The sequence below is a fragment of the Ensifer sp. ENS07 genome (assembly GCF_014852185.1).
Lineage (GTDB): Bacteria > Pseudomonadota > Alphaproteobacteria > Rhizobiales > Rhizobiaceae > Ensifer > Ensifer adhaerens.
The window spans coordinates 780,229-895,571 of record NZ_JACVBE010000002.1; the positions used below are offsets into that span (position 1 = coordinate 780,229).

Annotated in this window: 101 protein-coding genes, 1 other RNA gene, 1 pseudogene and 1 riboswitch (2 of these 104 only partly in view); of the genes and pseudogenes, 46 read left to right on the top strand and 57 right to left on the bottom strand. The window is 63.8% G+C overall.

What is annotated here, in order from left to right; all coding sequences use genetic code 11:
- The 7 genes from rsmH to IB277_RS11000 all read right to left on the bottom strand — a co-directional run.
- On the bottom strand, positions 1–635 hold the 5' portion of the coding sequence (gene rsmH / locus IB277_RS10970) for a 16S rRNA (cytosine(1402)-N(4))-methyltransferase RsmH (RefSeq protein WP_060515925.1). Its footprint begins 391 nt before the window's first position; only the first 635 of its 1,026 coding nucleotides appear in the window; it begins with the start codon at positions 633–635; its stop codon lies off the left edge, out of view.
- A 14-nt stretch (positions 636–649) separates the two neighbouring features.
- Positions 650–1,090, bottom strand: a complete 441-nt coding sequence (mraZ, locus tag IB277_RS10975) for a division/cell wall cluster transcriptional repressor MraZ (RefSeq protein ID WP_060515924.1) — start codon at positions 1,088–1,090, stop codon at positions 650–652.
- 569 nt (positions 1,091–1,659) lie between these two features.
- Positions 1,660–2,059: RNase P RNA component class A (gene rnpB / locus IB277_RS10980), an RNA gene on the bottom strand.
- Positions 2,060–2,165: 106 nt separating this feature from the next.
- Positions 2,166–3,356, bottom strand: a complete 1,191-nt coding sequence (locus IB277_RS10985) for an FAD-binding oxidoreductase (RefSeq protein ID WP_090294470.1) — start codon at positions 3,354–3,356, stop codon at positions 2,166–2,168.
- 290 nt (positions 3,357–3,646) lie between these two features.
- On the bottom strand, positions 3,647–4,174 hold the full coding sequence (locus IB277_RS10990) for a lytic transglycosylase domain-containing protein (protein WP_034792405.1): 528 nt from the start codon (positions 4,172–4,174) through the stop codon (positions 3,647–3,649).
- Between the two features lie 223 nt (positions 4,175–4,397).
- On the bottom strand, positions 4,398–5,162 hold the full coding sequence (locus tag IB277_RS10995) for an N-acetylmuramoyl-L-alanine amidase (protein WP_090294316.1): 765 nt from the start codon (positions 5,160–5,162) through the stop codon (positions 4,398–4,400).
- Positions 5,159–5,866 carry a DnaJ family molecular chaperone gene (locus IB277_RS11000; protein WP_034792391.1) on the bottom strand — a complete coding sequence of 236 codons (708 nt, stop codon included), beginning with the start codon at positions 5,864–5,866 and terminating at the stop codon, positions 5,159–5,161. Before IB277_RS11000 ends, IB277_RS10995 begins: the two co-directional genes overlap by 4 nt.
- 430 nt (positions 5,867–6,296) lie before the next feature.
- Here IB277_RS11000 and IB277_RS11005 point away from each other — a divergent pair, with 430 nt between their 5' ends.
- The 3 genes from IB277_RS11005 (at position 6,297) to IB277_RS11015 (ending at position 9,429) form a co-directional block, all read left to right on the top strand.
- Positions 6,297–7,514 carry a pyrophosphate--fructose-6-phosphate 1-phosphotransferase gene (locus IB277_RS11005; RefSeq protein ID WP_060582683.1) on the top strand — a complete coding sequence of 406 codons (1,218 nt, stop codon included), beginning with the start codon at positions 6,297–6,299 and terminating at the stop codon, positions 7,512–7,514.
- Positions 7,515–7,642: 128 nt separating this feature from the next.
- Positions 7,643–8,278: a LysE family translocator gene (locus IB277_RS11010; RefSeq protein ID WP_034792388.1), complete on the top strand. Its 636-nt coding sequence runs from the start codon at positions 7,643–7,645 to the stop codon at positions 8,276–8,278.
- A 116-nt stretch (positions 8,279–8,394) separates the two neighbouring features.
- Complete coding sequence (locus tag IB277_RS11015) at positions 8,395–9,429, top strand: lytic transglycosylase domain-containing protein (RefSeq protein ID WP_034792386.1); 1,035 nt, start codon at positions 8,395–8,397, stop codon at positions 9,427–9,429.
- A gap of 68 nt (positions 9,430–9,497) precedes the next feature.
- Here the strand turns inward: IB277_RS11015 and IB277_RS11020 are convergent, their stop codons facing one another.
- Both IB277_RS11020 and IB277_RS11025 read right to left on the bottom strand, forming a co-directional pair.
- Positions 9,498–10,850 carry a serine hydrolase gene (locus tag IB277_RS11020; RefSeq protein WP_090294319.1) on the bottom strand — a complete coding sequence of 451 codons (1,353 nt, stop codon included), beginning with the start codon at positions 10,848–10,850 and terminating at the stop codon, positions 9,498–9,500.
- Between the two features lie 129 nt (positions 10,851–10,979).
- Positions 10,980–12,539: an EAL domain-containing protein gene (locus IB277_RS11025; protein WP_110818687.1), complete on the bottom strand. Its 1,560-nt coding sequence runs from the start codon at positions 12,537–12,539 to the stop codon at positions 10,980–10,982.
- Positions 12,540–12,718: 179 nt separating this feature from the next.
- Between IB277_RS11025 and IB277_RS11030 the strand changes: the two genes are divergently transcribed.
- The 5 genes from IB277_RS11030 (at position 12,719) to IB277_RS11050 (ending at position 18,276) form a co-directional block, all read left to right on the top strand.
- Positions 12,719–13,969, top strand: a complete 1,251-nt coding sequence (locus IB277_RS11030; protein WP_060515917.1) for a DUF3419 family protein — start codon at positions 12,719–12,721, stop codon at positions 13,967–13,969.
- A gap of 36 nt (positions 13,970–14,005) precedes the next feature.
- Entirely contained in the window at positions 14,006–14,641 is a 636-nt protein-coding gene (locus tag IB277_RS11035; protein ID WP_060515916.1) for a class I SAM-dependent methyltransferase, read from the top strand.
- Between the two features lie 239 nt (positions 14,642–14,880).
- Entirely contained in the window at positions 14,881–15,672 is a 792-nt protein-coding gene (locus IB277_RS11040) for a GH25 family lysozyme (RefSeq protein WP_034792376.1), read from the top strand.
- Positions 15,673–15,813: 141 nt separating this feature from the next.
- Entirely contained in the window at positions 15,814–17,043 is a 1,230-nt protein-coding gene (locus IB277_RS11045; RefSeq protein ID WP_034793581.1) for a lytic murein transglycosylase, read from the top strand.
- Between the two features lie 294 nt (positions 17,044–17,337).
- Complete coding sequence (locus tag IB277_RS11050; RefSeq protein WP_060515915.1) at positions 17,338–18,276, top strand: DMT family transporter; 939 nt, start codon at positions 17,338–17,340, stop codon at positions 18,274–18,276.
- Between the two features lie 743 nt (positions 18,277–19,019).
- Here IB277_RS11050 and metF read toward each other — a convergent pair.
- The 4 genes from metF to IB277_RS11070 all read right to left on the bottom strand — a co-directional run bounded on the left by metF (position 19,020) and on the right by IB277_RS11070 (position 24,249).
- Positions 19,020–19,967 carry a methylenetetrahydrofolate reductase [NAD(P)H] gene (metF, locus tag IB277_RS11055; protein ID WP_090294321.1) on the bottom strand — a complete coding sequence of 316 codons (948 nt, stop codon included), beginning with the start codon at positions 19,965–19,967 and terminating at the stop codon, positions 19,020–19,022.
- Positions 19,968–19,969: 2 nt separating this feature from the next.
- Entirely contained in the window at positions 19,970–20,989 is a 1,020-nt protein-coding gene (locus IB277_RS11060) for a metalloregulator ArsR/SmtB family transcription factor (RefSeq protein ID WP_034792368.1), read from the bottom strand.
- Positions 20,990–21,607: 618 nt separating this feature from the next.
- The gene (gene ettA, locus IB277_RS11065; RefSeq protein WP_192370993.1) at positions 21,608–23,257 is read right to left on the bottom strand and encodes an energy-dependent translational throttle protein EttA; all 1,650 of its coding nucleotides are present in this window, start codon (positions 23,255–23,257) and stop codon (positions 21,608–21,610) included.
- A 209-nt stretch (positions 23,258–23,466) separates the two neighbouring features.
- On the bottom strand, positions 23,467–24,249 hold the full coding sequence (locus tag IB277_RS11070; RefSeq protein WP_090294322.1) for a ribonuclease: 783 nt from the start codon (positions 24,247–24,249) through the stop codon (positions 23,467–23,469).
- 186 nt (positions 24,250–24,435) lie between these two features.
- On the opposite strand from IB277_RS11070, the gene IB277_RS11075 reads away from it, so the two are divergent.
- The 3 genes from IB277_RS11075 to IB277_RS11085 are packed head-to-tail and all read left to right on the top strand — an operon-like array spanning position 24,436 to position 28,030.
- Positions 24,436–25,371, top strand: coding sequence for an alpha/beta fold hydrolase (locus IB277_RS11075; protein ID WP_060528750.1), 936 nt, complete (start codon positions 24,436–24,438; stop codon positions 25,369–25,371).
- Positions 25,372–25,382: 11 nt separating this feature from the next.
- Positions 25,383–26,336, top strand: a complete 954-nt coding sequence (locus IB277_RS11080) for a DMT family transporter (RefSeq protein ID WP_090294323.1) — start codon at positions 25,383–25,385, stop codon at positions 26,334–26,336.
- Positions 26,337–26,383: 47 nt separating this feature from the next.
- Positions 26,384–28,030 (top strand): thiamine pyrophosphate-binding protein, encoded by a 1,647-nt coding sequence (locus tag IB277_RS11085; protein WP_090294324.1) that lies wholly within the window; start codon positions 26,384–26,386, stop codon positions 28,028–28,030.
- Between the two features lie 309 nt (positions 28,031–28,339).
- On the opposite strand, the gene IB277_RS11090 is transcribed toward IB277_RS11085, so the two are convergent.
- The 3 genes from IB277_RS11090 to IB277_RS11100 form a co-directional block, all read right to left on the bottom strand.
- On the bottom strand, positions 28,340–28,690 hold the full coding sequence (locus IB277_RS11090) for a cupin domain-containing protein (protein WP_090294325.1): 351 nt from the start codon (positions 28,688–28,690) through the stop codon (positions 28,340–28,342).
- Between the two features lie 63 nt (positions 28,691–28,753).
- Entirely contained in the window at positions 28,754–29,092 is a 339-nt protein-coding gene (locus IB277_RS11095) for a TIGR01244 family sulfur transferase (protein WP_034792356.1), read from the bottom strand.
- Positions 29,093–29,184: 92 nt separating this feature from the next.
- Positions 29,185–30,030 (bottom strand): DUF4432 family protein, encoded by an 846-nt coding sequence (locus IB277_RS11100; protein WP_060605550.1) that lies wholly within the window; start codon positions 30,028–30,030, stop codon positions 29,185–29,187.
- 164 nt (positions 30,031–30,194) lie between these two features.
- Here IB277_RS11100 and IB277_RS11105 point away from each other — a divergent pair, with 164 nt between their 5' ends.
- The 4 genes from IB277_RS11105 (at position 30,195) to IB277_RS11120 (ending at position 34,639) form a co-directional block, all read left to right on the top strand.
- Positions 30,195–31,649 carry a L,D-transpeptidase gene (locus tag IB277_RS11105; RefSeq protein WP_034792355.1) on the top strand — a complete coding sequence of 485 codons (1,455 nt, stop codon included), beginning with the start codon at positions 30,195–30,197 and terminating at the stop codon, positions 31,647–31,649.
- A 385-nt stretch (positions 31,650–32,034) separates the two neighbouring features.
- A complete protein-coding gene (locus IB277_RS11110) occupies positions 32,035–33,324 on the top strand; it encodes an FAD-binding oxidoreductase (protein WP_060605553.1) in 1,290 nt (429 codons plus the stop codon).
- 262 nt (positions 33,325–33,586) lie between these two features.
- Positions 33,587–33,952, top strand: a complete 366-nt coding sequence (locus IB277_RS11115; RefSeq protein ID WP_060515904.1) for a hypothetical protein — start codon at positions 33,587–33,589, stop codon at positions 33,950–33,952.
- 156 nt (positions 33,953–34,108) lie between these two features.
- Entirely contained in the window at positions 34,109–34,639 is a 531-nt protein-coding gene (locus IB277_RS11120; RefSeq protein ID WP_090294326.1) for a dihydrofolate reductase family protein, read from the top strand.
- Positions 34,640–34,841: 202 nt separating this feature from the next.
- Here IB277_RS11120 and IB277_RS11125 read toward each other — a convergent pair whose 3' ends face one another.
- From IB277_RS11125 to IB277_RS11165, 9 genes are all read right to left on the bottom strand, one after another.
- The gene (locus IB277_RS11125) at positions 34,842–35,456 is read right to left on the bottom strand and encodes a GNAT family N-acetyltransferase (RefSeq protein ID WP_246807035.1); all 615 of its coding nucleotides are present in this window, start codon (positions 35,454–35,456) and stop codon (positions 34,842–34,844) included.
- A gap of 134 nt (positions 35,457–35,590) precedes the next feature.
- The gene (locus IB277_RS11130) at positions 35,591–37,111 is read right to left on the bottom strand and encodes a globin-coupled sensor protein (protein ID WP_176960262.1); all 1,521 of its coding nucleotides are present in this window, start codon (positions 37,109–37,111) and stop codon (positions 35,591–35,593) included.
- Positions 37,112–37,380: 269 nt separating this feature from the next.
- Positions 37,381–38,100: a ParA family protein gene (locus tag IB277_RS11135; protein WP_090294328.1), complete on the bottom strand. Its 720-nt coding sequence runs from the start codon at positions 38,098–38,100 to the stop codon at positions 37,381–37,383.
- A gap of 187 nt (positions 38,101–38,287) precedes the next feature.
- The gene (locus IB277_RS11140) at positions 38,288–39,034 is read right to left on the bottom strand and encodes a ParA family protein (RefSeq protein ID WP_063891130.1); all 747 of its coding nucleotides are present in this window, start codon (positions 39,032–39,034) and stop codon (positions 38,288–38,290) included.
- A gap of 238 nt (positions 39,035–39,272) precedes the next feature.
- Positions 39,273–40,418 (bottom strand): iron-containing alcohol dehydrogenase, encoded by a 1,146-nt coding sequence (locus tag IB277_RS11145; RefSeq protein ID WP_060515901.1) that lies wholly within the window; start codon positions 40,416–40,418, stop codon positions 39,273–39,275.
- Positions 40,415–41,800, bottom strand: coding sequence for an aldehyde dehydrogenase family protein (locus IB277_RS11150; protein ID WP_060605765.1), 1,386 nt, complete (start codon positions 41,798–41,800; stop codon positions 40,415–40,417). Before IB277_RS11150 ends, IB277_RS11145 begins: the two co-directional genes overlap by 4 nt.
- Positions 41,801–41,884: 84 nt before the next feature.
- Positions 41,885–43,249 carry a glutamine synthetase family protein gene (locus IB277_RS11155; protein WP_034792288.1) on the bottom strand — a complete coding sequence of 455 codons (1,365 nt, stop codon included), beginning with the start codon at positions 43,247–43,249 and terminating at the stop codon, positions 41,885–41,887.
- 192 nt (positions 43,250–43,441) lie between these two features.
- Positions 43,442–44,989 (bottom strand): amino acid permease, encoded by a 1,548-nt coding sequence (locus tag IB277_RS11160; protein ID WP_034792285.1) that lies wholly within the window; start codon positions 44,987–44,989, stop codon positions 43,442–43,444.
- 113 nt (positions 44,990–45,102) lie between these two features.
- Complete coding sequence (locus tag IB277_RS11165) at positions 45,103–45,876, bottom strand: N-formylglutamate amidohydrolase (protein ID WP_082566243.1); 774 nt, start codon at positions 45,874–45,876, stop codon at positions 45,103–45,105.
- A 175-nt stretch (positions 45,877–46,051) separates the two neighbouring features.
- Between IB277_RS11165 and IB277_RS11170 the strand changes: the two genes are divergently transcribed.
- The 6 genes from IB277_RS11170 to IB277_RS11195 all read left to right on the top strand — a co-directional run bounded on the left by IB277_RS11170 (position 46,052) and on the right by IB277_RS11195 (position 51,997).
- A complete protein-coding gene (locus IB277_RS11170; protein WP_034792277.1) occupies positions 46,052–46,930 on the top strand; it encodes a MurR/RpiR family transcriptional regulator in 879 nt (292 codons plus the stop codon).
- Between the two features lie 204 nt (positions 46,931–47,134).
- Complete coding sequence (locus tag IB277_RS11175; RefSeq protein ID WP_034792275.1) at positions 47,135–48,241, top strand: ABC transporter substrate-binding protein; 1,107 nt, start codon at positions 47,135–47,137, stop codon at positions 48,239–48,241.
- Positions 48,242–48,424: 183 nt separating this feature from the next.
- Positions 48,425–49,306, top strand: coding sequence for an ABC transporter permease subunit (locus IB277_RS11180; protein ID WP_034792273.1), 882 nt, complete (start codon positions 48,425–48,427; stop codon positions 49,304–49,306).
- Positions 49,303–50,085 (top strand): ABC transporter permease, encoded by a 783-nt coding sequence (locus IB277_RS11185; RefSeq protein WP_034792271.1) that lies wholly within the window; start codon positions 49,303–49,305, stop codon positions 50,083–50,085. The genes IB277_RS11180 and IB277_RS11185 overlap by 4 nt, the downstream gene beginning before the upstream one ends.
- Before the next feature lie 11 nt (positions 50,086–50,096).
- Positions 50,097–51,158 carry an ABC transporter ATP-binding protein gene (locus IB277_RS11190; RefSeq protein WP_090294330.1) on the top strand — a complete coding sequence of 354 codons (1,062 nt, stop codon included), beginning with the start codon at positions 50,097–50,099 and terminating at the stop codon, positions 51,156–51,158.
- Positions 51,159–51,281: 123 nt separating this feature from the next.
- Positions 51,282–51,431, top strand: a riboswitch (FMN riboswitch).
- 92 nt (positions 51,432–51,523) lie between these two features.
- On the top strand, positions 51,524–51,997 hold the full coding sequence (locus IB277_RS11195) for a 6,7-dimethyl-8-ribityllumazine synthase (RefSeq protein ID WP_090294331.1): 474 nt from the start codon (positions 51,524–51,526) through the stop codon (positions 51,995–51,997).
- Between the two features lie 425 nt (positions 51,998–52,422).
- Here the strand turns inward: IB277_RS11195 and IB277_RS11200 are convergent, their stop codons facing one another.
- The 18 genes from IB277_RS11200 to IB277_RS11285 form a co-directional block, all read right to left on the bottom strand.
- Positions 52,423–53,706 (bottom strand): low temperature requirement protein A, encoded by a 1,284-nt coding sequence (locus IB277_RS11200; protein WP_181432578.1) that lies wholly within the window; start codon positions 53,704–53,706, stop codon positions 52,423–52,425.
- A 211-nt stretch (positions 53,707–53,917) separates the two neighbouring features.
- Positions 53,918–54,361: an RpiB/LacA/LacB family sugar-phosphate isomerase gene (locus IB277_RS11205; RefSeq protein WP_034792218.1), complete on the bottom strand. Its 444-nt coding sequence runs from the start codon at positions 54,359–54,361 to the stop codon at positions 53,918–53,920.
- Positions 54,362–54,403: 42 nt separating this feature from the next.
- On the bottom strand, positions 54,404–55,171 hold the full coding sequence (locus tag IB277_RS11210) for a triose-phosphate isomerase (protein ID WP_060582649.1): 768 nt from the start codon (positions 55,169–55,171) through the stop codon (positions 54,404–54,406).
- Positions 55,168–55,947 (bottom strand): DeoR/GlpR family DNA-binding transcription regulator, encoded by a 780-nt coding sequence (locus tag IB277_RS11215; RefSeq protein WP_034792214.1) that lies wholly within the window; start codon positions 55,945–55,947, stop codon positions 55,168–55,170. Before IB277_RS11215 ends, IB277_RS11210 begins: the two co-directional genes overlap by 4 nt.
- 100 nt (positions 55,948–56,047) lie before the next feature.
- The gene (locus IB277_RS11220; RefSeq protein WP_060582648.1) at positions 56,048–56,986 is read right to left on the bottom strand and encodes a sugar phosphate isomerase/epimerase; all 939 of its coding nucleotides are present in this window, start codon (positions 56,984–56,986) and stop codon (positions 56,048–56,050) included.
- 14 nt (positions 56,987–57,000) lie between these two features.
- Positions 57,001–57,852: a TIGR01459 family HAD-type hydrolase gene (locus tag IB277_RS11225; RefSeq protein ID WP_210336539.1), complete on the bottom strand. Its 852-nt coding sequence runs from the start codon at positions 57,850–57,852 to the stop codon at positions 57,001–57,003.
- A complete protein-coding gene (locus tag IB277_RS11230; RefSeq protein WP_090294333.1) occupies positions 57,849–59,135 on the bottom strand; it encodes an FGGY-family carbohydrate kinase in 1,287 nt (428 codons plus the stop codon). Before IB277_RS11230 ends, IB277_RS11225 begins: the two co-directional genes overlap by 4 nt.
- Positions 59,132–60,184, bottom strand: coding sequence for a class II aldolase/adducin family protein (locus IB277_RS11235; RefSeq protein WP_192370994.1), 1,053 nt, complete (start codon positions 60,182–60,184; stop codon positions 59,132–59,134). Before IB277_RS11235 ends, IB277_RS11230 begins: the two co-directional genes overlap by 4 nt.
- Before the next feature lie 10 nt (positions 60,185–60,194).
- Complete coding sequence (locus IB277_RS11240; protein ID WP_089043419.1) at positions 60,195–61,712, bottom strand: glycerol-3-phosphate dehydrogenase; 1,518 nt, start codon at positions 61,710–61,712, stop codon at positions 60,195–60,197.
- 14 nt (positions 61,713–61,726) lie between these two features.
- The gene (locus tag IB277_RS11245) at positions 61,727–62,764 is read right to left on the bottom strand and encodes a 2-hydroxyacid dehydrogenase (protein WP_060582644.1); all 1,038 of its coding nucleotides are present in this window, start codon (positions 62,762–62,764) and stop codon (positions 61,727–61,729) included.
- Positions 62,761–64,338 (bottom strand): FGGY-family carbohydrate kinase, encoded by a 1,578-nt coding sequence (locus IB277_RS11250; RefSeq protein WP_110818688.1) that lies wholly within the window; start codon positions 64,336–64,338, stop codon positions 62,761–62,763. Before IB277_RS11250 ends, IB277_RS11245 begins: the two co-directional genes overlap by 4 nt.
- Positions 64,338–65,462, bottom strand: a complete 1,125-nt coding sequence (locus tag IB277_RS11255; RefSeq protein WP_060515892.1) for an ABC transporter ATP-binding protein — start codon at positions 65,460–65,462, stop codon at positions 64,338–64,340. The genes IB277_RS11250 and IB277_RS11255 overlap by 1 nt, the downstream gene beginning before the upstream one ends.
- Positions 65,459–66,577: an ABC transporter ATP-binding protein gene (locus IB277_RS11260; protein ID WP_060582638.1), complete on the bottom strand. Its 1,119-nt coding sequence runs from the start codon at positions 66,575–66,577 to the stop codon at positions 65,459–65,461. The genes IB277_RS11255 and IB277_RS11260 overlap by 4 nt, the downstream gene beginning before the upstream one ends.
- 3 nt (positions 66,578–66,580) lie before the next feature.
- Positions 66,581–67,438, bottom strand: coding sequence for a carbohydrate ABC transporter permease (locus tag IB277_RS11265; protein ID WP_034792198.1), 858 nt, complete (start codon positions 67,436–67,438; stop codon positions 66,581–66,583).
- An 11-nt stretch (positions 67,439–67,449) separates the two neighbouring features.
- Entirely contained in the window at positions 67,450–68,373 is a 924-nt protein-coding gene (locus tag IB277_RS11270; protein WP_034792195.1) for a carbohydrate ABC transporter permease, read from the bottom strand.
- A 185-nt stretch (positions 68,374–68,558) separates the two neighbouring features.
- On the bottom strand, positions 68,559–70,001 hold the full coding sequence (locus tag IB277_RS11275) for an extracellular solute-binding protein (protein WP_034792193.1): 1,443 nt from the start codon (positions 69,999–70,001) through the stop codon (positions 68,559–68,561).
- 122 nt (positions 70,002–70,123) lie between these two features.
- Entirely contained in the window at positions 70,124–71,089 is a 966-nt protein-coding gene (locus IB277_RS11280; protein ID WP_034793557.1) for a sugar-binding transcriptional regulator, read from the bottom strand.
- 278 nt (positions 71,090–71,367) lie between these two features.
- On the bottom strand, positions 71,368–72,111 hold the full coding sequence (locus tag IB277_RS11285) for a LuxR C-terminal-related transcriptional regulator (protein WP_370689560.1): 744 nt from the start codon (positions 72,109–72,111) through the stop codon (positions 71,368–71,370).
- 245 nt (positions 72,112–72,356) lie between these two features.
- On the opposite strand from IB277_RS11285, the gene IB277_RS11290 reads away from it, so the two are divergent.
- The 5 genes from IB277_RS11290 (at position 72,357) to IB277_RS11310 (ending at position 77,350) form a co-directional block, all read left to right on the top strand.
- Positions 72,357–73,439 (top strand): ABC transporter ATP-binding protein, encoded by a 1,083-nt coding sequence (locus IB277_RS11290; protein WP_034792163.1) that lies wholly within the window; start codon positions 72,357–72,359, stop codon positions 73,437–73,439.
- A 69-nt stretch (positions 73,440–73,508) separates the two neighbouring features.
- Positions 73,509–74,669, top strand: a complete 1,161-nt coding sequence (locus tag IB277_RS11295; protein WP_060582636.1) for a spermidine/putrescine ABC transporter substrate-binding protein — start codon at positions 73,509–73,511, stop codon at positions 74,667–74,669.
- A gap of 230 nt (positions 74,670–74,899) precedes the next feature.
- A complete protein-coding gene (locus IB277_RS11300) occupies positions 74,900–75,766 on the top strand; it encodes an ABC transporter permease (RefSeq protein ID WP_029742635.1) in 867 nt (288 codons plus the stop codon).
- On the top strand, positions 75,766–76,584 hold the full coding sequence (locus tag IB277_RS11305) for an ABC transporter permease (RefSeq protein WP_029742634.1): 819 nt from the start codon (positions 75,766–75,768) through the stop codon (positions 76,582–76,584). The genes IB277_RS11300 and IB277_RS11305 overlap by 1 nt, the downstream gene beginning before the upstream one ends.
- A gap of 4 nt (positions 76,585–76,588) precedes the next feature.
- Positions 76,589–77,350, top strand: a complete 762-nt coding sequence (locus tag IB277_RS11310; RefSeq protein ID WP_090294336.1) for an SDR family NAD(P)-dependent oxidoreductase — start codon at positions 76,589–76,591, stop codon at positions 77,348–77,350.
- 92 nt (positions 77,351–77,442) lie between these two features.
- On the opposite strand, the gene IB277_RS11315 is transcribed toward IB277_RS11310, so the two are convergent.
- Entirely contained in the window at positions 77,443–78,249 is an 807-nt protein-coding gene (locus IB277_RS11315; protein ID WP_090294337.1) for a class I SAM-dependent methyltransferase, read from the bottom strand.
- Between the two features lie 126 nt (positions 78,250–78,375).
- A complete protein-coding gene (locus IB277_RS11320; protein WP_110818689.1) occupies positions 78,376–80,004 on the bottom strand; it encodes a winged helix-turn-helix domain-containing protein in 1,629 nt (542 codons plus the stop codon).
- 71 nt (positions 80,005–80,075) lie between these two features.
- Here IB277_RS11320 and IB277_RS11325 point away from each other — a divergent pair, with 71 nt between their 5' ends.
- A complete protein-coding gene (locus IB277_RS11325; protein WP_090294339.1) occupies positions 80,076–80,519 on the top strand; it encodes a cupin domain-containing protein in 444 nt (147 codons plus the stop codon).
- 40 nt (positions 80,520–80,559) lie between these two features.
- On the opposite strand, the gene IB277_RS11330 is transcribed toward IB277_RS11325, so the two are convergent.
- The 6 genes from IB277_RS11330 to IB277_RS11355 all read right to left on the bottom strand — a co-directional run bounded on the left by IB277_RS11330 (position 80,560) and on the right by IB277_RS11355 (position 88,154).
- The gene (locus tag IB277_RS11330; RefSeq protein WP_090294476.1) at positions 80,560–82,218 is read right to left on the bottom strand and encodes a urocanate hydratase; all 1,659 of its coding nucleotides are present in this window, start codon (positions 82,216–82,218) and stop codon (positions 80,560–80,562) included.
- A gap of 223 nt (positions 82,219–82,441) precedes the next feature.
- A complete protein-coding gene (locus tag IB277_RS11335) occupies positions 82,442–82,771 on the bottom strand; it encodes a TfoX/Sxy family protein (RefSeq protein ID WP_089043411.1) in 330 nt (109 codons plus the stop codon).
- Between the two features lie 13 nt (positions 82,772–82,784).
- Positions 82,785–83,882 (bottom strand): DUF917 domain-containing protein, encoded by a 1,098-nt coding sequence (locus IB277_RS11340; protein WP_090294340.1) that lies wholly within the window; start codon positions 83,880–83,882, stop codon positions 82,785–82,787.
- Between the two features lies 1 nt (position 83,883).
- A complete protein-coding gene (locus IB277_RS11345; protein WP_090294341.1) occupies positions 83,884–85,164 on the bottom strand; it encodes a Zn-dependent hydrolase in 1,281 nt (426 codons plus the stop codon).
- 65 nt (positions 85,165–85,229) lie between these two features.
- Positions 85,230–86,597 carry a dihydroorotase family protein gene (locus tag IB277_RS11350; RefSeq protein ID WP_110818690.1) on the bottom strand — a complete coding sequence of 456 codons (1,368 nt, stop codon included), beginning with the start codon at positions 86,595–86,597 and terminating at the stop codon, positions 85,230–85,232.
- An 18-nt stretch (positions 86,598–86,615) separates the two neighbouring features.
- The gene (locus IB277_RS11355; protein WP_034792145.1) at positions 86,616–88,154 is read right to left on the bottom strand and encodes an aromatic amino acid ammonia-lyase; all 1,539 of its coding nucleotides are present in this window, start codon (positions 88,152–88,154) and stop codon (positions 86,616–86,618) included.
- A gap of 215 nt (positions 88,155–88,369) precedes the next feature.
- Between IB277_RS11355 and IB277_RS11360 the strand changes: the two genes are divergently transcribed.
- Positions 88,370–89,587, top strand: coding sequence for a LysR family transcriptional regulator (locus IB277_RS11360; protein ID WP_181432579.1), 1,218 nt, complete (start codon positions 88,370–88,372; stop codon positions 89,585–89,587).
- Between the two features lie 45 nt (positions 89,588–89,632).
- Here IB277_RS11360 and IB277_RS11365 read toward each other — a convergent pair.
- A pseudogene (locus tag IB277_RS11365) lies at positions 89,633–90,744 on the bottom strand (GlxA family transcriptional regulator).
- On the opposite strand from IB277_RS11365, the gene IB277_RS11370 reads away from it, so the two are divergent.
- The 9 genes from IB277_RS11370 (at position 90,713) to IB277_RS11410 (ending at position 102,823) form a co-directional block, all read left to right on the top strand.
- Positions 90,713–91,615 carry a 3-keto-5-aminohexanoate cleavage protein gene (locus IB277_RS11370; RefSeq protein ID WP_090294344.1) on the top strand — a complete coding sequence of 301 codons (903 nt, stop codon included), beginning with the start codon at positions 90,713–90,715 and terminating at the stop codon, positions 91,613–91,615. The pseudogene IB277_RS11365 and the gene IB277_RS11370 sit on opposite strands and share 32 nt — an antisense overlap.
- Positions 91,616–91,631: 16 nt before the next feature.
- Complete coding sequence (locus IB277_RS11375; protein ID WP_090294345.1) at positions 91,632–93,125, top strand: carnitine 3-dehydrogenase; 1,494 nt, start codon at positions 91,632–91,634, stop codon at positions 93,123–93,125.
- 139 nt (positions 93,126–93,264) lie between these two features.
- Complete coding sequence (locus IB277_RS11380) at positions 93,265–94,425, top strand: acyl-CoA dehydrogenase family protein (RefSeq protein WP_029742617.1); 1,161 nt, start codon at positions 93,265–93,267, stop codon at positions 94,423–94,425.
- Between the two features lie 7 nt (positions 94,426–94,432).
- Entirely contained in the window at positions 94,433–96,490 is a 2,058-nt protein-coding gene (locus tag IB277_RS11385) for an acetate--CoA ligase family protein (protein WP_090294346.1), read from the top strand.
- A gap of 5 nt (positions 96,491–96,495) precedes the next feature.
- On the top strand, positions 96,496–97,278 hold the full coding sequence (locus tag IB277_RS11390; protein WP_029742615.1) for a carnitinyl-CoA dehydratase: 783 nt from the start codon (positions 96,496–96,498) through the stop codon (positions 97,276–97,278).
- A 386-nt stretch (positions 97,279–97,664) separates the two neighbouring features.
- Positions 97,665–99,254 carry an ABC transporter substrate-binding protein gene (locus IB277_RS11395; RefSeq protein ID WP_029742614.1) on the top strand — a complete coding sequence of 530 codons (1,590 nt, stop codon included), beginning with the start codon at positions 97,665–97,667 and terminating at the stop codon, positions 99,252–99,254.
- Positions 99,239–100,375: an ABC transporter permease gene (locus IB277_RS11400; RefSeq protein WP_060515884.1), complete on the top strand. Its 1,137-nt coding sequence runs from the start codon at positions 99,239–99,241 to the stop codon at positions 100,373–100,375. Before IB277_RS11395 ends, IB277_RS11400 begins: the two co-directional genes overlap by 16 nt.
- Positions 100,372–101,199, top strand: a complete 828-nt coding sequence (locus tag IB277_RS11405) for an ABC transporter permease (RefSeq protein ID WP_029742612.1) — start codon at positions 100,372–100,374, stop codon at positions 101,197–101,199. The genes IB277_RS11400 and IB277_RS11405 overlap by 4 nt, the downstream gene beginning before the upstream one ends.
- Positions 101,192–102,823: an ABC transporter ATP-binding protein gene (locus IB277_RS11410; protein ID WP_029742611.1), complete on the top strand. Its 1,632-nt coding sequence runs from the start codon at positions 101,192–101,194 to the stop codon at positions 102,821–102,823. Before IB277_RS11405 ends, IB277_RS11410 begins: the two co-directional genes overlap by 8 nt.
- Positions 102,824–102,879: 56 nt before the next feature.
- Here the strand turns inward: IB277_RS11410 and IB277_RS11415 are convergent, their stop codons facing one another.
- A complete protein-coding gene (locus IB277_RS11415; RefSeq protein ID WP_127889278.1) occupies positions 102,880–103,176 on the bottom strand; it encodes a DUF1127 domain-containing protein in 297 nt (98 codons plus the stop codon).
- 180 nt (positions 103,177–103,356) lie between these two features.
- Between IB277_RS11415 and IB277_RS11420 the strand changes: the two genes are divergently transcribed.
- Positions 103,357–104,808, top strand: a complete 1,452-nt coding sequence (locus IB277_RS11420) for a LuxR C-terminal-related transcriptional regulator (protein ID WP_090294350.1) — start codon at positions 103,357–103,359, stop codon at positions 104,806–104,808.
- Between the two features lie 9 nt (positions 104,809–104,817).
- On the opposite strand, the gene IB277_RS11425 is transcribed toward IB277_RS11420, so the two are convergent.
- Together IB277_RS11425 and IB277_RS11430 are read right to left on the bottom strand one after the other, a co-directional pair.
- Complete coding sequence (locus IB277_RS11425; protein WP_192370995.1) at positions 104,818–105,159, bottom strand: PAAR domain-containing protein; 342 nt, start codon at positions 105,157–105,159, stop codon at positions 104,818–104,820.
- Between the two features lie 54 nt (positions 105,160–105,213).
- Positions 105,214–106,008, bottom strand: coding sequence for a helix-turn-helix transcriptional regulator (locus IB277_RS11430; RefSeq protein WP_090294351.1), 795 nt, complete (start codon positions 106,006–106,008; stop codon positions 105,214–105,216).
- Positions 106,009–106,170: 162 nt separating this feature from the next.
- On the opposite strand from IB277_RS11430, the gene IB277_RS11435 reads away from it, so the two are divergent.
- The 7 genes from IB277_RS11435 to IB277_RS11465 all read left to right on the top strand — a co-directional run bounded on the left by IB277_RS11435 (position 106,171) and on the right by IB277_RS11465 (position 113,752).
- A complete protein-coding gene (locus IB277_RS11435; RefSeq protein WP_192370996.1) occupies positions 106,171–107,775 on the top strand; it encodes an ABC transporter substrate-binding protein in 1,605 nt (534 codons plus the stop codon).
- A gap of 74 nt (positions 107,776–107,849) precedes the next feature.
- Positions 107,850–109,844, top strand: a complete 1,995-nt coding sequence (locus IB277_RS11440) for a CocE/NonD family hydrolase (protein ID WP_090294353.1) — start codon at positions 107,850–107,852, stop codon at positions 109,842–109,844.
- Positions 109,845–109,946: 102 nt separating this feature from the next.
- Positions 109,947–110,441 (top strand): HPP family protein, encoded by a 495-nt coding sequence (locus IB277_RS11445; protein ID WP_090294355.1) that lies wholly within the window; start codon positions 109,947–109,949, stop codon positions 110,439–110,441.
- Positions 110,438–111,001, top strand: a complete 564-nt coding sequence (locus tag IB277_RS11450) for a TetR/AcrR family transcriptional regulator (protein ID WP_110818691.1) — start codon at positions 110,438–110,440, stop codon at positions 110,999–111,001. Before IB277_RS11445 ends, IB277_RS11450 begins: the two co-directional genes overlap by 4 nt.
- Before the next feature lie 162 nt (positions 111,002–111,163).
- A complete protein-coding gene (locus tag IB277_RS11455) occupies positions 111,164–111,628 on the top strand; it encodes an SRPBCC domain-containing protein (protein ID WP_110818692.1) in 465 nt (154 codons plus the stop codon).
- Positions 111,621–113,219, top strand: coding sequence for an MFS transporter (locus IB277_RS11460; protein WP_090294360.1), 1,599 nt, complete (start codon positions 111,621–111,623; stop codon positions 113,217–113,219). The genes IB277_RS11455 and IB277_RS11460 overlap by 8 nt, the downstream gene beginning before the upstream one ends.
- A 113-nt stretch (positions 113,220–113,332) precedes the next feature.
- Positions 113,333–113,752 (top strand): GFA family protein, encoded by a 420-nt coding sequence (locus tag IB277_RS11465; RefSeq protein ID WP_110818693.1) that lies wholly within the window; start codon positions 113,333–113,335, stop codon positions 113,750–113,752.
- 14 nt (positions 113,753–113,766) lie between these two features.
- On the opposite strand, the gene IB277_RS11470 is transcribed toward IB277_RS11465, so the two are convergent.
- Entirely contained in the window at positions 113,767–114,168 is a 402-nt protein-coding gene (locus IB277_RS11470; protein ID WP_029742599.1) for an ACT domain-containing protein, read from the bottom strand.
- A 156-nt stretch (positions 114,169–114,324) separates the two neighbouring features.
- On the opposite strand from IB277_RS11470, the gene msrA reads away from it, so the two are divergent.
- Positions 114,325–115,044: a peptide-methionine (S)-S-oxide reductase MsrA gene (gene msrA, locus IB277_RS11475; protein ID WP_090294364.1), complete on the top strand. Its 720-nt coding sequence runs from the start codon at positions 114,325–114,327 to the stop codon at positions 115,042–115,044.
- Positions 115,045–115,074: 30 nt separating this feature from the next.
- On the opposite strand, the gene IB277_RS11480 is transcribed toward msrA, so the two are convergent.
- A protein-coding gene (locus IB277_RS11480) for an alpha/beta hydrolase (RefSeq protein WP_090294479.1) crosses the window boundary here: on the bottom strand, positions 115,075–115,343 show its final stretch. Its footprint extends 631 nt past the window's final position; 269 of the gene's 900 nt are visible here — the last part of the coding sequence; the start codon falls outside the window, past its right edge — the gene reads right to left on this strand; its stop codon occupies positions 115,075–115,077.

Consider the following 115,343-nt stretch of genomic DNA (forward strand, 5'->3'; position numbering starts at 1 on the left):
ACGCGGGTGGCGGGATGGATCTTGTCCTTGGCCTTGCGCGGCGTCACCACCTCGATCAGGCCGGCAAGATCGCGGGTCGTTTCGAAGGGCTGTTCGGCCCGGCGCTTCTCGATCGCACGCGCGATGCGGCCGGCCTGCTTCTCTTCACCGAGAAAGCCGAAGATGCGGATGAGATCAGAGACCTTGGCGCGATTGACGACATCGGCCGCCGAAACGCCCGAAGCCGACATGCGCATGTCGAGCGGCCCCTTCTTCTGGAAGGAGAAGCCTCGCTCGGCCTCGTCGATCTGCATGGAGGAAACGCCGATATCGAGCACGACGCCATCGAGCCCGCCTTCGGGCGCATGGGCAGCAAGATCGGAGAACTGTGCATGAACGAGCTTCAGCCGGCCGCCCCACTCGGCGACCTGCGCCTGCCCTGCGGCAATCGCCGTCGGGTCGCGATCGAGCGCGATCACGTCGGCACCGGCCTTGAGGATTGCGGAGCTGTAGCCACCGGCACCGAAGGTGCCATCGAGGATGACCTTGCCGGGCGCAGGCTCGAGAGCAGCAAGCACCTCGGGCAAGAGAACGGGAATGTGACGAACCGGTCCGCCTTCGGCTTCAGAAACACCTCCGCCTTGATCCGTCACCATTCCCTCTCTCCATTCTATTCTGGACGCAACCCCCGTGACTTGCGCCCTTCCCGGGCCGCCGCCTGCGCCTTTTGAAAGGCCTGCGGCTCCCAGAGCTGAAAATAATCGCCCCGCCCGACGAACATCACGTCGGTCGAGATGCCGGTGAAGTCGCGGATAAAATCCGTCATCATCAACCGGCCTTCCGGATCGAGCTTCACAAAGACGCCACCCCCGTGAACCAGCAGCGACATCTCGTTGGCTTCCGGAGAAAATGGATCCTCGGCCGCCATCTGCCTCTCGAACCGATCCAGGAGCTCCGGCCCGCCGACGCTGATCGCCGGAAAGACGAAATCCTGAAAACAGTATAGCTCCCGAACGCCCCCATCCGACAGCACGGAGCGAAACGCCGAGGGAACAGAGACCCGCCCCTTCGCATCGATCCGATTGGTGGCATGTGACAAGAAGCGGTTCATAACGCGAAACGGCCGCCCAAGACTGACGGGCCACGATCATCGACCCGCGAGAACACGTCACTCCGCACGCAAGACCGCCCCGCCGAACAGTGGAATGTCCGACCACCCTCCGAAGCCGGAAGGCATTGGAATCTTGCGATATTGGGCCGCGAAGCAGCCCCTGCGCAGTGCCATTATGGGATATCATGGGACCATATGGGCGTCAATGGGAATGGATCACAAACAGCCGTCGGGCTGATCAAATATTGATAGGTTGTTAAGTTTAACGAAGGGTTACGAAGAGACCCCCACCGTACGGGAATGCGACGGTCGAACGGCTTCAAATCGTTGAAAAATCAGAATGTGAGAAAAAGCGCAGACACACCGTTGTGCAGAGGCCCTTTCGTGTCATCGCAAGAGAAGAATGCGCGGCGGCAACGACAAAACCGCCTAAACCGGCACCGCTGTCGGTCGCAAAAATGGCATGCGGATCAGCCCGATTTGCAAGGCGCGATCCGCACGCGCTGAACCGTGCGGCCCGCCCACAGAGAAAGAGAGAGAGAGAGAGAGAGAGAGAGAGAGAGAGAAAAATCGCCAGTTGGCCTGTAAGCCGGGTTCTGTATGGCCCCGCCACCCGAAGGCAACGGAACGTGGCAGCCATTCATCTGGGACTACGTTTGCACGCAGCCTCTTGCAACCCACCCGGATGACTGGCCCGGAAACAGGCTGGGCGCTTGCGCGTCCGCGTCATCCCTATTCGGTCTTGCTCCCGGTGGGGTTTGCCGTGCCGTCCATGTCGCCATGTCCGCGGTGGGCTCTTACCCCACCCTTTCACCCTTACTCCGCAAGCGGAGCGGTTTGCTTTCTGTGGCACTTTCCCTGAGGTCACCCTCGCCGGACGTTATCCGGCACCGTGCTTCCGTGGAGCCCGGACTTTCCTCCCCCCGCGGCCTTTCGGCACTTGCGGAGAGCGGCTGCCCGGCCAACTGGCAGGCGCTCCTTAACGCAAGCCCCCGCCCGGCGCCAGAAAAAACGGCAGTGTTTTTCAAGCTGCCAACAGGGCAGATCGGCCGAGACCGGGTGGATGCCGCCGCACCTAGCGAAAGGCGACCGCGAAGTCGGCGTCGTATTCGGGCTCATCGATCCGGCCATTTTGCACAAGGACAGCGCCGAGCCTGCCGATCTCGTCGGAGCTTTTTGCCGCCTGGCCGTTGCCGCCGGTGACGACGGCGATGCGGTCGCCCTCGGCAAAGCCGATATAGGGCAGCCCGTCGCGGGTAAACGAGGTGACACAGGGTGAAAAGCGGGTGGAGACCGGCCGGAAATCAGGCATCACCTCGGCCAGCAGCCGACGCAGATGCTCGGCCGCCGCGGCACCGCCCGGTCCGCGGAACCAGTGCCGTATCGCCGGCTCGTCACCCAGGATCCTGTCGGTCGGATCGCCGCCGATCTTGATATAGGTCCTGCCGTCGGCATAGCCGACCGGCGGCAGCAGGTAGTAGCTCTTCTCCTGCTCGGGTGCTGCACCGATCAGCGAGGGCATGCCCTCGAAGTCAGGCAGCTCGCTCGCCGCCACCTCCGCGAACAGCACCGTGCGAGCCTTGACCGTCAAGTCGATCGGCCGCGGCAGCAGTTTGTCGGACAGGGAAAATCCGCCGGCCGCAACGATGACCCGGCCCGCTTCCAGGCGCATGCCCGAGACCGTCGTGACGACAACGCGATCGTCCGCCTCGGAGACGGCGCCGACCTCGTCGCGCACGATCCGTGCGCCGGCCTTCTCGGCACAGATGACCTGCGCCGCAACGAGCGCGCGTGGATTGATGTAGCCGGCGCCAAGGCGCTCATAAACGCCGGCCGTGCCCTCGGGAAAACGGAACCAGGGAAAGCGCCGCGACAGCGCCTCGCTGTCATAGAGCGGCGCTTCGACGCCGAGCGCATCCCGCGCCTTTTCCACCTGCTCGATATAGTCGTAGCTCGAGCCCGGCGCTGGCCCCGCCATCAAGCAGCCGACCTCGTGATAAAACCGGATGCCGCTTTCGCGTTCGATCTCGTCGTAGCGCTCGATCGAGCGACGGGCGAGACGCGCCCAGACGGGGTCGTCGTCGATCGTGCGGGTGATGCGGGCATTGTCGTAGTGGCTGGAAAAGACGCCGGAATGACTGGCCCAATCGGTCGGCTCGTCAGGACCGACGAGCGCGACGCCAGCACCCGAGAGCGCCAGGTGCCGGGCAGCCGCAGCGCCCATCATGCCCTTGCCGACGACAATGAAATCAAAGCTTTCCGACATGCTCATCCCCGCTCCGCTGACACGGAAGGAGGTAGCATATCGGTGCTGATAGGGCACCACCACTCAAGGATTTAATTGGTGCGCCGGAACGCGAGACCTGTCCGGCTGGAGCATCCGCCATTGCCGCGTGGCCGGCGGACGATGCTCTCTCGTCGCGTGGGCAAATGGATCACCCACGCCTGTCAGGGACTAGAGCATTCCGCCCTCAGGTGGAAACACCGAGGCGGCCAGATGCTCTAGAATAGGGATGCCAAGGCGCCCCTCGTGCGTTCGCTGGAACCCACGGCGTTCTAGTCGATGATGTCCTGGACCTTGCCGCAATAGCGCTTGGAAACCGGGTTCATGCGCTTGGCGCCATGGCCGGCATTGTACTTGAGGATCGTGCCGCAGGTGGTGCCGCCCGAAAGTTCATGCGCCATGGCGAGATACTTCATGCCGAACTTGATGTTGGTTTCCGGGTCGTAGAGACCCTTGGAGGAGCCCGAATAGCCCATCATGCGCGCCGTGGCGGGCTTGATCTGCATCAGGCCGATCTCGCCGGCGCTGCCGCGTGCCTTCGGATTGAAGTTGCTTTCGACCTTGACGACCGCATGCGCCAGATCGACGGGAACGCCGTACTGCTTCGCATAGCTCTTGATCAGGGCCGTATACTGAACGTTCTGCGGAAGGTCCGGTTTCGGGAAGCCTGTGGTCCGGGTGACGGTCGGGATGGAAGAGGTCTTGATGGTCTTGTCGACATTCCCCGCATACGACGTACCCATCCCGGCGAAGAACATGCCAAGGCATGCCGCCACCGCAGCAACAGACGATATTCTCATGTAGTTTGAATTCTCCGGTCTGGGGATTGGACCGAAGCGCACCCCGCTTCGAGCCTCACGTCCCGATCGTTTCATTCACAGGACGTGAGCGTTGCGCCCCGAAGTTCCTGCAGTTTCAATGAGCGGGAAATGAACGGCGCATCATGGTAAACATGTGGCAAAGCTAAAAAAACATGCCACGAACATCCGGAAAACAGGCTTCGGGACGAAAAATTCTTCCGCGTCAGGCGACAAATTGCGGCAGCCCGGAAAGCAGGCGATGGAGCGTATCGAGGGTTGAGATGTCGGCGATGCCGTCTACCCTCTGTTGCCGGAAATGCCTTTGGAACGCGGCGACGGCGCCCTCGGTTTTTTCGCAGAAATCACCAGTCACTTCAATGCCGTAGCCATAGAGCGACAGCATCGACTGGATGGCCTCTACCGGCTGACCGCGGTCGCCGCGCTGAAAGAAGCGCCCGCCGCCGATCGGAGCCGGCTCAACCCAGTGCCCGACCCCTTCACGGTGAAGAACATGCCAGGGAAATTTTTCTCCCGGATCAACCTTGCGAATGGGGGCGATATCGCTGTGCGCCAGCACCCTTTCCGGGGCGATCGACCACCGCTGGCCACAGTCCCGACACAATTCGACGACCGCATCGATCTGCTTCTTCGGGAAATCCGGCAACCCGCCGGGGTGGCCCGGGTTGGCGATCTCGATACCGATCGAACAGGAGTTGATGTCGGTCTCGCCCTTCCAGTAGCTCTTGCCCGCGTGCCAGGCACGCAGCGTCTCAGGCACGAGCTGGTCGACGCGTCCGTCCTCATGAATGAAATAATGGCTGGAAACCTGGCTCTCTTCGCGACAAAGCCATTCGAGCGCCGAAGCGCCCGTTGCCATGCCGGTGTAGTGCAGCACGATCATATCCGGTGCCCGCCTGTCGGCGCGGTCGCCAAAATTGGGCGACGGCATGAAGCGAGCCCCCGGATAGTCGCAGTATTTGGAAGTCATGCAGCTCGGCGTTCTTTCTCGATCGCCTCATAGGCGGCGTTCAGCGCCGCCATGCGATCATTGGCGATCGCGTGGAATTCTTGCGGTACGCCGCGCGCCACCAGCATATCCGGGTGGTTCTCGGAAACCAGCACACGGTAGCGCTTGCGGATGTCGGCGAAATCATCCTTACGCGAAACGCCGAGCACCTGATAGGGGTCGCGACCGTCTCCGTGCACATGGCGGGCCATGATGAGCTCGAAATGCGCCTCGTCCATGCCGAAGATCTCGGCGACCCGCACCAGGAACGCCAGTTCGCGCTCATGAACTGCACCGTCGGACTTGGCGATATGGAACAGGCCGTCAACGATATCCTCGAGGATCGGGCAGTTTTCTTCGCAGGACGAACACAGCGACGCCATCTTCTCCGCATAGGCCTCGTAGCCGGCGACGTCCTGGCGCGCCAGATTATAGAGACGCGCGACGTTCTGCGCCTGGTCGGGCGGGAACTGGAAGATGTCGCGGAAGGCGGCGACCTCGGCCTCGCTGACGATGCCGTCGGCCTTGGCCATCTTGGCCGAAAGCGCGATCATCGCGACGGAGAAGGCAACCTTGCGCCGTGTCTCCGGGTCGCCCTCAAACAGGGTACGCACGGCCTCGACCACACCGGCAAGCGCATTGCCGGTGGCGGTAACGATTTTGAGGAGGCTGTCCCAGAATGACATGCGAGAATCCCTGTCTCTCCAGCGTATAGCATGGACTTGTGTGGTGGCAAATTGCAAGCGGTGGGACGGTCCGAACCACGAGGATGACGAATTTGTGATGGCACCTCACTATTGTCAATCCATCGATTGGAACTTGCGACAGCTGGTAGACGGAAAGCTGTTCCCTTGGGAACAACCTAGCGATCCGAAGCGGCGAATTTATGCCGAAAAACACGCCAAATGCACCGGCCGCGAAGGCCGCTCCGCCCGATTGCGCTCCTCCGGCTGCGACAATCGGCTCGACACCGAGCCCGCCCCGCGTTTCCGACGGCGCCCAGCAGCCGTTCTCGCGCAGCCTCGACACAACATCCACAGGCCCGTCATTTAAATTCCATCTGATTTGCGCTATGGAGGCCGCACCCATCGCATGCCAAAGTCCCGAGGAGGAAACATGGCCAAGAAAAAAGTCGCAATGCTGACGGCCGGCGGGCTCGCGCCCTGTCTGTCATCGGCCGTTGGAGGACTGATCGAGCGCTATACGGACGTAGCACCCGAATATGAGCTGGTCGCATATCGCTCGGGCTACCAGGGCGTACTCCTTGGAGACCAGATCGAAATTACGCGCGACATGCGCGAAAAGGCCCATATCCTGCATCGCCATGGCGGCTCGCCGATCGGCAACAGCCGCGTCAAGCTCACCAACGCCGCCGACTGCGTCAAGCGCGGCCTGGTCAAGGAAGGCGAAAACCCGCTGCGTGTCGCAGCCGAGCGCCTTGCCAAGGACGGCATTTCGATCCTGCACACCATCGGCGGCGACGACACCAACACGACCGCTGCCGACCTTGCCGCCTATCTCGGCGCCAACGGCTACGACCTGACCGTGGTCGGCCTGCCGAAAACCGTCGACAACGACGTCGTTCCGATCCGCCAGACGCTCGGCGCCTGGACGGCCGCCGAATACGGCGCCCGCTTCTTCGACAATGTCAGCAACGAACAGAGTGCCGCCCCGCGCACGCTCGTCGTCCATGAAGTCATGGGCCGCCATAGCGGCTGGCTGACGGCAGCCACCGCCCGCTCCTACATCCAGATGACCGACGACAAGGAATTCGTCGACGGCTTCATGATGAACCGCCAGATGAAGAACATCGACGGCCTCTATCTGCCGGAGATGAAGTTCGACCTGCAGGGCGAAGCCGATCGCCTGCGCAAGGTTATGGACCGCACCGGCTTCGTGACGCTGTTCGTCAGTGAAGGCGCCTGCCTCGACGCCATTGTCGCCGAGCGGGAAGCAGCCGGCGAGACCATCAAGCGCGATGCCTTCGGCCACGTGAAGATCGACACGATCAATGTCGGCAACTGGTTCTCCAAGCAGTTTGCAGCCCTTCTCGGCGCCGAACGCTCGATGGTGCAGAAATCTGGCTACTACGCCCGCTCGGCCCCGGCCAACGGCGACGACCTGCGCCTGATCCAGGGCATGGTCGACCTTGCCGTCGAAAGCGCCCTCAACAAGGTCTCGGGCGTCACCGGTCACGACGAAGACCAGGGCGGCAAGCTGCGCACCATCGAATTCCCGCGCATCAAGGGCGGCAAGCAGTTCGATACCTCCACCAAGTGGTTCGGCGAGGTGATGGATGTCATCGGCCAGAAGTGGAAGGCCCAGAAGCACTGACCGACACTTGCCGGCGGGTGGATATGCCACCCGCCGACAACGCTTGATTAGACGTTGACGGCTCCGCGTTTCCGTGGCTGGCTCGGCGAATTGATTGCCGAACACCACCTTCAGCGCGGAGCTTTTTCATGTCGTTCGAACACTGGTTTGCCTTTGCCGCGGCCTCGGCCGTGCTGCTCGCCATCCCCGGCCCCACCATTCTCCTCGTCATTTCCTACGCGCTCGGCCATGGCCGCAAGACGGCGGGCGCGACGGTCGCCGGTGTGGCGCTCGGCGATTTCACCGCCATGACCGCCTCCATGCTCGGCCTCGGCGCCCTGCTTGCCACCTCTGCCGCCATCTTCACCGTCTTGAAATGGGTGGGCGCTGCCTATCTTATCTGGCTCGGCATCAAGCTCTGGCGCGCGCCGGTGGCCGCCGGCGGCGACGCCGACCTCGAAACCACGTCGACGGAACGCCCGCTTCGCATCTTCTTTCATACCTATGCGGTGACTGCGCTGAACCCGAAGAGCATCGTCTTCTTCGTCGCCTTCCTGCCGCAGTTCCTCGATCTCAGCCAGCCGCTCTTTACCCAGATGGCGATTTTCGAGCTGACGTTCCTCACGCTCGCGATCCTCAATGCCAGCCTCTATGCAGCCCTTGCGACCGCCGCCCGCAGCACGATTTCCAAGCCGAATGTGCGGCGGATCGTCAACCGCGCCGGCGGCTCCATGCTGATCGGCGCCGGGCTTTTGACGGCCACGATGAAGCGGGCCACGGCCTGAAATTCGACCCCACGCTTGCCGCCGCCAGCCTCATAGGTTAATGGAGATTCACGCTTGGCGGCTGGCAACCGCTGATTTGCAGGGGCTACGGGGCCCAGAAGCACGAAAGTGACAGAATGGCGAATTACCGTATTTCCCTTTCCAAACAGACGTTTGGCGTGGCAGCTTTGTTGTCGGCGACCATCGTCTCGGGATGCTCAACGGTAGAGCACACGTCGCTGGCAGACCTCACGGCCGTGCAGACGGTTACGCCCCTCGCAAAGCCCGGCACCGAAATGACCGCCTATGCACTGCCGACGCCCGACGGCGCCGCTACCGCAACGAGCGCGGCCTTGACGGCTCAGACCGCTGGCGTCGCCGCCACCTATCCGGTCGCGACCGATCTGGCACAGGGTGCGGAAGCAGCACCCGCACTGGTCGCGGTCCCCGCGGCCAAGCCGGGCGACACCATGGCGCTTGCCATGGTTGCCCCGACGACGCAGACCGGCGCCAGCGCGGCGATTGCCGCTGCGGAAGCCCCCTCGCCCGCCGACTCCACTCAGGTGGCATCCGCCGCCCTCTCGCCGGCGGCAACCAAGACCGCTCGCGTCCAGGACCTGCCGGTCTCGACGCTCGCAGTTGCAGCCGCGATGGAATCGGACTTCGACACCGGCGAACCGGTCGGCCTCGAAACGCTGGTCGCCAACCGCATGATCGTTCCGACCGAGCGCCCGAAGACCGGCGTCATCGGCTCGACGGTGGCCGCAGTCGCCAACGTCATCCCGGATTCGATGAAGTTCACCAAGACGCCGACGAGCTCGCGTCCCGAACTCGACAAGATGATCAAGTACTATGCCGATCTCAACGGCATTCCGGTGGAACTGGTGCACCGCGTCGTCAAGCGCGAGAGCAACTACAATCCGCGCGCCTACAGCAAGGGCAATTACGGCCTGATGCAGATCCGCTACAACACCGCCAAGGGTCTCGGCTATGACGGTCCGGCGGAAGGTCTGTTCGACGCGGAAACCAACCTCAAATACGCGACCAAGTATCTGCATGGCGCCTGGATGGTGGCCGACAACCAGCATGACAGCGCAGTCAAGCTCTATGCCAGCGGCTATTACTATCACGCCAAGCGCAAGGGCCTGCTCGAAGAGCTCGGCATGAAGTAAGCCGGCCACCCCGGCTGGCCCGAAGCGAAGCTGCTTCTCGATGGTTCAGGAATCCCCTTACGAGGCGCTCAATCGAGCGCCTCTATTACTTTGGCGTTGAGCTTCTGCACGTCATAGCCGAGCCGCGAAGGCGTAAGCCCCAGCCGCACGACCGCCAGCTTCAACGAAGGCACCAGCATGATCACCTGGCCGTCATGCCCGAGCATCCAGAAGGCATCCGCCGGGAAACTGCCCGTTCCCGCCCGCACGCCGTTTTCCTCCAGCCATACCTGGCCCTGGCCGTATTTGCCGCCCGATGCCTTGGTCGGCGTGCGCATGAAGGCGACATAGTCCTTCGGTAGCATCGCCCTCCCCTTCCAGACACCATCCTGCAGCAGGAGCTGCGCGAACCGCGCCCAGTCCTGCGTCGTCGCATACATGTAGGAGGAACCGACGAAGGTGCCGCTCTCGTCCGTCTCCAGGACGGCGCTCGTCATGCCGAGCGGCGCAAACAAAGCGTCATAGGGAAAGGCAAGCGCTGCCGCCGGATCGTCGAAGGTGCGCATCCAGATCCGCGACAACAGCGTGCTGGTGCCGCTGGAATAGCTGAAGTTCGTGCCGGGCTTTGCACCCAACGTCCGCGTCGCGGCAAAACCCGCCATGTCCCTTTCCAGATAGAGCATGCGCGTCACGTCGGTGACGGCGCCATAATTCTCGTTGAAGGCAAGTCCGCTCTGCATCCCCATCAGGTCGGCAAGCGTGATGCCCGCCCGCTCGTCCCCGGCCCATTCCGGCAGCAGGTCGCCCTGCGACACGTCCATGCGCCCTTCTGCAATCCTGAGGCCAATCAGCGCCGCCGTCACCGACTTGGTCATCGACCAGCCGAGCAACGGCGTCGAACGGTCGAAACCCTGGCCATAGGTTTCCGCCACCAGTTGGCCGTCGTGGATCACGGCGATCGCCCGCATGCCCGGCCCGGCGAGGTCAGCGTCTTCGACGAGCTTCTGCAAGGTCGGCTCGATCACAGCCCCCTCGCCTTCGGGCCAGGCCACACCCGGTACGGGCGCTGAAGCGGCGGTTTTCGTTTCGATCGGTGCCAGAGCCGCGGCATCGCCGTCCGGCAGGCTGGCGCAGCCGGCACCCGGACGATAGGCCGCATAACCGGGGGCGGCAAAACCAAGGATGCGTGCCGTCACCACCTGTTTCTCTTTGTCGACATCGACGCGCACCAGCTTGAGCAACGGATGGCCGGGGGCCTGCACGTCGTCGGCGAGCACAGCCTGGGCATCGCGCCCGGCGATGAAGACGTTGGAACAGACGATTTTTGCCGCATAGCCGTCGCCGACCTTCAGCAGTTGCGGCGGCGCCAGCGCAAGCCAACCGAACAGACCGACGACGATCAGCGCCAGCACGGCACCCGAAATCTTCAACAAACGTCCCATGCGATCCTCCGGCCTGATGCGCAAAGAGAACCAGCATTTTGCTGCAAGGGAAAGCCCCGGCCGCCTCAACTTTTCATATTGGAAAAACGCACAAGCAGTCGAAAAAAGTGCAGCGCTTCGAGCTCTCGCTCACGCGCCCGCAGAGAGGCGCGCCTCTCCCGCTTCGCCGTCGCCGACGAGCACCGACACGTCGGCCATAACAGGCGAAACCCAGGGACCGCGGATCTCGGCAGCGCCACAGGCCCGCGCGCAATCCGCCTCGCTCTCCTTCTCGACACCGCTGACGGCGATCGAAAGCCGCAGCACCTGTCCGGTCTTGATCAGGCAGGCGAGCAACGCCACGCTGCGTTCGCTGCCATGTGCGGCCCGCACGGCGGCGAGATCGACGGTCACCTGGTCGGGCTGCACGTCGGAGATCTGGTTCAGGGGCAGCGACGAGGCGGAGCCGCCGCCAAGCGCGACGCGAACGCCGAGCGCGCGCAGCCCCCGCAAGTTTTCGGTGACGATGACGAGATCGTCCGTCGAGACGCCCTCGGCGACCTCGATCGTCAGGCGTTCCGGCGAAAGGCCAGCATCCGAAAGGCACCGCTCCACCTGCGTGACGAAATCGCGGTCGCGCAGTTGCGAGACGAAGGGCGCAATCGTCAGCCCTTTCGGGAAAGACCAGCCGGCCGCCTGCCTGCAGGCGGACTGAAGCGCCCAGGCGGCAAGCGCCAGCGTAGTCGCGCTCTGCTCCGGCGGCTCGAACGTTTCCGCGCCGATGACGCCGAGATGCGGATGCCGCCAGCGCAGCAGCGCCTGGAACCCACCGATGGAGCCGCTTTCGATGCCGAGGATCGGCAGGAATGCGAGGAAGAACTCCTCTGCCTCGAAACCGCGCGTAAGATCGCGCTCGGCTTCCGCCCGCTGCCGCACGGCATGGCTCAGGGTTTCCGAGTGGAAGGCATGACTGTTGCCGCTGATCGCCTTGGCTTCGTAAAGCGCCAGGTCCGCCCTTTTCAACACGTCGGATGTCGATTTGTCCGACCGCTCGATGAAGGCGATGCCGATGCTGCAGCCTGAAGCGATGCGCGTTTCCCCGAGATCGAACGGCGCTTCGAACAGCTTTTCCACCCGCGTTGCGAGCATTTCCGCATCGGCCTGAGACGGCGCGCACGCGGCCGCAAGCACGAACTCGTCACCGCCGAGGCGGTAGACCGTCGCCTCGCCGGCAAAGGCACGCCTGAGCCGGGCGCCGAACAGAGCCAGCAACCGGTCGCCGGCGTCATGTCCCAGCGTGTCGTTGATCACCTTGAAGCGATCGAGATCGAGAAGAAGCAAGGCGTTGCGCGCAAACGCGGCACCTTCTGCGCTGAGTGCCTGGCTGATATCGGCCTCGAGCGCAGCGCGGTTTGCAAGCCCAGTCAGCTTGTCGCGATGGACTTCGTTGCGCAGGCGACGCTCGGCGCGCCGCGCGGCACGCAGCTCCAGCTCGAGCCGGCGCGAGTAGCGCCAGCGATAGAAGGAGCCGCCGAGGATGAAAGGCATGGCGCCGGCCGCCATAACGGCAGGGACGTCCCAATGCGGCGCCATCTGGTCGGGAAGACCGGTTCCGCTGGCAAGCCACGCCACAGAAACCAGAGCCCCCAATGCCGCGCCGGCAGCCGCAAATCGCTGCTCGGGCTTCGGCAGAAACGTACCTAACATCATGTCGACGCCCCCCCGTATGTAAGGCGGTGCTAGCACGTCAGGGTTTAATGAATTCTTATGGGTGAAAAATTGTAGATTTGCATTCCGGAGACCGCCCCGGCCCTGTGAGAAAGCCCGTCATCAAAGTGTAGCCGAGTCACTTTAGAAGCGCCTAAGTTTCAACTGGATGACCGTCTGAGATGAATGAAATCGCTTCCGACGTTGGCTTTGGCAGAAAAAATCCGAAGCTGAAAAACGCCCTGCTCCAGCACAAGACCCTCTCCCTCGCAGGCTTCTCGGAACGTCTGTTCGGCCTGCTCTTTTCGGGCCTCGTCTATCCGCAGATCTGGGAAGATCCGATCGTCGACATGGAGGCGATGCAACTGACCCCGGAAAGCCGGATCGTCACCATCGGCTCCGGCGGCTGCAACATGCTGACCTATCTGTCGGCCGGCCCACGGAAAATAGACGTCGTCGACCTCAACCCGCACCATATCGCGCTCAACCGCCTGAAGCTCGCAGCCTTCCGCCATCTGCCGAGCCACAAGGATGTCACGCGCTTCCTGGCGATCCAGGGCACGACGACCAACGTCCAGGCTTTCGATCTTTTCCTCGCGCCGAAGCTTGATACAGCGACGCGCAGCTACTGGACCGGCCGCGACATGACCGGTCGCCGGCGTATCGGCGTCTTTGGCCGCAATATCTACCGCACCGGTCTGCTCGGCCGCTTCATTGCAGCCAGCCACCTGCTTGCCCGCCTGCACGGGGTCAATCCGGAGGACTTCGTCCAGGCGCGCTCCATGCGTGAACAGCGACAGTTCTTCGACGAGCGCCTGGCACCGCTCTTCGATCGTCCCGTCATCCGCTGGATCACCGGGCGCAAGAGCTCGCTCTTCGGCCTCGGCATTCCGCCGCAGCAGTTCGACGAGCTCGCAAGCCTGAGTGCCGAAAAGTCGCTCGCCGCCGTTCTGCGCCATCGCCTGGAGAAGCTCACCTGTCACTTCCCGCTGCGCGAAAACTACTTCGCCTGGCAGGCCTTCGGCCGCCGCTACCCGCTGCCGCATGAAGGCGACCTGCCGCCCTATCTCGACGCCGGCGCCTATGAGGCGATCCGCAACAATGCCGAGCGCGTCGAGGTGCATCACGCAAGCTTCACCGAGCTTCTCGCCGGCAAATCCGCCGGCTCGGTCGACCGCTATATCCTGCTCGACGCGCAGGACTGGATGACCGACCAGCAGCTGAACGACCTCTGGACCGAGATCACCCGCACGGCGGATGAGGGCGCAGTGGTGATCTTCCGCACCGCGGCGGAAGACAGCATCCTGCCCGGCCGTGTCTCCCCGGCCCTGCTCGACCAGTGGCACTACGATGCCGAAACCTCGCTACGGCTCGGCGCCGAAGACCGCTCCGCCATCTATGGCGGCTTCCACATCTACCGCAGGAAGGGCTGAGACGTGCAACAGGCCGGGATCTCCCACGCGCGGCGCATGGACCATATGTACCGCTATCAGCGGCACTTCTACGATCTCACGCGGAAGTACTACCTCTTCGGCCGCGACACGCTGATCCGCGACATGAACCCGGCCTCCGGTGCCTCGGTGCTTGAGGTCGGCTGCGGCACCGGCCGCAATCTGGCGCTGATCGGCCGCTGTTTCCCGTCGGCCCGCCTGTTCGGGCTCGACATATCCCAGGAAATGCTGACCTCGGCCGGCGCGAAGCTCAACCGTGGCGGCAACAGGCGCGCCACGCTGCATGTCGCCGACGCAACGGACTTCGACCCGGCGATCTTCGGCGAAAGGGGTTTCGATCACATCGTCATCTCCTACTCGCTGTCGATGATCCCCGACTGGCAGAAGGCGATCGACGCGGCGATCGCAGCGCTTAATCCGGGCGGTTCGCTGCACATTGCCGATTTCGGCCAGCAGGAACGCCTGCCGACGAGCTTCCGCCGGGCGCTGCACGGCTGGCTCAATCGCTTCCACGTGACGCCGCGCGAGCGGCTGTTCGACGTGTTACGCGAAAAAGCCCGCGAAAATGGCGCCGATCTCGAGCGGCGCACGATCGGCCGCGGCTATGCCTGGCTCGCCGTCTATCACCGCCCTTCCGTGGCGATCGCCGCCTGAGCGGCAGGCGGTTTACACAAAGGTTTTGCATCCCGCCTGAGGGCAGCCATTCCGGCAAGCGCCGAAACCGCCTGGTTTTCGGCGCTTTTGCGCTTTTCTGCCGTCCGCAATTCCCGCTTGAGCTAACTCAATTTTTACGATGATATGGTGAAAATGGGGTTCACGCCTCACTGGGGAAATCACCGACAGGAAGCCATCGTGTGAGGCAGGATCATCGATCGTCTCTAGACAGGAAAATCATGCGCCGGCTTCTCCTGGCTCTCTTGCCGCTTGCCACCCTTCTTTCCGGCTGCTCGTCGACCGACTATGACCTGATGCAGACGGCATCGATCCCGCCGCGCTTCCACGATACGGACCCGCAGAACTTCGGCGACCGGACCCCACAGCACCACAATATCCACGGCATCGACGTTTCGAAATGGAATGGCGATATCGACTGGATGAAGGTGAAGAACTCGGGCGTCTCCTTCGCCTTCATCAAGGCGACGGAAGGCAAGGACCGGGTCGATACCCGCTTTCCCGAATACTGGCAGAAGGCACGGGCCGCCGGCATCCCTTATGCGCCCTATCACTTCTACTATTTCTGCTCGACCGCCGACGACCAGGCCGATTGGTTCATCGCCAACGTGCCGAAGAGCGCCGTCTACCTGCCGCCGGTTCTCGACGTCGAGTGGAACGGCGAATCGAAGACCTGCCGCCATCGCCCGACGCCGGACGAAGTGCGCGTCGAGATGAAGCGCTTCATGGACCGGCTCGAAGCCCATTACGGCAAGCGCCCGATCATCTACACCTCGGTCGACTTCCACCGCGACAATCTCGTCGACCAGTTCAAGGAACATCACTTCTGGGTGCGCTCGGTCGCCAAGCATCCGGGTGAGGTCTATGTCGAGCGCCGCTGGGCGTTCTGGCAATATACCAGCACCGGGGTCATCCCCGGCATCGACGGCGCCACCGATATCAATGTCTTCGCCGGCTCGGCGAAAAACTGGAAGAACTGGGTCGCCGCGGTCTCGCAGCCGAAGCAGAACTGACATTCCTGCCGGCAAGTGCGGCAGGAAGACCCATTTTCTTCTTTCGGTCATAATGCTCTGAGAGAGCAACGGCAGATTTCTCAGCGATTTGATTGCCCGTGGTGGTGCAAGGCGCCCCACGGCAAAGAAAGGAATTTCATGATGACCCGCACAGCCCGGCGCGCGCTTGCCTCCGTCGCTCTTCTGGCGCTGACCGCCTCGGCCGCCGCCGCCCAGACCGCAGCCTCGACAGGCGCGAAGACGGCATCCCCGGCCGTTGCCTGCGGTGGCGATCTCGCAACCTTCCTTCAGGGCGTGAAGGCCGAAGCGGTCGCCAAGGGCGTTCCGGCCGATGTCGCTGACCGGGCGCTCGCCGGTGCCGCCATCAATGAAAAGGTGCTCAGCCGCGACCGCACCCAGGGCGTCTTCAAGCAGACCTTCACCGAATTCTCCAAACGCACCGTCAGCAAGTCGCGCCTCGATATCGGCCAGCAGAAGATGAAGGAATATGCTGACGTCTTTGCTCGCGCAGAGAAAGAATTCGGCGTGCCGGCCCCGGTCATCACCGCCTTCTGGGCGATGGAGACCGACTTCGGCGCCGTCCAGGGCGACTTCAACACCCGCGACGCGCTGGTGACGCTGTCCCACGACTGCCGCCGTCCAGAGATGTTCCGCCCGCAGCTGATCGCGGCGATCGAGATGGTCCAGCATGGCGACCTCGACCCGGCGACGACGACAGGCGCCTGGGCCGGCGAGATCGGCCAGGTGCAGATGCTGCCGGAAGACATCATCGCCTATGGCGTCGATGGCGACGGCGACGGCCACGTGAACCTGAAGAAGAGCTCGCCCGACGCGATCCTGACCGCCGCCAAGTTCATCCAGAGCCTCGGCTACAAGGCTGGCCAGCCGGTAATCCAGGAAGTCAGCGTTCCCGAGCAACTCCCCTGGGAAAAAACCGGCCTGCAGCCGGGCATGAAGGCCAGCGACTGGTTCGCGCTCGGCGTCAAGCCGCGCAACGGCGACACCGCCTTCGGCAACCTTGAAGCCTCGCTGGTGCTGCCACAGGGCCGCAAGGGCGTGGCCTTCCTCACCTACCCCAACTTCAACGTTTATCTCGAGTGGAACCAGTCGTTCATCTACACGACGTCTGCCGCCTATTTCGCGACCCGTCTCGGCGGCGCGCCGACCTATGAAGGCGGCAATCCGGAACCGGGCCTCGACGACACCGGCATGAAGGCACTGCAGAGCAAGCTGCAGACGCTCGGCCACGATGTCGGCAAGATCGACGGCATCCTCGGCTCCGGCACCCGCGCGGCACTCCAGAAGGAGCAGCTCCGCCTCGGCCGTCCGGCCGACGGCTGGGCGACGCTCGAACTCCTGAACGCGCTTTAAGCCCGAACCGCCGTTTCAAAACCATGACCCCCGGAGATCGGATCGATCTCCGGGGTTTTTTCATGCCACAACGGCCGACCGGATCCCGGTTGATGAGAGCCCACCGGCTCGCCCCCACGCATGCCGCCCTCATCATCGCCGCAAGAACCGGGTGGTTCCGCCGGGCGTGCCGGGCTATGTATCCTGTGTCGGAGCACAACCGATCCGGGAGCGGTAACCAGGCGCTTGCGCCATGGCGTCCACCCGGCGGAGGGAGACTGACGCCACCACGCAATCAGCACGATAGGCATCACCATGAATGCGCGAAGCACCGTCGATGGCAATCAGATGAGCGCCGGGACCTGGGCGCTGCTTGCCCTGCTCGGCCTGATCTGGGGCGGATCGTTCTTCTTCGCCCGCGTTGCCGTCGCCCATGTGCCGCCCTTCACGCTGGTGTTCCTGCGTTTGGGCCTGGCAGCCCTGGCGCTGCATATCTACATCCGCGGCCGCTTCGGCATGTACGAGGCGCTTGCCGGCCGCTGGCGCGAATTCGCGCTGATGGGACTGATCAACAACGCCATTCCGCACGCCTTCATCTTCCTTGGACAAACCCATATCGGCGCCGGACTGGCGGCGATCCTCAACGCCACGACGCCGGTCTGGACCGTGATCATCGCCAACATGGCGACCGAGGACGAGAAGCTGAGTTCCGCCAAGATCGCCGGCTGTCTGCTCGGGCTCGCCGGCACCGTCGTCCTGATCGGGCCGAGCGCCGTTGCCGGTCTCTTCGGCACCACAAGCAGCGTGCCGCTCTGGGCGCTGCTGCTGCCGGTGCTTGCCGCCATCAGCTATGGTTTCGCAGCGACCTACGGCAAACGCTTCCGCGATCTCGCGCCTCCCGTGACGGCCGCAGGCCAGCTGACCGCCTCGACGCTGATCGCGCTGCCGGTGGCCGCCTTTACCGACACGCCTTGGCTGCTGCCGATGCCGCCCGTCGAGGTGATCCTGTCGATCCTCGGCCTGGCGCTGGTTTCGACGGCCTATGCCTACATCCTTTTTTTCCGCATCATGCGCGCGGCCGGCGCCACCAATGCCTCACTGGTCACCCTGCTGGTGCCGCCAAGCGCGATCTTGCTCGGCTACCTCTTTCTCGGGGAGACGCTGCAGGCGGCCGATTTCGCCGGCATGGTGCTGATCGCCCTCGGCCTCGCCGTGCTCGACGGTCGAATCCTGCGTTTCCGGCGGGTCGCCTGACGTCTGATCGTGGTCGGTTACAGGAAAAGCCCACACACCTTGAGTGCTTCGCACCGCGTGAAAAAGACATGGTTTGCGGGGGAATCGACGGCCGATTTTCGTCCCGCTCCGGGCCACTCACGCACGGTAACAAACGTTTATATTAACCTTGCTGAAGCGATTGTGAAAAAAATGTGGCAGCCTGGAAAATTAAATAAAATCAGAACTATAGGCCTGTGAATAAGGCAGCGCCGGCTCACGCATTTCGCACTGCAGCACAAGTTTCCCTTTAACGTGTCGTGATTTCGCCCTATGTTTTAACGCGTTAACGCAGGGAGGGTCTTCCATGGGCCTTACACATTCGCTGAATGTCATCATGATCAGTGCAGCGTTCGTATTCGTGGCCACGATGCTCTTCATCTGAGGAGCGGCCGCTGAGAGTCCAAACCGAATAGGGACTTAAATTTCCGGGAAACCATTTTGCAGCACCAAGCCAGTTAGACCGCCAAGAGAGCATAAGGTCTAGACGCTGCGACAAACGAGAAAGCGCCTGAAGATCGATCTTCGGGCGCTTTCCTTTTTGGTGGATGCTGTAGCGATCGGGACGCTTGCTGCGACCGCAGCCGAAGAGACCCCAATAGGCATGGAGCCATACCAAAGCGCGGCGGCGACCTCTGTCTGCCAGGACACGCGGCGCGTTCGCAGCCATTCGGAAGTTCAACATGGCGAAGCGCACCTTGCCCGTCGCAAGGTGCGAGCGAAGGTCAGGCGGCCGCGCCGGCCGCCACCATCCGCGGTGCATCGATCGCGCCCACCGCTTCCACAGAGACCCGCTCGAAACCGACGAGATCCAGCACGGCTGTCACCAGCGGCGTGCGGTTCATCGAATAGATATGGAAATCGCGTACGCCGCGCCGGGCGAGATCGACGATCTGCTCGGCGGCGATGTGGGTCGCCTCCTTGAAGCGCTCGACCGGCTGGTCCTCGAGATGCACAAGCCGCGTGACGATCGCCTCCGGCACGGTGGCGCCACAAAGGCCAGCGAATTTCTGCACCTGCGCCAGATTGTTGATCGGCAGGATGCCCGGCACGATCGGGATGTTGACGCCAGCGCGCCGCACTCGTTCCAAGTAGCGCTCGAAATCATTGTTGTCGAAGAAGAATTGGGTCAGCGCCCGGGTTGCGCCCGCATCGACCTTGCGCTTCAGCATGTCGATGTCAGCGGCGACGTCAGGGCTTTCCGGGTGCTTCTCCGGATAGGAGGAGACGGAAATCTCGATGTCGTCCCCGCGCGCACGGATCGCCCGCACGAGGTCGGTGCTGCTGGCGTAACCCTCGGGATGCGGCTGGTAAGTGCTGCCGATGCCGCCCTGCGGATCGCCGCGCAGCGCCACGAAGTGGCGGACGCCGAAGCTGAGGTACTCGTCAATCACCGCATCGACCTCCGCCTTCGGCGCGCCGACGCAGGTCAGGTGCGCGGCGGTATTGGCAAAGCCGCTTTCCGCGATCAATCGCCTGACCGTCGTCAGCGAACGCGCCTTGGTCGAGCCGCCGGCGCCGTAGGTGACGGTGATGAAGGCCGGACCGAAGACCGAAAGGTCGTCTGCCGTCTGGAAGAGCTGCGCTTCCATCTCGTCGGTCTTGGGCGGGAAATATTCGAAGGAGAGCCGGAGATTGCCGCGTTCGGCCGGGTAAAGCGTCTGTGCCGTCATTATTATACTCCCCCCGCCTGGACACGCGGCCGTGGCGTTTCATTCTCGTTCACGGCCCGCCGATCACGCGCGAGCCAGATCGTCACCGTCAATTTTCCATCATTCGCCCCCTCAGGCGAAAGATCCGTGGTCTTCTCGAGCACAAGGCCAGCCTTCGCCAGCCAATCGGCCATCGCCTGATGCGAGAAGCCGAGGCGCGCATGGGCGTGCTCGTCGCGCAGATGCTCAAGCCCGTGCGGCGCGAAGTCGATGATGACCAGCCGTCCACCCGGCATCAGCATGCGCGCGGCTTCCGCGATCGCGGCTTCCGGCTCTTCGAGGAAATGCAGCACCTGGTGAATGGTGACGAGGTCGAAGGTCTGGCCGTCGAGCGGCAGGTTGAAGATGTCCCCATGGCGGATCGACGCCTTGGTGATGCCGGCGCGATCGAGATTGGAGCGCGCCACCGCAAGCATGTCGCGGCTGGCGTCGACACCGATACCACGACGATAGAGGCCCTCGAACAGCTGCAGGATGCGGCCTGTGCCGGTGCCGAGATCGAGCAAGCTTTCGACCGGCTCGTCGCCCACCATTTCGCGCAGCTTCGCCTCGACGTCACGCTCGCTGACATGCAGGCGGCGAAGCTCGTCCCAGCCGGCGGCGTTGCGGCTGAAATAGGCCTGCGCCTTCTCCGAGCGCGCCTTCTTCAAGGTGGTGAGCCGGGCTGCATCACGCGCCAACACCGCGTCGTCGACGGAGGCGGAGGCCAGCATCGCCCGCACGAGCCCGACCCGGGCACCGTCCTGACGGAGGCGGAAATAGGCCCAGGCGCCCTCCTGGTAGCGGTCGATCAGCTCGACCTCCGCCAGCAGCTTCAGATGCCTGGAAATGCGTGGCTGCGATTGACCGAGAATTTCGGTAAGATCGGTGACGGTCAGATCGCCGGCGGCGAGAAGCGCGACGAGACGCATGCGGGTCGGCTCGCCCGCCGCCTTCAGCACGTCCACCAACGCATCCAGACCCAGTTCTCTCTGCAGAGCCATAGCGATCCCCATCAACACATAAAGATATGTTTATGTGATTTGCGGTGGTGACGCAAGCGGATTTGCGCGGAGAGGCCAAACAATGGCGCCGGCGGAACAGATGCGTGTGTATGGACGCCATGCGCCACAAACGATGTCTCACAAACGATGTCTCGGGCGGCACGTCAGAAGACCTGCGAAGGCCCCTCTAATAGGCCGACTTCACGACCCGAATGAGGGCAGCCCCACCCAACCGAGACAAACCCGGCGCCCTTCCCGGTGTTGGGACGCCACCCTATCCGCGTCTCTGCCGCCCCAGGCACGCGTCATCCGCCAGCCCATCTCGCCGCAGCGATAGACAAACCTGCAAACGCCCGTTCGCGCCCGCCATCGGGACGGCAACCGCAGAGCTGATCGCTACGCCGACCCCTGGAGCGTCCCGCACGTTCATCCCCCGCGCGGGCACAGCGATAAACAGACCCTGGCGCGCAACCGAGCGACAGCTGGTCTTCGCCTCAGGTCAGGAGACAAAGGAAAACGGGCGAAGCCTGCGCCTCGCCCGTTCCTAGAACAAATGTTGCAGCGCCCGCTTCAACGGACGCAGCAAGGTCCAGCGCCGCGATATGGCGGCGGCTGAAATCAGCGCGTCAGGCGCTTGTAGGTGACGCGCTTCGGGTTGATCGAGTCCGGGCCGAGGCGGCGGATCTTGTCCTTCTCGTAGTCTTCGAAGTTGCCTTCAAACCACTCGACCTGGCTGTCTCCTTCAAAGGCGAGGATGTGCGTGGCAAGGCGGTCGAGGAACATGCGGTCGTGGCTGATGATAACGGCGCAACCGGCGAAGTTTTCGAGCGCGATTTCGAGCGCTGCCAGCGTCTCGGTGTCAAGGTCGTTGGTCGGTTCGTCGAGCAGCAGCACGTTGCCGCCGTTCTTCAGCATCTTGGCGAGGTGAACGCGGTTGCGCTGACCGCCCGAGAGGTTGCCGACCTTCTGCTGCTGGTCGCCGCCCTTGAAGTTGAAGGTCGAGCAATAGGCGCGCGAGTTCATCTCGTGCTTGCCGAGCTTGATGACTTCAGCACCGCCGGAGATTTCTTCCCAGACGGTCTTGTTGCCGTCGAGCGCGTCGCGGCTCTGGTCGACATAGCCGAGGTGCACGGTATCACCGATGCGGATCGAGCCGCTGTCGGGCTGTTCCTGGCCGGTGATCATGCGGAAGAGCGTCGTCTTACCGGCGCCGTTAGGGCCGATGATGCCGACGATGCCGCCCGGCGGCAGCTTCAGCGACAGGCCGTCGATCAACAGGCGATCGCCATAGCCCTTGGTGACGCCTTCCATCTCGATGACCACCTGGCCGAGACGTTCGCCGACCGGGATGATGATCTGCGCGTCGCCGGGACGCTGGTTTTCCGCCGCGTTGACCAGTTCGTCATAGGAGCGGATACGCGCCTTGGACTTGGCCTGACGAGCCTTGGGGCTGGATGCAATCCATTCCTGTTCGCGAGCGATCGCCTTCTGGCGGGACGCCTCTTCGCGACCTTCCTGCTGCATGCGCTTGGCCTTCGCAACCAGGTAGGCCGAGTAGTTGCCCTCGTAGGGAATGCTGCGGCCGCGGTCGAGCTCGAGGATCCAGCCGGTGACGTTGTCGAGGAAGTAACGGTCGTGGGTGATCATCAGCACGGCGCCCGGATACTCGCGCAGGTGCTTTTCGAGCCAGGCGATCGTCTCGGCGTCGAGGTGGTTGGTCGGTTCGTCGAGGAGCAGCAGGTCCGGCTGCGAGAGCAGCAGCTTGCAGAGCGCGACACGACGCTTTTCACCGCCCGACAGGTTGGTGACTTCCGCGTCGCCCGGCGGGCAGCGCAGCGCTTCCATGGCCATTTCGACCTGACTTTCCAGATCCCAGAGGTTCTGGCTGTCGATGATATCCTGGAGCTTGGCGCCCTCTTCCGCCGTCTCGTCGGAATAGTTCATCATCAGTTCGTTGTAGCGGTCGACGATCGCCTTCTTCTTGGCGACGCCTTCCATGGCGTTTTCAAGCACCGTCTTCGTCGGATCGAGCTGCGGCTCCTGCGGCAGGTATCCGACGGTCGCACCTTCGGCCACCCAGGCCTCGCCGGTGAATTCCTTGTCGAGGCCGGCCATGATGCGCAGAACCGTCGACTTACCGGCGCCGTTCGGGCCGAGGATACCGATCTTGGCATCCGGGTAGAACGACAGATGAACGTTCTCGAGAACCTTCTTCGCGCCGTAGGACTTATTAAGCCCGGCCATATGGTAGATGAACTGACGTGCCATGAGGGAATGCTCCGCAGGGATAAGGAAATTTGCCCGCTATGTAGGCGAATTATAGGAAGGGGGCAATGATCAAAGGCATCCGCCCCCGCCCTATCCCAAAACGAACATCCCCATCGGAACGCCCGGCAGGCTCTCCCGGAAGGCGCCTAAAGCCGGCGCGGTCAAGGCCGCACCATAAGGTGCTGCCATGGCCGACCGGGCGAAACGCCCTACCCGCGACCGGCAGTATCGGCGATACCCTTGGCGCATTTGAACTCGGTCGTGCCTGCGGCCTGGATCAGCGGCCCGAGGCTCGCAGCCTTCATGACATCGCCCGTGAGCCCGATCGTCAGCCCGGTGATGATGCTGCGGCCTTGCACGGTCTGGCAGCGCATGCGCACCCGGTCGCCGGCTCCAGCGCCAAAACTCTGGTCGAAGGCCTGCTTGATCGCCGCCTCATCGAGTTCCGCACCCACACGCTGGCGGAAAAGTGCCCCGACCGCCGAGCGGTTGAGCTCTTCCAGCATGCGCAGCTGTACCGAGAAATAGTCGTCGACCGAGCCGCTCTGGCAGATGCCGCTTCGCAGCCACTGGTGCCGGTCGAGACCGGATTGCACCCCGGGCATGGCGATAAGCAGCCGCGCCGCGGTGTCGTCGGCCATGGCAAGCTTCGGCAGCTCTAGCCAGCTGCCCTTGCGGTCGGTTGCCCGCGCTTCTGCCGCGACCCCGCAATAGCTCTTGCGCAGCGGCCACAGGCCATGCAGCGAGAGGTTGGTGGCATCGAAGCGTTCCGCCGTCTGGCTCTCGCATTCCTTGCGTTGCGGCCGCGTCTCGCAGAAACCTGGCTGCCAGCTGACCGCCAGTACGTAGTCGGTGCGGCTGGTTGAACTCGCCGGCGGAGCACCCTTGGATGCGTCTTCACCGGCAGCAAAGGCGCCGGAACCAAGCAACAGCGTCAGCGCTGCCAGGATGCCCGCCACAGAACCTGATATCGCTTTACAAAAACGGACCATGATATCCTCCCGCAAAAACAAAACGGGAACAAATATCGCCCAAAACGGGAAAATTGCAACCCCTAATGTAATGCACCGTCAAATCGCTTGTGACCTCATGCGCAACGATCAACAAGCGGCGATTGCCTTTGCCACGCAAATCGATTTGAAATCTCAAAGGTCTGTCGATTGCTTCCGGGAGTAGAGATGTTCGGGCAGGTGAAGACGCATCAGAGCCCGACCGGTGCCAGCTTGAGCTGGCGGCATTTTCCGGCAACCACAGAAGCCCGCGGCATCCTTCTCGTCAGCCATGGCCTTGCCGAGCATTCCGGCCGATATGCCCGCTTTGCCGAGGCGATGGCCGGCCACGGCTTCCATGTCTATGCCCACGACCATCGCGGCCACGGCGCGACGCAGGCGCCTGACGCCCAGCTTGGGATGTTCGCAAGCCGCGACGGCCTCGACAAGATATTCGCGGACATCCGGGCAGTGCGGGAGATTGCGACCACCGCCCATCCGGGCTTGCCGGTCATCCTCTTCGGCCATTCCATGGGTGGACTGATCGCGCTCAATGCCGCCGAAACCGATCCCGGCCTCTACGATGCGCTTGCCGTCTGGAACTCCAACTTCCGGCCGGGCCTTGCCGGCCGTGGCGGACAGGTGATCCTGAAGATCGAAAAGGCGCTCAAAGGGTCTGACGTGCCGAGCCCGCTTCTGACCAAGCTCACCTTCGGCATGTGGGGCGGCGCCATCAAGGATCGCAAGACCGATCTCGACTGGCTGTCGCGCGACGATGCCGAGGTCGCCAAATATGCCGCCGACCCGCTCTGCGGCTTCGATGCGACGGTCTCGCTCTGGCTCGATCTTTTCCGCCTGTCCTTCGATGGCGCCCGGCCCGACCGGCTGGCGCGGCTCCGGAAAAACCTGCCCATTCATCTCGTCGGCGGCAGCGCTGACCCGTCGACCGAGATGGGCAACGCCGTCCGCTGGCTTGGCACGAAGATGAAAGCCGCCGGTCTCAGCGACGTTAGCGTCACCGTCTATGACGGCATGCGCCACGAAACACTGAACGAACTCGGCCGGGACGAGGCGACGGCCGACTTTGCCGCCTGGTGCCTGCGCGCCGTCGCAGGGCGGCGCTGACCGGAAATATCATGGCCGACATGTCGCTTCCTAAGATCGCCGCCGACCACAACCGCATCTCCTTCGGGCTGACGCTGATGGTGATCTCGGTGCTTCTGTCGCCGCTGATCGACATCTTCGCCAAGCTCGCGATCGCCACCGTTCCCTCGGCCGAAATCACCGCCGTGCGCTTTCTGCTGCAGGTCGTCTTCATCCTGCCGATCGTGCTCTTCCGCGGCAGCCTGTTTGATCTCACCTGGAAGAAGACCGGGCTGCACGCGTTGCGCGGCGGTCTGCTGGTCGTGACCATGCTCTCCTTCATTACCACGCTGAAGGTCATGGAAGTCGCCGACGCGATCGCGATCTTCTTCGTCGAGCCGATCATCCTCACGATCCTTGGCAGCATCTTCCTGAAGGAGACGATCGGCTGGCGGCGCTACACCGCCTGCGGCGTCGGCTTCTTCGGCGCGCTGCTCGTCATCCAGCCGAGCATGCAGGAGGTCGGCTGGATCGCCCTTCTGCCTGTTGTGGCCGCCTTTGGCCTTGCCGTTTTCCTGCTCGTCACCCGCATGGTCGCGCAAAATGAGGACCCCTGGTCGATGCAGTTTCACGCCGGCGTCTGGGGCGCGCTCTTCTGTCTCGTGCTGCTTTATTTCGGCGAAGGCACCGGTTCCGGCATCTTCGATCCGGTCTGGCCAGAAGGGTACACCTGGTATTACCTGCTCGGCGTCGGCGTCACCGCCACCATTTCAGGCGTGCTCGGCGTCTATGCCTATCGCGCCGCCCCGGCCTCGGTGCTGGCGCCGCTGCAGTATCTCGAAATCGTTTCGGCCACGATCTTCGGCTGGCTCGTCTTCGGCGACCTGCCCGACGCGCTGAAGTGGTTCGGCATCGCCATCATCATCGGCTCCGGCCTCTACATCATCTGGCGCGAGCGCCGCGTGCACAAGGACACGAGCGTCGCTCCGGTGTCGCCAGCCATCTGACAACAAAGCCATCTGAAAACAAAAGAAAGACCATCGGGAGGAATATCATGAAAACTGGAGGTCAGCTCATCGTTGACGCGCTCGTCGCCAACGGGGTGAAGCGCATCGCCTGCGTGCCGGGGGAAAGCTATCTCGCCGTGCTCGACGCGCTCTACGACACCGACATCGACGTGCTCGTCTGCCGCCAGGAAGGCGGGGCCGCGATGATGGCGGATGCCTGGGGGCGGCTGACCGGCGAGCCCGGCATCTGCATGGTGACCCGCGGCCCTGGCGCGACCAACGCTTCCGCCGGCCTCCATGTCGCCAAGCAGGATTCGATCCCGATGATCCTCTTCATCGGCCAGGTGCAGAGCGAAGCGCGCGAGCGCGAGGCCTTCCAGGAGATCGAATACCGCCGCGCCTTCACCGAGGTCGCCAAATGGGTGGGCGAGATCGACGATCCCGCCCGCATTCCGGAATTCGTCACCCGCGCCTTCGCGGTCGCCACGTCCGGCCGCCCCGGCCCTGTCGTGCTGACGCTCCCCGAGGACATGCTGACCCGCAGCGCCGAGGCGCCCGCCGCCAAACCCTACCAGCCGGTCGAGGGTCATCCAGGTCCGGCGCAGATGAAGCGGCTCGGCGAAATGCTGAGCAACGCCAAGCGCCCGATCGCCGTCCTCGGCGGCACTCGCTGGACAGCGGAAAGCGTTGCTGAATTCCAGCGCTTCGCTGAACGCTGGAAGCTGCCGGTCGGGTGCTCCTTCCGTCGCCAGATGCTGTTTGATCACCTGCACCCGATGTACGCCGGCGACGTCGGCATCGGCATCAACCCCGCTCTGGCAAAAGAGGTCAAGGAAGCGGATCTCATCCTGCTTATCGGCGGCCGCTTCTCGGAAATGCCCTCGTCCGGCTATACGTTGATGGATAGCCCCTACCCGCGCCAGACGCTGGTCCATGTGCATCCTGACAGTTCCGAGCTCGGCCGCGTCTACCGTCCGGAGTTGGCGATTGCCGCCAGCCCGCGCGACTTCGTCGCCGCGCTCGAAAGCCTTGCACCGCCGAGCGAACCGAGCTGGTCCGTACGCACCGAGACCATGCACGCCGCCTATCTCAAGTGGTCGACCCCGCCGGAAACCGGACCGGGCGCGGTGCAGATGGGGCCGATCATGAACTGGATCGAGGCGAACGTGCCGGAGGATACGATCTTCACCAACGGCGCCGGCAACTACGCCACCTGGGTGCATCGCTTCCACCGCTTCCGCCGCTACGCCACACAGGCAGCCCCGGCTTCGGGCTCAATGGGTTACGGCCTGCCGGCTGCGGTCGCCGCGAAGCAATTACATCCGGATCGCGAAGTCATCTGCTTTGCCGGGGATGGCTGCTTCCTGATGCACGGCCAGGAATTCGCAACCGCCGTGCGCTACCGCCTGCCGATCATCACCGTCGTCGTCAACAACGGTATCTACGGCACGATCCGCATGCACCAGGAGCGCGACTATCCCGGCCGCGTCAGCGCCACCGATCTCACCAACCCGGATTTTGCAGCCCTTGCCCGCGCCTATGGCGGCCACGGCGAGACGGTCGAGAAGACGGAAGAGTTTGCCGACGCCTTCCTCAGGGCGCGCGCCAGCGGCAAGCCGGCGATCATCGAGATCAAGCTCGATCCCGAAGCGATCACCCCGACGCGCACGCTAAGCGAGATCAGGGCGGGCTGAGCAAGTCTTGTTCGTGAAGGGTCCAATCACGGCGCAGACGCGCCGTGATTGGATTCCTGTGACAAGCACAGGAATGAGGACGATGGAGCATTTGCGATGGGGGCCTTCTTCCCACGCGCCCGCGCTTCTGTGCCTGCGAGCGCGCGGGCGAAGCGACGCTTCTCAGGGCGTCGTGCGCCAATTGAACGCCGATCGGCCACCATTATACCTCCTTCATTCCTGTGCTTGTCACAGGAATCCAGCAGCGCCGCCTCGGCGGCGCGGGGAACGATCACGCCCGCTAACTGCCTACGAGATACGTCCAGCCGCTTACTCCAGCCATTCCGTCGAAAACGCACCGGCTTCATGCAGGTCGGTTGTCTCCAGGCGCCCTGGCCCGAGGTTTTCGAACTTGTGCGGCACATTGGCCGGCGCCACGACGATCTGACCGGCCTCGGCATCGATGATGCGGTCGCCGACGGTGAAGCGGGCGCGGCCGACGCGGACGATGAAGGTTTCCGGATAGGGATGGCGGTGCAATTTCGGCCCGTACCCGATCTCGTCGGTGGAAACAAAGATCACCGAAAGGCCTGCGCCATAGGCGCCGCCCTCGAATTCGCCCTTCCAGGCGTCGGGCTCATCCGCCCATTGCTCCCGCGAAATGAGACGCGCTTCGGCCATGCCGATCCTCCACTGTCAGATGGAACGATGCGGCCGAGCGCGAGAGTTTGGATTTTGCGTGGCTCAGCCGCGGATATGCTGGGTCTGCTGGTAGACGGCCGTCGAGCGCGCGCCGGAACGGCAATAGCCGAGCATCGGCCGCTGGAACTCGTCGAGCGCGTCGACCATGCTCTTCACGGCGTCGGCGGTCACGCCCATCGGGCCGACGGGAATGTGCTTGGTTTCGATGCCGAGTTCTTCGGCACGGGCAGCGATGGAATCAAAGGTCGGCTGGTCCGGCGCCTCGAAGTCCGGGCGGTGGCAGACGATGGACTTGAAGCCGAGCGCCTTGATCTGGTCGAGGTCCTCGACCGCGATCTGGCCGGTGACCGAGTATTCGTCGTTGATCTGGCGGATGTCCATGGTCGTCTTCCTTGAGGCAAATTTCCCGGCCTCTGATGTAGGCGCAGCCTTATCTCCCGTCAATTCAAAAGCCGCATCGTCAAGGCGCAGGATCAGACGACCGAAAAGGCGATGGCGTAGCTGCGCGCCTCGCCCGGCTGAAGCGGTGTCAGTTCCCCGGCCGCAGCCAACTCCGGCCGTTTGGCGATCCGGTGCGATACCGGCTCGATGCTGATCACGTTGGCCTCTCCGCGCTGGCAGCGCCACATCTGCAGGAAGGGCAAAGTATCGGCCCGGAACCGCACTTTCAGATTTCGGCCGCCGAGCCCCGCGAGGTCCGCAAGCGTGACCTCCGACCACCCATCGGAACCGATGGCCGCCGGCAGGCAGAAATGTGCGCTCTCGCCGGTGCCGAAGCACCAGGCGCTCTCCCCGCCTGCAAGCGAAGCGCTGACGATGCGGGTCTCGTCCCCGAGCAACCGGCCGCCAATGTTGAGGTGATACATCATGACAGGCGGAAAGGCGGTGACGCCGGAATTGACGACGCGATCTTCGAGCACCACTTCGTGCCGTGCGGCATCGATCCGCCAGCGCCGCTCGACCCGGGCCCGCCCGCCATCGGCGAGCACCACCTCGATCGTCGCCGTGCACTCGGCCCCGTCGCTCGCCATCTCCGTGTGGCTGACGGCTGTTCCGGCCAGTGACCCGTGCAGCGGATAGCGTGCGCCTTCCGCGCCACCTTCGATCGCCTCGGGATGGCGGATATGGTCTGGACCGCAGGTAAAGAGAAAACCGGCCAGCGCCCGGTCGATCCTCGGGTCCCCATCCGACGGGATCGCAGCACCCGGCGACAGGTCGACGCCGTCGACGACGAAGGCGGCGATATCGAGCGCGGAGAGCCGGTCGAACAGCACATGATTCTCTTGAAGATCCTGTGGTTCTTCGAGCGTCTTCAGCATGTTCTCTTCCTCAAATCGGCCGCAGAATCACTGCAATCACAAAGAGATGATAGCTGAGGAGAGACGCATTTCACCGGTTGAAGCCCGGGATTGCGCCGCCTAGATAGAATTTAACTGCTTGTTCATGATGAATTCATTTTTTTCACATTAACGTCGAAATCGAAATGTATCGCGCCACATTCACCACAATGAAAACAGGTTCTCTCGTGACGTCAGCGACCCGCACAGGCCTCTCGCTCCTCGCCGCAGTCGGCTTTCTTGCCGTGGATCTGACGGCCGCCTTCGCGCAGGACTATCGCGGCTACAATCGCTATGGCGACGATGTCATGCTGGTCACGCCCGACGGTGAAATCCTCGATTATGTACCCCGCTCCGACGAAGTGCAGACCATGCGCGACAGCCGCGGCCGCACGCTTCTGATCGACAGCTGGGGTAATGTGGTCGCAACCGTGGTGCCCAATAATCGCGGCCGCCAACGCGACTACGGCGGCAACCGTCAGGGCGATTACGGCGGCTATCGCCGTCAGGGTGACGTGGATATCTATTCCAACCGACGCTACCGGGAAACCGAGCGCGGCTACGGCTATTCCGAGCCCGGCGACGTCACCGGCTCCGTTCCCGACTACCGCGACGTCGTTCCGCCGTCGACCGACGGCAACGAACTGCCAAACAGCCTACCCGGCCTGATCGACGGCACCCAGGAGGCTTCCGTCGATCCGAACGACGGCAACCCAATGCGCCAATCGATGCCGCCCGCGATCTCGGTCAAGTCGAAGTCGCGCGCCGAGATCACAGCACTTCAGGTCTTCCTCGACCGCGAAGGTTTTTCGCCGGGCGTGATCGACGGCAAGATGGGCTCGAACGTCACCAAGGCGATCGAAGCCTTTCAGCAGTCGACCGGCGAAACGCTCGATCCCAACAACACCGACGACATTCTCGAGCGGCTGCGGATGAACGGCGGCATGCCGATCACCAGCTACACGATCACGGCCGCCGACGCCGCCGGCCCCTATGTCGCGTCGATCCCCGAGGATTACGCGCACAAAGCGATGCTGCCGCACATGTCCTTCACCTCGACGACGGAAATGCTCGGCGAGAAGTTCCACATGGACGAGGCCTATCTGCGCGAGTTGAACCCGGGCGTCGATTTCACCATTCCAGGCACGATCATCAAGGTGATCAACCCCGGCGCCAACAAGACCGGCAAGGTCGCCCGCATCCTCGCCGACAAGGCGCGCAAGCAGGTGCTCGCCTATGACGACGCCGGCAAGCTGATTGCCGCCTATCCGGCAACGATCGGCTCGTCCGATACGCCGTCTCCGTCAGGCACGGTCAATGTCGAGCGCATCGCGCTCAATCCGGGCTACACATACAATCCGAAGATCAACTTCAAGCAGGGCAACAACGACAAGATTCTGACCCTGCAGCCGGGCCCGAACGGTCCCGTCGGCACGGTCTGGATCGCGCTCTCGAAGCCCACCTACGGCATTCACGGCACGCCGGAACCCTCGAAGATCGGCAAGACCCAGAGCCATGGCTGCGTGCGCCTGACCAACTGGGACGCGACCGAGCTTGCCAAGATGGTGAGCACGGGCGTCACGGTCGAGTTCGTCGACTGAGCGAAGCCGGCCGCCCGTTAACCGAACCGTTGTTTTTTTGGCATTTTTCTTGAGGCTTCCCCCAATTGGGTGAGTGACTTCGCGCCTGCAGCATAGATGATGGAGTTGCCTGGCCGACCATCCACGACGAGGCACTCTTTTTTAAATTTCTTTGCGCCGACCCGTCGGCTAAATCGTTTCAGACCTATCCATTTACGAAGACCGCAGCTGCCGACGACCCAGCTGCGGTTTTTTTCGAGCGCCGGGTGCAAAAGCCCTCCCGCCGCTCTCCCCGTCCATCATGACTTCATGAAACATTGTCATGAGAATTTTTCCGGCAATCGGCTATCACCGGATATCTCAACGACAATGGCCGACCTGCGGCCGCACTTGAAGGATGGCCTGAATGGCGACGGAGCGCACCCTGCCCAACCTCTGGCATGCGACGGCACCGGCCGCCCCTGAGACCAGGCCGCTCAGCCAGGACCTGACGACCGATGTGGCGATCATAGGCGGCGGCTTTACCGGCCTCTCGGCAGCGCTGCACCTGGCCGAAAAAGGCGTGAAGGCAACGGTCATCGAAGCCAAGATGATCGGCTTTGGCGGCTCCGGCCGCAATGTCGGCCTCGTCAATGCCGGCATGTGGGTGAAGCCCGACGACCTGATCTCGACGCTCGGCCCCGAGGCCGGCAACCGGCTGCTGACCGAACTCGGCGACGGCCCTTCGATGGTCTATGCGCTCGTGGAAAAACACGGGATGCCTTGCGAGGCGGTGCGCAACGGTACGCTGCACATGGCCGTCGGCAGCGAGGGCGTCACCGAGATCAAGGACCGCGAAGCGCAGTGGCAGAAGCGCGGCGCGCCGGTCGAGGCGCTTTCGGCCGAGCGGGCGCACGCGCTCACCGGCGCTGAAGGTTTTTCCGGCGCCCTCCTCGACCGCCGCGCCGGCACCATCCAGCCGCTCGCCTATGCCCGCGGGCTCGCCCGCGCTGCCCTTGCCGCCGGTGCCGAGATCTACACCGACACGCCGCTGACCGGTGCGGAGCGCCAGGGCGACAGCTGGGTATTGAAGGCCGGCAACAACACGGTCCGCGCGAAACAGGTGATCCTCGCCACCAATGCCTATGGCGGCCTCTTCGCCGAGAGCCCCTGGCAGGCCCATACGCAGGAACTGACGATCCTGCCCTATTTCCAGTTCGCCACCAATCCGCTGCCGGACGCCGTCGCCAAGCGCATCCTGCCGGAGCGCCAGGGCACCTGGGACACCGGCCTCGTCATGACCTCCTTCCGCATGGACCAGCAGAACCGGCTGATCTTCGGCTCGATCGGCCGGCTCGACGCGATCGCTGAAGGCACGCACCGCGCCTTTGCCGCCCGCTCGCTGCGCAAGCTCTTCCCCTTCATCGGCAATTTCCGGTTTGAGTACTGGTGGGACGGCCGCATCGGCATGACCACCAACAATCTGCCGGCCATGCACACGCTCGCCCCCAACGTCGTTTCCGTCAGCGGCTACAACGGCCGCGGCATCGCGCCGGGCACCGTCTTCGGCCGCGCACTCGCCAGCCATGTCACCGGCGAAACCTCGGCGATCCCGCTCGCCGAAACGCCCGTGACCCCGGACACCTGGCGCGGCGTGAAGTCCGCCTTCTACCACGCAGGCGCCCAGGCCAAGCACTTCATCGACCGTCGGTTCTGAGGTAGCGCACGGTGCGGACCGTTCATTTCGGTTCGCGACCATGCCATGCGGTTTCGCCACGGGGTGAAATGCGCGCCAGCCGGACTGCGCCGGCCCATGCTGACCTATCTTGAATGTTGAAACCCTGAGGTGTAGCGTCCGCCGCGGGTGCCCCTCCAAACCTGCTGCCGGGTTGAAGGGCCGCGGAACTTTACTCGACGACCATGTTCATCAACGTCGAAGCGTAATCGGCAGACTTCGACCAGGAGCATCGGATCGTCTCATGCTGCACCCGCAGGTCAGGTTCTCGCCGTCCAATATCGCCGCCCTGAAGAAGTCCCTCCGGGATCGTTACCCGCACATCAAGTCATCCCACCTGGACGAGGCAATCGCCGCGTCGTTCGGCTTCAAATCCCATGCGGCATTGCGCCCGGCGCTGCTTCAGGTCGGCAACCACGCCCGGCTGATCGTCATCACCGATCATATGTTGCTTCTGCTTCGGCTGGAGGAACTGGGATACCGAGATATCGACGCCGGAGACTTGCGCCACCTGATGTGGGACATCAAATTCCCCGACCACTGGTACGATCAGCACCTTGAAAAGGCCGTGACGAAACGCAGACGGCCGACAGCGGCCAATTCGCAATAGCGCAGCAGCGACCATCGGTGGCGCGTGCACGGTAGAGACCGTCGATGGCAAAGCCCAAAAACCGCTAGCGATTTGAAATCAGTCGGCTTAGCGTTGACCGATTGCACGTCGCAAGCAGACCCGTGCGAACGGGCCATTCGAGACAAGGAACTGGCCATGGCTAAGCTCGTGTTCGGAATGAACCAGTCGCTGGACGGCTACGTCGACCACATGGAGTTTGCGCCAAGTCCCACGCTCTTCCGCCATTTCATCAAGGAGGCCGAACAGCAGACGGGCAGCCTGTACGGTCGCCAGATCTATGAGATCATGCGCTACTGGGACGACGAGCATCCGGAATGGGATGCGGACAGACAGGCCTTCGCAGCCGCGTGGCGGAAGCAGCCGAAATGGGTCGTCTCGCGCTCCTCGGCGTCCGTCGGCCCCAATGCCCGGCTCGTCGACGGTGATCTTGCGGGCGCCGTGCGCAAGCTGAAGGCCGAGCACGACGGCGAGATCGAAGTGGCGGGCCCCGTCCTCGCGCACAGCCTCACCGAACTGGGCTTGATCGACGAGTACCGGATCTACCTGCACCCGGTCGTCCTTGGTCACGGCAACCCCTATTTCGCCGGCCCCCGCCCGCGGCTCCGCCTGATCGCTCATGATCGCATCGGCGAGGACGTGGTGCGGCTGGTCTACGTTCCTGCTTAGTCGCCGGACTTGCCGGTCCCGTCAGCGCGCGGCTGTGTGCGTTGCGCTGCCCGAAAGCTAGCAGTGTTGACTTCCCTGCCGCCCGATCGGCACGGCGAAATCCGCATTCGACCCGGTTCGCTTTTCAGATGCGACCTTGGCTTTCAAGCCAGATGAGCGCTCCGCGAACTGCGGCTCCGGCAAGTTGGTGCTGCCTTTGCTCTCACTCGGAGCGTCTCCAGCGATACGACCAACCGTCGATCCTCTCCTCGGTGGCCTTCAGCAACAAGGCGTCAGGCAGGAACTGGCCACGCACCAGGCCAATCTTTTCGAGAACACGGCAGCTGGTCTCATGTGCAGCCGCGCATATGGTATGAACCTCGGATAGGGGTGACTGCTGCTTGACCCAATGCATAATCGCAAGACCGGCTTCCGTCGCCAGCCCCCGTCCCCAATAGGCCGGACCGATGCCATAGTGAATTTCCGCGCGGTCCCCATCCACAAACATGAGGAAGAGGCCCATCGGCCGCTGGTCGCTGCGGTCGATGATGCTCCAGATGAAGCGGTCACCATCCGCCCAGCTGCTTTCTCCCCACGCATGGATGACCGCCTCGGTGCTGGATTGTGCGGGATGAGCGCCGCGCGGCAAAAATCGTGCTGCCATGCTGTTGCCGGTGTATTCCGTAAACACGGACGCTGCGTGTTCAGAGCGGGCTGCACGCAGGTGAAGGCGGCTTGTCGTTAGTTCAACGGGCGGCGTGATCAACTTCAGGTGTCCGGGCGGGGCAGAGCGCGCGGACATCTTAATTCCATCGGGACAAAGAGCGAAAGCCACCATCGATCGCTTCCGGCGTAGAAAGTCCCTGGCCTCGCGGTGAAGCTGCCCCCAACTTCACCGCGCCGCGATCAGCAAAGCAAAACGCCTCGGATCATCCCTGACCCGAGGCGTTGTCTCTTGAAAGGAAGGCGCGATTACGCCGCTGCGCGGTAACCCGAGCCGGCGCTGACCTGCACCTGACCCGACGTGCGGAACGCCCGCAGACGCGTGGCGATGTGCTCGGCCTCTCCCGTCAATGCCTGGCTTGCGGCGTTCGCCTGCTCGACCATGGCGGCGTTCTGCTGCGTGATCTGGTCCATCTGGGTAATCGCGGTGTTGACCTCCTGCAGGCCGGTTGCCTGTTCGGCGGTGCTGGCGCGGATGGCGCCGAAGACGGAGCTGACCTCGACGACCTGGGCGACGATCTGCTGCAGCGACTGCGCCACCTGATTGACCGAATTGACGCCGTCGTCCACCTGGCCGCGCGACTTGGCGATCAGGCCCTGGATGTCCTTGGCCGCTTCGGCGCAACGCTGGGCCAGCGCCCGGACTTCGGAGGCGACGACCGCAAAGCCCCTGCCCGCCTCGCCGGCGCGGGCCGCTTCGATGCCGGCGTTCAGCGCCAGGAGGTTGGTCTGGAAGGCGATCTCGTCGATGACATCGACGATCCGCGCGATGCTGGCGGAAGACGTCTGGATCTCCTGCATCACCTCGATCGCGTGGCTGACGATCTCGCCGCTCTGTTCGGCATTGGCGCGGGCGGCAATCACGGTCGAATTCGCCTGGTTGGCGCCTTCGGCCGTCTGCTTGACCGTGCGCGTCACCTGCTCGACAGCAGCGGCCGTCTCTTCAAGGTTGGCCGCCTGCCGTTCCGTGCGCCGGGCCAGATCGTCGGCAGCCGCCGCAATCTCCTTGGCGCTCGTATGGATCTGGCTGGCGCCGGCCTCGATGCCGCCGATGGCGCGTGCAAGCTCGCCGATCGCGTGGTTGAAATTTTCGCCAAGCTCCTGATAGGCAACCGGCAGGTCCGCACCGATGCGTGCCGTCAAGTCGCCATCGGCGATCTTCTTCAGCGCCGCGCCGAAGGTCTTGCTGATCAGCGCGCGTTCGGCAGCCAGCACTTCTTCCTGCACCGCACGTTGCTTGGTGACGTCGGAGGCGTCCATGTAGACGGAGATCGACAGATCCATGTCGAGGAAGACGCCCTTGATCAGGCTCGACAGCATCGCGCCCATGTCCTCGGCCGAGGTCCCCTTACGCGAGAACAGGCCGGCCTTCGGCCAGTGCGCCTTGACGATTTCGGTGATCAGATGCTCGGCGATCAGCGCGTAGCCGCCGATGTACCAGCGCGGCTCGAGCCCGATGCGGGCGTGCACCAGGCCGATGGTGCGAACCTTGGCGCTGTAATCCTCGTTGAAATTGGCATCGACGATATTGGCCCAGTGGCCGACCTGGGCGCCCTTGGCGCGGTCGATATGAGCGTCGGAGGAGAAGAAGCGCTTGGTCTCGGCCGTCGTCTTGACCTTGACGTAGAACTTGTCGAGCGCGGGTTTAAGTTCCTTCTCGAGGATCGGCTTCAGCGCCTTCAGGCTCGTCTTGGCGGCGTCATCGAGCGCCATGAAATTCAGACGACCGGCAACGTCTTGCGTGCCGGCAGCGGCGTGTTCCGTTTTCATGCGCGAACTTCCCTGCATGCTCATTTCTGGATCATGGAGACAGGATCTAGGGCGCTGCAGCGTCTGAGATCATGGCCGCAATCATGGCGGCTGGTTGCCCTGTTCAGTCGGTCGCAGGGGCAAGCTGTGTCCTGGGCCACTGATAGAAGCGCAGGGTAAAGGAAGCCTTACGCGAAACAGCTATTTCGCGAGGCCTGAAATACAACTCAACCGGAACTGACGAATATCAATTCCGGTTGATACGCAATAAACGGTGGAACGGCGAAGGATCAGGCGGCGTTTCGCGAAGCCCAGGATGGCATGCGCGCAGCCCAGGAGCGGCGCGTCTTGACCGGCATCAGCGCCTGCACTTCCTTGGCGAGGGCTGCTGCGTTTTCGCGCGCCTTGTCGAGATTGCTGACGCGGTTCGGATCCATCGTCTGCAGCGTGCCGCCAAAATCGAAGATCTCGCGATAGGCGGCGCGCTCGACGATCGGCGTGTCGAGAACCGAGACGCCGCGCTCGGCGAGCATCGCCTTGATCGTCTGCAGCGCACGCGTGGTGACCAGCGAATTGACGCGGGTGAGCACCACAGAATGGTTGATGCGCAGGCCCGAACGGTCCTGGATCTGGCGGATCACCTCAAGAATTTGAGCCGCACCCTTGGCATCCATGGCGCAGCCCTGCACCGGGATCAGCACCTGGTCAGAGATGGCGAGTGCAAGTGCTACGATCTGGTCCTTGGCGCCCGCGAGATCGATGACGATATAATCCGCTTCGTCCTTCGCCTCGCGGATATGACATTCGAGCGAGCCGGGCGTGATGTGCGAAATGACGGTGAGGTTGGCGATATGGCCGGAAGCCTCCGCCCAGCTGGTGATCCAGCGCTGCGGATCAGCGTCGAGGACGACCACCCGGTGCCCCTGCCGCGCCAGTTCCGTCGACAGGATCAGCGCCGCGGTCGTCTTGCCCGCACCACCCTTTGCATTGGCGAAAGTGATGACCGCCATGATATTCCCCATTCTATGCCTGTATCGCGCTGAACCGGACGGCCACAGCCGGTGGTTCGCTTCTTAACGAAACCTTACAGAATTTGGTTAACGAAACGGTAACGCCGGCACGTCAAACCTGACAGTCGGCCTTGAGGCTGCGTGCCAGCGACACTGCTATGGTGATGAAAATGCTGGAGTTCTGGCCTCAGACCGGCAAAACTGCCGGTTCGCTCACGTGCTGTGATCGATAGCACATCGACGAGAACGGCCCGTGCCGCACCGCCTCGCCTGTCGGGCTGAGCAGGGTCAGCACGTCATTCGCAAACGCCTGGGCGTTGGCCTGCGCCTTGGCAAGGTTGCTGACCTTCGCGGGGTCGAGAGAGGAAAGCGTGTCGCCCCGCTCAAAGAGTTCGCGGAAGGCCGTACGCTCCACCAGCGGGGTGTCGACGAGCCGGATCCGGTTCTCCGAAAGCAGCAGCTTGACCCGGCGCATCGCCCGCGTCGTCACGATCGGGTTGACCCGGGTCAGCAGAACCGCGTGGTTGATGTTGGCGCGCGCGTTGTTCTCGATGTGGCGGATCAGGTCCAGCACCTGGATGGCGCCGCGCGCATCCATCACACAGCCCTGCACCGGGATCAGCGTCAGGTCCGAAAGACCGATCGCCAGCGCCACCAGCACGTCGGCCGCCCCGGAGAGATCGATGATCACATGCTCGACCTGACCGCGCAGCCGCCGGAGATGATCGCTGAGCGTGGTTGTCGCGACACCTGAGAGAACGAAGAGATTGCCATCGTTGCGGCCGTGGCGGAACCAGTCGGTCATGCAGGCGAGTGGATCGCAATCAAGAACCGCAACGCGATCGCCGCGCCGGGCGAATTCGCAGGCAAGCAGCAAGGCTGCCGTTGTCTTGCCGGCTCCCCCCTTCGCATTCGCGAGGGATACAATCGCCATCGGTCGACCCTAACTCAACGCAGGCCCGGATTTTCGCGGGCCGATACATACGCACACCCTAATGCAAGCGTTCCAGACCGCGGTAAACAAAGCGTAAAGAAAACGCTCCGCGAGCCCGAAACGTGACAGTTCGATGACGATTAGGTGACAGATCCGCCGCAATGGCAAGTGGTATTTTTGGGCTAACTAAACCGATAGGCCGACGCCTTCGCCGGGGGGCAAAGGCGTCGGGAATTGGTCAGATGCACTCGCGGAAGAGCTTCTTCGCGGCGTCGAGCGTCAACTCGACCGGGTTGCCGCCGGCCGTCGGGTCGACGATCGCCATCTCCGACATTTCGTCGATCCGGTCGGTGCCAACGCCGAGGGCTGCGAGCTTGTCCGGAACGCCGAGTTCCTCGCGCAACTTCAGCACGTAGTCGTAGAAGCCGTCGAAGCCACCGGAAATGCCGAGATAGGCGGCAGCGCGCACTATTCTGTCCTCGATCGCCGGACGGTTGAAACGCAGCACCGGCGGCATCACGACCGCATTGGTCATGCCGTGGTGGGTGTTGTAGATCGCGCCCACCGGATGCGACAGCGAGTGGATGGCGCCAAGGCCCTTCTGGAACGCGACGGCACCCATGGCGGCCGCACTCATCATGTTGGCGCGCGCCTCGATGTCGGTGCCGTCCTTGTAGGCGCGCGGCAGGTATTCCTTCACCAGCCGCATGCCTTCAAGCGCAATGCCCGCAGACATCGGATGATAGAAGGGCGAGGAATAGGCTTCCAGGCAATGGGCAAAGGCGTCCATGCCGGTGCCCGCCGTGATCACCTTAGGCATGCCGACCGTCAGTTCCGGGTCGCAGATCGTGACTGCCGGTAGGAACTTCGGATGGAAGATCACCTTTTTCACATGGCTTGCCGAATTGGTGATGACGCTGGCGCGGCCGACTTCAGAGCCGGTGCCGGCGGTGGTGGGCACTGCAATGATCGGTGCAATGCCTTCGACGCTCGCCCGCGTCCACCAGTCACCGATATCCTCGAAGTCCCAGACCGGGCGGCTCTGCCCGGCCATGAAGGCGACGCACTTGCCGAGGTCGAGGCCAGAGCCGCCGCCGAAGGCGACGACGCCGTCATGGCCTCCATCCTTGAACGCCTTCACGCCGGCGGCGAGATTGATGTCGTTCGGGTTCGGATCGACGTCGGCAAAGATCGCGCGGCCGAGGCCGGCGGCCTCGAGGATATCGAGCGCATTTTGCGTAATCGCCATCGGCGCGAGGCCCCGATCGGTAATCAGCAGCGGCTTCTTCATGCCGACCGCCTTGCAATGGTCGGCAAGCTCCTTGATCCGGCCGGCACCGAACTTGATGGACGTCGGATAGCTCCAGTTGGCGGTGATGGTCATGCGGTGACTTTCTTCAGATGATAGGATTTCGGACGGGTGAGGTTCTGGAAGCCGATGACCGAAAGCGAGCCGCCGCGGCCGGTTTCCTTGACGCCGGTCCAGCAGAGCGCCGGGTCGAGATAGTCGGCGCGGTTCATGAACACCGTGCCAGTCTCGATGTCGGCGCCGATGCGCGCGGCACGCTCGGCATCCCTGGTCCAGAGCGATGCGGTAAGGCCATACTGGCTATCGTTCATCAACTCGATCGCCTGGCTGTCGCTCTTCACCTTCATGATGCCGACGGCAGGGCCGAAGGTCTCTTCGCGCATAAAGGCCATGGAGTGGTCGACATTTACGAGGATCTGCGGCGCGAGATAGGCGCCGCCGTCGTCGGCAGGGAAAAGCTTCGGGTCGATCAGAGCCTTGGCGCCCTTGGCAACGGCGTCGGCGATCTGCTCGCGCACGGTGGCAGCAAAACGCTTGTTGGCCATCGGCCCCAGTGTCGTTTCCGGATCGAGCGGATTGCCGAGCTTGTAGTTGGAAACCCAGGCGACCGACTTCTCGACGAAGGCGTCGTAGAGCGATTCATGCACGTAAATGCGCTCGATGCCGCAGCAGCATTGGCCGGAATTGTAGGTGGCGCCGTCCATCAGCGTGTCGACGGCCGCATCCAGGTCCGCGTCTTCCATGACATAACCCGGATCCTTGCCGCCGAGTTCGAGGCCGAGACCGGTGAAGGTGCCGGCCGCCGCGCGCTCGATCGACCGCCCGCCTTCGACCGAACCGGTGAAGTTGACGAAGTCGAAGCTCCTGGCCGCAATCAGCGCCGCCGTTGTTTCGTGGTCGAGGAAGATGTTCTGGAAGACGTCGGCGGGAACGCCGGCCTCGACGAAGGCGCGCACCATGCGCTCGCCGACGAGGATCGTCTGGCTCGCATGTTTGATGATGACCGTGTTGCCGGCCATCAGCGCCGGCGCGACCGTGTTGATCGCGGTCATGTAAGGGTAGTTCCAAGGTGCAACGACGAAGACGACACCGTGCGGCTCGCGGGCGATGCGGCGCTCGAAGCGGTCGCTCTCCTCGATCACCAGCGGCTTCAGTGCATCGGCGGCGATGGTCGCGACATAGTTCGAGCGCTCGTTGAAGCCCTTGAATTCGCCGCCATAGCGCACCGGCCGGCCCATCTGCCAGGCAAGCTCCGGCACCACTTCGTCGACCATCTCGTTGAGGCGCGCGACACCGGCCAGAACCAGATTGACGCGCTCGTCGAGCGGACGGCGCGCCCAGGCCTTCTGCGCCTGGCGGGCGCGGGAAACCACCTGCTTTGCCATGTCCAGCGGCATCGCCGGGCGTTCTGCGTAGACCTCGCCGTTCACCGGCGAAATGCACTTGATCATGCTCATGATCGTCTTCCTGCTTTCATTGCGAATGATGCGATGGCCGCTCCGGTCAGGAACGGCCATCCTTGTGAATGATTATGTCGCGGGTCAGGCCCGTTCGAAACCGCGTGCGACCTCCCAGTCGGTGACGCGGCGATCATATTCTTCCTGCTCCCAGCGCCCTGCCCGTGCATAGTGCTCGATGACCTCGTCGCCGAAGGCGGCGCGCAGCATCTTCGATTCCGTCAGCGCGGCCGTCGCATCGCGAAGCGTGCGCGGGATCTCGCGCACGTCCTTGCCGCCATAGGCATCACCGACGAAGGGCGCTTCCAGTTCCATCTTGTTTTCGATACCGGAAATGCCCGCCGCGATCAAAGCGGCGAAAGCGAGATAGGGATTGAGATCGGAGCCGCCGACGCGGCATTCGATACGGATCGCCTTGGTGTCTTCGCCGCAGAGACGATAGCCGGCCGTGCGATTGTCCTTGCTCCAGACCGCCTTGGTCGGCGCGAAGGTACCGGCCATGAAGCGCTTGTAGGAGTTGATGTAGGGGGCGAGGAAATAGGTGATCTCGCTCGCATGGGTGAGAAGCCCGGCCACGTAATGGCGCATCATCTCGGACATGCCGTATTTGCCGCTCTCGTCGTAGAACTTCGACGACTTGCCGTCCGCACTCCAGAGCGACTGGTGGATATGCGAGGACGAACCGGCGGCCGCATAGTTCCACTTGGCGAGGAAGGTGATGGCCTTGCCGCGCGACCAGGCGATTTCCTTGCAACCGTTCTTGATGATCGCATGCCGGTCGGCCATGGTCAGCGCGTCGGCATAGCGTACGTTGATCTCTTCCTGGCCGGCCGACGCCTCACCCTTGGAATTCTCGACCGGAATGTCTGCACCCTGGAGACCGTTGCGGATCGCCCGCATCACGTCCTCTTCCTTGGTCGTCTGGAAGATGTGGTAGTCCTCGTTGTAGCCGCTGACGAGCTGCAGATCGCGATAGCCGGACTGGCGGGCGTCGTCATAGGACTGGTCGAAGAGGAAGAATTCGAGCTCGCTCGCCATATAGGCCTTGAGGCCCATCTTCTCGAGACGCGCCACCTGCTTCTTCAGGATCGCCCGCGGCGAATGCGGCACTTCCTCATGGGTGTGATGGTCGAGCATGTCGCAGAGAACCAGCGCCGTGCCTTCGAGCCAGGGGATGCGGCGAAGCGTCGAAAGGTCCGGCTTCATCGTATAGTCGCCGTAGCCCTTTTCCCAGCTTGTCGCCTTGTAGCCGGGAACGGTCTCCATCTCCATGTCGGTCGCCAGCAGGTAGTTGCAGCTATGCGTTTCCTTCCAGGCGCCATCGACGAAGAACTGCGCGTGGAAGCGCTTGCCCATCAGCCGGCCTTGCATGTCGACCTGGCAGGCGAGCACCGTATCGATGCGGCCGGCGGCGACGTCTTCCTTCAACTCGTCAAACGTATAGCTCATCAACTTCCATCCCATGTTTTGTCACGCGGCCGTTCCCTTGAGGTCACGATATTTTTTGGCCGCGTGAACGTGATCAGCTCGAATTGTCTGGCGCGGAGTGCGGGCCGGAAGCCGCGCACATTGTTTTCGATTTCGTCCGGCCCCAAAGAAAAGGCGGAAGTCGCGGTCGCGCTTCCGCCCTTTTGTCGTTGATCAGATCTGGCCGACGGCCTTCTCTGCAGCGGCGATCTCTGCCTGACGGCGTGCCACTTCGTCACCGATCGGCGGGCCGCGGAAGCGGCGGCTCTCGAAGCCGAACCAGACAGCGCCGGTCAGCACCAGGAAGCCCACGGTGATGTAGAGTGCCCAGTCGTTCGGCGGCTGCACGCCGAGGATGAAGATCAGCACCATGGCGATGATCGAGAGCACCGCGAACAGCTTGAACATGCTCTCACCGAGGTTCCACGGACCCATCTTGTCCCACTTCGAGGTTCCCCAGGCGAAGAGGCCGAGGGTGATCGGGATCGCGAAGGAGAAGAACAGGAAGATGACCGTGCACGAAACGACGATGGTGTAGACCGGCGTCTCGCCGATCGAGACCAGCGACGAGCCCCAGACGAACAGGACCGACAGGATCGAGCCGATCCAGATCGCGGCAACCGGCGTGCGGTAGGTCGGGCTCACCTTGGCAAGCGCCTTGGAGGCCGGCAGGCCGCCGTCACGCGAAAACGCGAAGATCATGCGCGACACCGAGGTCACCGTTGCCAGGCCGCACAGCCACTGGCTGACGAGGATGGCGAGATAGAGGATGTCCTTGATGATGGGGTGCACCTGCGCATCCATCGCCCAGAAGAACACGTTCCAGCCCTGCTTGGCGGCTTCATCCATGTTCGGGATCATCAGCACGAACGAGCACAGCATGATATAGCCGAAAAGCGCCGACCAGAGCACCGACGAGACCATGCCACGCGGCACCGAATGGGCGGCTTTGACCGTCTCTTCGGAGGTGTGCGCCGAAGCGTCATAGCCGGTGATCGTGTAGATCGGCAGGAGCAGGCCGAGCAGGAACACCCAGGTGCCCGAGGTCTGAGGCCACACGTTGCCGCCGGCTTCACCGGAGTAGTTGGAGAAGGTGAAGAGACGGGCGATGTCGTAGCTGTCGGCTGCGACGAGGCACACGAGCGCCAGCAGGATCGACGTCGCGAAGATCAGGTAGCCCGAAAAGTCGGTGAGCTTGGCTGTCAGCCCGATGCCCATGTGGTTTACCAGCGCCTGCCCGCCGGTGATGATGGCGAGGAAGACGATGCGCGTCAGAGTCGTATCGGCGAGGCCGAAATAGGGCGTGCCGAAGGAACCCATGAAGAAATAATAGGTGCCGACGTTGATCGCACCGAGAACGGTGACGAGACCGAGCAGGTTGAACCATGCTGTCAGCCAGCCGGTGAAGCGGTTGCCGAGGATTGAACCCCAGTGATAGAGGCCACCCGCCGTCGGATAGGCCGAGCTGATCTGTGCCATGGCAACGGCGAAAACCAAGGAGATGAAGCAGCCAAGCGGCCAACCGATGCCGATCGCGGCGCCCCCCGCGCCGGCGGTCGCCTGGGCGAGCGAGTTGATGCCGCCCGAAAGAATGCAGATGATCGAGAACGACACCGCGAAGTTCGAGAACTGGCTCATGCGCCGCTCGAGCTCCTGGGCATAGCCCATCGAGTGCAGGACGCTCATGTCCTGCTTTTTGTCTGAATCACTGTAGTCCGACATTTTTCTTCCCCTGATTTCTTCAGACCACACCGCCCCATTGCGGCAGGGTCCCATCAACCACCTGCCCCGGTTGGCCGGAACAGGACCGCGGCAACGCCGCTCCCCAGGGTCTTTTATTGTGCTGAAACAGCCGCAGCGCCTTTGCGCAGCAGCCCTTCCAGGTAATCGGCCATGACCCTTTGGCCGATGTCATTGCGAATGAGATCGTTGCGGATCTCGATCATCACATTCGGCAGTCCGTTGTGGACGCCATATTCGATCAGGCTATGGGTAACGCCGTCGGCCGGCCCATAGGGCTCGTTGCGCCGGATGTCATAGGCAACCTGCCCCTTGGTGGCGGTCGCGAGCATATGGTCGGCCAGCCGGCTGTCGGCATCGTGAAGCACGCCGACTTCGACGGCGCGCGGCTTGCCGAAATAGACGGGCGTGAAACTGTGCATCGTCACGAGAACAGGCGGGCGCCCCGCGGCCTTGCGGTCGGATACGAACCGGGCGACGGCATCGTGGAACGGCCGATAGATCTCGTCGACCCGCGCCTGGCGCTCGTCGGCCGACATCGTCCGGTTTCCCGGGATCTCGTAGACCTCGCTGACAGCAGGCATCGCCGCATCCGCTTCCGGCGGGCGGTTGCAGTCATAGGCAAGGCGGGAGAAGCGCTGGTAGATCAGGGACCCGTCGAGCTTTGTTGCGAGCAGCTTGGCAACCGCAAGCGCACCCGGGTCCCAGGCAATATGACTTTCGAGCGCCTGTTCGCTGAGGCCAAGCGTGCCCAGGCGTTCGGGAACGAGGCGCGAGGCATGCTCGCAGACGAGCACAATATCGCCCTTGCCTGCGGCGTTCTCGATCGCAACCGGATCGCCATCTGCTTCGGTCAAAAGTCGCGTCAACACCGGCATCCCCTCTTGCCCCGTTAGACGTTCGTTAATGAAAAGAATTCTTCAGAGGATGACGCATGTCAATCAAAATCTGAAACGATCTCTTCAAAATTGCGATTGACTCCAATTGTGACAGCGATGTTTAATCTGTCACAAACCGGCTTAAGATCGGTTCAGGGGAGACAATTTGAGCAGCAAGGCGACGTCCACCACCGTGTCGGATGTGATCAACGCCCACTTCACCGTGCTGACCCGCGCGGAGAAGCAATTGGCGGAGACGCTTCTCGACAATTATCCCGTTTCGGGACTCGGTTCGATCACCACGGTTGCCGAGAACGCCGGCGTTTCGACACCGACGGTCGCCCGCATGGTGCAGAAGCTCGGTTTCCGCGGTTTTCCGGATTTCCAGGCAAGGCTGCATCAGGAATTGGAAGCGACGATTTCCAATCCGATCACCAAGCACGACCGCTGGGCTGCCAATGCACCCGGCACCCACACGCTCAACCGCTTTGCCGACGCGATCACCAGCAATCTGCGCGAGACGCTGACCCAGATCGAGCCGCAGGAATTCGACGAGGCGGCCGCGCTGATCGCCGACCGCAAGCGCAGCATCTATCTGCTCGGCGGCCGCATCACCCGCTCGCTCGCCGATTATCTCTTCACCCACCTTCAGGTCATTCGGCCGGGGGTCACCGAAATCGCCACCAATGCCAGCGCCTGGCCGCACTACGTGCTCGACATGCGCCAGGGCGACGTACTGATTCTCTTCGACATTCGCCGCTACGAGCAGGAGATGGTGACGCTTGCCAAATCCGCCCGCGAGCGGGGTGTCGAGATCATCCTTTTTACCGATCGCTGGAGTTCACCGGTCGCCAAGTCCGCCTCAAGGGTGTTTCGCTCGCAGATCGAGGTGCCGTCCGCCTGGGACAGCTCCGTCGTCATCCTGTTCTTGATCGAGGCCCTGATCGAGGCCGTTCAGAGTTCGAACTGGGACGAAACCCGGGATCGGATGAAGACGCTCGAGGGCCTGTTCGATTCCACCCGCATCTTTCGCAAACCGGTCTAGGAGAATTCGCCGACACGTTCACAGGATTTCATGCAGTTATGCGACAGTGGCCCGCCGAAGCCAAAAAAGAAATGTTCTTCCAACGACATACGCGGCGCGAACGGATAAACCCCTGTCACATTACTTTCATCGCATCTCTTTAACAGCTTCGCCGAAATCGACTGAAACCCCACGAATTTGACTAAACCCATAAGGAGAACTCCAGTGATTTCAAAAACCCAACGCCTGCTTTCACTCTCCACCGCCATTTTCCTGGCGACGACGGCAATCGCCGCTGCCGAACCGAGCGCCGAGCTCATCGAAGCCGCCAAGAAGGAAGGCATGCTGACGACCGTCGCCCTGCCCCACGACTGGTGCGGCTACGGCGACGTCATCGCTTCCTTCAAGGCCAAGTATCCGGAAATCCAGGTCAACGAACTGAACCCGGACGCAGGCTCGGCCGACGAAGTCGAAGCCGTCAAGGCCAACAAGGACAACAAGGGCCCGCAGGCTCCTGACGTCGTCGACGTCGGTCTCGCCTTCGGCCCGCAGATGAAGGCCGAAGGCCTGCTGCAGCCCTACAAGGTCTCCACCTGGGACGAGATCCCGGACAGCGTCAAGGACGCCGAAGGCTACTGGTACGGCGACTACTACGGCGTCATGTCCTTCCTCGTGAACAAGGACCTCGTCCAGAACGCACCGAAGGACTGGGCTGATCTGCTGAAGCCGGAATATGCCGGCCAGGTTGCTCTCGCCGGTGACCCCCGCGCCTCGAACCAGGCGATCCTCGGCGTTCTCGCCGCTGGCCTCGCCAAGGGTGCAAAGTCCGGCAAGGAAGCTGGTGAAGCTGGTCTCGGCTACTTCGCCGAACTGAACAAGGCCGGCAACTTCGTTCCGGTTATCGGCAAGTCGGGCACGCTCGCCCAGGGCTCGACCCCGATCGTCGTTGCCTGGGACTACAACGCGCTCGGCTGGGCAAAGACGCTCAACGGCAACCCGCCGACCGAAGTCGTCGTTCCGGCCAGCGGCGTTCTCGCCGGCGTCTACGTTCAGGGCATCTCCGCCTACGCGCCGCACCCGAACGCAGCGAAGCTGTGGATGGAGCACCTCTACTCCGACGAAGGTCAGCTCGGCTGGCTCAAGGGCTTCTGCCACCCGACCCGCTTCAACGCCATGGTCAAGGCCGGCAAGGTTCCCCAGGAGCTGATCGACGCCCTGCCGCCGGCAGCCGCTTACGAGAAGGCCTACTTCCCGACGCTCGAAGAAGTCGACGCCAACAAGGCTGCCGTCACCGGCGGCTGGGATTCCGTCGTCGGCGCGAACGTTCAGTAAGCCTTTCCACAGACATGTCGCCCCGACCGGTTTTCCGGTCGGGGCGCATAGGTTATTCGTAAGAAATTCAAGTCCTTGGAGCGAGATCTGGGAGCCGTGCGCGGCTTCGTCGGTTTCCCGCTTCTTGCTTGCAACAATCGATAACGCCCGCGTGGAAAACGCGGCTTCAGGGGCGCGAACGGAATGTCATCTGCTAAACCCGACGCCAGCCCGCCGGCGCGTCGCCTACCGCTTCACTGGCTGGGCATTCTTCCCTTTGCCGCCTTCGTGACGCTGTTCCTGCTTTTGCCGACGATGAAGATCGTGGTCGGCGCGTTTCAGACGCCCGATGGCAGCTTCACGCTCGACAACATCCGCGGCCTGTTCACGCCCTCGATTCTGGCTGCCTACTGGATCTCCATCAAGATCAGCATCGCCTCGGCGCTTCTCGGCTGCCTGATCGGCTTTGCCATGGCGTCCGCCATCGTCTTCGGCGGCTTGCCGAAGGGGATCCGCGGACCGCTCCTGACCTTCTCCGGCGTCGCCTCCAACTTTGCCGGCGTACCGCTCGCCTTTGCCTTTCTCGCGACGCTTGGACCTGTCGGCATCGTCACCGTCTTCCTGCGCTCGAACTTCGGGCTCGACCTCCGGATGCTCGGCTTCAACCTGCTGTCCTTCTGGGGGCTGACGGTCACCTATCTGTTCTTCCAGATCCCGCTGATGATCCTGATCATCACGCCGGCACTCGACGGCCTGAAGCGCGAATGGCGCGAGGCCGCCGAGATCCTCGGCGCCACCGGCCTGCAATACTGGCGCATGGTCGCCTTCCCGATCCTGCTTCCGTCGCTGCTCGGCACGCTGGCGCTGCTTTTCGCCAATGCCTTCGGCGCCGTTGCGACCGCGATCGCACTCACCGGCTCGTCGCTCTCGATCGTGCCGATCCTGCTCTTTGCCCAGATCCGCGGCGACGTGCTCGGCAACCCGCATCTCGGTTACGCGCTCGCCTTCGGCATGATCGTCGTCACCGGTATCGCCAACGCGATCTACATCTGGCTGCGCAGCCGCAGCGAAAGGTGGCTGAAATGAAGAAGATCTGGGCCTGGGGAGCCCTCGTTTTCGGCCTCCTCTATTTCACCCTGCCGCTCATCGGCATGACCAACTTCTCCTTGAAGATGCGCCGCGGCGAATACTCCTTCGACGCTTACCAGAAGGTCTTCGCCGACCCGCGTTTCCAGGAGACCTTCACCTACTCGGTGCTGCAGGCCTTGTTCACCATCCTCTTCGGTGTTCTGCTCGTCGTGCCGACAGCCTACTGGGTCCGCCTCAAGCTGCCGCGGCTGCGCCCCGTCATCGAGTTCATCACGCTGCTGCCGCTGGTCATCCCAGCGATCGTCATCGTCTTCGGCTACATCCGGCTCTACAACACCTCGAGCTGGCTGCCGTTGACGGGCTCGCTCACCGGCACCAACATCCTCCTGATGTTCGGCTATGCGACGCTTGCGCTGCCCTACATGTACCGCGCGGTCGACACCGGCCTTCGCACCATCGACGTCGCCACCTTGACCGAGGCTGCCCAAAGCCTCGGCGCCGGATGGACGACGATCCTTGCCAAGATCATTCTGCCGAACGTGCTCGTCGCCGTGCTCTCGGGCGCCTTCCTGACCTTTGCCATCGTCATCGGCGAGTTCACCATGGCGGCCTTGCTCAACCGCCCGGCTTTCGGCCCCTACATGCAGCTCCTGGGCGCCAACCGCGCCTATGAACCGGCCGCACTCGCCGTCATTGCATTCGGCATCACCTGGGGCTGCCTCGGCCTCATCCAGCTCGTCTCGCGCTTTCAAAAAAGCGCGCCTCCTAAGGCCTGAGGACCGCACCCATGAGTTTCCTGTCACTCACCAGCATCAAGAAGTCCTTCGGCCCGGTTCACGTCGTGCACGATTTCAACATGGACATCGAAAAGGGCGAGTTCGTCTCGTTCCTCGGGCCATCGGGCTGCGGCAAGACCACGGTCCTGCGCATGATCGCCGGCTTCGAAAGCCCGACCAGCGGCAAGATCGTCATCAACGGCCGCGACCAGAACTCGCTGAAGCCCAACCAGCGCAACATCGGCATGGTGTTCCAGGCCTATGCGCTGTTTCCCAACATGAACGTGCATGACAACGTCGCCTTCGGCCTCAAGGTCGCAGGTACAGACAAGTCGGAGATCGACGCGAGGGTGAAGCAGATGCTCGGGCTGATCAAGCTCGAGCACCTGGCGGACCGCTTCCCCTACCAGCTCTCCGGCGGCCAGCAGCAGCGCGTTGCGCTTGCCCGCGCCATTGCGGTCAAGCCGCAGGTGCTGCTGCTCGACGAGCCGCTGTCGGCGCTCGACGCCAAGATCCGCGTGTCGCTGCGCGAGGAAATCCGGCAGATCCAGCAACAGCTCGGCATCACCACCGTGTTCGTGACCCATGACCAGGAAGAAGCGCTGTCGATCTCCGATCGCATCGTCGTCATGAATGCCGGCCGCGCCGACCAGATCGGCACCCCCTTCGAGATCTACAACACGCCGTCAACGCGTTTCGTCGCCTCCTTCGTCGGCACGCTCAGCATCATCGAAGGCAAGGTCGCGGACCCGGCCGCGGGTGCCGTCACGATCGGCAACCAGCAGATCGCGCTGAAGGATCCGATTGCCGGCATGAAGGGCGGCGACAGCATTTCGCTGGCGCTTCGTCCCGAAGCGGGCTCGATCGCCGAGGGCGCCACGGGCGACACGTCGCTTTCCGGCGAGGTCGTCTCGACGAGCTTCCTCGGCTCGGTCATCCGCACGCGCCTTCGCGTCGGCGGCGACGTCATCTCCTTCGACATGTTCAACAATCCGGGTGTGGCCCCGCCGGTTTCCGGCGACAATGTCACGCTGCGCTTTGCCGCCAAGGACCTCTTGGTCATCCGCGAGTAAGCGGATTGGAAGCCATCGGAACGATTTCTTCCGATGGCTCCAAACACTGGAAAAATCTGTCGTGATTTCTGGCATTTTCGTCGCACCGTGCGTTTGACCGCGCGCGGTCGCGCTATATAGTCGCGTTGTTCTCAGGGCGGGGTGAAATTCCCCACCGGCGGTAGCGGCCGAAAGGCCGAAGCCCGCGAGCGCCTCAGGGTTTCGCCCTGGGGGTCAGCAGATCCGGTCAGAATCCGGAGCCGACGGTCACAGTCCGGATGGAAGAGAGCAAGCAGCAACGTGGGTCCCCGCGACGGGACCTCGCGCGCATGCATGTTCGCCCGACGGGATCATTGGAAACGCCAAACCCTGAAAGGCTTGAGACCATGACCATTCTTTCCCACCCCGCCGCCAAGATCGCGATCGTTCGTGCCCGCTGGCATGCCGATATCGTCGACCGCTGCGTCGATGCCTTCGTCACGCAATGGACGAAGCTTGGCGGCTCGGCAGCCGACGTCGAGATCTTCGACGTGCCCGGCGCGCTCGAGATCCCGCTGCATGCGCAGACGCTGGCCAAGACCGGCCGCTATGCCGCGATCCTCGGCACCGCCTTCGTCGTCGACGGCGGCATCTACCGCCACGATTTCGTCGCCGGCACCGTGCTCGACGGCATGATGCGCGTGCAACTTGACACCAGTGTGCCGGTGCTTTCCGCCGTACTGACGCCGCACAATTTCCAGGAAAGCGAACCGCTGATCGCCTTCTTCCGCGAGCACTTCGTTACCAAGGGTACGGAGGCGGCCAACGCCTGCGCCCAGATCCTCGACGCCCGCGCCAAGCTGGCGCTCGTCAACGCCTGATCGGCGAGATGCGGTTGAGGTAGGCTCGCCCCTCATCCGCCCGGTGAAGGCTTGCCCCTCATCCGCCCGGTGAAGGCTTGCCCCTCATCCGCCCGGTGAAGGCTTGCCCCTCATCCGCCCGGTGAGGGGAATGCCCCTCATCCGGCCTGCCGGCCACCTTCTCCCCGCGGGCGGCGAGAAGGACACAAGCGGCACCCTTGTCGCGCAAACTCTCTCCCCGGGCTACCGAGAACGGCCTTCCACTCGGGTCCATCACAAACTCCGAGGCAGTTCTCGTTCCCTCTCCCCGCCTACGGGGAGAAGGCTAGCGTGAGGGGGCGGCGGCAGGGGCGAACAGCGCCAAACGCTGCGCTTGAATCAACCTCTGAACCACCTGAATCGGCTCACCAGCTTGAGCCGGCAACGCACTGTTTCGACTCGCAAAATCAATGCGCGGCCTCGTTCTTGCGCAGGCTGCGATCCAGTGCCGCCACGCGGTGCCGGTGCCCCGCCACCTCGTAGCCGACGATGGTGACGACGGGCGCGAGCATCAGGATGATCAGGCACTTGGCCATGTCGAGCCCGGCCATGGCCGCGACCACTGACGCGGCCAGCACCACTGCCGTGCCCGCGAGCAGCCAGAGATGCAACCGCTCCACCTGCTGCATAAGATAGGCGTACATCGCATAGAGCAGCCCGATGTAGCACGCGACGGGCACCGCAACGGTCAGCACCGTTGCGACCGAGCCGATATGCGCCTTGTGCTCGATGTAATAGGCCGCCACATGCAGGCCGGCGCCAGTCGCGACAATCGAGGCGAAGATCGGCATGTGGCCGTAGCCCCAGACGAAGGAGCGTTTTTGACGGTGCCGGTGCAGGATCTCGGCGCTCGGCAGCAGAAAATAGATCCACCACATGCCGAAGGTGAGCCCCGTACCGGCGAGGCAGACGAGCGCGACATCGAGGTTCCAGCCCTGCCCTTCGACCACGGCGGAGATTGAGGCGACCGTGCCGACCACCCCTTCCCCAAGCGCGATGATCGCGAGCAGCCCGTAGCGCTCGGCGATGTGATGGGCATGCCAGGGCGTTCCGCCGTAGCGCATCTCGGCGACATAGGGGCCGACCATCTCGATCGCCGTCAGCCCCACGACCATGACGAAGGTCACCAGCAGCGAGAAATCGAAGAAGATCAGAACGACCCAGCCGAGCTGGGCGAGGCTGATTGCTTTGACATAGGCCATGCAGGCATCCCGTCGTGCCGGGTTCTGCTGGCTGGCGCGCAGCCATTGGAAGAGCATTGCCACCCGCATGACGACATAGCCGAGCACCATGATGCCGTTGTCGAGATGCTCACCCTTGTCGATCGATTCGAACATCGGCGGCAGGCCGATCGCAAGGATCAGCACGCCGAGCATCTGCACCATGGTGACGATGCGGAATACCCAGTCGTCCGTGTCGTAGGCGGAGGCAAACCAGCTGAAATTGATCCAGGCCCAGCAGATGGAGAAGGTCGCAAGCGCGAAGCCGAAGAGGCCGGAAAAGAAGTGCCCTTCGGCCAGGAAATGAGCAAGCTGCGAAGCCGCCAGGCTAAAGGCGATGACGAAGGTCAGGTCGAACAAGAGTTCGAGCGTCGTCGCCGTCCTGTGATGTTCATGCGTGTCGCGACCGCTCATGCGCGCCACATGGTGGTGCGCGCTTTGATGCGGCTCGGTCGGGGTGGTTTCACTCATGCGGCTACGCCCTTCAATTGACGATCCGCAAGAATATTCAAATATTTGCAGAAGCTTCGTCAAGGCGAAGCGGGAGACCGGACATGAAAACGCCCGGCATCGCTGCCGGGCGCGTCGTCACGATGCCTGAGGGAGGATCAACGGCATCGCGAGATAAGGTAGGCCTTGAACCGGGAACCGGATGCAGACGGCAAGCCGCCCGCCCCTTTCCTCAACCGGCTCTTGCGGCATCCAGGCGATTGATCGCCTCGACATTGCCGGCCGAAGAGCCGTTCGGGTCGAACTCGGACGCGAGCCAGGTGTCGACGATCGACTTTGCAAGCTCCGGACCGATGACGCGGGCGCCCATGGTGATGATCTGGGCGTTGTTCGACTTGGCGGCCCGCTCGGCCGAATAGGTGTCGTGCGTCAGCGCCGCGCGGATGCCCGGCACCTTGTTGGCCGAGATGCATACACCGATGCCGGTACCGCAGAACAGGATGCCGCGGTCATGCTTGCCCTCGACAACCTGCTGCGCCAGGTTCTGTGCGAGGTCCGCATAGAAGCCGGACTGGCTGAGATCCACGACTTCCACGTCGCTGCGGCCACCGAGATGGGCGGCAATGACATCCAGCAGGGGCTTGCCGGCGCTGTCGGCTCCGATTGCAATCTTCATGATTGTTCCTTTCCTTCTTCTTGAGCTGCAACGGCTGGGGGCTCAGATCGCCTTGGCGACACGCTGCAGAATGTCGAGATAGCCAGTGACGTCCCAGGCGGAGCGGCCGATGAAGAGGCCGTCGATATGCGCCTGGGTGATCAGTTCTTCGCAATTGCCGGGATTGACGCTGCCGCCGTAGAGCACCGGCACGCGACGGCCGAGGGCGGCTTCCGCCACCTCTGCGATGCGCTTGTGGCGCTCGTCGGCATAGTCAGCCGTCGCCGGAATGCCGTTGACGCCGATCGCCCAGACCGGCTCGTAGGCCAGCAGGATCGTCGCCTTCTTCGCCGCGCCTTCGAGAAGTGCCAGCGCGCCTTCGACCTGGCGCTTCAGCACCTGATCCGCCTCGCCCGCTTCGCGCTCGGAAAGCGTCTCGCCGATGCAGATCAGCGGCGCCAGACCATGGCGCACGGCGGCTGCCGTCTTCAGGCCGACGGTGCGGTCAGTCTCGCCGAAATGCTCGCGCCGCTCGCTGTGGCCGAGCTCGACCACATCGAGGTTGCAATCCGCAAGCATCAGCGGCGACACCTCGCCGGTCCAGGCGCCGGCATCGTCCCAATGCATGTTCTGCGCGCCGACCTTGACGCTGGTGCCGGAAAGTCGCGCCTTGACCTCACGCACCGCCGTGAACGGCGGAATGACAAAGCGCTGGATCCGCTCGTCCCGTGATGCGTCGGCAGCCGCCAGGCCGTCGGCAAAGACCATCGCCTCGGCAAGCGTCTTGTTCATCTTCCAGCTGGTGCCGACCCAAAGGCCTGACTTGCTCATGCTTTCTCCTTGAGATTGTCGATCCTGACCAGCCGGATGCCTGCCTCTTCGAGCGGTGCGGCATGTTCGGCCGAAACTTCAGCGCCGGTCAGCACCGCGTCGAAGGAATCGAGCCCGGTCAGGAAATGGAGCGCAGAGCGCCCGAATTTGTCGTGGTCCACTAAGAGGTATTTGCGCTTGGCCGCCTTCACCATCAGGCGCTTGGCCTGCACCACCTCCTGGTCCTGGTGGAAGGCCGTGGTGCCTTCGATGGCAGAACTGGAGAGAAAGGCGATATCGACGCGCAGCGACCGCAGCGCCTCGTCGGTGACGATGCCGAAGAAGCCGTTGAACTTCTTGCTGTACTGACCGCCAAGCGCGATGACGTTGATGCCCGCAGCACCCGAGAGGCTGGTGATCACGCCGAGATTGTTGGTGATGACCGTCAGCGGCCGGATGTCGCGGATGCAATCGGCGATCGCGCCGGTGGTCGAACTGTCGTCGATGAGGATGCTCTGCCCCGGCTCGATCAGGCTCGCCGCATGTTCGGCGATCCGTCGCTTTTCGGAGATGGCGATCTTTTCGCGGTAGCGGAAATCGCTTTCGAATTGCGGGCTCGACTGGATCGAGGCGCCGCCATGGACCTTGCGCAAGAGGCCCGCCTGCTCGAGGTCGTCGAGGTCGCGATGCACTGTCATCTTGCTGACGCCGAAGCGCAAGGAGAGGTCTTCGACGGAGGCCGTTCCGGCCTCCATCAGCACATCCATGATCGCCTGTCGCCTGTCTTCCGGCTTCATCGTCTCGGTCCCGATCACGCGCAGCCTCAACCACGCTCACCGTGAGAAGATAACACCTATTTGTGATATTTCAATTTGCACAACGTGATTTTGTGATCTTTCAGTGTGATTTTCCTGTGCGATTGAAGCCCGTATCGATATGCGGCTCCCAGAATTCGACCGACTCCCGGATCATCTCGACGACGTTGTGGTCCGTCGGCTCGCGTTCGCGGAAGGAAAGCTCCAGGCAGATCTCGTTGTCGGTGCCGCCACCGGCCTTGACTGCGCCGATCAGCTTATCCGGCGTGATGCGGCCGTCGCGGTTATAGGCGGCGGTGAACGGCCAATGACCGCCCTTGTTCATCGAGGATTGCTTGATGTGGATGATCGGCGAGCGCTCAGGGAACGCCGCCGCCCAGGCATAGGGATCGATGTCGTCGGGGTTGTCGGAGGTGACGTCGCCGTGGTCGATATCGACCATCATCTTCATCGGGATCGGCAAGTGGGCTTCGGCGAGCCGCCGGTCGAGCGCACGGCATTCCTCGATCGTGTGGCCGAACTCGCGCCCGACCGACATCGGCTCCCAGAAGACATAGGAGAGCCCCGCCGCCTTGCCGTGCTCGGCAACTTCGCGCCAGCAGTCGATGGCGATCCGCATCATCGCCTCGCGCCGCGACGGGTCGTCGTAATCGCGAAGCGTGAAGATCGCGAACTGCGTGCCCATGCCCGAGGCGCCAAGTTCGGCGGAGATATCGGCGAAGGTCTTGAACCAGTCGACATAGTAGCGCCTGACATCCGGGTCCGGATGGCCGAAATGATTGAGCCGACCATAGGGGCCGGTCATGCCGGAGGTGATCTTCACGCCGGTACGGTCGAGCGCCCGACGAAACTGCCTGACGGTCTTGGCGATCGTTGCCGCCGGCCAGCCGGGATTGACGAACTCGTGGGTGAGCTGAACGTAGCCGATGCGGATCTTCTCGGCGATCGTGTCGATCAGGTCGTCAGGCTCGGCGAAGCGGTTGACCAGCGGATTGGTGTTGAGCGACAGCGTGAAGGCCACGACCTTACTCCCGGCTACCAGAGAAATTTCGGAAGGATGAAATCGGGGTTGGCGCCGTGTTCGGCAAAGAGCTTGCGGCGCTCCGCGTCCGAGGCGCGCTCCAGGATCCCCGTCGTCACCAGTATCGAGTGAAGTCCCGCGCTCGCGGCACCGGCAATGTCATGCTCGATGCTGTCGCCGATCGCGCAGACACGCGTCGGATCCGGATGGCCGAGGAATTCCAGCGCGGCTGCATAGATGTCGGCAAAGGGCTTGCCGATCCAGCGCACACCGCCGCCAAGCTCTTCGTAGAGCTCGGCGATACGCCCGGCGCCGAAGGCGGTACCTTCCTTGGTCAGCATCACCTTGTCCGGATTGGTGCAGAGACAGGGCACGCCGCGTCTGGCGGCCGGCGCCAAAAGCGCCTCGTAGTGGGAAAGCGGATGGACATCGCCCTCGCTCGCTGCGAGCAGCACGAAATCGGCATCGGCACCATTGGCCGTGCGTTCGAGGTCTAACCCCGTCAGCGGCGAGAGGTCACCGTCGCGACTGATCAGCAGGCACTTGCGCCGCCCACCGGTGGCACCCTCGCCCTCCCGCCTGAGAATCTGCCAGGCGACCTCGCCCGAGGTCAGGAACCAATCCCAGCTCCCCGCGACGAAACCGAGATCGACGAGGCGACGGTCGTTTTCCGCCGAGCGCTTGCCGGAATTCGAGAGGATGATGATGCGCTTTCCCGCATCCCTCAGCTTGACCAGCGTTTCGGCCGCACCCGGATAGGGCCCGCGGCCATCGCGCAGCACGCCGAACTGATCGATCAGGAAGGCGTCGTAGCGATCGGCAATCTCGCCAAGTCCCGCGATCGCAGTCGTTTGAGCAAACGTCACAGCACACCAGCCTTTCTGGCACCGGCCAGCGCCAGCCGTGCCGTGCCGGCCGCCGCCTCCTCGGACAGGACGGGCAGGAACGGCACGCCGAGCTTGCGCGCCCGGATCGCGCTCCAGGCCGCGTTCTTGGCGCCGCCGCCAACACTGCGAAGCGATCGGAGCCCCGGTCCGCCAAGCGACGCCAGCCGCTGATAGGCGAGGCTCTCGACGCCGGCGATGCCCTCGAAGATTGCCTTGAGGAAGGTCGCGTCATCGGCCGGCCGCGGGCTCATGCGCGGGGCGAAATCCGGATCGGCGATTGGGAAGCGCTCGCCGGGCTTCACCAGCGGATAATAATCGAGCCCGGTGTCGACGGCCGGATCGATCCCGGCCGAAAGTGCAGCGATCCGCTCCGGCGAGAAATGCTCGGCCAGCACCACCCCGCCCGTATTGGACGCCCCGCCGGCGAGCCACATCTCGCCGATGCGGTGACTGTAGAGCCCGTATTCCGGCGCAAACAGCGGACGGTCGGACAGCATCTTCACTGTCAGCGTCGTGCCGAGCGCGCTGACGCCGTCGCCCGGTCGATCGGCGCCAGTGGCGAGAAACGAGGCGCATCCGTCCGTGGTGCCGGCAACGACCACCACCTCGCTTGAAAGCCCGAAGGCTTCGGCCGCTTCCGGCGAGATCGTCGCGATCGGCGCACCGGCCGGCAGCACATCCGGCAGCAGTTCGACGCGGGCGCCGGTCTTTTCCATCCAATCGGGCCAGGACCGCGACACGGGATCGTAGCCGGTCTTCAGCGCATTGTTCTCATCGGAGACATCGTAGAGCCCGGTGAAATGCCCGGACAGCCAATCGGCCTGATGGATCACCCGGAACACGTCCGGCACAGTCTGGAAAGCGAGAAGCTTGGCAAGGCCGGATGTGGCGCCATGGGCCGCACTTTCGCGCGGCGCATGGGCAGAGACCGCATCGAGCGGTGCGCGGTCGGCAACCGGGTCGTTGTACATCATAGGCGTTGCCAACGGCGCGCCCGCATGATCGACCGGCAGCATCGTGCCCGATGTACCGTCGATCGAAAGTGCAACGACCTTCTGCCTGTCGGTACCCCCAAGCGCTTCTTCGAGCGCCGCCTGCACGGCCTTCCACCAGCCGATCGGATCGCGGTGATCCGCAGAAAAAGCCGAGAGCTTCGCTGCACCCGATGCCACGACCGTGCCATCCGCCACCATCGCGACCGCACGGGCGCCCGAGGTGCCAAGGTCGATGCCGACGACCAGCTTGCGATTGTCACCGCTCATTGCAGCACCTGTCCGGCGCGGTTGAGCTGCTGGCGGTATTTCTCGGCGTCCCAGCCGAGAAGCTCGGCATTCTCCGCCTCGGTCAGGTAGCGAAGCCGTGCGTCCGCCGGAATGCGTGCCGTCACGTCGGCAAGGCACCGCGCCATGGCGAAGGCACCGGCAGAAATCTCCTTCTGCACGAGCACGCCCTTGCCCGGGAAGAGCAGCAAGGGTGGCAGGCTGTCGCCGGTCGCACGCCGCTTCGTCTCGATCGAAAGGGCGGTCTCGCCGGGCGCGGCGACCGCCACCCCCTTGCCGAGGAAGATGACGTGATCCGGATAAAGGCTGCCGCGGGCAGCAAGCCGGCAACTGTCGAGATCGGCGGCGACCGAATGCAGGGCAATGTCCTCCGGCAGCCGGTAATCGCTGTCGACCGCAAGCCGACCGAGCGACGCGAGATCGGCGGCCAGCGCCTGCCGACGCGTGCCGGTCAGGCGGCGGGTAATGTCGGTGAGCAGGATCGCCGCGTCGACCACGGTTTCAGCGGCGACGACCAGGCCGTGATTGCCGAGGATCAGAACCGACGTGTTGTCCTGCATCCGCTCAGTGATCGCTCTTGCAAGCGGCAGGCCCGGGCGGGCATAGGGCACGAAAACATGGGGGTAGCCGGCAAGCCGCTCAGCAGCGATCGCCGCACCGTTGGTCTGCACCGCCGTCGCGATCGTCTCGACGCAGTGCACATGCACCACCACCTTCTGCGGCATCAGCGCATGCACGGTGGTCTCGATCGAGGGGCGCAGGCCCGAAGGGTTACGCTCGGCGATCACGAAATCCTGCGCCTTCTCGGTTGCCGGGTCGTTCGCTTCCAACGCATTGAGCAAGGGCTCGAGCGCCACCGGCACCATGACGTCGCGCTGGCGCGCATGCGCCAGCCACAGGCCCGAGGCCTTGATCCAGAGCGTACCGCCCTCCTTGATCGAGGTATTGCCGCCCGCCCCCTGCACCAGCAGCGGATCCGCCCCGACGCGGGCCGAAAGATCGAGAAGCGCTTCGAATTCCAGACTTCGCATCCGTTCTCCTTCAGGCCGCGGCCTGCTGGCGGTCCAGCCAATGAGTAAAGGCCTGCCGCTCGGCCGGCGTCATGTGCAGGCCATGCTTGGTGCGCCGGTCGAGAATGTCGGCCGCCGTCAGCGCCCATTCGTTTTCGATGAGGAAACGCGCCTCGCGCTCGCGAAAGAGCGAACCGAAAGCCGGGCCGAGATCATCAAGCGATGTAGCGCCGGCAAGCAGCGCATGCGTGCGGGTGCCATAGAGCCGCGCATAGTGTTTGGCGAGATCCGATGGCAACCAGCGATAGCGCGCCTTCAACTCACCCAGGAACAGATCAAAATCGGCCGCCGCCATGTCGCCGCCCGGCAGATGCGCCTTCGCCGTCCAGGCCGGCCCCATCTTGGGGAAAAACGGCTTCAGCCGCTCCAGCGCATGTTCGGAAAGCTTGCGGAAAGTGGTGATCTTGCCACCGAAGACCGAGAGCAACGGCGCCTGGTTGTCAGTCGCATCGACCTCGAAAATATAGTCACGGGTGACGGCCGAGGGGTTTTCGGCATTGTCGTCATAGAGCGGTCGTACGCCGGAGAAGCTGTAGACGATATCGTCCGACGTCAGCTGCTGCTTGAAGTAGCGGTTCACCGATTTCAAGAGATAGGCGATCTCGTTGCCGTCGGCGGTCACGTCCTCCGGACGGCCTTCGTAGGGGATATCCGTCGTGCCGATCAGCGCCAGGTCGTTCTGGTAGGGATTGATGAAGATGACCCGCTTGTCCGGGTTCTGCACCAGATAGGCCTGCCGCCCCTCCCAGAATTTCGGCACGACGATGTGGCTGCCCTTGACGAGGCGCACGCTGCGGGTGGAGTTCAGGCCCCCGATCCGGCCGATGACGTCGTTGACCCACGGACCGGCGGTGTTGACGACACAGCGCGCCCTCGCCTCGGTCTTGGCGCCGGTGCGCGTGTCGGTCATCTCGATAAACCAGAGCCCGTCCCGCCTTCGGATCGCGCTGCAGGCGGTCCGGGTCAACACCCGGGCGCCACGAGCAGTGGCATCGAGCGCGTTGAGCACCACGAGGCGCGCGTCATCGACCCAACAGTCGGAATATTCGAACGCTTTGCGATAATCGCGCTTGATCGGCGCGCCCTCGGGCGCCGTCGCAAGGTTGAGGCTGCGGGTGCCCGGCAGGCGTTTGCGCCCGCCGAGATGGTCGTAGAGGAACAGCCCGAGCCGGACGAGCCAGGCCGGGCGGTCCTGAGGGTTATGCGGCAGCACGAAGCGCATCGGCCAGATGATATGCGGCGCGGACTCCAAAAGCACCTCGCGCTCGATCAGCGCCTCGCGCACCAGCCGGAACTCGTAATATTCGAGATAACGCAGGCCGCCATGCACCAGCTTGCCGGAGCGCGAGCTGGTGCCCTGCGCCAGGTCGTCCTTTTCGCACAACAGCACCGAGAGCCCGCGCCCGGCCGCATCGCGCGCGATGCCCGCACCATTGACGCCGCCGCCGACGACGAACAGATCGTATATTCCGGTCTCGGAACTCACCATCGTTGCTCCTGTCATCAGCACGGATTGACCGGCGGCAGACCGGCGATGTAGCGGCGGACTTCCTCGGCCGCCATTTCGGCGGCGAAGGTGACGGTGCGTACCGAGGCGCCGGCAATATGCGGCGTCAGCGTCACATTCGCCAGTTGCAGCAGCGGCCAGTCTTTCGGCACCGGCTCGATCGCGAAGGTTTCGAGCATCGCCGCCGACAGATGGCCGCTCACCAGGTTCTCATAAAGGGCGTCGTAGTCGCAGAGCGGACCGCGCGCCGTGTTCACGAAGATCGCGCCCGGCTTCATCCTGGCGAAGGTCTCGGCGTTCATCATGTTGCGCGTCTCCTCCGTGACGCGCGGATGCAGGGTCACGACATCGGAACGGGAGAGAAGCGTGTCGAGCGACACCTGCTCGACGCCGGCGTTCAGATCATCGGCCGAGAGCTGCACATAGGGATCGTGCACCAGCACCTTGGTGCCGAAGGCGCGCAAAAGGCGCACCACCTTGGTGCCGATATTGCCGTAGCCGATGACGCCGACGGTCATTTCGCAGAGCTCGCGACCGGTGCGATCGGCGCGGTAGAGATCGCCCCGCCACTCGCCCTTGCGCAAGGCTTCGTGGCCGGTGCGGATCAGCCGCGTTTCGGCGAGAATGGCACCAAGCGTGAACTCGGCAACGGCGTTGGCATTGCGGCCGGGCGTGTTGACGACGCGAACGCCGGCATCGCGTGCGGCCCCCATGTCGATGTTGACAGGACCGCCACGCGAGACGGCAACGAGCCTCAAGCCGGGCAGTGCCTGAAGCATTCCGCGCGACAGCGGCGCCAGTTGCGTCACCAGGATCTCGGCGTCACCGATGAAGTCGATAATGTCCTCCGGCTTGCCGAGATATTCCTTGAGCCCGTCCATGCCCTCGACGGCATAGCCGTGCTCCATCGGCACATCCGGCCAGGGCAGTTCGAGCGTGCGGATGTCATGGCCGTTGCCGGTCGCCTCGACGATCTTGTCGCGAAACACGTCCGGCAGCATGAACCGGTCGCCGATAATGGCTATCTTCTTCATTTCGATGTTTCCTGTTGATTTCCCGCGGTCGCACCTTGGGAGAGTGCGTGCCAGACGGGCCTGAGCGCTGTGCGTGACTGCTGGTAGGTGGGAAAGAGTTCGTTGTAGCGGCAGGCAAGCGCCGGATCGGCGGCCTCCGCGGGGCGCTGATAGGGCGTCACCCAATCGCCGAGGCAATCGGCCATCGAGGGATAGATGCCGAGCGAGACGGCGGCGATCATCGCGGCACCGGCAGCACCGGCCTCCTCCCGCTCGCTCGTCTGGACGCTGGCGCCGAGGGCCGCACCGAGGATGCGGCGGAGCGAGGCGCTGCGGGCAGCTCCCCCCGTCAGCCGGATGCGGCCTGGAAGCGGCCCCATCTCGGCGTAGCAATCGCGCGCCGCCATGGCGAGCCCGTCGAACACCGCCTTCACCATGTCGGGAAAGCCGTGGGTGATCGACAGCCCGACGAAGGACGCCCGCGCCGTCGCGTCGACGAAGGGGCCACGCTCGCCGGCTTCCGAGATATAGGGCTGGAAGATCAATGGCGTGTCCTTGGCATCGGCTAGCCAGCCGTCGACAAAAGCGAGCAACTCGCTCTTGGATTTCTCGACCCCCATGCCCTTCAAGAGGCCGGATGCCAGCGAGAGGATCCAGTCGATATTGAGCGTCGCGGCCATGTTCGACTGCATCTGCGCATAGGCGCCGGGGATCGGCATGCACATGGTGTAGCCGGTCAAGTCCCGGTTCAGCCGCACATCGTCGGCGCCATTGGCGAGCCGCATGTGCATGCCGGTCGAGCCGATGATCGAGCAGCCGGTATCAGTGCCCGGATCGTAGAGCCCGGCGCCAAGGGCTGTGCAGACGACATCGACGTAGCCGAGCACGATGGGCGTGCCCTCGGTGAGCCCGGTGATCCCGGCCGCTTCCGCCGACAGCGGATGATGGGTCGCCGCTCCGTCGACGATCTCGGGCAGCACATGCTTCAGCTTTTCAAGGCCGAGAAAGCGGATGACATCGTCGCTGTAGCTGCGGCTGCGGAAATTGCCGAAACTGAAATTCGCCTCGGAGGGATCGGTGGCGCGTTTGCCCGTCAGCTTGAAATAGAGCCAGTCCTTGCAATGAAAGGTGGTGGCGACGCCTGAGAGCATCTCGGGCGCATGGTCGCGCATCCAGCGAAGCTGCGGCCCCTGCTGGCAGGCGGCAAGGCCCGAGCCGGTGCTTTCGAAGCGGGCGATATCGCCGCTGTCGGCGCGAAGCCGCTCGACGGTCTCGCCGGCGCGCGCGTCGAGCCACAGCCAGCCCTTGCCGACCGGCACGCCGGCCTTGTCGATCATCCATGTGCCGTCGCCCTGACCGGTCACGGCGATCGCGGCGACACGGCCGGCGAGGTTCTCGATCTTGTCGGAGAGCTGCTTCAGCGTCGTTGCCGCGTCGGCCCAGGTGCGGTCGAGATCCTGCACGCTGCCGGCGCGGCCTACGGCCTCATAGGCGTTCGGTAGTGCCGCCGTGGCGATCTGCCGGCCGGTGAGATCGAAGGCCACCGACTTGATGACCGACGTCCCCGCATCGATGCCGATGAGGATGTCCCGCATCAGGCGAGCTCCTGTCCGTGACTGATCGCCCGTCCGCTCTCGCCATCGAACACATGCAGGCTCGACGGATCGAGATGAATGCCGATCGGCTGGCCGACATCGAGCTCCGTGCGATCGTGCTCGACCAGCACCATGGTGCCGCCGGCAAAGTCCGCGGCGATATGGGTCTGGTCGCCGAGCCACTGGTTGACGGCGACGCGGCCCGTCACACCATCAGCGCTGCGGCGCACCGAATAGGGCCGGATTCCGAGCACCACCTTCTGCCGCTTGACGAGTTCGTCGCGCACCGCATGCGAGAAATCCGACGCCGCATATTCGAGCCGCACGCCGTCCTTGAGCCCAAAGGCCATCTTGCTGTCCGAGCCGGTGACGCTGGCCTCAAAGACGTTCATCGGCGGCTCGCCGACGAAGGTGCCGGTGAACAGATTGGCCGGCCGCTCCTTGATCTTCTGCGGCGTATCGAACTGTTGCAGCACGCCGCCCTCCATGACCGCGATGCGGTCGGCAAGCGCGTTCGCTTCGGTTTGGTCGTGGGTCACGAGGATCGCCGTCAGCCCGCGCTCCTTGATGAAGTGCTTGATGCGGCCGCGAAGCAGCGCCCGAAGCTGCGGCTCGAGCTGTCCCATCGGCTCGTCGAGCAGGTGCAGGTTGGCGTCGCGGATCAGCGCCCGCCCGAGCGAGGCGCGCTGCTGCTGGCCGCCGGAGATCGAGCTCGGATAGCGCCCGAGAATGTCCTCGATTTCGAGCAGTTTGGCGATACTGGCCACCTTCTCGTCGACGACGCCCTGCGAGAGCTTCGAGGCCTTCAGCGCAAAGGCGATGTTCTCGCGCACCGTCAGCGGCGGATAGAGTGAATAGCCCTCGAATGCCATGGCGACGTTGCGGCGCACCGGCGGCAGCGTCTGGACCTCTTTGCCTGCAAGCGAGATCGTTCCGCGCGAGACCGCCTCGAAGCCGGCGATCATGCGCAAGGTCGAAGTCTTGCCGCATCCGGAGGAGCCGAGCAAAGCGATGATCTCGCCCTTTCGCACATCCATGTTCAGCTTCTTCACGGCATGCACGCCGAAGTCGACGGGGCCGTAGAACTTGTCGACGTCCTTGATCAAAAGAGCGGTGTCGGTCATGCCGCTTCTCCATTGCGCTTGGCTGCAAGGTCGGCGCGCGGCAAAAGAGCGCCGCTCGTCTTGTCGAAGAGAAAGGCCTGCGCGCCATTGACGGCAATATGGGCAGGTCCGGCGGTCGGACCAGGCGTGCCGGCCGGACGCGACACCAGGATTTCGCGGCCGCGTGCCGTCAGCGCCAGCGTCACGGTCTTTTCGTTGAGCGGCGTTTCCGCCTCGACCGTCACGGGAATGGCGCCAGGTGCTGCCGCATCGACGAAACTGATCGCCTCCGGCCTGAGCCCGATAACGCACGGACTGCCGACGACATCGGCGCCATAGTCGCCGAGCCGCACCCGGACATTCGAGAGCTCGACGAAGACGTCTCCGCCGCTGCGCTGCGGCGTGACATCGAGCAGGTTGATCGTCGGATCGCCGAAGAGCCGTGCGATCTCGATATCGGCGGGCGCGTTGTAGATCTCTTGCGGCGTGCCGATCTGGCGGATGCGGCCTGAGGCCATGACCGCGATCCGGTCGCCGAGCGCCATCGCCTCCTTGTAGTCCTGGGTGACGTAGACGACGGTGGCGCCTTGCGCTGCGAGCAGTCGCGGCAGTTCCAGCCGCATCTCGAAGCGGAGCTTCGCGTCGACGTTGCGCAAGGGATCATCGAGGAGAAGCAGCGGCGGCGAGCCGACAAGCGCACGGGCAAGTGCCGTGCGCTGCTTCTGACCGTTCGACAGTGCCTTCGGGTGATGCGTCAGCACATGGTCGATCTTTAAGAGCTTGGCGACCTTCTGCACGCCTGCCGCTATTTTCTCCTTCGACGATCGCGTCGCCGTCAGCGGGCTTGCAATGTTGTCGAAGGCACTCATGTGCGGGAAGAGCGCGAAGTTCTGGAAGGCCATGCCGACGCCGCGATGTTCGGCATCGACATCGGTCATGTCCTCGCCGCCGATCAGCACCCTGCCCTCGTCCGGCTCGATAACGCCGGCAACCAGCCGGAGTAGCACGGTCTTGCCGGCGCCGGAGGGGCCGAAGAGCACCAGCCGTTCACCGTCGGCGACATCAAGCGTGAGATCGTCGAGAACCGTCTGGCTCTTGTAGCGCTTGACGATATTCTTCAGTTGCAGCGTGGTCATGAGTTACCCTTTCACCGCGCCGAGCGACAGGCCTTCGACGAGGTAGCGCTGGGCGTAGAGTGCAAGTGCGAGCGTCGGCGTCACCGAAAGCACGATGGCCGCGGCGATCTGTCCGTATTGGATGCCCGAGGAGGTGACGAAGGCAAGCGCGCCGACCGTCACCGGCTGCTTGTCGGCAGATGCCAGCACCAGCGCGAAGACGAAGTTGTTCCAGGCGAAGATGAAGGCGAGCAGGCCGGCAGCGGCAATGCCCGGTCCGGCAAGCGGCAGCGCAATCTTGCGGAACGTCGCAAACCAGGAGTGCCCGGCGATGCGATAGGCATATTCGACGTCGGCCGAAATGTCCTCGAAGTAGCCGCGCACGATCCAGAGAATCAGCGGCAGGCAGATCAGCTGGTAGACCCAGATCAGGCCGAAGTAAGTGTTGGAGAGCCCGAGCCACTGGAAGTACTGCGTCAGCGGCAGGAGCACCAGCAGCGGCGGCGCGAAGCGGAAGGACAGCAGCGTGAACGCGATGTCTTCCGATCCTTTGAACTTGTGGCGGGCAAACGCATAGGCCGCTGGCACGCCGAGCACCAGCGCCACGGCGACGGAGGCGACCGACAGGAAGATCGAGTTGCCGAGATTGCGCATGAAGGCGATGTCGAGCGTTCCGGCCGCCGTCTGCAGCTTGCCGGTGATCAGCGCCGCATAGTTGGAAAGCGTCGGCGAAAACACGACCGATGGCGGGATCGCGAGGATCGTCTCGTTCGTCTGGAACGACATCAGGAAGATCCAGAAGATCGGGAACATGAAGAAGACGACGACGAGCGTGAGGGCGAGACCGCGCAAGGTCCGTTCGAGCGGAGACATGGTTTCCATTGGTCCCTCCTTTACGCTTCGCCGCGTGCGCGTTCGCGCAGCCGCAGCCAGTTCTTGATGAAGACGTTGGACAGCGTGTAGGTGATCGCCCACAGGATGATCAGAAGTGCCGCCGACCGGCCGACATTGGTCGACTGGAAGAAGTTGAGATAGGCCTCGACCTGGAAGACGGTGAGCGTGTTGCCGGGCCCGCCCTGGGTCATCGCGTAGATGATGTCGAACTGTTGGATACTGTCGAGCAACCGGAACAGCGTTGCCGTCAGGATGTAGGGTGTGAGCATCGGAAGCGTGATGCGGAAGAAGACGAAGCTGCGCGGCACGCCATCAAGGGCCGCCGCCTCGAAGGGCTGCGTCGGCAGCGAGCGCAAGCCCGCAAGCAGCAGGATCATGATGAAGGGCGTATAGACCCAGATGTCGACGAGCACGACGGTGAGCAGCGCTGTGTCCGGCGAGGACGCCCAGCGGAAATCATGCAGTCCGATCAGGCTTGCGAGATAGCTGAGGATACCGAAGCTCGGATTGGTCATCAGCTTCCACATCAAGGCGGCCAGCGCCGGCGCGATCATCAGCGGCAAAAGCAGCATGATCGAGATGAAGTTGTTGACCGCGGAGCGCCGCTGCAGCAGCAGCGCGATGCCGAGACCGAGCAGCAGTTCCAGCGTCACGGTGAGGCCGGCATAGAGCAGCGACACTTTCAGCGTGTTCCAGAAGGCCGGGTCGGTGAAGAAGTTGAGGTAGTTTTCGCCCCAGTTGAACTGGCGCGCCCAGGGCTGGCTCAGCCGGTAGCGCTGGAAGGAGTAGATGACCGCCGTGAAGAACGGGATGAGGATGCCGATGCAGACGAGCAGCGCCGGCAGGCTCAGCACATAGGGAAGCATCTTCCTGCTGATCCTGAAACCGGAGGCTGGTCTCTTGAGGGTTTCTGTTGAAGCCATGTCGAGCTCCGTTCCTGACGTCTTTGAAGAGCACGCGGCACGCGGCAGCCTTCAGGCGCCGCGCCAGTTCCTCGGCATCTCAGGTTGATTTCGGCGCGACCTCAAACCGGTCGCAACAGGCCGGTCGAGCCGGCATCTCGGGATCCCCGGCGCGTGCTGGCGCCGGGGATCGCTTGGGAGGCCTATCAGCCGAGACCCGCCTCTTGGAGCTGGCGGTTGATGCTTTCCACGAGCTGGTCGAGACCCTCATCGACCGGCACCTGCTTGGCGACCATCTTCTGCAGCGTCGACGCCCATTCGGTGGTCACGTCGAAGAACAGCGGCTGCGGCGTGAACTTGATGGAGGCGCCGGCGGCCGAGGCGTCGAACATTTCGACGTAACCCGGATACTTGCCGTTGAGCTTCTCGCGGAAGATCTCGTCCTTCCAGATCGACTGGCGAACCGGATCGACGAAGTCCATCTTGGTGGCGCCGAACAGCGCATGCTCCGGACCGGAAGCCCATTGCAGGAAGTACCAGGTGGCGTCCTTGTCCTTGGAGAAGTTGGACATGGCGAGCGACCAGATCCAGATGTTCGGCGTCGAGGCAGTGGCTTCCGGGTTGGCGGCGAAGGCGGCATAGCCGAGCTTGCCGGCCATCTTGTTGTCGCCACCGTTCATGAAGTAGCCGAGGCAATCGGCGTCGAAGATCATCGCCGAAGCGCCGGCGCCAAGGTCGGTGCCGACCTGATACCAGGTGTAGGTCGACCAGTCCTTCGGCCCGCTTTCCTGGATCATCTGCACGAACTTGGCGTGGTAGGCCTTGGATTCCGCCGTGCCCATCGCCGCTGACAGCTTGCCGTCGGCCGAGACGTTCAGGTCCTTCTGGTTGAAGTTGGCATAACCCGACAGGAAGCCCGGATGGATCGTCGCCCAGGAGCGCGAACCGCGAACGCCGATGCCGTAGATGCCACCGATGTCCTTCTGCAGCTTGGCCGCAACCGTGATCATGTCGTCGAGGTTCTTCGGCAGCTCGACGCCGGCCTTGTCGAACATCTCGCGGTTATAGGTGATGTTGTTCTGCTCGAACGCCCACGGAATGCACCACTGCTTGGCGTCTTCCGAGCCGAGCGCCCCGCCCGGCTGGCCGTTCCAGGCGCAGGAATTCTTCACGCCTGCGAGGAAATCGTCCCAGTTGTAGTTGGGGTTGGTCTTGGCCGGATCCTTGATCCATTCGTTGAGGTCGGCGATCCAGCCGGCCGGTCCATAGGTCCAGGTCATGTAGGCGCCGGTCATGAAGGCATCGTATTCTGCCGAGCCCGAAGACAACGCCGCCGTCACCTTGTCGAAATAGACGTCTTCCGGAAACACGTCATAGGTAACGTCGATGCCGGTCAGGTCCTTGAAGGCCTGCAGGTTGGCAATCATCGCATCGGCGTAAGGGTGCTTGTTCAAAAGCAGCTTCAGCTTCTTGCCCGAATGCGCCTTCCAGTCGAAATCGGCGGCGAGCGCCTGCGTCGACATCATGTTGAACAACGTGCCGGCCGTGCCGGCTGCCAGGCCTGCAGCCCCCAATCCCTTGAGCATGCCGCGGCGGTCCACCTCCCCACGCAGGAATGCGCTGATGAGGTCCTTCTCCTTCTCGTACATTCGTCTTCTCCTCCGTTGCGGGTATGATTGCGACTGCCGGCTACCCCACCGGTATTCCTCCCGTTAAGGCCCGGATGGCAGATCCTCCCCGCCCTCCGCATGGCCTCGAATGTGTCAGCGCCTCATGCGCCGTCGGCGGCCAGCGCCCTCGCAGTCCTCTCGTCGGTAATGAGACCGCTTAATTGCCCGCTAGCGAGCACCGCCCGGATGGCCGGAACCTTGATCTTGCCGCCGGCAACAGCGACCGTGCGGCGGTTCTTCAGGTCCTCGCGGCTGAGCGTAAACGTGCGGTCGGAAAGCGTCGTCTCGACCGGCTTGCCGTCGCGGTCGAAGAAGTGGCCGAGCAACTCTCCCATCGCCCCACCCTTCTGGATGTCCTCGATCTCGCTGGTCTCGATCATGCCGGTCGAAACCAGCGACGCCTCGCGCTCGACGGTGCCAATGCCGACCATCAGGAGATCGGCTGTCTTGGCGAGATCGAAGACTTCGCGCACGCCGCGCTGGCTGAAGAGCACGTCGCGATCCTCGACCGTGTTGGCGAAGAACGGCACTGGCATGACATAGGCCTCTGCCCCCGTACGCTCGGCGAGCCGGTGGATCACGTCATGCGGGTTGGCGGAGAACTTGCGGGTAAGCCCGCCGAGCAGCGACACGAAGCGGGTGTTGCCGCTGGCGATCCGCGGCAGATATTCGACGCAGGCGGCGAGCGTGCGGCCATGACCGACTCCGACCAGCGCCGTCTCGCCACGCTCGATCTCACGCTTCAGGAACTGTGCGCCGGAAATGCCAAGCGCCTTCAGCGGCAGGTCATCGGAATCGAAGTCCGGCACCACTTCGCAATAGTCGAGGCCGTAGCGCGCCGAAAGCGCCTGTTCGAGCTCCACGCATTCGGAGACTTCGCCGTCGATATAGACCTTCACCAGGCCTTCCTGGTTGGCCTTCATGATCAGCCGGTGGGCCTTGAGCGAGGTGAGCCCCAGGCGCTTGGCGACCTCCGCCTGGGTCAGGCCGCCGGCATAGTGCAGCCACGCCGCCCGTGTCGCCATGCTGGTTTCGTCATCACGAATGCCCGTCCCGCCAATCGTCATTGTCTCCACCCGGCTCTTGTTGCGCTGCATGATATTTTTTGCACCGCGTGATATTTTTATCCGTTAATGAAAGAAATTTCATGGCGTGAAATTTTTGTCAATAGCGTTTGACAAATGAACGATCACGTTTGCGAAGAGACGGTTGAGCAGTTGCGGCGGCTGCACGCAGGGGCAGCGGTCGCAGGCAAGCGCCAGACGGCGTAGGCTCGTCAAAAGCGGAAAAGGGGCAACGCAGGCGGAAGATCGAACCGCCGATCAGCGGTGCAAGGATCGCAGGATTATTGCCCGAGATTTCTCAGATAGAGCGACAGAAGCTGTGTCTGCGAGGAGATGCCGAGCTTGCGATAGACGTTGCGGCGATGAACCTTCACCGTGCCGGTGGAGATGCCGAGCCTGAGGCCGATCGATTCTGACGAATGGCCCTGCAGCACCAGTTCGATGATCGAGGCTTCGCGGTCCGTCAGATTGAGATGCTGCCAGACGCCGTCGGCCGGCGGGTGCGTCGCCTTGCGCCTGCTGCGCCCGGTTTTCGCCAGCGCCGCATCGAACCGGCGGCCGAGATCGGCCCAGTGATGGCGCACCAGGCCGGAGACCAGTGACTCGACCTTCTTCAACAGCGCGAACTCCGTCGCGCTGAAAGTCCCCGTCGCCTCGCGCCGCATCAGCGAAAGCACGACGGTGATCTGCTCGTCGATCGGCACGAAGAAGCCGACCTCTTCGGCAAGCCCCGTCTGCACATAATAGGTGCGATAATATTCCGAGGAGAAGAACCGGTCAGGCGCCAACTCCCTCATCCGCCAGACGCCGGGCTCACTCTTGATCGCCGCGTGGTAGAACGGGTCGAGCAGGTACGGTCCAGCCTGATAGAGGCTGACGAAGAGCACGTGATCCTTGGCGTTGAAGGTGCTGTAGAGGTCGATCGGCCGTTCCTTGCCGCGATAGGCAAAGACAACCACGTAGTCGAAGGTCATCAGCGTCGACATCAGCCGCCGATAGGTGGAGCCGACGGCATCGTCGTCCATCGCGGCACCCGCCACCAGCGGCGCCATGACCTGGAAAAGTCCTTCGAGATCGACGCTCAAACCGCCCTCCCGGCCGGTGTTTCCTGCTCTGGGGTATACTCCTCACACAGAGCAATCTGCGTTGAAATACCTCTCTCGGGGTATATACCGGCAGGGCACGCGGTGACTAGGCTGTGTGTCAATGACGGTGGAGTGCCAGGATGCAAGATCCTGGCGACATCCGATAACAACCGCAGGGAACAGACGTGACATCCGCTTCGACGAACGACATCGAGTTCCGTTCGGTCGCCAAACGTTATGGCGCCGTGACGGCCGTTTCCGACATCAATCTTCAGGTGCCGCGCGGCGCCTTCATGGCGCTTCTCGGACCATCGGGTTGCGGCAAGACCACGTGTCTGCGCATGATCGGCGGCTTCGAGCAGCCGAGCGAAGGCACGGTCTTCATCAGCGGCGAGCCGATGAACGGCGTTGCCGCCTATCGCCGCCCGGTCAACATGGTGTTCCAGCACTATGCGCTGTTCCCCCATCTCGACGTCGAGCAGAACGTCTCCTACGGGCTGAAGCAGATGCGGCCGCGCATCGCCGGCGCCGAGATTTCTCGCCGCGCCCAGGAGGCGCTGGAGATGGTACGGCTCGGCGGTTTCGGCAAGCGCCGCATCCACGAAATGTCCGGCGGCCAGCAGCAGCGCGTGGCGCTCGCCCGCGCCATCGTCAACAAGCCGAAGGTGCTGCTGCTCGACGAGCCCCTCGCCGCCCTCGACAAGAAGCTGCGCACCGCCATGCAGATCGAGCTGCAGACGCTGCAGCGCGAGCTTGGCATCACCTTCGTGCTCGTCACCCACGACCAGGAGGAAGCGCTGTCGATGAGCGATTTCGTCTGCGTCATGAATGCCGGCCGCATCGTCCAGGTCGGCCCGCCGCAGGAAATCTACGACAGGCCCGCAAGCCTCTTCGTCGCCGATTTCGTCGGCAAGACCAACCGCATCTCGGCGACCGTCGACGGCAACGCCTCGATCGAGCTCGCCAACGGCACGCGTTTTGCCGCCCCCGCGATCAACGGCACACGGGGGGCGGCCATGGTGGCACTTCGGCCCGAGGCGATCCGCCTGACGCGTAACGGTGCCGTCAGCACGGCGGCGCTGGCCGGCACCGTCACCCACCGGATCTTCCTGGGGTCAGCGGTCGAATATTCCGTCGCGGTCGACGGTCTCGGCGACTTCCTCGTGACGGCCGACCGCCGCACGCTCGGCGACAGCGAGCTGGTCGAGCCCGGCGAAAAGGTCGGCCTCGCCTTCGATCCGAACGCGCTTCACGTCTTTCCAGCCTGACATCGCCCGGCTTCCGAAGCCGGTTCTGCCGCCTACGCATGAACGTCAAACGATAAAGGGAACAGCGTCATGAGCAAATGGTACAGAGAAAATGCCCCTATCACCGCCGACCAGCTCGCGGACGAACTGATGCGCCTGAAGCGCGGCTCGGTCACGCGCCGCCACTTCCTCGGCGTCACCGGCCTCGGTCTTGCGACCGCCGTGCTCGCGCGCCAGCCCGGCCTCTTCAATTCCACCGCCTTTGCCGGCGACCTCGGCACGCAGATGTCGATCGCCACCTGGCCGAACTACCATGATCCGGCGACCTTCGAAGCCTTCCAGGCGGCCACCGGCGTTGCCGTCGAGGTCAACGTCTTCGGCTCCAACGAAGAGATGCTGGCGAAACTCCAGGCCGGCGGCACCGGCTGGGACCTCTTCGTTCCCACCAACTACACGATCTCGACCTATGTGAAGCTTGGCCTCATCGACGAACTCGATCTTTCCAAGCTTCCCAACTATGACGCGTCGACCGAGACGGCGCGCTTTACCAACGAAGGCATCGTCGACGGCAAGACCTATGCCGTGCCGAAGAACTGGGGTACGACCGGCATCGCGGTCAATTCGGCGAAGATCAAGAAACCGGTCACCAGCTGGAAGGAATTCTTCGAGATCGCCATGACCGAAGGCGACGGCCGCGCCATGGTGCACGATTACCAGCTCACCACCATCGGCAACGCGCTGGTGTCGCTCGGCTATTCCTTCAACTCGATCAAGCCGGACGAACTCGCCAAGGCCGAGGAACTGCTGATCAAGGTGAAGCCGCACCTCTACGCCATCAACAGCGACTACCAGCCGTCGATGCGCGCGACCGATGCCTGGATGACCATGTGCTGGACCAATGACGGCGCCCAGCTCAACCGCGACATGCCGGAAATCCTGTTCACGCTCGGCAAGGACGGCGGCGAGATCTGGTCGGACTTCTACGCGATCCCGAAGAGTGCCGCCAACAAGGCCGCCGGCTACGCGCTGCTCAACTATCTGATGGCGCCGGAAAACGCCATGAAGGAGCACATCGCCAACGGCGCACCGACCACCGACAGCCGCGTCATGAAGCTGCTGCCGGTCGACGTCACCTCCAACAAGATCGTCTATCCGGACGAGGCCGCGCTGACGCCGCTCGAATTCGGCGCCGCCGTGACCCTCACCGACCCCGGCCGCGCCGAGCTGATGGCGCGTTTCAAGTCGGCTTGATCTGGCATGTGACTGCCCTCATCCGCCTGCCGGCACCTTCTCGCCAAAAGCGGGGAGAAGGAACAAGCGGCAAGCTCCCTGCCCTCCTGCTTCTGCCGGAAGAAAGGGACCGGGCGGGTGCCACAAATCCCCTTCCCCCCGCTTGCGGGGAGAAGGTGCTGTGAGGCGGATGAGGGACCTTACCCTCCCGCTCGCATCGAAGTGCTGATGAAACGCGAACGGAAGAATTTATGACCGCGGCAACGAACACGAAGAGAAACCTGGTGACGGCGGCGCTGGTGGCGCCGGCCGCGGCCTGGCTGATGATCTTCCTCGTGCTGCCCTTCATCGCCATGCTGGTCTTCGCTTTCGGCGAACGCGCACCGGAAGGCGGCTATCAGGCAGCCTTCACCTTTGCCCAATTCGCCAACCTGCCGACACGGGCGGCCGCCTTCTGGAACACGCTGATCCTCGCGCCGGTCGGCGCGCTCGCCTGCCTGCTGATCGCCTATCCGGTCGCCTATTATCTGGCGGTCAAGGCGAACCCGCGCTACCGGCTGATCCTCGTGTCGCTCGTCGTCGTGCCCTTCTGGACGAGCCTGCTCGTGCGCACCTATGCCTGGATGTACATCCTCGGCTCGCGCGGTATCCCGAACCTTTTGTCGATGATCGGCATCGAGGACGTGAGGATGCTGAACACGCCGGGCGCCGTGCTTCTCGGCATCGTCTACGGCTACCTGCCGCTGATGATCATGCCCATTTACGTGAGCCTCGAAAAACTCGATCGCCGCCTGCTCGAGGCCTCCGCCGACCTCGGCGGGAGGCCGGTGTCGACCTTCTTCGGCGTCACCCTGCCGCTCTCCTTGCCCGGTGTCATGACCGGAGTCGCGCTGGTGACGATCCTGCTGCTCGGCGAATATCTGATCCCGCAGCTGCTTGGCGGCGGCAAAGTGTTCTTCATCGGCAATGCGCTGGTCGATCTCTTCCTGCAATCGCGAAACTGGCCGTTCGGCTCCGCGATCGCCGTCACGCTGGTTGCCGTGGTCGTGGTGATCCTGATGGTGGCAATGCGCATCGCCTTCCGCGTCGCCGGCACAAGACAGGTGGATCTCGTCTGATGCGCGCCTTCATCTCCTCCGTCTACCTCTTCCTCTACGCCCCGATCGCGCTCGTCGTCCTGTTCTCCTTCAATGCCGGGCGCAATGCGAGCGAGTTCACCGGGTTTTCGACCGCCTGGTACGGCAAGGCGCTTGGAAATACCTTCCTGGTTTCGGCGCTGCAGAACAGCCTGCTGATCGCCTTCACCAGCGCCACGCTCGCCGCAATCTTCGGCACCATGGCAGCCCTCGGGATGGAGCGGATGGCTCCGCGCAACCGGGCGATCTTCGATGCGCTGTTTGCAGCCGCAATCGTCGTGCCCGGTGTCGTCATCGGCATCGCCACGCTGGTCGCCCTCGTTGCCGTCTTCTCCTTCGTCAACCCGGCGCTGGCGACGATCTGGCCCGGCGACCAGCCGCCGCAGCTCGGCCTTGGCTACGGCTCGATCATCGCCGCGCACGGCCTGTTCTCGATGGCGCTAGTGACGATGATCGTGAAGGCCCGCATCGCCAGCCTCGGCCGCGATATCGTCGAGGCATCAAGCGACCTTTACGCGACACCGCTCACCACCTTCCGGCTGATCGTGTTGCCGCAGATCCTGCCGTCGATCCTTGCCGGCTTTCTTCTGGCCTTCACCTTCTCCTTCGACGATTTCATCATCGCCTTCTTCGTCGCGGGCTCGAAGACCACGCTGCCGATCTACGTCTTCGCCTCGATCCGCCGCGGCGTGACGCCCGAGATCAACGCGATCGCGACGCTGGTGCTCGTCGCCTCGCTGCTTCTGATCCTGACCGCCCGCATCCTGATGCGGGAAAAGAAAACGAAATCCGGGGAGTGAAACCATGATCCTGAAAGACCGGGTCGCGATCGTGACCGGAGCGGGCTCCGGGATCGGTCAGGCGGGTGCGGCCATCATGGCGCGCGAAGGCGCCCATGTCGTCGTCATCGACCGCAGCCTTTCGGCCGCGGCAACCGCCGTCGAGGCAATCGCCGCCAAAGGCGGCAGCGCCGAGGCGCTCGCCATCGACGTGACGGATGACGCGGCCCTTTCTGACGGCATCGCCGATATCCTCTATCGCCACGGCCGCATCGACGTTCTGCACAACCACGCCGGCGCCCAGGTCGCGGGGGACCTGGAAGAGGTCGAGGTCGCCGGCTTCGATCGCTCCTGGAACCTCAATGTCCGCGCCCATTTCATGGCAGCGCGGCTGGTCATGCCGTCGATGCGCGCCGCCGGCCGCGGCGTCATCCTCAACACCTCCTCATCCTCGGGCGTGCTCTACGACCGCGAGATGATCGCCTACACGACCACCAAACACGCCGTCATCGCCATGACCAAACAGATGGCCGGCGACTACGCCCGCCACGGCATTCGCGTCAACGCGCTCTGCCCCGGTTGGGTCGACACCCCCTTCAACGAACCGTTCATCGCGCAAATGGGCGGCCGCGGCGCAATCGAATCCTATATCCGCGAAAAGGTGCCGCTCGGCCGCTGGGCCAGCGTCGAGGAGATCGCCGAGTCGATCCTCTTCCTCGTTTCCGACCGCTCCTCCTACATGACCGGCCAGATCCTGGTGGTGGACGGCGGCGAGACAGTGGTGTGATGGCCTGAGCCCAGAGTTCAGAGAGGAGCTGCCTCGCGCTGCTGGATCTCTGTGACGAGCACGGAGATGAGAAGCGGCGGATGAAAGGCCCGTCATTGCCCGGGAACGATACCCCGGCAAGCCCACGCAACCGCCGCAAAGGACCGCGGCCCGTCCGGCTGACCGGCTTCGTAGGCGGCGCGGATGGCTGCGTCGAGCTTTGTCCGCATCCCTGCATCCAGTGAGCCGACATACTTGCCGAGCGGCCCCTCGCCCGCGGCAATCGGTTCCCAGAAATCGGCGAAGGACTGATAGTCCATACGGATCAGGAGCGAGGTCTGCCGGACGTCCGCGAGGCCATTCGCGACGAAGCTCTCGGTCATCTCTCCCGGCCGCATCATCGGCTGGAAACAATAGCGACTGCGCACCTGCTCGGCATTTCCATCCAGCATCGCCGCCACATCGAGCACCATGCGCATGCCCGGCATGCCGCCGAAATGATCCCAAACGACGGCTGCAACGACGCCGCCCGGCCGGGTGACTCGGCGCATCTCGGCGACCGCTTTCCCCGATTCCGGCACGAAGTGCAGCACCAGCAGCGCCATCGCCCGGTCGAAGGATGCATCGGCAAAGGGCAGCGCGCAGGCGTCGGCCTGCTGGACTTTGATCCGCGGATCTGAACTCGCCCGGATCGTCGCTTCGACGAAAACAGGCGAAAAGTCGATTGCAACGATCTCGCTGACATCGGCCGCGCGCGGTAAGGCAAAGGTAAGGCTGCCCGTGCCGCAACCGACATCCAGCACCCGCTCACCGTCGGCAACACCCGCAAAGTCGATGAATGGCGGCGCAAGCTGCCGGCTCCACCGACCCATCAACTGTTCGTAGCCGGCAGCACTCTGCACATTGAAGCTCGATGTCATGATCGCCTCCGGGCAGTGAGGCGTGCATTGTAACGTGCGGCAGGCGCGACACCAAGAGACCGGCTCACCGCTCGAGCGCCGTCAGCAGCAACGGTGGGAGCAACGGTCGTCAGATCGCCTGCAAAGTCAGGAACGTTGAGGCGTCTGAAGCGGGTTGCTCGGGATTTGCTGCAACAATTCCGCCAATCGTTCCTGCCAATGTGGATTGCGCTGTCTTAGCGGCTCCAGAGCATCGCCTGACGCGTTCTCCATTTCGCTCATCAACGCACGCGATGATCGAGCCTCTGCAAGACGCCCAGCGGCCGCATAACAGCAGGCCAGCGTTTCTTGGGCCGGCCGCCATGCAGGGCGCACTTTTTGGGCCTTCACGGCAGCAGCGAGCGCGTTCGTTCCGTCGCCTGCAAACAGGTGGGCGAGCGCCAGAAAATTCAGCCAGACGAAGTTCTGCGGGTCATTGGCGTTCAACATGAGACCGTGTTCCAGTGACGCTATGGCACCGGACACGTTCCCCCTGAACAGCTCCGCCATCCCCAGGACAAGGTGGCCAAGGGCGAAACTCGGGCTGATCTCGATCGCCCTTTCGGCGGCAAGGACCGCCTGCTCGGGCGCATTCGCGTACGCGCTGCAGATCGCCAGCGCATAGTGTGTGTACGGGTTCTTTTCGTCGAGCCGAACGGCTGCCAAGGCGGCGTCCAAACCCTCTCTGATGTCATCGGAAGGAAGCTCGCTCCATCCATAGGCGACGATGCCTGCGCTCACGCGACCAAGCCAGAGATGCGCTTCGGCAAGCTCGGGATCAAGCCGACACGCCTCCCTGAATAGCTCTCGCGCCATTAGGTGGGTCTGCTGGCCAACCTGGTGAAAATACCAGGTCCCCTGCCGCACGATCTCCCACGCCGACAAATTTCCCGTGTGCCTCGCCGGCGAGGGGAATGATGCCGTCTTCAGCAGTTCTGGTTCAATCGCACCTGCAACTCTCTCTGCGATGGCGTCTTGAACTGCGAATGCCTCTTCCATTTCCACGTCATACCGTTCGGCCCAGACCTGGCTGGCCGAGGTGGTCTCGACCAGTTGCGTGGAGACCCGAAGACGGCCGCCGGAGCGGCGCACGCTTCCTTCGAGCACGTAATCGACATCCAGGTCTCGGCCCACCTGCTTGGCGCTCACCGACTTGTGCTTGTAGACGAAACTTGAATTGCGCCCGATGACCCGAAACCACCGAAATCTCGTAAGCGCGGTGATCACATCTTCGGTGATGCCATCAACCAGATACGACTGTTGCTTGTCACTGCTCAGATTTGCAAACGGTAGGACCACGATCGATGGTCTGCCCGGGTTCGCGGGCGAGGCTGGCAGTGCCGGCGATGCATCAGCGGCAACCGGATGCAGGCTATTCACCCGGGCGGCAAAACGATAGCCCGCACGCGGCACGGTGGCGATCCATTCGTTCCCCTCCGGTTGAGGACCCAGCATCTTGCGCAAGGCAGCGATCTGAACCGAGAGATTGCTCTCCTCGACGACAGCCGCGGGCCAGGCTGCCTCCATCAGCGCGGACTTGCTCACGACCTGCATCGACGCTCGCACCAGCGCGTGCAGCAGCAACAAGCCCTTATGGCCAATTGCGACCCGCCGCCCTTCACGCGTCAGTGCGCTGCGCTCCATGTCGAGGATGAATGTCCCGAACGCGAAAAGTTGCGGCTCGACACTATCGGCCACGACGTCTTCGGAAGAATTCGGAACTTTTCGCCCTCCCATTCAGGACTCCAGCCGGTCTTCTTGCGATCCTTTGCGCAGGTCGACCAGACTACCACAGAGGAGACCGAAAAATGACGATTTCAGAAGAACGAACCGACGCGCGTCCAGGATTCTCGCGGAGCAAGGCCCTCGTATCCAAAGGGGACGCCGGTTACCGGGCTGAACAGGGGCCCGATTACCTGCCCGGCATCAGTGCAGAGTCGGTTGGCTCCACCGCACTGTGGCTCGGTATCGCTACGATACCGCCTGGAAAGCGCACCAAGGCGCATGTGCATGAGCGCCACGAAACTGCCTTCTACATGTTGAGCGGCGAAGAGCTGGAACTATGGAGTGGCGATGAACTCCAGCACCGGGATGTGATGCACCCAGGAGACTATCTGTACATCCCCGCCAACGTGTTGCACGTGGCCGTTAATCGAGCTGACCAACCAGCCGTATTTATCGGGGCGCGCAACGAGCCAACCGCGCAGGAGAGCGTTGTTCTTTATCCTGAAATGGATTCCAGAGTGCCGTGACAGGTGCAAAACCGCTTATGGCAAAGCCGCCGCCAGGTCCTTACACCTTCACATGCCCGATGCCCTTGGCGGCGATCTCCTCAAGGCTCTCGTCATAGCCGGCATCCGCATAGCGGATGACGCCAAGCGAGGTGTCGTTGGTGAGGGCATAGTCGAGGCGCTCGTCGGCCTCGACCGTGCCGTCGGCAACAACGGTCACGCCGCAGCTCGTCATGTAGCCGGCATAACCGCCACCACCGGAATGGACGACCACGAGATCGGCCATGGAGGAGCAGAGCAGCATGGCGTCGAGTAGCGGCCAGTCGGCGATCGCGTCCGAGCCGTCCTTCATCCGCTCGGTCATGATGTTCGGATGCGCCATGGCGCCGGCATCGAGATGGTCGCGGGAAAACGCGATCGGGCCCTTGAGTTCGCCAGATGCCACCAGTTCGTTGACGCACCGCGCCAGCGCCGTGCGTTCGCCGTGGCCGAGCCAGGCGATGCGGGCCGGCAGGCCCTCGAAGGGAATATGCTGGCGCGCCAGCCTGATCCAGTTGGTGACGATGCGGTTGTGCGGAAACATGTCGAGCAGCAGATCGTCGATCCGGGCGATGTCGCTCTCCTCGCCGGAAAGCGCCATCCAGCGGAAGGGGCCGATGGCGCGGGCAAAGAGCGGACGCAGATAGGCCTCGGTGAAGATCGGGATGTCGAAGGCATTGGCAACGCCGCCCTCGCGCGCCTGGGTACGGATGAGGTTGCCGTTGTCGAAGACTTCCGCGCCCTTCTGCTGGAAGTCGAGCATCGCCTTGACGTGCTCGACGATCGAGGCGCGGCTCGCCGCCATCAATTGCCCCTGGCCGTCGTCGCGCAGCGATTTCACCTGGTCGAGGCTCATGCCCTTCGGCACATAGCCGTAGACGAGATCATGCGCTGACGTCTGGTCGGTGACGACGTCGGGCACGATGCCACGCCGGGCGATCTCCGGATAGATCTCAGCCGCATTGCCGACGAGGCCGACGGAGAGCGCCCGCTTGTCCTTCACTGCCGCGTCGATCATCGAGAGCGCAGTATCGAGATCGGGCGCGATCTCCTGCAGATAGCCGATCTCCCGGCGCTTCTTCGCCCGCTCCGCGTCGGTATCGACACAGAGGATCGCCGCCCCCGCCATCCGGCCGGCAAGCGGCTGGGCGCCGCCCATGCCGCCAAGCCCAGCCGTCAGCACGAAACGCCCGGAGAGATCGCCGCCGAAACGGCGTTCGGCGATGCGCATGAAGATCTCGTAGGTGCCCTGGATCACGCCCTGGCTGCCGATATATTGCCAGGCGCCGGCCGTCAGCCCGCCCCAGCAGATCAACCCTTTTCGCTGCAAATCATAGAACACCTCGGCCTTCGCCCATTGGCCGACAATGTTGCAATTGGCCATGATGACGAGTGGCGCCTTGGCGTGGGTCTTCAAGAGCCCCACCGGCTTGCCGGACTGGATGACGAGCGTCTGGTCCTCGTCCATTTCGATGAGCGTCTTGACGATAGCCCGGTGCGCCGGCCAGTTGCGCGCCGCCTTGCCGAGTGCTGCATAGACGACGAGATTGTCCGGATCCTCGCCGACCGAAAGCACGTTTTCCAGGAGCCGCAGCAGCGCTTCCTGCCGCCAGCCCTTGGCGCGCAGCTCCGGTCCACCGGGGATGGGAAAACCAGGATGACGGGGATTGGCCTTGGGCATCGTCTCGTTCCTCTTTGTCTTGTCGGCGGGGTGGTTGCCCCACGCATTCATGGCGACGGGAGGTCGCTGCCTCTCGTTTATGGCGGGGGCAGATCCCTGCTCCCTTGCATTCGTGGCACGCGCAAGTCGCCGCCTCTCATGCTTGTGGCGACGGGTGGTGACGGCCCGACACGCACTGGCGAGAGCGGCCAATGAGGCTCGCCGCCGAGGCAGCGAGCCTCATTCACTTCGGCGGCAGCGTCTCGACGAACGCGATCGCCCCATCAAGCAACCGCCGGCGCAGCGCATCATCGCCATAGGCATCCGCCGCTGCGCGCACCCAGCCATGCATCGCCCGTCCGTTCATCACCATCAGCTCGATATCCGGCAACGCCAACGCCCAGCCGTCATTGCCCTTGCCGAGGCGCACGAGCAGAGAGCCCTCGCGCGCGCCAAGTAGCAGGTTGCCTTGAAGCAGATAGGCCCAGCCGCCGAACATGGCCTTTTCCGAAAGCCCGGCGCGGTCACCGAGCTCTTCGCGGATTAGTTCCTCTAGCCCTGCATCGCGCGCCATCACCCTGCTCCCGTCAGCTACGGCCGGAAAGCGCGTAGCGGGCAAGCTCGATGCCCATCGCCTTTTCGACCGATGGATAGACCGACGGGTCGAGCACGCTGGAGGACAGCGGGATGACCGTCTTCGGCACATGCAGCACGAAGATCCTCATGCCCACCTGCAGCTGGCCGACACTCAAAGGCTCGCCCTCCGGCGAGAGCGTGGTGATGACGTCGGGGAAGGTCGCAAGCCGCGTGCCTTCCGCAGAGTCAACCGCCATGTATTCGTTCATCACGTGCAATACCGTTGAGTCAGCGCCCTTCCCCAGCGTCACCGTGCCGATGTCGAAGGCTTCCTTGGTATAGACGACCGATTTGTCGGTGATCGTGCCCTCGGCGAGGATCGCGCCATTGGTCGTCTTGACGATCGCGTCGATCACTGCGCTGCCGCCCTTGGCTTCCGCCGCGATGATCGCCTCGCCGAGCGCCAGCGCCAGCGAGATGCCGCCCAGCGCCGCATTGGCTTTCACATAGGATGCCCTGACCGGATTGCGGCAGGAGGCAATGAAGCCGCCGGACATGTCGGAGGCGGTGCGCAAGACCGGCGAGACCTTGGCCGTGGCGCCGCGCACCACCAGCTCGATGTAACGATTTTCCTCGCGATTTCCCCCGACCGCCGTCTGGATCATCGGCTCGGGCGAACCGGCAAGGCCGATGGAGCCCATGTCACCGGTCGGATGCGCGCGGATGTCGCCGACCGCGTCCACCACCTTGGTGCCGAGGATCGCCGACGGCAGCCAGCCGTTCAGCGTCGAGGACTTGCCGTTCTGGCCGATGATGAGCCCCGAGAGCTTCTCGCCGAGCGCCTCCTGCAACAGCTCCACGGCCTTGACGTAATCGACCCCACGCATCTCCCAGGGCGTGGTCGAGGCCGGTGCACCGATCGCGGCGGCCGTAGCCACCCAGTCCTGTGCCTCGAGTTCGTCGATCGAGACGAGCTCGGGTTTGCCGATCGAGACCGCTGCATAGCCGAGCATACGACCATGATCCGCCCAGCCGCCGCCCCCGGCGGCATAGACGGAACCGCCCTTGACCGCTGCCTCGACATCCTTTTCCTTCAGTATCCGGCCCATCTCACACCTTCTCCTGCAATTTCTTGTCGAGTCGCTTCACCGCATCGAAGAGAACGGCCGCGCCGAGCGCGATATCGTCGTTTTCGGCCCATTCCTCCGGCGCATGCGAGCGCCCGCCGAGGCAGGGAATGAAGATCATCGCCGAACGGGTGATGCGTCCCATCCAGGCGGTGTCGTGACCGGCGCCGGAGGCCATGCGCCGATGCTTGGCGCCGATCGCATCGCAGCTTTCTTCGAGCGTTGAAAGCAGGAGCGGATCGCCCGGCGTCGGGTGGTTGTCCGAGATCACAGTGGCGGGCGGGATCGTCACGGCCGACGCCTCGGCGACACCCTGGCAAAGGGAGCCGAGCGTTGCCAGGAACCGCTCCATTTGCGGCCGCAGCTCGGCACGCGCATCGATCAGCAGCCGGACGCGAGACGGCACCACATTGGCTGCATTCGGCTCGATCGAGAATTCACCGACCGTCGCGGTGAAATGCCCGTCGCCGTGAGAAAATTCCGTCGCCAGCCGCTCGATCTCCAGCACCAGATGCGAGGCGGCAACCAGCGCATCGCGCCGGTGCCCCATCGGAGTCGTACCGGCATGGTCCGCCTGGCCCTCGACGATGATCTCGATGCGGGTGATGCCCGAGATGGCGGTAACCACCCCGACATCGAGCCGCCCAGTCTCCAGTATGGGCCCCTGTTCAATGTGCAGTTCGAGGAAGGCCTTGATGTCGGAGCGTTTCGAGCCGGAAAGCCTGGAGGGGTCACCGCCCACCTCGACGATACCCTGCCTGAGGCTCAGATCCCCTTGCGTGCGGCTGAGCCACCCATCGGGCAGCACGCCCGCCATGCCGCGGCTGCCGACGCAGGAAACGCCGAAGATCGACACTTCCTCGGCCAGGAAATCAACGATCTCCAGATCGTGGTCGAGGTCGATGCCGTTGTCGGAAAGCGCGCGCGCCACTTCGAGCGCCGCCGCCACGCCGGCGATGCCATCGAAGCGGCCGCCATCCGGCACCGTGTCGGAATGGGAGCCGAGCAGGATGGTGCCGAGCGCCGACTTTTTCCCCTTGCGCCGGCCGATCAGGTTGCCGGCGGCGTCGATGCGGGTTTCAAGCCCGGCCGCGCGAAAACGCCGGTCGAGAAAGGCCCGGCCCTCGAGGAACAGCGGCGTGAAGGCGCGGCGTGTGTAGGGCCGGTCCGGCTCGGTGATACCTGCCAGGCCGTTGATGATGCCGGCAATGCGGCTGGCATTGACGGGCAGATTGGCCGGAACTTTGTGGGCGGTCTTGCTCATCACATTTCCTAAATCTCGATGCGGGATGCGGGCGGAAAACCGCACGCACTTTTCCGCATTCCGCTTTACAGAGCCAAAGTGGCGAGCGGCCGGACAAACTGTCCCGCGCCCGGCTCGGCCAAAACCTGGCGACCATCGAAGGCAAGCCTGCCCCGCAGATAGGTCGCTGAAACCCGCCAGGGCAGTCTAATGCCATTATAGGGCGACCAGCCGACGACGTTGTGACCGCTCTCGGCCGCATCATAGACATAGGGCTCCGGCGTTATGACGATGATGTCGGCATCCTTTCCAGGTTCCAGCGCACCCTTCTGATGATCAAGACGGAAATGCCTGGCCGGGTTCAGCGTCATCAGCTCGGCTGCGCGCGTCAAGGGAATGCCGCGCTCCAGCGCGCCCTTGACGAAGAGCGGCACCATGACTTCGAGCCCCGGCACGCCAGATGCGTTCGCCAGCATGTCCGGATTGGTCTTGCGATCCTCAGACCAGCTGACGTGATCGGTAGAGACCATCGTCACCGTGCCGTCGGCCACGTGCCGCCAGAGCTTTTCCACCTCGGCGCGCGGCCGGATCGGCGGGTTGATCTTGGCCTTGCCGCCGAGACGGCGAACATCGTTTTCTTCGTCGAGCGTCAGGTAGTGGATGCAGCACTCGATCGTCGCTTTGTAGCCCTGGGCGCGATAGGCGGCGGCAATCTCATAGCCGCGCCCGAGCGAGCAGTGCACCACATGCGCCGGGCAGCCGGTGGCGGCACCCGTCTCGTAGATCTGGTTGGTGGCGAGCAGTTCCGTCAGCGGCGGACGCGACAGCCCATGGGCGCGGTAGTCGGTGATGCCAGCCGCCTTGACCTTGTCGATCGCGGCACGCACCGCCTCGTCATCCTCGTTGTGGACGCCGGCTGAAAGCCCGGTCGGCGCGATCGCCCGGAAGCAGTCTTCGAGAAGGGCTGCCGGAATGCGGGGAAAGCGCTTTGGATCGGTGCCGAAGGTCGAGAACTTGAAGGCGGCGACACCCGCCTCCACCATCTCGCCGATGCGCGCCGGTCCCTCCTCCGGGTCCACGGTGCCATAGAGCGCGAAGTCGATGCGCGCCTGCGGTCCCGCATGGTCGATCTTGCGGCGAAGGGCTTCGGCAGAGCAGACGAGATTGCCCTCGTCATAGGGCATGTCGACAATGGTGGTCACACCGCCGGCCGCCGCCGAACGGGTCGACCACAGGAAATCCTCCTGGTTCTTCTGCGACAGCGAATGGACCTGCGCGTCGACGGCTCCGGGCAGGATCAGCGCGTTGCCGAGATCATGCCACTCCCGCGCGGCGGGTGCAGCCCCTTGCCCGACATGCACCACCTTGCCGTCGCGCACCGCCACGTGGCCGCCTTCGACGATCCTTTCGGGGAGAACAACGGTGCCTTTCAGAACGAGATCGAAATCGGACATGCTGCTCTCCCAATCGGATTATTTGTCGAGCGCGAAGAAGTCATCGAATTCCGGCATCGGCGCCAGAGCGACGAAGGAGCGCAACAGGTCGTGGCAGGTGAACGCATCCTGCAGCGCCTCGATCTCCTTCGAGAGCGGCCGGTCTTTGAGATACATGGGGCTGACCGAACGGGTCTGGTCATAGGCGCGCTTGACGATCCCCTGCGGCTGGTCGCCGACGAGATCGATCGCCTGGGCCGAAAGCATCGCCTCGATCGCGGCGAGCTGGCGCAGATCGCGCACCTGGGTTTCCATGCGCTCGACGATCAGCGGCAGGAAGGTCGCCTCTTCTTCGAGACCGCCGGCAACCACGATCGACTGCGCCGAAAGCGGCACCGCGAGCGACTGCACGCGCATATAGAGTTCGACCGCAAGCTTCATCAGCGGCCCGAGCCCGGTCGCGACTTCCCCCGGCGCCACCAGATTGACCGAGAGATTGCGGCGTCCGCCGTTCGACAGCAGGATGCAGCGGTTCAAAACGTTGCGCGCCGCATGGGAAAAGGCGATCTGCGCCGCCTCGATATAGAGCGTCGTCGTCAGCGGCAGCGATGCACCGGAGGAATGGACCTGGCCGCCGATGACAACAGGGTTGTCGTCGGAGAGATAGGTCTGCTCCACCAGCCGGCCGGCGGCGACCAGCAGCGTATCGACGACCGCGCCGAAGACCTGGGCGGTCATGCGCAGGCTCAAGGGATCGTGGATCGCCGTCGGTAACGGCCAGTCGGAAATGCCGGACTGGCCATAGAGCCAGGAGCCGACCAGCGCCTCGCCGCGGGTCGAGAGCGTCGCGGCCACCCGCCACGGGTCGGCGGAGGCACCAAGCGCCTGAGACGACATGACGCCGGTGACGAGCAACACGCGGATCGCGGCCGCCGCCTCGCGCAGCACGTTTACGGCAGCGGCAAAGGAAATGGCGTTGACGCTGAGAGCCGCCAGTGCATCGCGCGGCTGCATGACGAACGGCTTGAGACCCGCCTCGGCAAGCGCCGTATCGGCCGAAACGAGGCGCCCTTGGTAATAGGCCTCGCCGACACCGGTCAGCACCGAGGCGATCTGGCCCATCAGCCCGATATCGGCGCAGCCCATGGAGCCGTGGCGGCGCACGGCCGGAATGATGTCGTGCTCGCTGAGTGCCAGAAACGCCCGGATCAGGTCCGGGCTGCAGCCGGTGTGGCCCCGCATCGCGGTGTTCACGCGGATGGCGATCGCCATGCGTACGATCGCCGGCGCAAAGAATTCGCCGGTGCCGAAATGGTGGGCTCTGACCAGCGCATTGTTGAATTCGGCGAGATCGTCGGCGGTCCAGAGCCGGTCCTTCATCGAGCCGACGCCGGTGTTGGAGCCGTAGACGGGAAGCCCCATCGCGACACGTTCGGCAACCACCTTGTGGGCGGCCGCCACCCGTTCCATGCCGCCGTCGTCGGCCACCGGTCGCGCCCTTCCCGCCCCGATATCCTCGAGCGTCGCGAAGTCCAGCGGTTTCCCGCAGAGAACGGTGGTTTTGACCTGATACAGCATGCCGATAAATATCCTTCCGCGCCGAGCGCGCTTCGGTTTCGAAACGGTGCGCGGATGCTCTGATGTCTCGCACCCGACGCTCGAAAACGCCGGGGTGCTTCATGCATGCTATGCGCTTATCGCGCATCCATGCTATATCCCAAATCCGGAACGGGTGATGCATATTTCAGAACGCACCTGGTGAAGGTGCCACGTCCGGGGTCATTGGAATGGATATGGCGACGATCGCGTTGGTCGATGCGGTGCTTCGTGAAGGTGGCGTTCGCCGCGCCGCAACTCGCTGCGGCCGGGCGCCGTCGAGCGTGAGCGCCGCGGTCAAGCGCTTCGAGCAGGCGATCTCCATGCCGCTTTTCCGTCGGGAAGAAACAGCGCTGGTGGTTACGCTCGAAGCGCGCGCGCGCGCCGTCGACGTCGAAGAGGCAACCGGCAAGATCACCGCCATCCTGGAAGGCGTCGGACGGGAGACGACCGCCCCCGTGCCGCCGATCGGCCTCGTCGCGCTCGACCGCTTCGTGCGCATCGCCCGCTCCGGCAGCATCCGTGCCACGGCAAAGGCGCTCGGCCTCGGCCAGCCGCAACTGACGCGGCAGATGGCGGATCTCGAACGCCATCTCGGCACCAGGCTGTTCGAACGCTCCCATGGCGGGGTCCTCTGTACGCCAACCGCGGAGCGGATCATTCCGCTCAGCGAGGCCCTGCTCGATATCTGGGCGCGGCTGACCCACGCCTCTGCCGACCGCTTTCGCCGCGACGTCGCCACCTGGCGGCTCGGCGCCGTCATGCCGCTTGGTCCGGAAAGCGAGATCGCCCGCATGCTGGCGGCCCTGACGGCAAACTGGCACCGCGCCCGCCCGCGCCAACCACTGTTCATTTCCAGCACCACGGCCGACGAACTGCTCGTCGGCCTTCGCAGCCGACGGTTCGATGCCGCGCTGCTCGATGTCGCCGAGATCCCGGCCGACTGTGAGGGCCGGCTGGTGTCGCAGACGCCGCTGGTGCTGGCGGGGCCAGCCTCCGCCCTTTCGGAACTGGGCGGCAACCTGCCCCGGCTGCTCGCCGCCTGCCCGATCGCGGTGCCGAGCGTCCGGAGCGGCCTTCGCCGCGAGGCCGCGCGCTTCCTCGACGACACGCTTGATGAAGCCGAACGGCGGCGCATCACCCTCGTCGAGGTCGATTCCATCCCCGTCATCATCAACCTCGTTCGCCAGCACGGCTATCTCTCGGTGCTGCCGCAATCCTCGCTCGCCCGCGTGCATCGCCCGCCAGCCATGATCCGGCTCGGCCCCGCCTATCGGCAGTCGCTGACACTCGTCTGGCCGCGCGGCGCCTTCGCCGCCGAGATCGGCGAGTTGATGATTTCGATGATGAAGATGAGCGCCGAGACGAGACCGCCGGCGGAATCAGTTCCTGATCATCGGCCGCCAAACGCCTGAAACGACTCTGAAATTCCCGCTTGAATCGATACTTGAAGCGCGCGCTCAGCTCTTCAGCTTCAGCCGCCTGCGCGTTTCGCTCGGGCTTTCACGGTAGTGCGCCCTGTAGCTGCGCGAGAAAGAAGACGACGAGTTGAAGCCGGAGATCGCGGCAATGTCGGCAAATTCCATCCGCGTCTCGATCACCTTGCGCCGCGCTGCATTGAGACGAAGCGCCAGGTAGTGCTCGTGCGGCGCAACGCCCATCGTGTCGCGAAAGAGATCTTGCAGATGCCGGGTGCTGACGCCGATGCGGCGGGCGAGCCTGGCGAGCGTCAAGGGCGCTTCCACCGTTTCCTCCATCAGCTTGACGGCGGCACCGACGCGTGGATCGAGGATGCGCATGTTGCCGATCGTCGGCATCTGCAGGAGATCGCCGCGGGTGCGCTCCTGCTCGTAGATGAAGAGGCGGGAGACTTCGAGTGCCAGCGAATAGCCATGCGCCCGGCGGATCAGCTCCAGCATCAGGTCGAGCGTCGGCAACGAGCCACCGGTCGTGATGCGCTTGCCGTCGATGACGAAGCGCTCGCGCACCATCGTCACCTGCGGGTAGGCGGCGGTGAAATCCTCGAAATCCTCCCAGTGGGTCGTCGCCTTGAAATTGTCGAGCAGGCTGGTCTCGGCAAGCAGCCAGGAGCCGGATTCGATGCCGGCCATCAGCTCGCGGTGCCGCGCGGTCTGCGAGAGCAGCATCTTTAGCTGCGAAGTGGCGCTGCGCTGCCAGTTGTAGCTCGAGAGGATGAAAAGCGGCGACGTCTCGCGCTGCGGCCGGAAGATACCGGAGACCGGAATGGGGATGCCGCTCTTCGTTTCGATCGGCGCACCGTCGGGGCTGTAGATCGTCCAGTCGTAGAGCGGGCGGCCGGCAATGCGGTTGGCGGCACGCATCGGCTCGATGACCGAGGCAACGAGGATCAGATTGGTCTCCGGCAGCACCAGGACATCGACGTGCTGCACCTGCGAAACGTTCTGATCCATGCCCAAACTTCTCCACTCTGTCGCCGATAATGTATAGAATGAAGCCGATAATGAAAAGCAGCGCGGTCTTTCTTGGCTCGTAATGGGCGCAATAAAAGGGAGACAGCAATGCCGCTCAGCATGAACCGCGAGGTATTCATCACCTGTGCCGTCACCGGCTCGGGAGACACCGTTTCAAAGTCCAGCCACGTGCCGATCACGCCGAAAAAGATCGCCGAAGCGGCGGTCGAGGCGGCCAAGGCCGGCGCTGCCGTGGTCCACTGCCACGTCCGCGATCCGGAGACCGGCGCGCCGGCCCGCAGGCTCGATCTCTACAGGGAAGTGACTGACCGTATCCGCTCTGCCGATGTCGACATGGTGCTGAACCTGACCGCCGGCATGGGCGGGGACCTGATCTTCGGCAACGTCGAAAGCCCGCTCCCGCTCAGCGAGAAAGGCACCGACATGGCCGGCGCCACCGAGCGCGTCGCCCACGTGGCCGAATGTCTGCCGGAAATCTGCACGCTCGACTGTGGCACCATGAACTTTTCGCTCGGCGACTACGTCATGACCAACACGCCGTCGATGCTGCGCGAAATGGCCCGCCAGATGACCGCCCTTGGCGTGCGTCCGGAGATCGAAGCCTTCGACACCGGCCACCTCTGGTTTGCCAAGCAGCTGGTCGAGGAAGGCCTGATCGAGGATCCGGTCTTGATCCAGCTCTGCATGGGCATTCCGTGGGGCGCGCCCGACGACCTCAACACCTTCATGGCCATGGTCAACAACGTGCCTGCCAACTGGACCTTCTCGGCCTTCTCCATCGGCCGCAACGCGCTCGCCTATCCGGCAGCAGCCATCCTTGCCGGCGGCAACGTCCGCGTCGGCCTCGAAGACAACCTCTATATCGGCAAGGGCCAGCTCGCCACCAACGGTCAGCTCGTCGAAAAGGCGGTCGGCGTCATCGAGGGCATGGGCGCCAAGATCATCGGACCGAAAGAGGTCCGCGAGAAACTGAAGCTGACGAAGCGCTGAGCAAGGACTGGACACCATGAGCTTTATCACCAAAGCAGCCTGTGTCGGCGGCGGCGTCATCGGCGGCGCCTGGGTGGCGCGCTTTGCGCTTGCCGGCATCGACGTAAATATCTTCGACCCGCATCCGGAAGCCGAGCGCATCATCGGCGAAGTCATGGCCAATGCCGAGCGCGCCTATGCCATGCTGACCATGGCGCCGTTGCCGCCGAAGGGAAAACTCACCTTCTGCAAGAGCATCGAGGAAGCGGTCGAAGGTGCTGACTGGATTCAGGAAAGCGTGCCGGAGCGGCTGGAACTGAAGCGCGGCGTGATCACCAAGATCGATGCCGCCGCAAGGCCCGATGCGCTGATCGGGTCCTCCACCTCGGGCCTTTTGCCCTCCGACCTGCAGTCCGAGATGCACCACCCCGAGCGCATGTTCGTGGCGCATCCCTACAACCCCGTCTACCTCTTGCCGCTCGTCGAGCTCGTCGGCGGCAAGAAGACGTCGAAGGCGACGATCGAGCGCGCCATGCAGGGCGTCGAGCAGATCGGCATGAAGGGCGTCGTCATCGCCAAGGAGATCGAGGCCTTCGTCGGCGACCGCCTGCTCGAGGCACTCTGGCGCGAGGCACTCTGGCTGATCCAGGACGACATCTGCGATACCGAAACGCTCGACAACGTCATGCGTTATTCCTTCGGCATGCGCTGGGCGCAAATGGGCCTGTTCGAGACCTACCGCATCGCCGGCGGCGAGGCCGGCATGCGCCACTTCCTCGCCCAGTTCGGCCCCTGCCTGAAATGGCCCTGGACGAAGTTCACCGACGTCGTCGACCTCGACGATGCGTTGGTCGAAAAGATCGGAGCCCAGTCGGACGCGCAGGCCGCCGGTCGCTCGATCCGCGAGCTCGAACGCATCCGCGACGAAAACCTCGTCGGCATCATGCATGCGCTGAAATCCGGTAACGGCGGCGAAGGCTGGGGTGCGGGCAAGCTGCTTGCCGATTTCGAGGCCAAGCTCTGGGCCAACGCCCGGAAGCCGGAAGCCGACCTCGGCGACGTCAAGCCGCTGCGCATCCTCGACACCAAGGTCAGCGCCGCCTGGGTCGATTACAACGGCCACATGACCGAGCACCGTTATCTCCAGGTCTTCGGCGACACCTCCGACGGCGTGCTGCGCCTCATCGGCGTCGACCTCGACTATGTCCGCGACGGTCACAGCTACTACACGGTCGAGACCCATATCCGGAACCTTGGCGAAGCCAAGCTCGGCGAGGCGCTCTACTCGACCTGCCAGATCCTGTCGTCGGACGAAAAGCGTCTTCACATCTTTTCGACGATCTACAACGCCGCAACCAACGAGGCCGTCGCCACCGCCGAACAGATGATGCTGCATGTCGACAGCAAGGCCGGCAAGGCGGTCGCGGCACCCGAGGCGGTGCTGAGCAAGCTCCGCGCGATCACTGAAGCCCATGCGCAACTGCCGACGCCCGTTGGTGCCGGACGCTTCGTCGGCCAGAAGCGCGCCTGACCGCAACAGCGGCGGGCCAGCAACAACAGGCAGCTTCGCCTTCCGGCGGAGCCGCAAACCGCAGCCGAAGGACGCTTGAGGAGGCGGCCATCGTTTGCGGCACCGACGTCAGCGGCGCGAAAACGAGGGGAACAACACAATGAATTTCGCACTGACCGAAGAACAGCAGATGATCGTCGATACGGTCAGGAGCTTCGTCGAAACGGAAATCTATCCGCATGAGGACGAGGTCGAGCGCACCGGCGTAGTGCCGCGCGAACTCGGTCAGGAGATCGCCCGCAAATGCAAGGAGATCGGCTTCTTCGGCTGTAATTTCCCGGAGGAAGTCGGCGGCGCCGGTCTCGATCACACCTCCTTCACCCTGGTCGAGCGCGAGCTTGGCCGCGGCTCCATGGGCCTGACCGTCTTCTTCGGTCGCCCCTCTGGCATCCTGATGGCCTGCAACGCCGAGCAGCGCGAAAAGTACCTGCTGCCGGCCGTCAAAGGTGACAAGTTCGATGCGCTTGCGATGACCGAGCCGGACGCCGGCTCGGACGTGCGCGGCATGAAGTGCTTTGCCCGCAAGGACGGCGACGACTGGATCGTCAACGGCACGAAGCATTTCATCAGCCACGCCGACATCGCCGATTTCGTCATCGTCTTCATCGCGACCGGCGAAGAGGATACGCCGCGCGGCCCGAAAAAGAAGATCACCTGCTTTCTCGTCGATCGCGGCACGCCCGGCTTCGAGATCCGCAAGGGCTACAATTCCGTGTCGCACCGCGGCTACAACAACTGTGTCCTGACCTTCGACGATTGTCGCCTGCCCTCCGCCCAGATCCTCGGCGAGGTGCACAAGGGTTTCGACGTCGCCAACGACTGGCTGTTCGCCACCCGCCTGACGGTGGCGGCGACTTCGGTCGGCCGTGCCCGTCGCGCCTTCGACTATGCGCTGAATTACGCCGCCGAACGCAAGCAGTTCGGCAAGCCGATCGGTGCCAACCAGGGCGTCTCCTTCAAGCTCGCCGACATGATCACCGAGATCGACGCCGCCGACCTCCTGACCCTTTCGGCCGCCTGGCGGCTCGATAACGGCCTGCCCTCGAACCGCGAGATTGCGTCCGCCAAGGTTTTTGCCACCGAGATGCTCGCCCGCGTCACCGACGAGGCGATCCAGATCTTCGGCGGCATGGGCCTGATGGACGACCTGCCGCTCGCCCGCTTCTGGCGCGACGCTCGCGTCGAACGCATCTGGGACGGCACGTCTGAAATCCAGCGCCACATCATCAGCCGCGACCTGCTGCGGCCTCTGGGAGCGTGATCGGCCGATGATACGCTCCCTCGACCGCCTCATCCGCCCGCGCACCATCGCCGTCTTCGGCGGCAAGGAAGCCCGGCGTGTCATCGAGCAATGCGACAAGATGGGCTTTACCGGTGAGATCTGGCCGGTGCACCCGCGCGAAGCCGAAATCCTCGGCCGCAAGTGCTATCGCTCGGTGGCAGAACTGCCAGGCGCACCGGATGCCTCCTTCGTCGGCGTCAACCGGCAGCTGACGATCGATATCATCCGCGATCTTGCGAGCCGCGGCGCCGGCGGCGCCGTCTGCTACGCCTCCGGCTTTCGCGAGGCGGCAAGCGAGCTTGACGACGGCAACGACATGCAGGAGGCGCTGGTGGCGGCTGCCGGCGACATGCCGATCGTCGGGCCGAATTGCTACGGCTTCATCAACATGCTCGATGGCGCCCTGCTCTGGCCGGACCAACACGGCATGCAACGCGTCGAAAAAGGCGTCGCGATCCTGACGCAGTCCTCCAACATCGCCTGCAACATTTCGATGCAGACGCGCGGTCTGCCGCTTGCCTATGTCATGACCGCCGGCAACCAGGCGCAGACGGGTCTGTCGGACATCGCCTGCGCCGTGCTCGAAGACCCGCGCGTCACCGCCGTCGGCCTGCATATCGAGGGTTTCGACAGCGTTGCTGCCCTCGAGCGGCTGGCGACGCGCGCGCGCGAACTCGGCAAACCGGTCGTGACGCTGAAGGTCGGCAAGTCGGAAGCGGCCCAGCTTGCGACGGTGTCGCACACCGCATCGCTTGCCGGCAACGACCGCGTCTCCTCGGCGCTTCTTGCCCGCCTCGGCATCGGCCGCGTCGACACGTTGCCGGCGCTCTTGGAAACGCTGAAGCTGCTGCATGTGGCAGGCCCACTCGAGAGCAACGACATCTCCTCGATGAGCTGCTCCGGCGGCGAGGCCTCGCTGATGGCGGATGCCGGCGAGCGCTACCGGGTCAATTACCGGCCCTTGCGCGACGAGCAGAAGAAGCCGCTGAAGGATGCGCTCGGCGAGATGGTGACGATCGCCAACCCGCTCGACTACCACACCTTCGTCTGGGGCAACCGCGAGAAGCAGACCACCGCCTTTACCGCCATGATGAAGGGCGGCTACGCGATCAACCTGCTCGTGCTCGACTTCCCGCGCCTTGACCGCTGCGACCCGGCAGACTGGGAAACCACCTGCCATGCGGTGATCGACGCGGCCCGGGCAACGGGTGCCCGCGCCGGCATCGTCGCCAGCCTTGGCGAAAACATGCCGGAAGCCACCGCCCTCTTCCTGATGAAGGCGGGTGTCGTGCCCTTCTTCGGCATCGAGGAAGCACTGGCAGCCATCGAGACGGCCGCCGAGATCGGCACCGCCTGGGCCAAGCCCGTCCCGCCCCGCCTGCACGATGGCGGTGTCGCCGCTGCCGGTGAAGCCATCACGCTCAGCGAACACGAGGCCAAGGTGGAGCTTGCTGCCGCCGGCCTGACCGTGCCGAAGGGCAAGACCGCAGCAACCGCCGAAGAAGCCGCAGACGCTGCCGAAGCGCTCGGTTTCCCGGTCGTGCTGAAAGGCCTCGGCGTCGCCCACAAGACCGAAGCGGGTGCCGTGAAGCTCAACCTTGCGAGCCGCGCGGACGTCCTTGCGGCGGCCAAGGCCATGGCCGCCGTCACCTCCGGGTACCTTGTCGAGAAGATGGTGGCGAAACCGGTCGCCGAGCTCATTATCGGCGCCATGCGCGACCCCGTCGCCGGCCCGGTTTTGACGATCGGTGCCGGCGGCATCCTCGTGGAACTGCTCGATGATTCCGCCATCCTGACGCTGCCGACGACGCCGGAAGCGATCGGGGAAGCAATCGGCGGGCTGAAGATCCGCAAGCTGCTCGACGGTTATCGCGGCGCGCCTGCTGCCGATTACGCCGCTTTAACCGCGGCTGTCGCGGCAGCGGCATCCTATGTCGTTGCAAACGCTTCGAAACTCGAAGAACTGGATATCAATCCATTGATGGTGTTGCCGAACGGTCAGGGTGCCGTTGCCGCCGACGCTCTCATTCGCCGGAGGAACTGACCCTCATGACCGGACCGATCCTCACACGCCGCGAAGGCGGTATTCTGGAAGTCACGATCGACCGGCCGAAGGCGAACGCCATCGACCTGAAAACCAGCCGGGTCATGGGCGAGATCTTCCGCGACTTCCGCGACGACGACAGCCTACGTGTCGCGATCATCACCGGCGCCGGTGAAAAATTCTTCTGTCCGGGATGGGACCTGAAGGCTGCTGCCGACGGTGACGCGGTCGATGGTGACTACGGCGTCGGCGGCTTCGGCGGCATGCAGGAACTGCGCGATCTCAACAAGCCGATCATCGCCGCGATCAACGGCATCTGCTGCGGCGGCGGCCTCGAGATCGCGCTTTCGACCGACCTGATCCTTGCCGCCGAACACGCGACCTTCGCGTTGCCCGAAATCCGCTCCGGCACCGTTGCCGATGCTGCCTCGATCAAGCTGCCGAAGCGCATCCCCTATCACATCGCCATGGACATGCTTCTGACCGGCCGCTGGCTCGACGTGCAGGAAGCCCACCGCTGGGGCTTCGTCAACGAGATCCTGCCGGCAGGCAAACTGATGGAGCGCGCCTGGGAGCTCGCCCGCCTGCTCGAAAGCGGCCCGCCGCTGGTCTATGCGGCGATCAAGGAAGTGGTCCGCGCCGCCGAGGGCGAAGCCTTCCAGACGACCATGAACAAGATCACCCAGCGGCAGTTCAAAACCGTCGATATTCTCTATTCGAGCGAAGACCAGCTGGAGGGCGCGCGCGCCTTCGCGGAGAAGCGCGACCCCGTGTGGAAGGGGCGCTGAGACCGAACGAGAGTGCGTGCGGTTTCCGCCCGCAACCCGCTTCGAAGAGCACCGCCAACCCTTGGCGGCGCAGGCAACAGAGCCGGATGGACCGGCACCGGAACGTGACGAGACGCGCGGGCAACATCGCGCGCCATTAAACACGTGTCCATAAGCCATGCTTATGGAAATAAATTGTAATTTAGGGCGTTACAACAAGAGTTCCAGCGATTACGCTTATCGATCTGAACGAAGGACGCCCGGCCAGAAGGAAGGAGAGACAAGAACCCGGAAGAAAACAAGCGGCCCTCCGGCCCAGTCCGAAGCCATCGATACAATGGCTGTACGCAGCAATCTCTACCAACCACAACGAACGGCGAATGCCGACGAGAAAAGGGAACAGGGGAATGAGCGATTACAAGGATTACCTCACACGACAGGTCATGCTCGGCAAGATGAACCGGCGCGAGTTTTTGGGCCGCGCGGCAGCAGCCGGCATTCTCGCCTCGACGGCCGGCACTTTGTTTGCCACCAGCGCTGCAGCGCAGGAGCCGAAGCGCGGCGGTCACCTGAAACTCGGTCTCGAAGGCGCTGCCGCCACCGACTCGAAGGACCCGGCCAAGGCGCTGTCGCAATTCATGTTCGTCGTCGGCCGCAACTGGGGCGACATGCTCGTCGAAAGCCACCCGACGACCGGCGCGCCGGTGCCGGCACTCGCCGAATCCTGGGAGCCCTCGACCGACGCGTCGACCTGGACCTTTACCATCCGCAAGGGCGTAAAATTCCACGACGGCAAGGAGCTGACGCTCGACGACGTCATCAAGACGCTGCAGCGCCACACCGACGAAAAGTCTGAATCCGGCGCGCTCGGCGTGATGAAGTCGATCAAGGAAATCAAGGCCGACGGCGACAAGCTGGTGCTCGTGCTGACCGAAGGCAATGCCGACCTGCCGCTGCTTCTGACCGACTATCACCTCATCATCCAGCCGGGCGGCGGCATCGACAAGCCGGACGCGATGATCGGCACCGGCCCCTTCAAGGTGACGAGCTTCGAAGCCGGCGTTCGTGCCACCTTCGAGAAGAATGCCGACGACTGGCGCACCGACCGCGGCTATGTGGACTCGGTCGAGCTGATCGCCATGAACGACGCCACGGCCCGCATCGCCGCGCTTTCCTCCGGCCAGGTGCACTACATCAACCGCGTCGATCCGAAGACGGTCAACCTTCTGAAGAAGGCGCCGACGGTCGAGATCCTGAACACGTCCGGCCGCGGCCACTACGTGTTCATCATGCATTGCAACACCGCACCCTTCGACAACAACGACCTGCGCATGGCGCTGAAATATTCGATGGACCGCGAGACCATGGTCCAGCGCATCCTCGGCGGTTACGGCAAGGTCGGCAACGACTTCCCGATCAACGACACCTACGCCCTCTTCCCCGAAGGCATCGAGCAGCGTGCCTATGATCCGGACAAGGCGGCCTTCCACTACAAGAAATCCGGCCACAGCGGTCCGGTACTGCTGCGCACCTCCGACGTCGCCTTCCCGGGTGCTGTCGATGCAGCGGTGCTCTACCAGGAAAGCGCCAAGAAGGCGGGCATCGAGATCGAGGTCAAGCGCGAGCCGGGTGACGGCTACTGGACCAACGTCTGGAACGTACAGCCCTTCTCCACCTCCTACTGGGGCGGCCGTCCGACCCAGGACCAGATGTACTCCACCGCCTATCTTTCGACCGCCGACTGGAACGACACCCGCTTCAAGCGTCCGGATTTCGACAAGATCCTGCTCGAGGCCCGCTCGGAACTCGACGAGGCCAAGCGCAAGGACATGTACCGCACCATGGCCATGATGGTGCGTGACGAAGGCGGCCTGATCCTGCCGATGTTCAACGACTTCGTGAACGCCTCCACCAAGCAGGTGAAAGGCTACGTGCACGACATCGGCAACGACATGTCGAACGGCTATGTCGCAACCCGGGTATGGCTGGACGCATGATGATGGAAAGCGGACCGCTCACTGGTCCGGTTCCGACGGATGGAACCGCGGGTGCAACACACCCGCGGTCTGCCGAACTTTCCGGAGTACCAGCAAAACCCAACCCTGCCACCAATCCCTCGAACGGTGAAATCGGCGGCACCTTCTGGCGGCGCTTCACCTTCCGCCGCCCGCTCGCGGCGCTGATCCTGCAGCGCCTCGGCTTGAGCGTCGGCCTTCTGTTCGCCGTATCGCTGATGATCTTCGGCGGCATCGAGGCGCTTCCAGGCGACTTCGCCACCACCTATCTCGGCCAGTCGGCAACGCCGCAGGCGGTCGAAAACATCCGCAAGGATCTCGGCCTCGACCGGCCCTGGACCGAACGCTACGTCTCCTGGCTCGGCGGCGCTGTCCAAGGCGATTTCGGCACCTCCTGGGCGAGCAAGAACTCGGTCGGCGAGCAGATTTCCAAGCGCCTCGGCAACTCGCTGTTCCTTGCCTTCTTCGCAGCCCTCGTCTCCGTACCGCTCGCCGTCGGCCTCGGCATGCTGGCGGTGCAGTTCCGCAACCGGCTGCCCGACAAGATCATCAACGTCGTCTCGCTCGCGGCGATCTCGCTGCCCGAGTTCTTCGTCGGCTATCTCCTGATCATGTTCTTCGCCGTCAAATACGGCGTCGCGACCTTCCCCGCGACCGTCTATGACAGCATGAGCTTCACCGAACGTCTCTCGGCGATCGCGCTTCCCGTCGCGACCCTCGTTCTCGTCGTTCTCGCCCACATGATGCGCATGACCCGCGCGGCGATCCTCAACGTCATGTCGTCGGCCTATGTCGAGACGGCGGAACTGAAGGGCCTCGGCATGTTCCGCATCATCGCGCGTCACGCCGCCCCCAATGCGGTGGCGCCGGTCATCAACGTCATTGCGCTCAACCTGGCCTATCTCGTGGTCGGCGTCGTCGTGGTCGAAGTGGTCTTCGTCTATCCGGGCATGGGCCAATATATGGTGGATGCGGTGACCGTGCGCGACATGCCGGTCGTTCAGGCCTGCGGTCTGATCTTTGCCGCCTTCTACATCTTCCTGAACATGGCGGCCGACATTCTCGCGATCATCGCCAACCCGAGACTGAGGCATCCGCGATGAACCTGAGATCCATCCCCTTCAGCGCCTGGATCGGCATCGCCGGCATCGCGATTGCGATCTTCTGCGCCCTCTTTGCGCCTGTCATCGCCCCCTTCGGTGAACGCGACGTGGTCGGCGACGTCTGGCTTCCGGCCGGCGGCGACTTCTTGCTCGGCACCGACAATCTCGGCCGCGACCTGCTGTCGCGTCTGATCTATGGCGCCCGCACCACCATCTTCGTGGCATTTGCGGCAACCGTGCTTTCCTTCTCGCTCGGCATGATCCTGAGCTTCACCGCCGCTGTTGTCGGTGGTTTCACGGACCAGCTGTTTTCCCGCTTCAACGACCTGATGATGGCGATTCCGACGCTCATTTTCGCCCTCGTCGTTCTCGCCGTCCTGCCGCAGCATCTGTGGATCCTGATCCTGGTGATGGCGGTACTCGACAGTACCCGCGTCTTCCGCATCGGCCGCGCCGTGGCGCTCGATGTCGCGGTCATGGAGTTCGTCGAGGCGGCAAGGCTGCGTGGAGAAGGTTCGCTCTGGATCATCTTCCGCGAGATCCTGCCGAACACGCTGTCGCCGCTCTTGGCCGAATTCGGCCTGCGCTTCGCCTTCTCGATCCTGTTCCTCTCCACCCTCTCCTTCCTCGGCCTCGGCATCCAGCCGCCGGCAGCCGACTGGGGCGGCATGGTCAAGGACAACAAGGACGGCATCATCTTCGGCATTTCGGCAGCGCTCATCCCCGGTGCTGCGATCGCGACGCTCGCGATCTGCGTCAACCTTGTGGTCGACTGGCTGATGAAGAGAACCTCCAGCCTCAAGGGAGGACGCGGCGATGCCTGAGATGCTCTCCGTCAAGAACTTGAAGATCGAAGCGACCAGCTACCCGCCGGGCGAACCGCCGAAGGTTGTCACCCTCGTCGAGGGCGTCTCCTTCGACGTTCAGAAGGGCAAGGTGCTCGGCCTCATCGGCGAGTCCGGCGCCGGCAAGTCGACCATCGGCCTTTCGGCGCTCGCCTATGGCCGCGGCGGCGTGCGCATCACTGGCGGCCAGGTCCTGCTCGACGGCAAGGACATTCTGACGCTCGACAAGAACGGCATCCGCTCGATCCGCGGCGCCCGCGTCTGCTACGTCGCGCAATCGGCAGCGGCCGCCTTCAATCCGGCGCATCGGCTTGGCGACCAGGTGATCGAGGCGTCGCTCCGCCACGGCATCATGAGCCGCGAGGAGGCTAAGAAGCGGGCGCTCTATCTCTTCCGCGTGCTGGGCCTGCCCAATCCGGAAACCTTTGGCGAGCGCTATCCGCACCAGGTCTCCGGCGGCCAGCTGCAGCGCGCCATGACCGCCATGGCGCTCTGCCCCAACCCGGAGCTGATCGTCTTCGACGAGCCGACGACCGCGCTCGACGTCACCACCCAGATCGACGTGCTCGCCGCGATCAAGCATGCGATCGAAGAGACGCACACGGCAGCCCTCTACATCACCCACGACCTCGCCGTCGTCGCCCAGATCTCCGACGACATCATGGTGCTGCGCCATGGCAAGACGGTGGAATACGGCTCGACGAAGCAGATCATCGAAGAGCCGCGCGAGGATTACACCCGGGCACTCGTCAGCGTCCGCCAGACGAAACGCGAGGAAGCCGCCGACCAGACCGGGACGCAGTTGAAGATCGAGCATATCAGCGCCGGCTATGCCAACGGCTTCAAGGTGCTGCATGATGTCTCGATGCATCTGCCGAAAGGCCAGACACTGGCGATCGTCGGCGAAAGCGGCTCGGGCAAGTCCACCCTTGCCCGCGTCATCACCGGGCTTTTGCCGCCGACCGAGGGGCGCATCACCTTCGAGGGCAAGGAGCTGCCGCGGGCGCTGAAAGGCCGCAGCAACGACGAGCTCCGCCGCATCCAGATGATCTACCAGATGGCCGATACGGCGATGAACCCGCGCCAGACGGTGCGAGACATCGTCGGTCGACCGCTCTCCTTCTACTTCGGCATGCACGGCCAGAAGAAGACGGAGCGGGTCAAGGAACTGCTCGACCAGATCGAAATGGGAACGCGTTTCCTCGATCGTTATCCGGCCGAACTTTCGGGCGGCCAGAAGCAGCGCGTGGCGATCGCAAGGGCGCTCGCCGCCAAACCGGAGCTGATCCTCTGCGACGAGCCCACCTCGGCACTCGATCCGCTTGTGGCCGAAGGCATCCTGAATCTGCTTCTTAAGCTTCAGGAGGAAACCGCTGTTTCCTATGTCTTTATCACCCACGACATCGCCATCGTGCGGGCGATCGCCGACAGCGTCGCGGTCATGCATCGCGGCCGCCTCGTGCGCTTCGGGCCGAAGTCGAAGGTGCTGTCGCCACCCTTCGACGACTACACGGACCTGCTGTTGAAGTCGGTTCCGGAGATGGAAATCGGCTGGCTGGAGCGGGTGCTGAAGACACGCCGCATGGAAAGCGCCGGCAACTGAAAAACGAGACGGCGGCACGATCGCGTGCCGCCGTCTCATGCCTTCGTCAGGCAAGCTCAGCGTTGCCAGAAGGCCTTGCTCGTCTCTGCGCGAACCTCAGCCCTCGTCATCCCGATATCCTTGAGCCGCTCCGGATATTGATCCGCCATGAGCTGAAGTTGCTCGCGGACGCGAACGCGGTCCTCCCAGACGACAAGGATCCGGAAGGGATCGTGGCGGCCGAGGCTGTCGGCCAGATGCTTGGCCGGCTGGTTGAGATCAAGCCGAACGGCGTGATAGAAATCGGACATTCCCGAAAGCAGGCTGCTCATCGCCGTTCCCACCTCTTCCTGCCCCTCAGGGCGTTGAAACACTGTCGGAACTCTAGGCCCGTGGAACGCGTCCCACATCGCGCAGCTGCTGTGTTTTCCTCTCCTGCATTTGTAGTATTTTGCCTGCAGCACCGCGCGCGCCGTTGGACGCGCAAGAGGCACTGTGGCACCTTGCCTTATGTCGCCATTGAAAACGGCCCGGTCAGATGGCAGGAAGCAGCCATGAACCGTATCCCGACACCACAGGTCGCCACCGAAGCCTTGTCAGACCGCGAGCGCGCCGTGGCCGAGCGTTTTGCCGCCGGCCTGACCTATCGCGAAATCGGCGAGGCGCTGTTTATCGCGCCGTCGACGGTGCGCACGCATCTGGCGACGATCTACGGCAAGCTTGGCGTTCGCAACAAGATCGAGCTTGCCGCCTCGGTCGCGCAGATGGTGGCCGGCAGGACGGCGACCGAGGCGGTCGCGCCGTTACGCGACGCCGAGCCCGCCTCGCCGACGCTCGCGGTCTTTCCCATTGAAAGCCTCAATCCGGAGGAGCGCTGGCGCCGTTTCGCCGACGGGCTGTCATCCGACATCTGCGTCGATCTCGCGCGCTTCGCCGATCTGCCCGTGATCGCCTTCCACACAATGAAGCTGCTCGGCAACCGGCCGGAAAGCTTCGAAGACCACGTCCAGGCGGTCGGCGCCACCTATGCCATCACCGGGCAGCTGCGCGCGGACGACCGGCGGGTCCGCCTGACGATCCAGCTTTCCGATACCCGCACCGGCATGACGCTCTGGAGCGAGCGCTACGAGCGCACCATGGAAGACGTGCTGACGCTGCAGGACAGCCTCACCGAAAGCGTCATCAACGTGCTCGCCGGCTGCTTCGGCACGCTGGCCGCCATCGGCCGCAAGGCGAGCCGGCAAAAGCCGCCGGGCAGCCTGCAAGCCTATGACTACTTCCTGCTGGGCGTCGAACAGCACAATCGCTTCAGCCCGGATGGCAACGCCGCCGCCATGCAATTGCTGACGCGCTCGATCGAGCTCGATCCGGGGCGGGCGCGCGCCTGGACCGAACTTGCCTATGCCCATTCCATCCAGGCGGCGAACGGCTTCGGCGACGACCTCGAAAGCGCAAGAAAGAACTGGCGCAGCGCCGCCGAGGAGGCGCTGCGGCTCGATCCGACGGATCCGGCCGGCCATACCTGTATCGGCGATTTCAAAGCCTGCATCGGTGATCTGGCGGGTGCCGCCGAGGCCCACGCCCGGGCGCTCGAATATGGCAGGAACAACGCCGATACGCTGGCGCTGCTCGCGGGAGCCAAGGCCCTGATCGTCGGCGATCCCGCCGACGGGATTCCCTTCATCGAGCGCGCCCTCTCGCTCAACCCGCTCGGCCCGCCCTGGTACCACGGCATGTTCGCGCGCGTTCTCTTCGTCGTCGGGCGCTATCGCGCGTGCTTGTCCGCGCTTGAAAAGAGTTCGCAGGAATCGCCGAACACACTGATGTTCCAGGCGATGGCACACGCGTACCTTGGCGAGATGAAGGAAGCGGCAGAGGTCGTGTCGCGGCTGCAAAGCCAGTTCCCGTCGTTCACGGTCGAGGGCTTCATTGCCGGCTATCCCATCTCCAATCCGCCGGCGCTTTCGGCCGTTCGGGAGGGTGCCCGGTTGGCCAGGCTCGTCTGACGATAGCTGTCACTTCTGCCGGCAATCGACGTCGCCCACCCTCTGCGCCGCCTCGCCTTCGAAGGTCACCGTCGCCTCGCCCTTGGCCGAGCAGTCGCCCTTTTCGCCGCTGCCGGCGCGGAAGTGCACCACCGGCTGGCCTTCGACCATGATGCTCGGCACCACCTCGTAGAGTTCCGGCGGGCAATTGGCGACATCGGAAAGCCTGAGCGCCGGCTGCCCGCCGATCATCACGCTGGGCGCACCCGAAAGCGCACAGGACGGGATCGGCGCCCGTGCCTCCTCGGCCTTTGCCGGTGACATCGGCAATGCGAAGCAAAGGCAGGCGATAGCGGCCAAAGCAGATTTCATGATCCCCTCCTCGATCGGTGCGTTCGGCGAAACCTACCACATGGCGACGCCGCCTCAATATTCGGTCGGCACGGTCAAGAGCTCGGCATCGGGCGTATCGAGGAAGGCTCGCACCGTCTGCGGCAGGTGCCGCGAGCCGAAGGACAGCACGCCGCAGCGTGAGAGCATCTGCCGCAGATCCGGCTGCGCCCCGAGCGAGCGCCAGATCATCCGGGACGCGTAAGGCAGGTTTTCCTTGCGCCAGGAGACCCCCATGGTGGTGCCGCGCAGATAGACCCGCTGATGCACTTCGAACGGCAGAAGGATGGTCTGCGCCAGCATCGGCTCGCGCCCGATGCTGCGCTCGGCGATGAAGATGCGGTTTCGCCAGAGAGTGACGAGGCCGACATATTTTGAGAACTGTTGGATCTCGTTTGCGGGATCGCGGATGCGCTCGATCGATTTCACCCGGATCGAGCCTGCCTCCTCGTAGATCCGCGCGCAGGAGCAGACGACCAGCCCCGGCCAGGAGAGCGACACGTGATAGGTCTGGTAGTAGCCGACATGGCGCCGGAGGCCCGCGATGTCGCCCGGGAAACCCTCAAGCAGCAGGCCCGCATCCGAGCGGTCCCGATCGGGGCGCGTGATGCGCGCCTCGAACTGTTTGGCCGGCAACGCGAAGTCTTCGGCCGAAAGCCCGAAGAAGCGGGCAATGCGCGCCACATTGTGCGCCGATGGCCGCGCCTCGCCACCGATGTAGCGGTTGAACTGCTGGCGGTTAATGCCGATTTCGCGGCAGATCTGCGAAATCGACCGTCGCGTCGCACAGGCAAACTTGAGATTGGCGGCGAAGATGTCGATGTCCTGCACGATGCTTTTCGAACCCCATTCAACGCGCTTCCAATCCCTGTCGAACAGGAAGCATTCAGGTAGCGTAAAAGAGCGTAAAGAAGCGTCAAGTCGCGAAATTGTGTGCCGGTCGGCAAACGCTAGGTTTTCCCTAACAAGCATCACTCCAAAGGGAACCCTAGAATGACCGAATTCACGAAGCGTCCTGACGGCCTCCTTATCCCCGCGAGCCTTGCCTCGACCGGCCTCAGCCGGCGCGGCTTCCTGGCCGGCACGGCAGCATTGGGCCTTGCGGCCGGTTTCGGCGGCACGCTCGCCGCCACGGACGCAAGGGCTCAGGAGCCGAAGCGTGGCGGCCATCTGAAGCTCGGTCTCAAGGGCGGCGCCACGACGGACTCGCTCGACCCGGCCGCCTATAGCGGTTCCGTTTCCTTCGTCATCGGTCACCTCTGGGGTGATACGCTGGTCGAATCCGACCCGAAGACCGGCGCGCCCCTGCCGGCGCTTGCCGAATCTTGGGAGCCCTCGGCCGATGCGTCCGAGTGGACCTTCAAGATCCGCGGCGACGTGAGCTTCCACGACGGCAGCAAGCTGACCGTTGCCGACGTCGTCGCCACGCTGAAGCGCCATGCGGACGAAGGCTCGAAGTCCGGCGCGCTCGGGCTGATGCGCTCGATCAAGACGATCGAGGAGAAGGCAGGCAGCCTGGTGCTGACGCTCACCGAAGGCAATGCCGACCTGCCGCTGCTTCTGACCGACTATCACCTGATCATCCAGCCGAAGGGCGGCGTCGACAATCCGGCCTCGCCTGTTGGTACCGGCCCCTACAAGCTTGCAAGCTACGAGGCAGGCCTGCGCGCCACCTTCGAGAAGAACGCCGATGACTGGCGCTCGGACCGCGGCTTCGTCGACAGTGTCGAGATCATCGTGATGAACGACACGACGGCGCGCATCGCAGCACTTTCTTCCGGCCAGGTCCACTTCATCAACAACATCGACCCGAAGACCGTGCCGCTCCTGAAGCGCGCCCCGCGCGTCGAGATCCTCAGGACCTCCGGCAAGGGCTTCTACAGCTTCCTGATGCATTGCGACACCGCGCCCTTCGACAACAACGACCTCAGACTGGCGCTGAAATATGCGGTCGATCGACAGGCGATCCTCGACCGGGTGCTCGGCGGCTTCGGCACCCTCGGCAACGACTATCCCGTCAACGGCAACTATGCGCTGGCACCCGAAGGCATCGAGCAGCGCGCCTATGACCCGGACAAGGCGGCCTTCCACTTCAAGAAGTCCGGCCATGACCGGCCGATCCTGCTGCGCACCTCCGACGCCGCCTTCCCGGGTGCTGCCGACGCCGCGGTGCTCTTCCAGGAAAGCGCCAAGAAGGCGGGCATCGAGATCGAAGTGCGCCGCGAGCCGGAAGACGGCTACTGGACCAATGTCTGGAACGTGCAGCCCTTCTGCGCCTCCTATTGGGGCGGCCGGCCGACGCAGGATTCGCGCTACTCGACCTCCTATCTCTCGACCGCCGAATGGAACGACACCCGCTTCAAGCGCGAGGATTTCGACAAGCTCCTGCTGCAGGCCCGCTCGGAACTCGACGAGGCCAAGCGCAAGGACATGTACCGCACCATGGCGATGACCGTGCGCGACGAAGGCGGCCTGATCCTGCCCGTCTTCAACGATTACGTGAACGCCGCCTCGGCTTCGCTCAAGGGCTTCGTCGACGACATCGGCAACGATCTCTCGAACGGCTACGTCGGCAGCCGCGTCTGGTTCGACAGCTAAGCCATTGCGACGAATGCCGGACGCGGGCTCGCGTCCGGCATTTCCCGAGAAAACAAAGAGATCGTTAGAACCACATGTCAGAGCGCGAATTCACAGTCATCGAAAACGAATGGATCCGGCTGAAGGACGGCACCGAGCTTGCCGCCCGCATCTGGATGCCGGCCGGCACGGAGGCCGATCCGGTTCCGGCCGTGCTCGAATACCTGCCCTACCGCAAGCAGGGCGGCACGAGCCTGCGTGACGAATCCACCTATCCCGTGTTTGCCGCCGCCGGCATTGCCGGCGTGCGCGTCGACATCAGAGGCTCCGGCGAAAGCGAAGGCGTGATCGACGGCGAATATACGCCGCGCGAGCTTTCCGACGGTTGCGAGATCGTCGAATGGATCGCCGCCCAGCCCTGGTCAAACGGCAAGGTCGGCATGATGGGCATCTCCTGGGGCGGCTTCAACTGCCTGCAGGTCGCGGCCTTGAAGCCGCCGGCGCTGAAAGCCGTCATCTCCATCGCCTCGACCGTCGACCGCTACAACGACGACATCCACTACAAGAACGGCTGCCACCTCTCCGCCCAGCTGTCCTGGGCGGCGACCATGCTCGGCTACCAGTCGCGCTCGCCGGATCCCGCCATCGTCGGCGACCGTTGGAAGCAGATGTGGATGGAGCGGCTGGAGAAAGAGCCCTTCTTCATGGAGGAATGGCTGGAGCACCAGCGTCGAGACGAATTCTGGCAGCACGGATCGATCTGCGAAGATTTCGACAGGGTTGGGATCCCCGCGCTGGTCATCGCCGGCTGGGCCGACGGCTACCGCAACACGCCCTTGAAGGCGGTCGAAGGCCTTGGGGAAAAGGCCAAGGCGCTGATCGGCCCCTGGGTGCACAAGTACCCGCATTTCGCCTTTCCGAAGCCGCGCGCCGATTTCCACGGCGAGGCGATCCGCTGGTGGAACCGCTGGCTGCGCGACGAGGAAAACGGCGCCGAGAACGGGCCACAGGTGCGCGCCTATATTCTCGACGGGCCCCGCCCGTCGCTCCGGCGTGACAGCGATCCCGGCCGCTGGGTGGCGAAGGACGCCTGGGCAACGCCGGAAATGCAGCTCTTCGGCATCTCCCATGACGGCCGGCTGACGCCGTCGGCCGGCGGCACCGGCATCGGCGAGGTCTACCTGAAATCGCCGCTCGATACCGGCACGGCATCCGGCGAGTATTTCACGCTGAAGCCCGATGCCGAAATGGCCGGCGACCAGCGCATCGACGATGCCGGCTCGCTCACCTTCGAGACGGCACCGCTACTGGAAGCCGCCGACTATCTCGGCCAGCCAACGCTGACCGTCGACGTCACCTGCCAGGAGCCGACCGCCAATCTCGCCGTGCGCCTCGTCGACGTGCATCCGGACGGTACCGCCACCCGCGTCGCCTTCGGCGTGCTCAACCTTTCGCATCGCGACGGCAACGCCCAGCCGCGCGCCATGGAGCCCGGGCGCAAGACGCGCATCACGCTTACGCTCGATGCCTGCGGCTACCGCTTCCGCGCGGGCAATCGCATCCGGGTGTCGCTCTCGACCTCCTATTGGCCGCTGATCCTTCCCACCCCGACCGATCCGGGTCTTTCGATCGACACAGCAAGCCTCTCGCTCGCCCTTCCCCTGCTCGGCGCCCACAGGGAGATCACCGTGCCCGAGCCGGAGAACCCCGACCCGCTGCCAAAGTATCGCGAGCTGACGCGCGGTATTTCGAGCCGCACCGTCGAGCGCGACATGACCCACGGCATGACCCATTACCGGATCTACGAGGACACCGGGCTTTCAGAACATCCGGATACGGGCCTTGCCACCCAGGATATCCGCGACGAGACCTGGTCGATCGCGCCGGACGACCCCTCGTCGATGATCGGAACCTCGACCTGGACCTGTGTTGCCAAGCGCGAGGGCTGGTCTGTGCGTACCGTCTCGACCTCGACGCTCCACTGCACGAAAAGCGAGTGGATCACCGAGGCGGAGGTCGTCGCCTATGAGGGCGAGACACGGATTTTCGAGAAGCATTTCAAGAAGCGCATCCCCCGCGACTTCATGTGAAGGGCACGGGCGGCCGGTTCCAACGCGCTGCCCCGCCCCCGCATTGACATCTCACACAAGTCAGTGTACCAATCGGTAAATAGTTTACTGATTGGTACACCCATGCGCCATTTCTTCTCGCGTCATCAGCCTCCCGTTCATATCAACCGCGGCTTGATTGCCGGCATCGGCGGCCTCGTCGCCATCGCCGCCGTCGGCGCCCTCACAGGCCTTGTCGGCCACCCCATGTTGATGGCGCCCTTCGGCGCCAGCTGCGTGCTGATCTTTTCCGTCACGGCGAGCCCGCTGTCGCAGCCGGCCAACGTCGTCGGCGGCCACTTCGTCGCCACCCTCGTCGGCCTGATCCTCAGAACCGTCTTTCCGAATGAATGGTGGGCGGTCGCCATCGCCGTCGGCGCGGCGATCGCGCTGATGGCGGCATTGCGCATCACCCATCCGCCGGCAGGCGCCAACCCGCTCGTCGTCTTCGCCGCCGATCCCGGCTTCGAATTCCTGCTCTTCCCGGTGCTGACCGGCTCGCTTATTCTCGTCGCCATTGGCGCGCTGTTCCACCGTTTCGCCAAGGTCGAGTATCCGCTGGTGAGGAAGCCCGCATGAGCCGCGTCGTCGCTGAGCGAAAGGACGTGATCGCCATGCTTGCGGAAATCTTCCGCGAGCACGGTTATGACGGCACCAGCCTCAGCCTGATCACCGAGAAGACCGGGCTTGGCAAAGGCAGCCTCTACCACTTCTTCCCCGGCGGGAAGGAGGAGATGGCAGAGGCCGTGCTTGGCGATATCGCCGCCTGGTTCCGCACGCACATCTTCGAGCCACTACGCAATGCGGAAGACCCGGCCGCAGCGCTGGGCGCGATGTTTGCCGCCGTCGACGGCTACTTTCGCCAGGGCCGACGCCTCTGCCTGATGGGGGTGATCGCTACGAGCGGCGCACACGACCGCTTCGCCCGCGAACTCAACCGCTATTTCTCCGATTGGCGTGCCGATCTATCCGCAACGCTTGAACGCGCCGGCACACCGGCCGCCGAGTGCGACGGCCTTGCCGAGGAAATCGTCGGCGGCATCCAGGGCGCGCTGATCCTTGCCCGAAGCCTCGAGGACCCCGGCGCCTTCGTCCGGGTGCTGGCCCGCCTCAAGGCGCGCCTGCCCGTATCATCGTAAAAGCAAGCGACCACCCTTCCTCCCCCGCCCAAATTGACAAAAATCAGATCGGGGCTTGAGCCTGCCTTGACAATCGCCTTTTCGCACGGATATTAACCGCTAAGTTAAATAACTCTACGGTTAAAGACTGGGCGTATTGGGGCGCCCGGAGGAGGAGGATTCATGACAGCGGCGACCGCAAACGCAGCACGCAAGGATATCAGCCTGGAAATCGTGCACGACTTCGAGGCGCCGATAAACCTCGTCTTCAAGGTCTGGTCGACGCCGGAGCACCTGTTGCGCTGGTGGGGACCGCAGGACTTCACGCCGCATTCGGTCAACATGGACTTCCGTCCGGGCGGGGCCTGGCGCGCCTGCATCCGCTCGCCCGAAGGCCAGGACTATTGGATGAGCGGCATCTTTCGCGAAGTGCGCGAGCCCGAGAAGCTGGTCTTCACCTTCGCCTGGGACGAAGACGGCGAGCCCGGCAGCGACACGCTGATCACCGTTTCCTTCGCCGATATCGGCGGCAAGACGCGGCTCACCTTCCAGCAAACACCATTCGAGACCGTCGAAGAGCGCGACTCGCACCAGGATGGCTGGGGCGAGTGCCTCGAGCGGCTCAGGGATTACGTCGACCATGTCTGAGATTTCGAACCTTGAAACCGAAAACGCGCCCGGTCCGAAGGCGACCCGGCGCGAATGGATCGGGCTCGCCGTGCTGGCGCTGCCCTGCATGCTCTATTCCATGGACCTGACGGTGCTGAACCTCGCGGTCCCGCAGCTTGCCGAACAGCTCAAGCCCTCGGCCGCCCAGCTTCTCTGGATCATCGATATCTACGGCTTCATGGTCGCAGGCTCGCTGATCACCATGGGCACGCTCGGCGACCGCATCGGCCGCCGGCGCCTGCTGATGATCGGCTCGGTCGCCTTTGGCCTGGCGTCGATCTTCGCCGCCTTCGCCTGGAATGCCGAGACGCTGATCATCGCGCGCGCGGTGCTTGGTGTCGCGGCAGCAACGCTTGCGCCCTCCACCCTCTCGCTCATCCGCAACATGTTCCTCGACGACCGCCAGCGCACGTTTGCGATCGGGGTGTGGATCGCCAGCTTCTCGGCCGGCGGCGCCATCGGCCCCGTGGTCGGCGGGCTGATGCTGTCGCAGTTCTGGTGGGGCTCGGTCTTCCTGCTCGCCGTGCCGGTCATGGTGCTGATCCTCATCCTCGGGCCGATCCTCCTGCCGGAATTCCGCGATCCCGAGGCCGGCCGGATCGATCTCGTCAGCGCCGCCCAGTCGCTCGTCGCCGTGCTTTCGGTGATCTACGGCATGAAGCACATCGCCGAGGCCGGGTTCGATACGATCGCAGTCTTCTTCATCCTGCTCGGCATCGTCGTCGCGATCCTGTTTGCGCGGCGCCAGCTTCGTCTCGCCGATCCGCTGATCGACCTCGCGCTGTTCAGGACGCCGGCCTTCAGCGCCGCCCTTGGCGTCAATATCCTCGGTCTCTTCGTCGGCTTCGGCGCCTTCCTGTTCGTGGCGCAGTACCTGCAGCTGGTGCTCGGGCTCACGCCCTTCGTCGCCGGTCTCTGGTCGGTGCCGACGGGTGTGGCGATGATCGTCGCCTCGATGACCGTGCCTATGCTTGCCACCCGTTTTGCCGCCTCCAACCTGATTGCAGCGGGCTTCGTGCTGACGGCGATCGGCTTTGCCATCTGCACCCAGGTCGGCACCACAAGCAGCCCGCTTCTCGTCACCACAGGCCTCGTGGTGCTCTGCCTCGGTTTTGCCCCGGTCGGCACGCTGACGACGGATATGATCGTTGGCTCTGCCCCGCCGGAGCGCGCCGGCGCCGCCTCGGCGATCTCGGAGACCAGCTTCGAGTTCGGCGGCGCGCTCGGCATTGCCGTGCTCGGCAGCCTGCTGACCTCGGCCTATCGCGGCCGCATGGACCAGCTGGTGGTCACCGGCCTGCCGGAGGAAACCGTTGCCGCCGCCCGGCAGACGCTCGGCGGAGCGGTCGCGGTGGCTGCCGACCTGCCACCTGCAGAAGCCGAACGGCTGCTGACGGCGGCGCGCGGCGTCTTCACTCAGTCCTTCGCCTTCACCGCCTCGATCTGCGTGCTGCTATCGCTCGGCACCGCACTCATCGCCTTCCTGCTCCTGCGCAAGGCCAGCGATGACGGTGACGGCAAGGCGCAGGTGGCCGCCGATCAGCCGGCGCCTTCGGGCAACTCCGGTTAACGGTGCCCGGCGCCAGGCGCCGGGCCGGAAACGCAAAGTGGCGCAAATCTCAAGCGGCGCCGGCCATATGGCCGGCGGGCGATGATCTGCGTCCAATCCCAAGGAGGAAACCGATGAAGAAGCTCTATCGCGGCAGCTGCCATTGCGGCGCCATCGCCTTCGAATGCCAGCTTGATCTCGCCGAGGGCATCCGCCGCTGCAACTGCTCCTTCTGCGCCAAGACACGGATGCAGAAGGCCTTTGCGCTGCGCGAAGAATTCGAGATCACGTCAAGCAAGGACCGGCTGACGAGCTACCGGGCCGACAATTCGAGCTGGATCGAAGGCGAGGTCGATCATTATTTTTGCAGCCGCTGCGGTGTCCGGCCCTTCTCGCGCGGCTACCACAAGGATTTCATCGGCCATTTCTACGCGGTCAATGTCGCCTGCCTCGATGGCGTCAGCGACGCGGAACTCGCCGATGCGCCGATCATCTACGAAAACGGCCGCGATGACGACCACTTCAACGCACCCGCCGACACGCGCTTCATGTGAGCGTACACGGCCAGTCAGGCGACGGTCAGCGCCCGGAGCGCATCGAGCGCTCGCTCGGCATCGGCTTCCGGCACGAAGATGTGGTCATGGTAATAGGCGGCGATCACATTGGCGCTGATGCCCTCGCGCGTCAGCGCTGCCGAAACGGCCGCCGTCAGCCCCACGGCCTCGAGCGCCGAATGCACGTTGAGCGTGATGCGGCGAAGCAGCGGACCATAGGCGAGCCCGGCCTCGTCAGCGGCCGCGCGGGTAACGACCAGGGTCAGCCCCTCGTCCTCGCGATAGGTGGCAAGCGCCTCCAGCGCCTGGTAGCGCGCCTGATCCTGATAGGCGACGGTACAATAGACGTAGGTCTGCGGAAACAGCACCGGGTTCATCGTCGAAAGCAGTTTCGCGAGATCCGTTTCTCCGGCCATGTCATCGTCCCTCGTTCTCGGCGCCTCGTGCTTGCCCACTGGTATCGGATCGTCACGTTGGCGTGAAGCACGCGATCGCGATTTGACCGTTGCCAATCCCATGAAAACATGAGGTCATCGAACGCCGGCGCTGGAGCCGGGCGACGGGAGGACGCGATGGCGCGCAGCAAGTCGGTACAAACCTCTGACAGATCCCTCACAAGATTGACCGCGGCCTTCGCCGCGTTGCTGGCGTTTTCGCCCATCGCCGCCGCCCAGGAGCCGGCCGTCGTCATCCCGCCGCCGTCACTCGACGAGAAGTCATCCGCTTCGACCGAAATCGCCGTCTTTGCCGGCGGCTGTTTCTGGGGCGTGCAGGGCGTCTTCCAGCACCTTAAGGGCGTGAAGAAAGCGGTCTCCGGCTATTCCGGCGGCACCGCGGCAACCGCCGACTACGAGACGGTGAGCGGCGGCAAGACCGGCCATGCGGAGGCGGTGGAAGTGACCTTCGATCCGCGCGACGTCACCTATGGCCGGCTGCTGCAGGTGTTCTTCTCCGTCGCCCACAATCCGACCCAACTCAACTATCAGGGGCCGGATCACGGCCCGCAGTATCGATCGGCGCTCTTTACCGTCACCGATGAACAGAAGCGGATCGCCGATGCCTATATAGCCCAGCTCGGCAAATCAGCCGCCTTCCCGGCAAGGATCGTCACGCAGGTTTCGCCCTTCAAGGGCTTCTACGCTGCCGAGGACTATCATCAGGATTTCCTGACGCGAAACCCGACGCACCCCTATATCGTCTACAACGACCTGCCGAAGATCGAGAACTTGAGAACCCTGTTCCCCGAGGCCTTCCAGGCAAATCCGGCGCTGGTGTTCAAGCCGAAGAGCTAGGCCCGCTTCACAAACGGACACAGCAGGTCGTCAACGCGTTCCGACAAGGACCGCCACGCCTTCCGCCAGCCGGCGAAACCCGTCGCGCGCGCCCTCGCTCATGTGCCGCGCCCTCAGCCACGCATGGATCATCTGCGGCTCCTCGCGGAAGGTGACGTTCACGCCGGCCATGGCAAGCCGCGCCGCATAGAGGCGGGCATCGTCGCGCAAGGGGTCAAAGAAGGCGCCGGTTACATAGCTCGGCGGCAGGCCCGAGAGATCCGTTTCCGCCAGCGGCGCGGCGAAGGGATTGTCCGCCG

Bases quoted from the DNA above. Each gene is read 5' to 3' on its own strand.
- mraZ (WP_060515924.1), bottom strand. From the start codon at position 1,090: ATGAACCGCTTCTTGTCACATGCCACCAATCGGATCGATGCGAAGGGG.
- IB277_RS10985 (WP_090294470.1), bottom strand. From the start codon at position 3,356: ATGTCGGAAAGCTTTGATTTCATTGTCGTCGGCAAGGGCATGATGGGC.
- IB277_RS10990 (WP_034792405.1), bottom strand. From the start codon at position 4,174: ATGAGAATATCGTCTGTTGCTGCGGTGGCGGCATGCCTTGGCATGTTC.
- IB277_RS10995 (WP_090294316.1), bottom strand. From the start codon at position 5,162: ATGACTTCCAAATACTGCGACTATCCGGGGGCTCGCTTCATGCCGTCG.
- IB277_RS11000 (WP_034792391.1), bottom strand. From the start codon at position 5,866: ATGTCATTCTGGGACAGCCTCCTCAAAATCGTTACCGCCACCGGCAAT.
- IB277_RS11005 (WP_060582683.1), top strand. From the start codon at position 6,297: ATGGCCAAGAAAAAAGTCGCAATGCTGACGGCCGGCGGGCTCGCGCCC.
- IB277_RS11010 (WP_034792388.1), top strand. From the start codon at position 7,643: ATGTCGTTCGAACACTGGTTTGCCTTTGCCGCGGCCTCGGCCGTGCTG.
- IB277_RS11015 (WP_034792386.1), top strand. From the start codon at position 8,395: ATGGCGAATTACCGTATTTCCCTTTCCAAACAGACGTTTGGCGTGGCA.
- IB277_RS11020 (WP_090294319.1), bottom strand. From the start codon at position 10,850: ATGGGACGTTTGTTGAAGATTTCGGGTGCCGTGCTGGCGCTGATCGTC.
- IB277_RS11025 (WP_110818687.1), bottom strand. From the start codon at position 12,539: ATGATGTTAGGTACGTTTCTGCCGAAGCCCGAGCAGCGATTTGCGGCT.
- IB277_RS11030 (WP_060515917.1), top strand. From the start codon at position 12,719: ATGAATGAAATCGCTTCCGACGTTGGCTTTGGCAGAAAAAATCCGAAG.
- IB277_RS11035 (WP_060515916.1), top strand. From the start codon at position 14,006: ATGGACCATATGTACCGCTATCAGCGGCACTTCTACGATCTCACGCGG.
- IB277_RS11040 (WP_034792376.1), top strand. From the start codon at position 14,881: ATGCGCCGGCTTCTCCTGGCTCTCTTGCCGCTTGCCACCCTTCTTTCC.
- IB277_RS11045 (WP_034793581.1), top strand. From the start codon at position 15,814: ATGACCCGCACAGCCCGGCGCGCGCTTGCCTCCGTCGCTCTTCTGGCG.
- IB277_RS11050 (WP_060515915.1), top strand. From the start codon at position 17,338: ATGAATGCGCGAAGCACCGTCGATGGCAATCAGATGAGCGCCGGGACC.
- metF (WP_090294321.1), bottom strand. From the start codon at position 19,967: ATGACGGCACAGACGCTTTACCCGGCCGAACGCGGCAATCTCCGGCTC.
- IB277_RS11060 (WP_034792368.1), bottom strand. From the start codon at position 20,989: ATGGCTCTGCAGAGAGAACTGGGTCTGGATGCGTTGGTGGACGTGCTG.
- ettA (WP_192370993.1), bottom strand. From the start codon at position 23,257: ATGGCACGTCAGTTCATCTACCATATGGCCGGGCTTAATAAGTCCTAC.
- IB277_RS11070 (WP_090294322.1), bottom strand. From the start codon at position 24,249: ATGGTCCGTTTTTGTAAAGCGATATCAGGTTCTGTGGCGGGCATCCTG.
- IB277_RS11075 (WP_060528750.1), top strand. From the start codon at position 24,436: ATGTTCGGGCAGGTGAAGACGCATCAGAGCCCGACCGGTGCCAGCTTG.
- IB277_RS11080 (WP_090294323.1), top strand. From the start codon at position 25,383: ATGGCCGACATGTCGCTTCCTAAGATCGCCGCCGACCACAACCGCATC.
- IB277_RS11085 (WP_090294324.1), top strand. From the start codon at position 26,384: ATGAAAACTGGAGGTCAGCTCATCGTTGACGCGCTCGTCGCCAACGGG.
- IB277_RS11090 (WP_090294325.1), bottom strand. From the start codon at position 28,690: ATGGCCGAAGCGCGTCTCATTTCGCGGGAGCAATGGGCGGATGAGCCC.
- IB277_RS11095 (WP_034792356.1), bottom strand. From the start codon at position 29,092: ATGGACATCCGCCAGATCAACGACGAATACTCGGTCACCGGCCAGATC.
- IB277_RS11100 (WP_060605550.1), bottom strand. From the start codon at position 30,030: ATGCTGAAGACGCTCGAAGAACCACAGGATCTTCAAGAGAATCATGTG.
- IB277_RS11105 (WP_034792355.1), top strand. From the start codon at position 30,195: ATGTATCGCGCCACATTCACCACAATGAAAACAGGTTCTCTCGTGACG.
- IB277_RS11110 (WP_060605553.1), top strand. From the start codon at position 32,035: ATGGCGACGGAGCGCACCCTGCCCAACCTCTGGCATGCGACGGCACCG.
- IB277_RS11115 (WP_060515904.1), top strand. From the start codon at position 33,587: ATGCTGCACCCGCAGGTCAGGTTCTCGCCGTCCAATATCGCCGCCCTG.
- IB277_RS11120 (WP_090294326.1), top strand. From the start codon at position 34,109: ATGGCTAAGCTCGTGTTCGGAATGAACCAGTCGCTGGACGGCTACGTC.
- IB277_RS11125 (WP_246807035.1), bottom strand. From the start codon at position 35,456: ATGGTGGCTTTCGCTCTTTGTCCCGATGGAATTAAGATGTCCGCGCGC.
- IB277_RS11130 (WP_176960262.1), bottom strand. From the start codon at position 37,111: ATGAAAACGGAACACGCCGCTGCCGGCACGCAAGACGTTGCCGGTCGT.
- IB277_RS11135 (WP_090294328.1), bottom strand. From the start codon at position 38,100: ATGGCGGTCATCACTTTCGCCAATGCAAAGGGTGGTGCGGGCAAGACG.
- IB277_RS11140 (WP_063891130.1), bottom strand. From the start codon at position 39,034: ATGGCGATTGTATCCCTCGCGAATGCGAAGGGGGGAGCCGGCAAGACA.
- IB277_RS11145 (WP_060515901.1), bottom strand. From the start codon at position 40,418: ATGACCATCACCGCCAACTGGAGCTATCCGACGTCCATCAAGTTCGGT.
- IB277_RS11150 (WP_060605765.1), bottom strand. From the start codon at position 41,800: ATGAGCATGATCAAGTGCATTTCGCCGGTGAACGGCGAGGTCTACGCA.
- IB277_RS11155 (WP_034792288.1), bottom strand. From the start codon at position 43,249: ATGAGCTATACGTTTGACGAGTTGAAGGAAGACGTCGCCGCCGGCCGC.
- IB277_RS11160 (WP_034792285.1), bottom strand. From the start codon at position 44,989: ATGTCGGACTACAGTGATTCAGACAAAAAGCAGGACATGAGCGTCCTG.
- IB277_RS11180 (WP_034792273.1), top strand. From the start codon at position 48,425: ATGTCATCTGCTAAACCCGACGCCAGCCCGCCGGCGCGTCGCCTACCG.
- IB277_RS11185 (WP_034792271.1), top strand. From the start codon at position 49,303: ATGAAGAAGATCTGGGCCTGGGGAGCCCTCGTTTTCGGCCTCCTCTAT.
- IB277_RS11190 (WP_090294330.1), top strand. From the start codon at position 50,097: ATGAGTTTCCTGTCACTCACCAGCATCAAGAAGTCCTTCGGCCCGGTT.
- IB277_RS11195 (WP_090294331.1), top strand. From the start codon at position 51,524: ATGACCATTCTTTCCCACCCCGCCGCCAAGATCGCGATCGTTCGTGCC.
- IB277_RS11200 (WP_181432578.1), bottom strand. From the start codon at position 53,706: ATGAGTGAAACCACCCCGACCGAGCCGCATCAAAGCGCGCACCACCAT.
- IB277_RS11205 (WP_034792218.1), bottom strand. From the start codon at position 54,361: ATGAAGATTGCAATCGGAGCCGACAGCGCCGGCAAGCCCCTGCTGGAT.
- IB277_RS11210 (WP_060582649.1), bottom strand. From the start codon at position 55,171: ATGAGCAAGTCAGGCCTTTGGGTCGGCACCAGCTGGAAGATGAACAAG.
- IB277_RS11215 (WP_034792214.1), bottom strand. From the start codon at position 55,947: ATGAAGCCGGAAGACAGGCGACAGGCGATCATGGATGTGCTGATGGAG.
- IB277_RS11230 (WP_090294333.1), bottom strand. From the start codon at position 59,135: ATGAGCGGTGACAATCGCAAGCTGGTCGTCGGCATCGACCTTGGCACC.
- IB277_RS11235 (WP_192370994.1), bottom strand. From the start codon at position 60,184: ATGCGAAGTCTGGAATTCGAAGCGCTTCTCGATCTTTCGGCCCGCGTC.
- IB277_RS11240 (WP_089043419.1), bottom strand. From the start codon at position 61,712: ATGGTGAGTTCCGAGACCGGAATATACGATCTGTTCGTCGTCGGCGGC.
- IB277_RS11245 (WP_060582644.1), bottom strand. From the start codon at position 62,764: ATGAAGAAGATAGCCATTATCGGCGACCGGTTCATGCTGCCGGACGTG.
- IB277_RS11250 (WP_110818688.1), bottom strand. From the start codon at position 64,338: ATGCGGGACATCCTCATCGGCATCGATGCGGGGACGTCGGTCATCAAG.
- IB277_RS11255 (WP_060515892.1), bottom strand. From the start codon at position 65,462: ATGACCGACACCGCTCTTTTGATCAAGGACGTCGACAAGTTCTACGGC.
- IB277_RS11260 (WP_060582638.1), bottom strand. From the start codon at position 66,577: ATGACCACGCTGCAACTGAAGAATATCGTCAAGCGCTACAAGAGCCAG.
- IB277_RS11265 (WP_034792198.1), bottom strand. From the start codon at position 67,438: ATGGAAACCATGTCTCCGCTCGAACGGACCTTGCGCGGTCTCGCCCTC.
- IB277_RS11270 (WP_034792195.1), bottom strand. From the start codon at position 68,373: ATGGCTTCAACAGAAACCCTCAAGAGACCAGCCTCCGGTTTCAGGATC.
- IB277_RS11275 (WP_034792193.1), bottom strand. From the start codon at position 70,001: ATGTACGAGAAGGAGAAGGACCTCATCAGCGCATTCCTGCGTGGGGAG.
- IB277_RS11280 (WP_034793557.1), bottom strand. From the start codon at position 71,089: ATGACGATTGGCGGGACGGGCATTCGTGATGACGAAACCAGCATGGCG.
- IB277_RS11285 (WP_370689560.1), bottom strand. From the start codon at position 72,111: ATGGACGACGATGCCGTCGGCTCCACCTATCGGCGGCTGATGTCGACG.
- IB277_RS11295 (WP_060582636.1), top strand. From the start codon at position 73,509: ATGAGCAAATGGTACAGAGAAAATGCCCCTATCACCGCCGACCAGCTC.
- IB277_RS11300 (WP_029742635.1), top strand. From the start codon at position 74,900: ATGACCGCGGCAACGAACACGAAGAGAAACCTGGTGACGGCGGCGCTG.
- IB277_RS11305 (WP_029742634.1), top strand. From the start codon at position 75,766: ATGCGCGCCTTCATCTCCTCCGTCTACCTCTTCCTCTACGCCCCGATC.
- IB277_RS11310 (WP_090294336.1), top strand. From the start codon at position 76,589: ATGATCCTGAAAGACCGGGTCGCGATCGTGACCGGAGCGGGCTCCGGG.
- IB277_RS11315 (WP_090294337.1), bottom strand. From the start codon at position 78,249: ATGACATCGAGCTTCAATGTGCAGAGTGCTGCCGGCTACGAACAGTTG.
- IB277_RS11320 (WP_110818689.1), bottom strand. From the start codon at position 80,004: ATGGGAGGGCGAAAAGTTCCGAATTCTTCCGAAGACGTCGTGGCCGAT.
- IB277_RS11325 (WP_090294339.1), top strand. From the start codon at position 80,076: ATGACGATTTCAGAAGAACGAACCGACGCGCGTCCAGGATTCTCGCGG.
- IB277_RS11330 (WP_090294476.1), bottom strand. From the start codon at position 82,218: ATGCCCAAGGCCAATCCCCGTCATCCTGGTTTTCCCATCCCCGGTGGA.
- IB277_RS11335 (WP_089043411.1), bottom strand. From the start codon at position 82,771: ATGGCGCGCGATGCAGGGCTAGAGGAACTAATCCGCGAAGAGCTCGGT.
- IB277_RS11340 (WP_090294340.1), bottom strand. From the start codon at position 83,882: ATGGGCCGGATACTGAAGGAAAAGGATGTCGAGGCAGCGGTCAAGGGC.
- IB277_RS11345 (WP_090294341.1), bottom strand. From the start codon at position 85,164: ATGAGCAAGACCGCCCACAAAGTTCCGGCCAATCTGCCCGTCAATGCC.
- IB277_RS11350 (WP_110818690.1), bottom strand. From the start codon at position 86,597: ATGTCCGATTTCGATCTCGTTCTGAAAGGCACCGTTGTTCTCCCCGAA.
- IB277_RS11355 (WP_034792145.1), bottom strand. From the start codon at position 88,154: ATGCTGTATCAGGTCAAAACCACCGTTCTCTGCGGGAAACCGCTGGAC.
- IB277_RS11360 (WP_181432579.1), top strand. From the start codon at position 88,370: ATGGCGACGATCGCGTTGGTCGATGCGGTGCTTCGTGAAGGTGGCGTT.
- IB277_RS11370 (WP_090294344.1), top strand. From the start codon at position 90,713: ATGCCGCTCAGCATGAACCGCGAGGTATTCATCACCTGTGCCGTCACC.
- IB277_RS11375 (WP_090294345.1), top strand. From the start codon at position 91,632: ATGAGCTTTATCACCAAAGCAGCCTGTGTCGGCGGCGGCGTCATCGGC.
- IB277_RS11380 (WP_029742617.1), top strand. From the start codon at position 93,265: ATGAATTTCGCACTGACCGAAGAACAGCAGATGATCGTCGATACGGTC.
- IB277_RS11385 (WP_090294346.1), top strand. From the start codon at position 94,433: ATGATACGCTCCCTCGACCGCCTCATCCGCCCGCGCACCATCGCCGTC.
- IB277_RS11390 (WP_029742615.1), top strand. From the start codon at position 96,496: ATGACCGGACCGATCCTCACACGCCGCGAAGGCGGTATTCTGGAAGTC.
- IB277_RS11395 (WP_029742614.1), top strand. From the start codon at position 97,665: ATGAGCGATTACAAGGATTACCTCACACGACAGGTCATGCTCGGCAAG.
- IB277_RS11400 (WP_060515884.1), top strand. From the start codon at position 99,239: ATGGCTGGACGCATGATGATGGAAAGCGGACCGCTCACTGGTCCGGTT.
- IB277_RS11405 (WP_029742612.1), top strand. From the start codon at position 100,372: ATGAACCTGAGATCCATCCCCTTCAGCGCCTGGATCGGCATCGCCGGC.
- IB277_RS11410 (WP_029742611.1), top strand. From the start codon at position 101,192: ATGCCTGAGATGCTCTCCGTCAAGAACTTGAAGATCGAAGCGACCAGC.
- IB277_RS11420 (WP_090294350.1), top strand. From the start codon at position 103,357: ATGAACCGTATCCCGACACCACAGGTCGCCACCGAAGCCTTGTCAGAC.
- IB277_RS11425 (WP_192370995.1), bottom strand. From the start codon at position 105,159: ATGAAATCTGCTTTGGCCGCTATCGCCTGCCTTTGCTTCGCATTGCCG.
- IB277_RS11435 (WP_192370996.1), top strand. From the start codon at position 106,171: ATGACCGAATTCACGAAGCGTCCTGACGGCCTCCTTATCCCCGCGAGC.
- IB277_RS11440 (WP_090294353.1), top strand. From the start codon at position 107,850: ATGTCAGAGCGCGAATTCACAGTCATCGAAAACGAATGGATCCGGCTG.
- IB277_RS11445 (WP_090294355.1), top strand. From the start codon at position 109,947: ATGCGCCATTTCTTCTCGCGTCATCAGCCTCCCGTTCATATCAACCGC.
- IB277_RS11450 (WP_110818691.1), top strand. From the start codon at position 110,438: ATGAGCCGCGTCGTCGCTGAGCGAAAGGACGTGATCGCCATGCTTGCG.
- IB277_RS11455 (WP_110818692.1), top strand. From the start codon at position 111,164: ATGACAGCGGCGACCGCAAACGCAGCACGCAAGGATATCAGCCTGGAA.
- IB277_RS11460 (WP_090294360.1), top strand. From the start codon at position 111,621: ATGTCTGAGATTTCGAACCTTGAAACCGAAAACGCGCCCGGTCCGAAG.
- IB277_RS11465 (WP_110818693.1), top strand. From the start codon at position 113,333: ATGAAGAAGCTCTATCGCGGCAGCTGCCATTGCGGCGCCATCGCCTTC.
- IB277_RS11470 (WP_029742599.1), bottom strand. From the start codon at position 114,168: ATGGCCGGAGAAACGGATCTCGCGAAACTGCTTTCGACGATGAACCCG.
- msrA (WP_090294364.1), top strand. From the start codon at position 114,325: ATGGCGCGCAGCAAGTCGGTACAAACCTCTGACAGATCCCTCACAAGA.